A 115,343-nucleotide genomic window follows, 5' to 3' on the forward strand; every position below is an offset into this window, starting at 1 on the left:
GCAGCAACCCCCGCTCCGCCAACGCCAGACCGGTCTTGTCCCCTTCCTCGCCGCCCGCAGCCTGCGGCAGCAACCCCCGCGCCACCAACGCCCGGCGGGCCGCCAGGTCGGCCCGGGCCAAGGTGGCGAGGGTGGTGGGGGCGAGGTCGGCGGGGAGGGTGTCGACGTGGGTGCCGAGGCGTTCCTCGACGACGGCGAGGAGGCGGTCGCGGGCGGCGGGGCTGAGGGTGTCGAAGCCGCCGCGGAGGGCGGGCAGGCGGGACAGGAAGGCGTCGTCCGGGAGTTCGGTGATCCGGGCGAGCAGGGGGTCGAGCGCGGCCGGGGCCGCGCCGAGCAGGCCCTCGGCGGCGGTCAGCAGGCCGGTCAGGGCCCGGCCGAGCGCGGTCCGGCCCGCCGGGGAGGCGGCCGTGTCGACCCAGGAGACGACCCGTTCGCCGAAGGCGCCCGGCGGTTGGTGGCCGAGCAGCACCCGGGCCGCCCCGGCCGCGCCGCGGACCAGCGGGGAGCCGTCGTCGGCGAGGCGGCGCAGCGTGCTGCCGAGCCGGAGCCCGCCCTCGGGGTCGGCCCGGCGGGCGAACTCGACCAGGGCGCGGGCGTCGGCGGGGTCGTCGGAGCCGGTCAGGCCCTCCAGTCCGCGGACGGCGGCGGCGGTGAGCAGGCCGACCGTCCCGGCGGCCGGTCCGCGCAGCGGGGCGAGCGTCTCCGCGGCGGCCGGGTGGGCGGTCGTCAGCCGGTCCAACAGGGCGAGGCCGTCGAGGAGTTCGGGGAGCGTCGCGCTCGCGGGCAGTTCCTCGGCGAGCTGGTCGAGCCGGGTCCGGGCCAGGCCGGGCAGGGCGCAGTCCGCGGCGGCGGCCAGGCCGTCGAGGACCTGCCGGGCGGTCGGACCGCCGTCGGCCTGCTCGCGGCGCAGCCGTTCCCGGAGCGTGCCCTCGGCGGCCTGGGCCGCCGTCACGCCGCGCAGGCCCGCGACGGTGAGCATGGCGGCGGTGGCGGGCGTCCAGCGGACCCGCCAGCGCGAGCCGAGCGCCTCGGTGCCGCCCGCGCCGGTGACGGCCACCGGTTCGCCGTAGGGGACGCCGCAGACCTCCAGGCGGCGCAGCAGCAGTTCGCGGCGGGCGTCGAGGGGGGTGCGGAGCGGGTCGAGCCGCAGGTCCCGGGGGGCGGGTTCGGCGGTGTCGGCGGGGCCGGGCAGGCCGAGTGCGGCGAGTTGCGCCTCGACGGCGGGGCCGAGGCCGGTGCGCGGCGCGGCGGGGGTGGGGCGGCCGGTCCGGGTGCCGACCAGCACCTGTTCGAGGGCGCGGGCGACGGCCCGGCCCCGGCCCAGCGGTTCGCCCTGCGCGAGGACCGTCTGCACGGCCTCGATCAGTTCGCCGCGCCCGGGCGCGGGCAGTCCGCGCAGCCGGGCCAGGTCGCCGGCCAGCCGGACGATCTCCCGCCCGTCGGCGGGCCCGGCGGGGTGGCCCTGCGCGCGCAGCGCCTCGCAGATCCGCACCGCGGCCCGGGTCGTCTCCTCGGCCAGCCGCTCCGGGTCGCCCCCGGCCGCGAGTACGGCGTGCTGCCACTCGGGGTCCCGGATGCCGGCGGGGTATCCGGACCGGGCGTCGAGCAGCGGGTAGGTGTACGGGATCAGCGAGACGACGGCGCCATCGACTGACGGGTCGTCAACTCCCTTTTCGGCGAAGGGTTCTTCCGGAAGTTCCCCGGCGGCGTCCGGCAGCAGCGCCGGGGCGTGGAAGGCGCCGACGACGGCGGTGACGCGGCGGCCGCCCACCACCTCCGCCCGGATGCGGGCCCGCATCCAGGCTTCGCGGCGCAGGTCGTACGGGTCGACGGCCGCCGTGTCGTGGCGCAGCGCCCAGCCGACCAGGAGGGCGGCGCGGCGGACGGCCTCGGGGGTGCAGCCGGGGGCGGGGGCCTCGACCAGGCGGTCCCACAGGTCCTCGTCCGGGCGGCCCGTCAGTCGGCGGCGCAGCGCCTCCGCGAGGCCGGCCCGGTCGCCGCCGCCGTCCCGGCCCGCGCCGCCGCGTTCGCCGAGCGGCAGGTCGCAGGCCACGGCGGGGACGCCGTGCGCCGCGGCCCAGCGCAGGGCGGCGAGTTCCGGGGAGAAGTCCGCGAAGGGGTAGAACGCGGGGGTGGCGCCCTCCGCCCCGGTGGCGGCGGCGAGGGCCACCGGGGCGACGGTCGCGGGGGCGGCGAGCAGGTCCAGCCAGGGCTGGAACTCGGCGGGCAGTTCGACCAGCAGGACGTCCGGCCGGGCCGCGGCGAGCAGCGCGGGCAGTACGGCGGTGATCGACGGCGCGTGGTGGCGGACGCCGATCAGGTACGGCCCGGGCCGGTCGGTGCCGGAGCCGGCCAGCGCGTCCGCCTGCTCGGCGGGAACGGGAGCGTGCACGGTGGGGTCAGTCCCCCAGTTCCGGGCGCAGGTCCCAGAGGGTGCGCCAGGTCGCGGAGCCCTGCTCGGCGCGGCGGCGGACCGCGCCGTCCCAGTAGCCGAGCAGCCGGGCCGCGTCGGCGGGGTCGTCCTTGCGGACCACGCCGACGAGTTGGCCGGGGAGGCGGCCGAGGACGTCGCCGTCGGCGTCCAGGTAGGCGGCGGTGACGCCGAGCGCGGTGGCGACCGAGACGGCCTCGGCGGTGCTCATCACGGTGGACGGGCGCTCGACGTCCCAGCCCTCGACGGAGCGGCCGGTGCGCAGGTCGCGGAAGGCGGTGACCAGGGCCTCCAGCACGGCGTCGTCGACGGCGTAGGGCGCGCCGGCCCGGGCGACGGCGGCCGTGGACTGGCGGCGGACCAGGTCGATCTCGGCGGCCAGGTCGCCGATCGGGCCGACCGTCTCGAAGTTGAAGCGCCGCTTGAGGGCGGCGGACATCTCGGAGACGCCCTTGTCGCGCAGGTTGGCGGTGGCGATCAGGGTGAAGCCGGGGGCGGCGTGCTGCTGGGCGTCGGGGGTGCCGGCGAGTTCGGGGACGGCGATCCGGCGCTCGGAGAGCAGCGAGACCAGGGCGTCCTGGACCTCGGGCAGGCAGCGGGTGACCTCCTCGACCCGGGCGACCGCGCCGGTGGTCATCGCGGTGAGCACCGGCGAGGGCACCAGGGCTTCCCGGCTGGGGCCCTTGGCCAGCAGCAGGGCGTAGTTCCAGCCGTACTTGAGCTGGTCCTCGGTGGTGCCGGCGGTGCCCTGGACGGTGAGCGCGCTGGTGCCGCAGACGGCGGCGGCGAGCAGTTCGGAGAGCATCGACTTGGCGGTGCCGGGCTCGCCGACCAGCAGCAGGCCGCGCTCCCCGGCCAGGGTGACCACGCAGCGTTCCACCAGGGCGCGTTCGCCGACGAACTTGCGCTCCACGGCCATCGACTTCCGGCCGTGCTTGAGCTTCTCGCCGTCGCTGCCGAGCACGAAGGTGATCACGGCGCGCGGGGTGAGTCGCCAGCCGGGCGGGCGCGGGCCGCTGTCGTGGGCGGCCAGGAACTCCAGCTCGGCCGCGTACCTGTCCTCCGGCGGCACGATCTGCCGGTCGGGCGCGGGGGCGGTGCTCATGCCTGGTCCTCACTGTTCCACGGAGACGTCGACTGGGCGGTTCGGGGGCTCAACTGCGCTTCCTCCCCCGGGTGTTGGTGACGAGCTGCTCGTAGCCGGGGCGGTCGCCGGCGGTGATCCGGCGCCAGGCGCGGGCGAACAGTTCGGGGGCGGCGACCGGTGGCAGGACCAGCCGGCCGGCCGGGATCTCGTACAGGCCGGCCTTCCAGACCTCGACGGGCAGGGCGGGGGCCTTGGCCTCCTGCCAGCCGCCGGGCAGGAAGAGGCTGCGGCCGGCCCGGGACCGCTTGGCCTCCAGCACCAGGTCGGTCGCGGCGAGTTCGGCCCGGGCCCGCTTGGTGCGGGCGGGCTTCCAGCCGGTCCAGCGGACGGTGTTGCGGTCGGTCGGGTCGGGCAGCGCGAGCAGTTGCAGGTACAGGGCGGCGGCGTCCGGGCCGAGGCCGGTGGCGGCGGCCACCTCGGCGACCAGCTCGGGTGCGCTGCGCTGCGGGTCCTGCGGCCAGCCGACCGGTTCGTCGGCCGAACTGCCGTGCGTCACCAGGGCGTTCAGGTCCTCGCCGAGCAGGGCGCGGAGCGCGTCCAGGTCGTCGCGGCCGTAGTGCTGGACGGCCAGGCCGGCCAGCAGGTCGAGCAGCGGGTCGTCGGCCCCGGTGAGCGCGGCCGGGCGCAGGTACGCCCGCTCGCCGTACGGGTGCGGGGCGAGCACGACCGCCTCCCCGCACTCCACCAGCTGCTCGCTGCGCACGGCGCCCTGCTCCGGCAGGCCGAAGTGGGCGCGCAGCACGTCGGGAAGGGTGCGGTCGCGGACGCTGGAGTAGGCGCCGAGGTCGAGCAGCAGGCCGGGGTCGGCGATCCGGGCCCGGACGGCGGCCAGGGCCGGGGGCAGCAGCGGGCGCAGCTCCGAGCCGTACGGCAGGTGGTGGGCCAGCCAGCGGAGCGCCTGGACGGCGCCGGACAGGGTGCGGGCGTTGGGCAGCGCCCGCGGGTCGTCGGCGGCGAGTCCGAGCCCGGAGGCGGTGGTGCGGACCCGCTGCACGGTGGTGCGGGCCAGCCAGGGGGTGGCGGCCGGGTTCAGCAGGTCCTCGATCGTGGCGATCTCGGCGCCGTTGACGGTGGCCTGGGCCTCGTCGGGCAGCGTGACCAGGCGGCCGCGGCGGGCAATCCAGCATGCGGCGGCGGCGTCCGTGTCGAGGCCGCCGGTCCACAGGTCGGCGGGGTCGGCGGGCAGCAGCGCGGCCTGGACGGCGTCCAGGTCGGCGCGGTGCAGCGACTGCAGCCAGCGCCGGGCCGGGTCGACCTGGGCGTTCTTCAGGCCGTACTCGGCGAGCCGCTCGGTGGGGATCGGGTCGCCGTAGCGCCGGACCCGGCCGGGGGGCGCGGCGATCAGCAGGGTGGCGCGGGCCAGGCCGATGCCGGTGGCGGCGTCGAAGGCGGCGGCCTGCTCGGGCCGCCACGCCACCGGGCCGTGGGCGCGCAGCAGTTCGGCGAACCGGGCGATCCAGGCGGCGGGCAGCTCGTCGCGGACCCGGCGCTCCTGGACGACGGTGAAGTGCCCGACCGGGCCGAACACGCCGGACGGGTCGTGGTCGACGGCCTCCCACTGCAGTTCCTCGCCGTAGCGGCGGCAGGCCAGCACCACCACGGTGCGGTCACCCCGGCGCAGCACCTGGCCGATCCGGGCGGTCGATCCGCGCCGGTCGCCCTGCTCGCCGAGGGTGACCTGACGGAACGTCGGGCCGCGGTCGGCGAACGGGCCGGAGGTGAGTTCGGCCAGCATCAGCAGCAGCGCGGCGCGGGCCTTGTCGTCGGTGAGCGGCGAGGCCGCGGCGAGCACCAGGGCGACGGTGCGGCCGAGCAGCGGCGCCCAGCCGTAGTGGTCGCCGCCGCCGAGCAGCTTCAGCCGCAGGCCCTCGCCGTCGCGCTCGCCGGGGGGCGCGAGCGGCACCGACCCGGAGGTCCAGTCGGCGGGCCGCTCGGCCGGTTCGGTGGCCAGCAGGTCGGCGACCGTCCGCAGGTTGCCGAGCACGTACCAGCGGTCGGTGGGGTTCTTCCAGGTGCGGAAGCCGTCGACGTCGCCGAAGGCCTCCTTGAGCGCCTCGTCCAGCTCGCCGTCCCGGCCGTGCTCGGGCCGGTACGCGGGGGCCTCGGCGGGCCGTTCGGCGGCGGCCCCGGACCCGGGCTCGGGCTTCGGCTTGGGCAGCGGCACGAAGCGGGCGGCCTGGGTCGCGGTCTCGGTGGCCATCCGGACCAGGCCCGCGACGCCGGCCAGCAGCCGCGGGTCGGTGAGGCCGGGCAGCAGGTCGGCGGTCGCGGTGAGCGGGACGGCCGTGGCGGCGGAGGTCTGGGCGACCTGCCGGACGGTGCCCTGGATCAGCAGCCGTTCGGGGCGGCGCGGCTGCTCGACCTCGGGGGCGTCCACCGGCCAGCCCGCCTCGATCAGCTCGAAGGCCTGCCGGTCCGTCAGGTCGCGCAGCAGCTTCGAGCCGGCCTCGTCGCGGGGGCGCAGCGCGTGCCAGAACTCCAGCGGCGGCACCAGGGCCGTTCCGGCGGCGTCCAGCCGGCCGGGGGCGAGGACGGTGACGCCGGACAGCACGTCGCCGGGGCGGCCGTCGCCGTCCGGGTCGATCAGGTCGAGGGCCCGGGTGGTCTCGGCCAGCACGGGGGCGGGGTCGCCGGGCAGGGTGAGCCGGCCGACCGGGACGTACCGGGGCAGGCCGTCCCAGGAGAGTTCGGCCCGGCGGCCGTCGACGCCGCGGAAGACCGTCCGGCCGCCGTCGGAGCGGACCGCGCCGCCCAGCACGGTGCCGTCGGTGCCGAGCGGGGTGTGCTCCAACCCGGGCTGCAGCGGCAGCAGTCGGGAGCGCTCGGGGCGCAGCGTGCCGCTGCCGCCGTCGGCGGCGAACAGCGGCGGGACGGACGTCCGACCGCGCTGGCCGCTCTGCGGGTCGTACTCGGCGAGGACGGGCCGGCCGTTGCTGTACCGGAGCACCCAGTGGCCGGTGCCGTCGCCGTACACGTCCTGCTCATCGGGCATCGCGGTGTCGCCGGCGTGCAGCACCCGGCCGCCGGTGGCGCGGCCGCCGCCGGGCAGCGGCAGCGAGAGCGGGTTGAGGCTGTGCGCGCCGTAGTAGGCGGAGACGATCCGCTCGCCGGTCAGGGTGAACGGCCGGTCGGGGCGGCCGGACCAGTAGGCGCGCTGCTCGTTGTCCTCGATCCAGGCGACCAGCAGTTCGCCGTCGACGTAGCGCAGCCGGGGGCGGTGCCAGCGCGACAGGCCGGCGGGGACCCGCAGGTCGTGCTCCAGCAGGACGCCCTCGGGGCCGACCACGACGGCCCTGTCGTGCCGGACCAGGACCAGGTTCGGCCAGGCGTTCTCGACCTGGAGGTCCTTGAGGTCGACCCGGCCGGGGGCGCCGGCGCCGCCGTTGTGGCCGAGCCGGCGCAGGCCCTCCTCCAGGGCGGGCCAGCCGAGTTCGTCCAGGATGCCGGCGCGCAGCGTGCGGCCGAGCCGGGCGGCGACGTCGAGGCCGGCGATCCGGGCGGCGGCGGCCGGGTTGGCGAACGCCATGGCGCGGCGGAAGTTGCCGAGGCCGGTCAGCAGGCGGTGCAGGCCGGCCAGGCCGCGGGTGGCCTCCAGCTCCTCGGCCCAGTTGTCCGCCCATTCGACGAACAGCTCGTGCAGTGCCGGGAGTTCGCCGCCGAGCACGGTGAGGCGCTGCGGGTCGGAGCCGCCCCAGACGGGGGCGACGGCCTGCCGCAGGGCGGGGCGGAACCGGGGGTCGGCGGCGACCGCGGCGAGGTCGCGGCGGCCGGGGCGCTGCTCGGCCAGCCAGGGGGCGAGCGGGAAGGACAGGCCGGACGGCGGGTCGGCGACCGGGACGTCCGCGGCGAGCAGCAGGTCGAGCAGGTCCAGCGCGGTCGGGTGGTTCTGCTGGAGCTCCACCGGGACGGCGTCGGCGCGCAGCCGCTCGACCATCCGGGCGGCGAGTTCCACCGTGGCGGCGCAGGCGGCGCGGGCCCGCCAGCCCCGGTTCAGGTGCGCCGTCCAGCGCTGCAGCCAGCGCGCGACGGGCTCCGCGCCGTCCTCCCGGGGGCCGGTCAGCAGGTCCTCGGCGCCGCTGTCGCGCAGGATGCCCAGCCACTCCTCGTCGACGGCGGCGTTGTCCTTCGCCCCGGACGGGTCGGGCAGGATCTCCAGCAGCCGGGCCCGGACGGCCGCGTCCTGCCGGGCCGCCTCGACCAGCGGGGCGCGCCAGGACTTCCAGACCGCGGACGGGGTGCGGCCGACCGCGGAGGAGGACAGCAGCTCGGCGATCAGCGCCCGCTCCTGCTCGCGCTGGTCCAGCCCGGCGGCGCGGATCAGCGACCGGGCGTCCTCGGCGATGCCCGCGTACGGGGCCATGCCGGCCGCCGAGCGCTCGGTGCACAGCTGGCGGAAGCGCTGCCAGGCGGTCAGCGCGTCCGAGCGGGCGGCGAGCTCCTTGACGTACTGGCGCAGCGCCTTGACGGTGAGGGCGCCGCCGAGCGCGAACTCCAGGAAGACGGCGCGCAGCCGCTCCTCGTCGACGGCCAGGCCGTGGGTGCGCTCGGCCTCGCGGGCCTTGCCGAAGAAGGTGGCGGCGTAGGTCTGGTTGCCCTGCTCCAGGAAGATCCGGCCGACCTGCTCGCAGTAGGTGGGCAGGAAGTGCGGGACGGCCCGGCCGAGGCGGACGGCCAGCTCGTCGAAGCCGTCCTTGGCGTTGCCGGGCTTGGACTTGACCTGGCGGGTCAGCCGCTCCATCTCCTTGACCACGGCCAGTGCGTGGTGCCCGTTGGCCGGGTCGTGGACCAGGGCCCAGGCCGGGAAGCCCAGTGCCTCCTGGCGGACCTGGCCGACCTCGACCGGGGCGGCGGCGGACTCCAGGCCGAGGAACTCGACGGCGAGGTCCTCGGCGGCGCCCAGCGCGCCGGGGACCAGCCGGACCACGGTGCGGCCGTCCAGCGCGGGGTGGCGGTAGCTGCGGGCGGTGAGCGCGTCCGCGGTGCTGTCGGCGCCCTCGACCGGGGCCAGCGTGCCGACGGGCAGCACCGCCCCGGCGTCCAGCAGCCGTTCGGCGTGCTCCTGCTCCTGCCCCTGCGCGGCGGTGGCGTGCTGCCCGCTCATGCCGACTCCTCCCCTTCGATCGTGCGGCCGGCGTACAGTGCGGCGGCCATCCGCATGCCCTCGGACCAGGCCACCGGGCCGACCTCGCCGAGCGGCAGCGTCCGGCCGTCCGCGGCGGTCCAGCCGAGCGCCCCGGTCTCGCACTCGTCGTACTCGTAGTAGTCGCCCACCCAGAGGCGGGCCTCCAGCGTCCGGCCGTCCTCGACCAGCGGGACGGTCGCGTAGCCGCCGCGCACCCGGTAGCCCGACCGGGCGCAGCGGCCCAGCAGTTCGCGCAGTTCCTTGTAGCGGCCGCCGGCGAAGGTCTCCACCCGGACGGCCTTCGGGTCGGTGTCGGCGGGGCGGTGCCAGACCTCCCGGTGCAGCTGGCCGAGCCGCTGTTCGACGCCCAACTCGGCGGCGAACTCCCGCAGTTCCTCCAGGTCCTCCAGCAGGACGGGGTGCGGGAGGCGGATCTCGGGGTCGGTGAGGCGGACGGTGTCGCCGTCCAGGTCGACCACGCCGAGGCCGCGCTCCGGGTCGGCGTCGCGCAGGAAGCCGGCGACCGCGCCGTCGGCGCCGGTCACCACCAGGTCGCGCAGCACCGAGCGCCAGGCCTCGTCGGGCCACACCGCGGTGATCACCGCGGCCGGCACCGGCAGCGAGCGGACCATCCAGCGCTCCGCGTCCAGCAGGCACTGGCGCTCGTGCGCCTCCAGCCACTCGGCGAGCTGCCGCAGCCCCACCACCACCGGGTCGTCCTTCAGCTTCGGCGGCACCCCCTTCAACCGCCGCCCGGCCGCGTTCCTGCACGCGACCTTCCCGTCCGCCTCCAGCGCGACCTCGTAGTCGCCCGCTGCCAGCCACCCCACGACGGTGCCCTCCCACGTGCCGTTCCCGATCGGACCAGCAACGTATCGGCCACCCCCGACAACCCGGCACCCACCCCCACCACCCCGGAACCGGGGCCTCCGCTCAGACCGCCGTTTCCCTCCCCCCGCGGGAGAGCGCCCGCAGGGCGTACAGGCCGCCGGCCAGCACCAGCAGGCCCGCGGCCAGGTACAGCGTGTCGATCCGCCCGAACCGCACGCCGAGGACCTGCCGGTGGAAGCCGGCCATCACGGTGCCGGCCAGGAAGCCGGAGGCTGTCACGCCGACCAGTTCGGCCAGCCGCTGGAGGGGGGTGAACACCGCCATCACCCGGCCCAGGTAGGCGCTCGGCGCGGCGTCCAGCACGATCGGGCCGAACGCCGTGTTCAGCGCGCCGAGCGGGGCCCCGGCGAGCACCAGCACCGCGGCCGCGACCGGCAGCGAGGAGGCCCGCGAGTACACCACGACCGCGGCGCCCGCCAGCACCAGGCCGCCCGCGAACACCCGGTGCGGGCCGAACCGGGCGCACAGCCGCCCCGCCCACAGCGCCCCGGCCAGCGTCCCCACGCTCAGCGACATGCCCAGCACGCCGTACCAGCTCGCGGGGGCGCCCAGGTTCTCGGGGACGAAGAACACCCCGAGCGCGCCGAGCGTCCCCGAGCCGACGGTGACCAGCAGGACCGACACCAGCGCGGCCCGCAGCACCGGGGTGGCCCGGAAGAACCGCAGGCCGGCGCCGAACTCCCGGCGGAATCCCGGCGCTTCGCCCCCGGCCGGGAGCGCGGACGGCACCCGGACCCGGCCGATCGCCAGCGCCGAGACGGCGAAGGTGAGCGCGTCGAGCACCAGTGCCCAGCCCGGCCCGACGGTGAACAGCAGCGGCGCCGCCAGCGGCGGCCCCACCAGCGCGGCGCACCCCAGCGTGGCCTGCCCGACGGCCGCGGCCCGGGCCCGGTCCCCGGCCTCGGGCACCACGTCCCCGAGGTAGGCGAAACGGGCCGGGTTGAAGAACTGGGCCCCGGCCGTGACCAGCGCCACCAGCGCCAGCAGCGCGCCCAACAGCAGGCCGCGCGGCACCCGCTCGACCGGCAGGAAAGCGAGCAGCGCCAGCCCGCCGACCAGCAGGCCCCGCACGGTATCGGTCACCAGCATCGTCCGCCGCCGGTCCCACCGGTCCACGAACACCCCGGCGACCGGCCCCACCAGGAAAGTCACGGCCGCGACCGTCGCCAGCACGGCGGCCACCGCCACCGGGGCGAGCCGGTCCCCGGCGAACAGCACGGTGCCGACCCACAGCACCACCGTCGTGTCGAACACGTGGTCACCGACCAGCGACACCGCCTGCCCCGCCCACAACCGGGTGTAGTCACGGTTGATCACCACCCACCGCACACGCCCCCGCGCCACCGCACATCCCCCCGCCCCGATCGGCCGCACCCCACCAAATCGGCCACGATCCAACCCCGTTGGCTGCTCCCGCGCAACCGGGCGGCCCACCGTCCGGGCCTACTGCTCCCGGCTCAGAGCGCGGAAGCTCTCCAGCGCCTCCAGCAGGCGGCGGGCCTCCGGGTGGGCGGCGGGCGGCAGCGGGGCGAGCAGTTCGCGGACCGTGACAGGCTCGGGGTCGGCCAATCCACCGAGCAACAGCCCGAGTTGACTGTGCGTCAGTTCGCTGCGCAGCAGGTGCCCGTTGGCGGCGCACAGCAGCGCCCCGTCGACCGGCTCGTACAGCACTCCGGTGCGGCCCCGGACCGCCGTGGTGTCGTCCAGCGGGCGCGGCGCGTCCGGTGGCGGGACGGGGCAGAGCCCGGCCGCGCTCCAGGTGCGGAGGGCCAGCGCGGCGACCCGTTCCCACATCAACTCCGGTTCGCCGTAGGATCGGAAGACCCGCAGGGTCTGTTCCAGCGCCTCGGGGAGCGCCCCGTCCGCGGGCAGGGCGGGCACCGAGAGCGGGGCGGTGGCGGCGGGCAGCCGCACCAGCGCGGCGTCCGGGTCGACCATCGCGTCCGGGTCCCGGCCCAGCAGCAGGTCGTCGACGTCGTAGACCGCGCGGTGCGCCTCGCGCGGCACGCCGACGTTGACGCTGGTCGCGGCCCCGCCGTCGACGCTCTCGCCGACGTGGTAGTAGCGCGCGGGCCAGTACAGCAGGTCGCCGGGCTCCGGCTCGGCGGTGAACGAGGCGTCCAGGTAAGGGCGGTAGTCGAGTTTGGTGGTCACCGGCTCGGTCCACGGGCAGTCCCGCCAGAACCGCATCCGCTTGCGGCCCGCCAGCGCGAACAGGAAGGTGGCGAAGCGGTCCCGGTGGACGCCGACGGGAGTGTGCTCGTAGTTGCCGTGGAAGAGCGTGGTGATCGCCCCCGACACCGGCAGCCCGGTGCGCTCCCACAGCGGGGCGAAGAACGCCCGCTGGCGCTCCCACTGCCCGACATGGAAGGCGTGGAAGGCGTGCACCACCAGCGCGTACCGCCGCTCCGCCGAGAAGGCCGCCAACTCGCCCTCCAGGCGCCGCCGGTAGCCGTCGAAGCCGCCGTCCGCCGGGCGCGGGAACCAGTCCGCGGGCTCGGACTGCTGGAACCGCCCGACCGCGAACTGGGCGTTCGGCGGCATCAGGTACGGCCCGGGCGGCCGGGTGCCGAGCGCAGTGGCGGCGAAGACCTCGCCCGCCTCGAACGGCGCCGGGGCCACCGCCTTGATCAGCACCGGCCGCCGGTCCCAGTAGCGCGCGGTGAACTCGTCCCAGTCCAGCGGCCCTTCGACCACCGCCAGCTCGTCGTCCATGGGTACCGTGCCGCTCATCCGTCCACCCTCCCGCCGTCGACCGCTCCCCCACCGTCGACCGGGCCGACCGTGCCACCGCCCTCGACCACCAGGTCGACCGCCCGCAGGCGGTGGAGCTTGCCCAGCAGCGCGAGGACGGCGGCGTTGCGCTCGTCCGCGCCCACCGCCCGGCACAGTTCACCGACCGTCAACTCTCTTCCCAGCCACAGCTGTTGGGCGATCTTTTCACCGGCCGCCCCGCCGACCGGGAAGGCGGTCCCGGCCACCGCCCAGAGCCGGCGGCCGGGGCCGTCCGGCAGCCGGAGCACCGGGCGCACCACCCGCAGCAACTGCCCCGGCACGAGCGGGACTTCGGCCCGGGGCTCGGGGGCGGGCTCCAACCCGGCCGAGGAGCACCACGCCGCCCACCGGGTGCGCAGCGCGGCGGGCAGTTCCGGCCCGCCGGCCGCCGCCCGGGCCGCCTCGCCGACGGCGAGCAGGGCGGCGGGCAGTCCGACGGGGGCGCCGACGGTCGGGGGGTAGGGCAGGCCGGGCACCGCACCGTCGTACTGCAGGCGGTCCCGGACGCCCTCGGCCAGCAGGTTCTTGACCGCCCCGGTGGCCAGGCGCTGCGCCCGCGGGACGGAGATCCGCAGCGTCACGCAGCCGTCGAGGTGCCGCTCGCGCCAGCGGGAGCCCTCCGGCCAGTACAGCAGCTCACCGGCGGCGGCCCGCAGGACGCGCAACCCGCCGTCCTCCTCCCGCAGTTCGGCCTCCAGGACGCCGGCCGCCACCCAGGTCAGCACCGCGTGCTCGGCGGGGACGGCCAGGCCCCGGACCCGGGTGAACCCGTCGCCCTCGGTCAGCTCGGCCTCCACCGGCAGGCAGGGCAGGCCGACCCGCTCCCACAGCGCGGCGAGCGCATCCCGGACGGCCCACCACAGCGCGGGGTCGGTGTGCAGGGGCTGACGGACGCTCAGCAGGAACCCGGCGTCCGGCCCGCTGCCGGGCGGCTCGGCGCGCAGCCGGTCCCGGTAGGCGGCCGGGGACGGGTCGTCCGCGTCGGGCAGCAGCCGCCCCGGCGCCCCCAGCCAGCCGAGCGGGGTGTGGAAGCGGACCTGCGGCAGGGTCCGGAACACCGTCCCGGCCCGGAACGGCCCGCAGGCGGCGACGACCGTGCGGTGCAGGTGCGCCGGACCCGCCGGGGCGGGCGCCGGAAGCAGGGCCGGCTCCTTCCCCCAGGCGGCGGCGAGGAGTTCGGTCCAGTCGGTCGTGATCACGCCGGCGCTCCTTCGTGCTCGAATACCGGCCCGGGCCCGCCACTGTCCCCGCCCCCGGACCCGCCCGCGCTTCCGCCCCGGCTTCCGACCCCGCCCCCGGACCTGTCCGCGCTTCCGCCCCCGTTGCCGCCCCCTTGCGCCGGGTACTTCTCCGCGAGCAGGGCGGCGTAGGCGGCGAGCGGGCCGAGGCCGACGGCCGCCCGGCGCTCGTCCACCCGGTCCGGATCCTCGATCGGGCAGGGCCGCAGCGCGCCGTCCGGGCCTCGCTCGAACTTCGTGCCGTACAGCTGCGGGCGGCCCTCGTCCCGGCGCAGTGCGTCGGTCAGGTAGGCGACGTCGCGCCGGGGGGTGTAGCCGCGTTCGGCCGCGGCCTCGATCAGGGCCAGGCAGGCGTACCGGAACGCGAGGTCGCCGGTGCGGTGCTGGAGCAGCGCGACCGCCGCCGCGGCGGCCTCCGCGCCGACCAGGGCCCGGCCGGGCCAGCCGTGTTCGGCGACCACGCCGCGCAGCCAGGCGATCCCGGTGCCGGTCAGCCGGTCGAGCTTGGCCTCCAACCCGGTGTCGGTGAAACCCCCGGCGGCCCAGGGGCCGCGCAGCGAGGCGTCGATCCGGTCCAGACGCAGCAGCCGTTCCCGAACCGCCTCGATGCCCCGGGTCGTTGGTTCGGCGTCCCCCCGGACCGACGGATCGGCGTCACCCCGGACCGACGGCTCGACGCCGCCCCGGACCGTCTGCCCGTCGGCGTCGCCCAGCGCGTCGACGCTCAGCCGCAGCCGTGCCTCGTCCCAGCGGTAGGTGATCCGGCGGGCCGCCCCCGGCCAGTCGAAGGACACCTCGCCCTCGCGCGGGCCGCGCCACCCGATCCGTACCCCGGCCCCGGGCTCGTGCCGGACGCCCGGCCCCGGCCCGAGGTCGCCGTGCACGTGCTCGACGGCGTCGCGCAGGGCGATGCCGAGGCGGGCGAGGTCCAGCTTCCGGCCTTCGCGGACGGCGGCGACCGGCGGCCAGGGGCGGTCGGGGCCCCAGTCCGGGGCGTCGGCCGGGACGGTGCGCAGTTCGCGGCCGGGCCGGGTCCGGACCGCGAGCAGCGGGCCGCCGTCGGCGGTGCGGAGGAAGTAGGGGACGTCACCACGCGCGATCTGTTCCAACTCACTCTCGGTGAACGGGACTTCACTGCCACGGGCGTACTCGGCCGTCGGGCGGGCGATCACCCGCACCAGGTGGTCGGGGGCGCGTTCCCCGAGGAAGTCGGCGATCCGGGCGCGGTGACGGCAGATCAGCGTCCAGGCGTCGAACATGCCGCGCAGCATCGACGGCAGGTGGGGGCCGTAGCCGGTGCGGCCGTCGGTGTCGCCGACCACCGTGCGGGTCTCGGTCCGGGTCAGCGACCGGGTGCGCCGCTCCAGCCGCAGCGAGCCGTCCCGCTGCGGGTGCCAGCACAGCGGGGGGCCGTCCAACTCGCACCAGCGGGCGGTGTTCTCCAGGCCGACGTGGTGCTGCGTGGAGACCGCCGGGTCGTGGAGCAGCCCGGTCTCGAACAGCCTTTCCAGGTCGGCGAAGTAGGCTTCCAGGTCGACCGGGAAGGGCAGCGGTTCGCCGTCCTCGGGGCGCCGGCCGATCAGCACGTTGCCGCCGATCAGGTCGGCGATGCCGAAGGCGAACGCGGCGGCGGCCAGCGATCCGGCGCGGTGCCAGTAGCGGGCCGCGGCGGCGGGGTCGAGGACGGCGCCGTGCAGGGTGAACCGGCCCTCGGCGCGCAGCACGCCCCGGGCGTCCGGCGGCCCGATCCACTCCTGCCAGGAGTAGCACGCCCGGTCGGGGCCGCTGCCCGGTCGGACCCGCAGCACCGGCAGCCGGACCGGGCCGGACGCCGGCGGCAGCGCGTTGAGCAGCGCGAACACCGAGTCCTCGGTGGCCAGGAAGAGGAGTTCGCCGGTGGCCGGGCGCGGCTTGTACGCGAGCCGGGTGCCGTCGGCGTACTCGACCCGCAGCACCCGCTGGCCGCCGTTGTGCGTCTCGTCGCCGTTCGCCCACAGGCCGGTGACCGGGCCGGCGGCGGGGCGGTCGCGGGCCAGCCGTTCCAGGAACCGGGTCAGGAAGTCCAGGTACTGGCCGGTCCGGTGGGCGGCGGAGGCGGCGGCCCGGTCGGGCGGCCCGTCCAGGCAGGCTTCCAGGGTCTCGGTCAGCAGCGGCCCGAACAGCTCGGCGTTCTCCGGCCCCACTACCCCGGGGCCGACCCCGGCCGCCCGCGTGCCGACCCGGTCGGACCACTCCCCGATCCGCTCCAGCACCTGGTGCAGCGGCGCCCAGCGGGCATCGGCCAGCGCGTCCGCCAGGGCCCGCGCATCGGCGGGACCGCCCAGCGTCCGCTCGACGGCGAGCGTCCCCTCCGGCCCCGGCCCGACCACCGGCGGAAACGCCCGGCCCGCCCCGCCCCGGGCCACCGCCGCCAGCAACCGACTTGTCCCGGACGGGAGTTCACCGCCTCGGACGGCGTCCCCGCGATCGCGCAGTTCCATTCAGCTCCCCACCCGGACGGTCGACGTCCGACGCCGCGCGGCCGGCCGGCACCGCGCGGCGTCGCACCCGGCACTAGAAACAGCAGTAGACGCGAACGCAGGACGACCCGTGCGGGGCGCTGTCCATCCTGGTCAGCCGGTGCTCCGGCACGTCCTGCTCCAGGTCGCCGATCACCAGGTCGAACTCCTCGTCCGCGACGAGGAGTTCACCCTGCGGTGCCTGCATGAGCGAAGTCTCCATCGGTGTCCCCTGACGGTAGAAACGGCACGACGACGGGCGGGCACCGCCCGATTCGGCGGCACCCGGCCCCAGTTCTCGAAGGGTGGTGCGGAAGAAGCGGCCGAGCGAGCGGCCGCGGAACGCGAACGCCTACTGCAGCACGCAGTAGAGGTGCAGACCGCAGGTCGTGGCACTCGGCACGTTCGCCGGCACGTCCTGCTCCAGGTCGCCGATCACGAGGTCGAACTCCTCGTCGGCGCTACGGGTGCCGCTCGGCGGCGCTTGCAGGGTAGGAGCTTCCACGGAGAGTCCTCCTGACAAGGATGCCCGGCAGCCCACCGCGACATCCGTCGACCGGGCGCCGTGCGATTGACCGAACCGGCCGCGACCCCCAGGGCCCCGACCGCCAGCAAGTCTTGCCCAGCCGAACCGGTTCGTCAACATAACTTCCGTACCAACACCAAGACTTGACCATCCGAACTGCAGTCGCAGCCGTTGCCGTAGCAGCGTTCTCATGCCCGACGACCGAGGCGTTGGACCCTGCGCGAACAGCCCGGCCCGTACCGAACCCGGGTCTCCAGACCACCGCCGATCCGCCAGGCGGTAGAATCGTTCCGCTGCGCACCTTCCCGGAGGGTACGAGGCTCAGGTCCCACGCGTCCTCAACAGGCTGCGATTGACGAATGGTTGTGCCCGTCAGGTGGTCATCATCTGACGTGAGCGTGGCTGCCCGGTAGGGCACCCCCTGCCATTCCGATCTCACTACCTAGGGATGGCCGCATGACCTCGGTCGAGTGCAAGCTCGCGCGTCGTGGAAGGATCCGCGAGATCCTGACCGACATCGCCGTCGGAGTCGTCTCCAACGTTCTGGTGACGGCGCTGACCTCGGTGGCGCACCTGCTCTTCTGACGCAGGTGGGTGGCGGGCCCGGCGAGCCCGCCACCTTCACCACGCCGTCGGTCAGAACAGCCGAAGGTCGTTCTTGGGCCTCTTCCGCCCCTTCTTCGGACGGGCGTGGTGCCGGGGCAAGCTCTCCCGGGTCGGCCGCAATCCATCGATCTGGGTCTCCCCGACCAAGTCCTTGAGGTAAGCCCGGGTCTCCTCGTCCGTGGAGTAGAGCACCACCGCCCGGCTGGCCCGCGTCATCAGCACGTGGTACGCGTGCCGAATCAGCCGGGCGAACTCCTCGTCGCTGACGCTTCCCGCCCTGACCTTCGGATCGAAGGACCCGGGAACACGCACCCGCTTCACACCCTCCGCCGACTTCCCTGTCTCCTTGCCCCGGCGAAACACCCACCGACCATCTCGGCGCACCATGTCATCGCCCATGATCACTCCGCACCAGTCCCATTCAAGACCTTGTGCGGTGTACACACATCCGATCTGGCCGATGCCCTTCTCGTGCACCGACCACCTGCTGCTGGGCGGGACTCCGTCCGCGCAGAAGCTGCCGCTGTCCGCGTTCCACGGCCGGTGCCAGTCACCGATCCTGACGTCGCGCTCCAGCCGCTTCTCCGCGCCCAGCGGCTTGGTCCAGGGCCAGCAGTAGCCGGCCACCATCCGTGCGGACGCACCGACACGCGCCTCCTCGCGGATGACGTCCTCGAGGGCTTTCGGCGTGTCCACCACCTCGACATGCATCAATCCATCCGGTGTCCACTGCTCGGGCACGTCGTCCGACACACCGAGCAGAGCGCGTACCCAGCGGGCGTAAGCGTCACTGCCGCCGCACCGGAACTGTTCGCGGAGCCCGCACTCCACCACCTGGGCCCCGCGCCGCTCGGCCGCCTCCCGGATCAGATCGACCGTACCGACCTCCTTGGGACGGACGACCTGTCCTTCGTCGAGGAAGAAGACCGTCAGCCGGGACGCGTCGAGGAGTTCGTCCACCTGCGGCCGGGTTCCCTGTTTCTCCGCCCGCCAGTACTGGTTCGTGGAGCGGTCCCGGAGTCGGTGCGCCTCGTCGCAGATCAGCACGTCGAGCGGCGGTTCGGGAGTCGTGACGTAATTGGAGAAGTAGGTGAAGGTCTTCTTGAACTCCCGGTCCCCGACACCGACGTGCATCCGCATCGCCGCGTTGAAGGCCTTGCTCCCGCTGGCGTAGTTGACGGTCCGGCCCGCGGCCTCCAGCTCCGCCTTGATCTGCAAGCCGATGGCACTCTTGCCGGTGCCCGCCCCGCCGGTCACCAGAAAGACCACTCGCCGCTCGTCCGGGACCAGCGCAGGCTGCTGCGGGGACGGCAGCACCTTGGCCGCGGCTTCCAGAATCTGATCGGCCGCCTCCTTCTGCCGTCCCCGCAGGGTGAAGACCGTGTCCGTGCCCCGGGACCACATCATCGCGTCGAGCAGGGGCGTGTTCCGCACGCCGATGCCCCGGAGCAGCTTTTCGGCCTCGAAGGCACCGCCGTCGGCAGCGAAGTGCTTCTGCAGATCGGCCAGCAACTGTTGGCGCCGGTCCCCGGTGTACACCCGGGCGTAGGCGCCCATCGGCGCATCCGCGTCGATCAGCGGACGCACCGAGTCCTCGGTGGCGTTGTGCAGGTAAGCGAAACCGCCGCACTCGATGTCGACCGGGCCGAAGGGGCCCTTCTTGCCGGTGAAGGCCTGGTAGTACTCGCGCAGTTGCAGCGCCGGGTGCTTCTTGGGCTTCGCCAGGCCCTCCACGTGGATCCGGTCCGCGATGGCCCTCTCGACCCTGGTCACCGTCGACCAGCGCTTCAGCTCCACCAACTGGACGGACGGCCGGTCCTCGACCGGGTGGCGGCCCACCAGGACGACGTCAACGAGCCTGGGACTGCCACCCTTGAGGTCTTCGTCGACGGTCACGGCACACTCGACGACCATCTGCACGTTGCCCCGGTCGGCGGCGACCAGGTCCTCCGCCAGGCAGATCAGACTCTCCGCCCACGCGGACCGCTCCGTCTCCGAAGCCTCGTGCTCCCGGAACTTCCGCCACCGTTCGGCGAGGTGCGGCACCATCCGGCGGCGCGAGTCGAGAGTGAGCAGGTCCTGCGCCGACAGGTTCAACAGGAGCATGGGCACGAAGGGACCCCCGGGGCCGGAGCAGGAGCGATTCGTGCGGGTGGGGGCATGTCCTCAGCAGGAAGCCTGTCGGGCCGCAAACAGTACCGGAGATCCTAGATGCAGAAGCGTCCGTCTGTACACAATGCTCATCGACGGCGCACCCGTCGGGAGATCGTCCTCGTCCCGGGCGAGGCGCTCCGTTGTAGGTTTGGCCCAGTCATCAGCGCGGCCCGCCGGGCTTCCCTCCGGGGACATGCCCCCACCCGCACGAGTCACTCCGTGCTGCCTGGGAGCTTGTCTTGCTGTTCCGCGACTCCGCGTCCGCGGTCGCCGCCGAGAGGCTGGCCGGATCACTGTTCGTGCGTCTCGTCGACCAGTTCGTCCACCAGCACGGCCACAAGCCCGGCCCGGCCGAGGTGCGCTCCTGGGAGATGAGCATCCCCGAGCTGACCAACGCCCTTCTGGACGCCGGGCTGGGCATGGTGGAGGTGCTCCTCGAGTACTCGCTCCCGCTGAACAGCAAGCGGGCCGACGCCGTCCTGGCCGGCGTCCACCCGGTCACGGGCGAGCCGTCGTACGTGGTGGTCGAGCTCAAGCAGTGGAGCAGCGCGCTCCCGGAGGACGGCGAGCCGCTGCTGTGCCGGGTCGACGCGTACACCCGGCCGGTGCTGAACCCGATCGAGCAGGTCCGCGGCTACTGCGACTACCTGCTCTCCTTCAACGGGGCACTCGCCGAGCACCCCGAGCGGCTGTCCGGGGTGGCCTTCCTCCACAACGCGACGGAGTTCGGCGCCCAGGGCCTCTACGAGGTGCCGCAGGACGAGCGCGGCCGGCTCTTCACCCGCGAACGGCGCGGGGAGTTCGTCGAGTACCTGCGCTCGAAGCTGAAGCCCGCCTCCGGCGCCCAGGCGGCGGACTTGCTGCTCGCAGGCAAGATCGCCCCGTCCCGGCAGTTGATGGCGGTGGCCGCCGACGAGGTGCGCGAGCGAGAGCAGTTCGTGCTGCTGGACGAGCAGCGGGTCGCCTACGAGCTGGTGCTGCGCGCGGTGCGCCGGGCGCAGCAGACCGACCACAAGCAGGTGGTCGTCATCACGGGCGGTCCGGGCACCGGGAAGAGCGTGATCGCGCTGTCCCTGCTGGGCGACCTCTACCGGCGCGGCATCACGGCCTTCCACGCGACCGGGTCCAGCTCGTTCACCACCACGATGCGCCGGGTCGCCGGGGCCCGCAAGCGCCAAGTCCAGGACCTGTTCAAGTACTTCAACAGCTTCATGACCGCCGAGCGCAACGGGATCGACGTGCTGATCTGTGACGAGGCCCACCGGATCCGGGAGACCTCGGCGAACCGCTACACCCGGGCCGCCCAGCGCACCGGCAAGCCGCAGATCGAGGAGCTGATCGACGCCGCCCGGGTGCCGGTGTTCCTGCTGGACGAGCACCAGGTGGTCCGGCCGGGCGAGATGGGCACGGTGGCCCAGATCAGGGCGGCCGCCGCGGTGAAGGGCCTGGAGTGCCAGGTGGTCGAGCTGGACAGCCAGTTCCGCTGCGGCGGCAGCGACGCCTACCTGCACTGGGTGGTGCGCCTGCTGGGCCTGGAGCCCGGCGGCCCCGTCGACTGGGAGCCCGACGGCAAGGTCGTTCTGGAAGTCGTCGACACTCCGCAGGAGTTGGAGGCGTTCCTGGACGCCCGGCGCGCCGAGGGCTACGGCGCCCGCATGTCGGCCGGGTACTGCTGGAAGTGGACCACCAAGGTCGCCCCGGGTGCCCCGCTTCCCCTCGACGTACGGATCGGCGACTGGGCCCGCCCCTGGAACGTCTACGGCGACCGCTCGATCGCGGGCGCCCCGCCGGCCGCGCTGTGGGCCACCGACCCGGCCGGCTTCGGCCAGGTCGGCTGCGTGTACACCGCGCAGGGCTTCGAGTACGACTGGAGCGGCGTCATCCTCGGTCCGGACCTGGTCTGGCGGACCGACAAGTGGATCCCCGACCGGAACGCCTCCAAGGACCCCGTCTTCCGCAAGTCCACTCCCGACGCCGACATCGACCGCCTGATCCGCAACACCTACAAGGTGCTGCTGACCCGCGGCATGATCGGCACGGTCGTGTACTCGACGGACCCGGAGACCCGCGCCAAGCTGCGCGAACTGGTCACCGGGCAGCGGGCGGAGCGGATCGAGGCGGGGCACGACCCCCGCAGCGTGCCCGCCCACTGACTCCAGCGCCCGGGAAGCCTTGTCAACCGGTGGACGGCGAGCTCGCGGATTCCCGGGGCTCGCCGTGGAAGACCTGCTCGGTGTGCCACTGCCGGTGCCGGTCCGCGACCGGCGGGATCCCCGCCTGCGGGCCGAGGACCGGCCGGCCGGCCAGCGCGAGCACGTGCTGCCTGCTGGCCTCGCTGCGGCCGACGAAGCGGCGGGAGACGAGGACGTGGTGCCCCTCCCCCAGGCCCAGGACGCCCTTGTCGAAGAGCTTGTGGTGCAGGGAGCACAGGCACAGGCCGTTGTCGACCTCGTCCGGCCCGTCATGGGCCCACCACCGTACGTGCGCCGCCTCCAGGCCGACCGTGCTCGCGCCCAGCATCCCGTCGTAGCCGCAGAACGCACACTGGAACTCGTAGGCGGTCAGGACGAGTTCGCGCATCCGCCGGTCCCGCTGCCGCCGCGCTGCCCGCTCCCTCCCGCCGCCCCGCACGTCCTCGGTGTCGGCCAGCTCGAGGTCGAGTCCGACGGCCTCGCACAGGTCGGTGTGCAGCGACGGCGGGAAGTGGAAATCCAGCAGCACCCGCGCCAGCCGGCCCAGCAGCGCGGGCTCCTTCCGCAGCGCCGCCCGCAACTCGGGCGCGAGCCGCCCGGCCGCACCGCTGGAGCGCAGGACCCGCACACCGCTCCCGGGGCTCCCCGGCCCCTGGTCGGTCCTGACTTCCCAGACGCCGTCACTGACCAGGTGGTGGAAGGGGTACGCGGGGGTGGTGGGGTGGGACGGCCCGTACTCCTCCAGCAGCCGCTTCAGCTCCTCCTCGACCGCGCTGTACCGCAGTTCACCGTCGGCGTCGCGCTGATAGCTGCCCAGCGCGTACAGCAACAACAGTGGTTTGTGCGGCGCCCGAACATCGTTGCTCGTCCACTGTCTCAGCTTCGCCACCCGCTCCAGCCAGTCCATAGCGGCACAGCGTATTCCGAGGACTTCTACGCCTGGCGCCGGGATCGGGGTGTCTCCGGGTCCAGGTCGGCGACGAGCCGGTCGAGCGCCGATTCCTCGTGCAGGGCCACGTTCACCACCGCGCTCGGCAACGTCCTCGACGCCACAGTGTACGGGCCCGTGGCCGAGTCCCGCAGTCTTCACCCCGCTCGGACGCCGACCGCCCCCGTGTCCCGAATCTCCACGGTCAAGGAGGCGCCGTCTTCGCACTACCGGCCGGCTCCCGGTACCCGCACCACCCCACCCTGGTCAGGCACGATCCGAATCCCGAGCGCGCTGCCGTCGTCCCCGAACGAGACCGCCGACCACCGCTCGTCCCCGCCGCTCGGCAGTTTCCCGCGTAGCCGGTACGCCTCCCGCCGGTACTCCTCGACCTCGTGATCCTTCAGGAGCTCGTACAGGCGGTCCACCATCCCGGAGAATGCCTCCACCCGAAGCCCGCCGAGCCGAAACACCTGGTCAGTGCCTACGTAGCGGACGGCACCGAACCGGTTCTCCGCGTCGTGGACGCTGTCCGACCCCGCGAAGGTGTCGATGCCGTAGTGCTTGCTGCCCTGGTCCTCGGTCAAGTACCAGGCGATGTGCTTGCCCGCACCCGCCAGCGCGAGCCGGCTCGCCGCCCCGACGTGCGCCACGACCCGCCCGAACCAGGCCGCGTACTCGGCCGGGATCGCGAAACCGTCCTGCACCCGACCCGATCTCCCCTCCGCGGGCGGCACTTGAACGGCGTTGGCGTACGGCGGGTTGCGCTTGTGGGGCGGCATGTCGGCGCTGCCCCTCCCCTCGGCGGCCCGGAGCGGCAGCAGACCACTCCCCGGGGCGCGCAGTGCGTGGACGGTGATGCCGTCGGTGGCGAGCAGTTCGGTCGACAGCAGCAGGCACGGAACGTCGTTCCACTCGGCGAGTTGGAAGTTCTCCGCCCGTTCGGTACCCCGGGCCAGCTGGTTGTAGCTGGTGCGGTCGGTCGTGGCCGTCCGCTTGGTGGCCACCTGGTGGTTGCCGTTGACGGTGACGGCGAACAGCCGGGACGGGGCCCCGGGCCGCCAGGCCTCGATGAAGTAGTCCGGCCGGGGCCTGGCCCCCAGGTTGGGCAGGCCCCGGCCGCTGCGGGCGAACCCGGCCAGCAGCACCGGCTCCGCGTCGACCGTGGACACGATCCGGTCCGGGAAGCGCTCCCGCACCGCCCGCTCCGCCACCGCCAGCCCGAAGGCCCGCCCCAACTCCCGTGCCTGCATGCCCCGGTACGACCGCTCCGGCAGCAGGCCGCCCTTCGACAGCCGCATCGTCCCGAGGCGGTCCGCACCGAGCGCGGCACAGTACTTGAGGATCTGCCAGTGCTCGGCGATCCCCCGCCCACGCCCCTGCCGCGCCAGCGCCGTCGCCCGGGCCAGCACCCCGAGCAGTTCCCAGGCCGTGACCACCAGATCGCCACCAGCACGCAACGGCACCAGATCCGGCTTACGCCGCGCGGGCTCCTCACCTGCGTTCCCTCTACGCTTGGCCTTCCTGGCCCGCGTACGGTCGATCGCCGCCGCGGCCGCACCCACCTTGGTCGCCAGCACGGCGCTCGACGCCACCCGAACGGACCGGGGACGGTTCAGCTCTGCCAACACCTCTTCGGTCGTCTGCTCCATGCCCGCACCGTAGGAAGCACCGGACAGGAGCACGCAAGTACGCATCGGCGCGCCACCCGGCGGAAAACTGCCCGGGCCGAGTCGGCATCAGCCTCGACCAGGCGTTCTTCGGGCATCCCGGTGGAACTCCGAAGGACTTTTGGCCGAGGCGGGCACCTGTTTCCCTTCGAGGAAACCCGGGGTGGGCAGGCACTGGTGTCCTGCATGTGCTGCCCCGCGCGTTCCTGCAGCACGGGGCGTTCCGAGCCCGAACCAGCCGGTGGCCCGGGCCCGGGCGACCCGGCGGCCCGGCGTCACCGGGGCGTGGCATCATCCGGAGTCGATCCGCCCGCGCCCTGCGGCCGCCCCGAGGAGCCCAAAGTGCAGCCCGTGTTCGTCGACTTCTCCACCGCCGTCCCCCGGACCGGCAACGCCGTGGTCAGCACCGAGCGGGCAGGCTTCGCACGCGACCACCTCGCCCTCGACGCCGGGGCCACGGTCACCGTCGAGTTCGACGTCCCGGTGGAGGGCGTGACGGACGAGCTCACGGTGAAGATTCGCGCCCTGGTCTCCAAGCTGGGTCCCCGGCCCGGCTTCGCGCCGCTCGACATCGCCGTCAACTCCAAGGCGATCGTCGGTGATTACCGCATACCCGGCGGCGGCGACCTCCCGCAGGAGTTCGTCCTCGCCGTCCCCGCCGAGCTGCTCGTCCCGGGCGCGACCAACACCCTGACGCTGCGCAGCTCCGCCGACGCCCGCTCGCACCTCTGGCTGTACCGGGTACTGGCCGAGCCGGTATGGGACCGCGACGGGGCCGAACGCGCCTGGCTCGCCGACTCGATGGACCGGTCGCTGCTGACCTACCGCACGGACCGCCGGGCCCCGGGCGCGCAGAGCTGGGAGCCCACCGCGCCCTGGCGGCTGCACCTCGACTCCGGCGAAGGAGCGATGCCGGCCCGGCTCGACTGGCGGGTGCGGTCCGGCGCGGAGGCGTCCGTCGAGTTCGCGCTGGAACTGCACACCTTCTACGGCCACACCCGCGACGCCGACGGCCGCTGGTACGAACTGCGCGGCACCCTGACGGACCGTCGGGCCTTCCCCGGCGACTCCGACCCAGCCGCCACCCGCACCTTCTCCACCCAGGCCGGCTGGGGCGGCCGCTGGCACCGGGGCGGCCCGCTCACGATCCATCTCGCCGTAGGCGAGGCCACCCCCTTCGACCGTATCGCCTGGACCGACCAGCGGGCCTGCTCGGCGTCCATCGGCCTGGCGGAGGACGGCAGTTCCTTCCTCGGCTGGTCCCAGCGGGTCAATGAGGGGCCGGTCGGTTACCGGGGCGAGGCGGTCGAACCCGAGGAGCAGCAGCCCCCGACCGACCGGCAGCAACCGGGCTCCCTCTCCCCCGAGTGGGAGCAGCTCGGCCAGGCGCTCACCGACCTGGCCGATGCCGCGGTGAAGTCGGTCGGCTCGTTCCTCCGCAAGCTCTGACCCTCCCGCCGCCTCGACTCCCGTGCGCGCCCCGAACGGCCCGGCCCGAACGGTCCGGGCCGGGCCGTCCGGTCGGTCCGGTCGGTCCGGCAGAATGGCCGCCATGGAGCGTGTGGTCGTGCTCGGCCGGGGCGGTGCGGGGAAATCGACCCTGGCGGCCGCGCTCGGCACGGCCACCGGGCTCCCCGTCGTCGAGCTCGACAAGCACTTCTGGGGGCCGGGGCTCGAAGCGACTCCGCCCGAGCGGTGGGCCGCCGTCCGGCGCGGGCTCGCCGGGGCGGACCGGTGGATCATGGACGGCGATCTCGGCCCCTACGACGTCCTGGAGGTCCGCCTCCGCCGCGCGGACACCGCCGTCCTGCTCGACCTCCCCTTCTGGCTGTGCGCCTGGCGGGCGGTGCGCCGTTCCCGGGAGCGGCTCGACTTCTGGCGCTGGGTGTGGTCGTGGCGGCGCCGGAGCCTGCCGCTGCTCCTGGCGGCGATCGACGACCAGGCCGGTGACGCGGCGCTGCACGTCCTGCGCTCCCGCCGCGCCGCGGCCGCCTTCCTCGCCCGAGCCGCGGCGGGCCACGAGCCCGACCCGCCGTGACGGCCCCGGCCTTCGGCGCCCCTGCCCGGCCCGGACCGCCGCAGCGTCGGCCGACCGCAGCGCCGACCGGCCGACGGACCGGCTCCGCGGGCGGCCTCCCGCGGCCGCCGTCAGTCGAGTCGGACGACCAGCGAGCCGTAGGAGGGGATCATCACCTTCCGGGCGTAGCTGCGCGAGACGATCCGGTAGGGGCGGCCCGGGGCGTGGACGGCGTCGACCATGCGGGCGATCTCGGCGCGGGCGACGGGGGCGCCGAGGCAGAGGTGGCGGCCGGCGCCGAACCAGAGCTGGCGGGAGCGGGGGTCGTAGGGGCGGGTCAGGTCGAAGCCGCCGGCCAGGTTGTCGGCGGCGTAGGTGACCAGCAGGATCCGTTCGCCGCGGAGCAGGCGGCGGCCGGCGACGGTGACGTCCGCGCCGACGTGCCGGCCGATCACGGGGGCGGGGGTGGTGACCCGGAGCCCTTCGCGGACGGCGTCGCGCAGCAGCGCCGGTTCGGCGCGCAACCGGCCCTGCTGGCCGGTGTCGTGGAGCAGCGCGACGGTGCGGGCCATCGCGCTGGCGGCGGTCTCGGTGCCCGCGACGAGCAGCAGGGCGGCGAGCCCGGACGCCTCCTCCAGGGTGATGCCGGACGCGCGGCAGCGGCCGAGCAGGGTGTCCGGTCCGGCGTGCTCGAAGGCGTCGGGGACATCGGCGGTCAGGGTGGCGACGATCTCCCTCGCCGCCGCGATCCGCTCCGGCGGCAGTTCGGTGGACGCCGCCGTGTCGAGGGCCAGCGCGGCCAGCCGCTCGCCCGCCGCGAAGGTCTCCAGGTACGCGGAGTCCGGGCTGCCGGGCGGGAGGCGGAGCCCCAGCAGGTCGGCCATCAGCCGTCCGACGACCAGCCGGGCGGCGGCCGCCACGTCGACCTGCTCCCCCGCGGCCAAGCGCCCGGTGACGTCCGCGTACACCGGTCCGGCGGCCCGTTCGACCAGGGCGGCGGAGTTGTCCTCGGTGAACAGGTCGCGGGCCCGGCGGCGCAGGTCCGCGTGGCCCGGGCCGTCGAACAGCCGGGTCACGTACGGCCCGAGGACCTGCTCCCACAGGTGGCCGACGCCGCCCTCGCCGAGCAGCGTGAAGTGCTCGTGGTCGTTGAGCACGGCCCGGATCAGCGCCGGGTCGCTCGCCACCCAGCCCAGCCCGGGCACCCGCCGCAGCGGGCCGAAGGGCCGCGCCATCGTCACCCTGGTCAGCGCCCAGAGCGCGGGCCGGCTCGCCCGCAGCAGCCTGCTCTCGTGCCGCCCCGCCGTCGTGTGCACCGTGCCGCCCCCGTGTTCGTTGACCTGCCGCCCCTGCGGGGAGACGTCCTGCCGCCCCTGCGGGAAACGTACCGTGGGACGGGACCGGGCTGTGGCATGATCACCGCACCGGAGGCCGGACCGGAGACCGGACCGGAGCGGGCGGGGGACGGACGTGAGGGGACGTCGATGACCGAACTGTGGGTGGTGGTACCCGCCTACAACGAGGAGGTCTCGCTGCCGGGCACGCTGCGCGCGCTCGCCGAGCAGACCGACACCGACTTCGAGTGCGTGGTGGTCGACAACGGCTCCACCGACCGGACCGCCGACGTGGTCCGGGAGTTCGCCCGCACCAGTGCCTTCCCGCTGCACCTGGTCACCGAGCCCCGCAAGGGCACCGGCGCGGCCGCCGACACCGGCATGCGGCACGCCGTCGCCGCCGGCGCCCGCTACCTGGCCCGCACCGACGCCGACTGCCTGCCCGTCCCCGGGTGGACGGCCGCCGCCCGCCGCGGCCTGGCCGGCGGACTCGAACTCGTCACCGGCCCGCTGCGGCCCCGCACCGACGAGTTCCCGCTCAGGTTCTGGGAGGCCCGGCTGCTCCCGGCGGTCGTCGCGCTGGCCGCCCGGTTCGGCCGCTACCGGCCCGGCAACCGCGACCCGCGGTACCTCGGCCCCTACCTGATGTGCCCCGGCTGCAACCTGGCCCTCACCGCCGACCTGTACCTCCGCAGCGGCGGCTTCCCCCGCACCGCGATCGAGGAGCTCCACGAGGACCGCGCCCTGGTCAACCAGGTCCGCCGCCTCACCGCCGCCTACGGCACCGTCCCCGGGATGCGCGTCCACGGCTCCGTACGCCGGCTGCGCGCCTTCGGCCTGCGCAACACGCTCGCCTGGTACGCGGACCACCGCTACCGGCCCGAACAGGTCGACATCCGATGACGCCCCCGGGAACGCTGTCCGGGCGGATCGCCGAGCACGCCCGCCGCACCCCAGACGCGGTGGCGCTGATCGACACCCGCGGCCCGCTCACGTACGGCGAACTCGCCCGCCGGGTCGCCGCCACCGCGAGCGGACTGCGCGCCGCCGGCCTGCGGACCGGCGACACCGTGCTGTTCGCCGTCCGCCCCGGGCGCGAGGCCGCCGTCCTCGGGCTCGCCGTCATGGCGGCGGGCGCCGCCGTCGTGGTCGCCGACCCCGGGGCGGGCCCCGAACTCGACGCCGCCCGCACCCGCCTGGTCGCCGACCGCCTCGCCGCACCGGCCTGGTCGGCCGCCGAGTCCTGGCTCGCCGCGCTCCTCGCCCGGCGGCCGGGCCGGGCCCTGCTGCACCGCCTCGGCCTCGACCTGCCCGCACTCGCCGACCCGGCGCTGCGCCTGCTCCACACCGGCCCGCGGCTGCCCGGGCTGCCCGCGAACTCCCTTGCCGTGTCCGCACTTTCCGGCAGCGACCCGGTACCGCCCGCCGACCCGGACCGCCCGGCCCTGGTGGTCTTCACCTCCGGCACCACCGCCCGTCCGCGCGCCGTCGTGCACAGCCAGCGCACCCTGCTGACCGGCGGGGACCTGCTCGCCGCGAGCCTCGGCCTGCCCGGTGCGGCCGAACGGGCCACCGTCCACTCCGAGCAGCTGATGATCGCGTTCGCGTTCCTCGCCGCCGGTGCGACCTGGTCGGTGGCCCCGCTCCCGGTCCGGCCCGGGCGCTTCCTGCGCGACCTGCGCCGCCGCCGCGCCACCCACACCTTCGGCACGCCCGCCGCGCTGGCCCGCCTGCTCGACGCCGGAGCGCTCCCCGCCACCCTCGGCACCGTGCTGCTCGGCGCCGCCCCCGTCCCGCCGCCCGTCCTGCGCCGCCTGCGCCGGGCCCTCCCGGCGGCGCGGATCGCCGTCGTCTACGGCGCCACCGAGATGCTGCCGATCGCCGTCACCGACGCGGACGCCAAACTCGCCCGCGCCGCCGACGGCGACCTGGCCGGCCTCCCGCTGCCCGGCGTCACCGCGCGGCTCGGCGAGGACGGCGAACTCCTGCTGCGCGGACCGCACCTGGCGATCGGCTACCTCGGCGACGGGCCGCTCGGCGAGCTGCGCACCGGCGACCGGGCCCGGATCGGCGAGCAGGGCCGGATCGTGCTGATCGGCCGGCTCAAGGACATGCTGATCCGGGGCTCCTTCAACCTCTACCCCGGCCTGTACGAACCCGCGATCGCCGCGCTCCCCGGCGTCGCCGAGGCCGTGATCGTCGGCGTCCCCGACCCGGGGACCGCCGACGAGTCCGTGGTGCTGGCCGTCCGCCCCGACGGCACCCGGCCGGAGGCCGAACTGCTGCGCGCCCTGCGGCGCGAACTGCCCCGCACCATCGACCACGCGGCGCTCCCGGACCGGATCCACTGCGTCCCGGAGATCCCGCGCCGGGGCCGCACCGAGAAACCCGACCGCGACCGGCTGCGCGCCCTGCTCCGGGACGCGTGACGGCGGCCGACCGGGGTCGGCTACCAGCGGTACCAGCGGCCCCGGCCGCCCGTCGCATTCGTGCTGCGGGCGACGAAGCCCACCAGCCACACCACCAGCACGACGACGGCGACCCACCACAGGGCCTTGAGCGCGAAACCGGCGCCGAACAGGAGCAGGGCCAGCAGCAGGACGAGAAGAAGGGGAACCATGGTGACCTCCACGCGGTCGGTGTCGAGCGGTCTGTGTCGGACCGCCGCGTGCCCCGGCCGCCGGCGAATATTCCTACGCATCTTCGCGGTCCGAGCGGGCAGGCGGCGCCCCGCAAGGACAACCGGCGCCGGGCAGGCGCACACGGCTGCGAGGAGGACGCGATGAGCACGGGCGACAAGATCCAGAACACCGGCGACAAGCTCAAGGGCACCGTCAAGGAGACCGTCGGCAAGGCCGTCGGCAACGAGCGCCTGGAGGCCGAGGGCCGCACCGACAAGGCCAAGGGCGACCTCAAGCAGGCCGGCGAGCACGTCAAGGACGCCTTCAAGGACTGACCGCCACCGAACAACGCGTGTGGGGCCCACCCAACCACCGGGTGGGCCCCACACGCGCCTGCGCAGGGTCAGGTGTCGGCCGTGGTGTCCGGGTCGGTCCGGACCCGGCGGAGTTGTTCGTTGATGCGCAGGGCCTCTTCGAGCTGGTCCTCGAGGATGATGATGCGGCAGCCCTCGCCGACCTCTCCGCCCTGCGCGACGCACTCGACCCGCGCCGCCACCGCGCCCGGCGCCCGGACCGCCACTGAAGGGCCGCGCTCCACGGACCGGGTCCCGGCTGGACCGGGCCTCGGCTCAGCCGCGCTCCTCCGATGCGTTGCCCTCGAGGGCCTGGACGACCTTCTTCGCCGTGGCCCTGGCCGAGCCCGGGTTCTGGCCGGTGACGAGATTGCCGTCGGTGACGACGTAGGAGACGAACGGCAGCGCCGCCTTCTCGTAGCGCGCACCGCGCTGCTTGGCCTTCTCCTCGGCGTTGTAGGGGACCAGTTTGTCGACGCGGGCGAGGACCTCCTCGGTCCAGGCGAATCCCGTCATCCGGCGGCCGGCGATGAGGTAGGAGCCGTCGGAGAGCCGGGTGTTGAGCAGGCCGCAGTAGCCGTGGCAGACCGAGGAGACGATGCCGCCGCGCTCGTGGATCTCACGGGTGATGCGCTGCAGGCCCGCGCTGTCGGGGAAGTCGTACATCACCGCGTGTCCGCCGGTGAAGTAGATCGCGTCGTACTCGGCCGGGTCGATGAGGTCCGGGCTCGCCGTGTCGTGGAGCAGCGCCATCTTCCCGGGGTCGGCGCGCCAGGCCTTGGCCGTCCGGTCGTAGTTCGGGAACTTCAGGGCCCGGGGTTCGAGGGGTACCGCGCCGCCGGCCGGGCTGACGAGGGTCTGCTCGTAGCCGTGTTCCTCGAAGACGTGCCAGGCGTGCGTGAGTTCGGAGAGCCACAGGCCCGTGGCGTGGGACGGGTCGTCGTAGTGGCCGACGTTGGTGACGACGTGCAGGACGCGCTTGGTCATGACTGATCTTCCTTCGTACGGACCGGGACAGCGAGGCGGCGCACCGTCCCGGCGAGGGGGTCGGCGGCCACCAGGGCGGCCGGGCGGGGGTCCGCCCGGGCGTCGGCGAGGTCGGGAGGGCGGCTCGGAGGTGGCCGGTGCCGGTGCTGGTCGTCCCGTGCTCAGCTCCGGTCCCGGACGGAGGTGGGCACGGGCAGGTGCAGGGCCAGCTGGCCCTCGGTGGTGACGTCGAGCCGGATCGGGCGGATCGGCTTCAGCGAGCGCAGGTCGTCGCTCATCCGGCCCCGGCCGAGCCGCAGGTCCAGGCCGCGGGGGAACGTCGTGCTGCCCGAGGAGAGCGTGTTGATCCGGCTGGTCGTGGAGTGCCAGGCGCCGTCGATGGTGGTGCAGGAGGTCAGGGTCGAGACGTGTGCGCCGGTGGGCTGGGCGGCGCGCGTCAGGAGCCGACCGACGTGATGGCGAGGAAGGCGCTGCGCACCCGGTCGGCGACCCCCTCCTCCGGTGCGGCCGGCAGTTTGCCGTCGAGGTGCAGGCAGGCCAGCCCGTGGGCGAGCCCCCAGCCCGCCGACGCCAGCGCCGGGGCGTCCGCCTCGGGGAGGACGCGCTCCAGGGCATCGGCCAGCAGTTCGTGCAGGGCGCCGGCGGCCCTGACCCGCTCGTCGTCGGCGTCGTCGCAGGGCTTGCCGAACATCACGCCGAACAGGACCGGGCGCCGCAGCGCGAAGGCGACGTAGGCGACGGCGAACTCGGCCAGGTCCGAGGGCGAGGCGGGCAGGCCGCGCCCACCGCCCAGGTCGGCCAGCAGGTCGCGGAAACCCTCGACGGCCAGCGCGGACTCCAGGGCGTCGCGGTCCTTGAAGTGCCGGTACGGCGCGGTCGGCGACACGCCCGCCCGGCGGGCGACGGCGCGCAGCGAGAAGGGTTCGCCGCCCTCCAGCAGCTCCATCGCGGCCGACAGCAGCGCCGCCCGCAGGTCGCCGTGGTGGTAGCCGCTCTTCTCAGATGTTGACATCGCTCACTTTGCCCTCCTATGCTGTGTTAGCACTGTAAACATACCGTACGTCCGAAGGAACCGAGGCCCGATGCCCCCACGCACGAATCCGCGCCGCTTCGACCTCGTGCTCCTCGGCGCCACCGGCTTCACCGGCGCGCTGACCGCCGAGTACCTCGCGGCCCGCCTCCCTCCCGGGGCCAGGATCGCCCTGGCCGGACGCAACCGGCCCAAGCTGGAGGCCGCTCGTGACCGTCTCGCCCGGATCGACCGGCGGCTGCAGGACACCGCACTGCTGCACGCCGACTCCTCCGACCCGCAGTCCCTGGCCCGCGTCGCCGAGTCCGCACGGGTCGTGATCACCACGGTCGGCCCCTACCTGGAGCACGGCGGACCACTGGTCGCGGCCTGCGCCGCAGCCGGCACGGACTACGTCGACCTCGCCGGGGAGCCCGAGTTCGTCGACCGGATGTACGTCGAGCACCACGCGACGGCCGAGCGGACCGGCGCCCGCCTCGTCCACGCCTGCGGCTTCGATTCGGTCCCGCACGACCTCGGCGCGCTCTTCACCGTCCAGCAGTTGCCCGCCGGGGTACCGGTGACCCTCCGGGGAGTGGTGCGCACCAACGCCACCGTCTCCGGCGGCACCCTGCACTCCGCCCTCGGCCAGCTGTCGCGCCCGCGCGCCATGCTGCAGGCCGCGGCCGGACGCCGCCGCCTGGAGCCGCGACCGCGCGGACGGCGGGTCCGCACCCGCGTCGGCCCGCCCCGGCGCGACCGCACGCTCGGGGCCTGGCTGCTCCCGCTGCCCACGATCGACCCCGAGGTGGTGAAGCGCTCCGCACTCGCCCGCCCGGACTACGGGCCCGACTTCACCTACGCCCACTACGCCGGGGTCCGACACCTGGCCACCGTCGCCGGCGCACTCGCCGGCTTCGCCGCCGCCCTGGTGGCCGTCCAGGTCCCGTCCCTGCGCCGCGCCGTCGGCCGACGCCTCCCCCGCGGAGAAGGGCCGTCGGCGCAGCGGCGCGACCGCACCTGGTTCACCGTCGACCTCATCGGCGAGGGCGGCGGCCGGACCGTGCACACCCGGGTCAGCGGCGCGGACCCCGGCTACACCGAGACGGCCAAGATGCTGGCCGAGTCGGCGCTGTGCCTGGCCTTCGACGACAACCCGCCCACCGCCGGCCAGGTCACCACCGCCACCGCCATGGGAGAGAACCTGCTGCGCCGACTCGGCGACGCCGGCCTCTCCTTCGCCGTGATCACCTCGCGGACGGCGACCCGCGCCGGACGTTGAGCAGGGCGGCACCGGCGCGCCGATCGTTCTCGTCCCGCCGATGACGGCCACCGGCTCCGGCTACCACCGGCCACCGGCTCCGGCTCCCACCGGCCGCCGTACGCGGTCGACCGGCCGGCCGCCGCACCGGCCCCGGTCATCAGCCTGGGTGACGACACCTTGGCGCCGATCGGAGCAGTCGACGACCTCGCCCGCCTCTTCTCGCCCACCTCGGTGACACGCTGGCACCACACCGGCGACCAGGTCCCCCGGGCTCGACCGACGACCGCATCGGCCGGGCCCGCACCCCGACCACGGTGGTCGACCGCACCGTCACGTGGTGGCACGGCGTTCTTCGCAACACCTGCACCATCCCCCCGAAGGAGACCCCCATGCAGACCGTTCTCGGCGCCGGCGGACCGATCGCCGACGAGCTCGTGAACGAGCTCCACCGCCACCACACCGAGGACATCCGCCTCGTCAGCCGCAAACCGGTGAAGGTGAACGACACCGACGAGTTGGTGGCCGCGGACCTCACCGACGCCGCCGCCACCAGCCGGGCCGTCGCGGGCAGTGACATCGCCTACCTCACCGTCGGCCTGCCCCTGGACTCGGAGCTGTGGGAGCGGCAGTTCCCCGTCATGATGCGCAACGTCATCGACGCCTGCGCCGAACACGGCACGAAGCTCGTCTTCTTCGACAACACCTACATGTATCCCGGAACGTCGACGCCCCAGACCGAGTCGACGGCATTCGCCCCGGGCGGACGCAAAGGACGGGTCCGCGCCCGGATCGCCACCACGCTGCTCGATGCCGTGCGGGCCGGACGGGTCGAGGCCCTGATCGGCCGCGCGCCCGAGTTCTACGGCCCCGGCCGGACGAAGAGCTACACGAACTCCCTGGTCTTCGAGCGGATCAAGGCGGGCAAGCGGCCGTTCGTCCCGATCGACGCCCATACCGAGCGCTCCCTGATCTGGACCCCCGACGCGAGCCGCGCCCTCGCACTGCTCGGCAACACGCCGGACGCCTACGGTCAGACGTGGCACCTGCCCATCGACCCGGACCGGCAGTCCTACGCCCAGCTCATCGGGATCGCCGGCGAGGTCACCGGCCGCCGGATCGGCTACACGGTGCTGCCGATGCTCGCCTTCCGCCTCGGGCGCCGCTTCGTGAAGCCGCTCGACGAGATGGACGAACTGCTCGTCCGCTACTGCGCCGACAACATCTTCGACACGTCGAAGTTCGCGGCCCGCTTTCCCGAGTTCCAGGTCACGAGCTACCGGGAGGGAGTGGAGCGGATCCTCGCCGACTGATCCGCCGGAAGGTGCGGGGATGCGTCGCCGTGGTCCCCGCGAGGCCCCCCACGGAGCGAGGCACGTCGCGGCAGACGTGCCACCGGGCCTGCGCCTCCGGGAGGTGGGCCGGACCGGGCCGCGGGGGAACACACGGCCCGGTCCGGAGTGGGTGGGGCGCACACCTGGTGGATCGAGTCCGGAGTCAGAGCTTCTCCAGGAGCCGGTGGAGGGCCTCGGCCGTCGCCCCGATGTCGGCGGTGGTGTGCGCCGTGCTGAGGAAGACCTTGCCGGACGGCATGAACAGGAAGCCCCGGCGCAGCATCCCTTCGAGGATCGCGGTCCAGGTCCCGCCGGTGCCGTGGAGCCCGGTGGCACCGCCGGCGGGGACGTGCTGGAGCAGCGAACCGACCCGGTGGAAGCGGCCGAAGTCGCCGGACGGGCCGAGCGCGCCGCCGACGCGGGCCTCGAACTCGGCCGAGTTCCTTTCGAGTTGCTCGTAGACCGCCGGATCGGCCAGGACCCGCATCGTCGCCCCGACGGCCGCCAGCGCGACCGGGTTGGCGTTGAAGGTTCCGGCGTGCACCACCCCGGCGGCCATCTGGTCGACCAGTTCGGCCCGGCCGACGACGGCGCTCTGGGTGAAGCCCCCGGCCATCGCCTTCCCGAAGACGGACAGGTCGGGCAGCACGCCGTACTTCTCGGCCGCCCCGCCACGGGCGATCCGGGACCCGGCGATCACCTCGTCGAAGACCAGGACGACGCCGTGCCGGTCGCAGAGGGTGGGCAGCGCCGCCAGGAACCCCGGCGCGGGTGCCTCGACGCCGGCGTTGCTCATCACCGGGTCGACGAGCACGGCCGCGATGTCGCGTTCGACGGCCTCGCCCAGCAGGCGTTCGGCCAGCCGCACGTCGTTGAACCGCGCCACGACCAGGTCGTCCAGCACCCCGGCCGACTGTCCCGGCCCGCCCGGTGACGCCGGGCGGTCGCAGTCGTCCTCGGTCGTCCCGGCGAACACGGTGTCGTGCCAGCCGTGGTAGCTCCTGGCGAACTTGAGGACGCGGCGCCGCCCGGTGGCGGCCCGCGCGAGGCGGAGCGCGACCTGCACCGCCTCGGTCCCCGTGTTGCTCCACAGCAACCGCTCGCCGTGCGGGACGGCCGCCAGGACCGCCTCCGCCGCGAGGTACTCGAGCGCGTGGCCGGTGCCGACGACCTGCATCCGCTGCACCACGTCGGACACCGCGGCCAGCACCCGCGGGTCGCCGTGGCCGAGGACGAGCGGGCCCCAGGCCATCACGTAGTCGGTGTACCGGTCGCCGTCGAGGTCCCACACGTGGGCGCCGCGGGCCTCCCGCACGAAGAGCGGGTGGGGCGGCATCGCGGCGCGCAGGCCGGACCCGACACCCCCGCCGATGCTGCGCCGGGCCCGCTCGAAGGCCAGCCGGGACGATTCCAGGGCCATCCGACGGCCACCGCCTTTCCGTACGCGATCCTTCAGTGCGCGATCACCGAGCGGATGCCGGTACCGGCCCGCAACTGCTCGAAGCCTTCGTTGATGTCCTTCAGGTCGATCACGCGCGTCACCAGCGAGTCGAGGTCGAGCCGGCCGTCCAGGTAGTGGTCGATCAGCAGGGGGAAGTCCGTGTCCGGCGTGCTGGAGCCGTAGGTGGACCCGATGAGGGACAGCTCCCGGTCGGACATGACGAACGGGTCGATGGTGATCCGCACGCCGTCCGCCACCTGCCCGGCGACCACCGCCGTGCCGCCCCGGGCGAGGACGGCGTAGGCAGCCTCGATGGTGCGCGGCAGCCCGATGGCCTCGATGGCCACCTCCACGCCGCGTCCGCCGGTGAGTTGGGAGATCCGTTCGGCGAGGTCCTCGGTGCGGTTGTCGATCACGTCGGTGGCGCCGAAGTGCCGGGCCTGCGCCAGCTTCTGGTCGGAAACGTCGGCGGCGATGATCCGGCGGGCGCCGACCAGCCGGGCGCCCTGGATCGCGTTCAGGCCGACGCCGCCGCAGCCGATCACCAGCACGGTGTCGCTCGGCCGCACCCGGGCGGTGTTGACGGCCGCGCCGACGCCGGTGGTGACGGCGCAGCCCACCAGGGCGGCCTGCGCGAACGGGGCGTCCCGGCGGACGGCGACCGCCGCCGACTCGGGCACCATGGCGTACTGGCCGAACGTTCCCAGGCCCGCGAAGCTGAACACGTCGCCCCCGGCCGCGGACCTGACGCGCGGCCGGCCGTCGAAGGACAGGTGGTTCGCCGAGTGCCGGCTGACCAGGTCGCAGAGGACCGGCCTGCCGCCGACGCAGTAGCGGCAGGCCGGCAGGACGGCGTCCACGACAGCACCACCCGGTCGCCCGCGGCGAGGCCGGTGACGCCCGCGCCGACCCGCTCGACCGTCCCGCCCCCTCGTGGCCGAGGATCATCGGCACCGGGACCTCCCACTCGCCGAGCAGCGCGTGGAGGTCGCTGTGGCACAGCCCGCTCGCGCCGAGCCGCACCAGCACCTCGCCGGGCGGCGGCGTCGAGGGCAGGGTGACCCGCTCGACGGTCAGCGGTTCGCCGGGGGCGCGGAAGACGGCGGCGTCGAACTCGACGGTCATGACGGGTTTCCTCCGATGGGCTGCGACGGACGGGTCGGGGCGGTGCGGATGAGCTTCCGGTTGGCGAACTCGTCGATCCCGGCCTGGCCCAGCTCCCGGCCGAAGCCGGAGCGCTTGACCCCGCCGAAGGGCAGTTCCGCGCCTTCCAGGCCGACGCCGTCGACGAAGACCATGCCGGCGTCGATCCGGTCGGCGACCCGCTCCGCCTGCGCGGGGTCGGTGGTGAACACGTAGGAGCCCAGCCCGTAGGGGGTGGCGTTGGCCAGTTCGACGGCCTCGTCCTCCGACCGGGCCCGGTGGACGATCGCGACCGGGCCGAAGAACTCCTCGGCGGCGGCCGGCGACGTCGGCGACACGTTCGTCAGGACGCCGGGCGGGAAGTGGGCCCCTCGACGCCCCCGCGCGGAGACGAAGGTCGCCCCGGCGGCGACGGCCCGATCGACCTGTTCGTCGAGGTGCTCGGCGGCAGCGACCGAGGACAGCGGGGCCAGGCCGTCGGTCAGGGCGAGCACCTCCGCGGTGAACCTGTCGAGGAAGGCGTCGTAGAGGTCGTCGGCGACGATGAACCGCTTCGCGCCGTTGCACGCCTGCCCGGTGTTCTCGAACCGGGCCTCGACCGCCGCCCGGACGGTGGCGTCGAGGTCGTCGGTCGACAGCACGACGAAGGGGTCCGAGCCGCCCGGTTCGAGCACCACCTTCTTGAGGCTGCGCCCGGCCTGCGCGGCGACCTCCGCGCCGGCCCGCTCCGAACCGGTGAAGGAGACGCCCTGCACCCGGGGGTCCGCGATGGCGGCGGCGATCTGCTCGCGGGTGGCGTAGACGTTGACGTAGCAGCCCTCGGGGGCGCCCGCGTCGATGAACAGCTGCTGGAGGGCCGCGGCGGACTCCGGGCACTGCGAGGCGTGCTTGAGCACGATGGTGTTGCCCAGCGCGAGGTTCGGTGCGGCGAACCGGGCCACCCGGTAGTACGGGTAGTTCCAGGGCATGATCCCCAGCAGCGCGCCGACCGGCCGGCGGCGGACCAGCGCGGTGCCCTCCCCGCCCAGGAGCTCGATCGGCTCGTCGGCGAGGAACTCCTCGGCGTGCTCGGCGTAGTACCGGTGGATGGCGGCGCTGAACTCGACCTCCGCGAGGGCCTGGTCCAGCGGCTTGCCCATCTCCCGCCGGATGATCACGGCGAGCTGCGCGCCGCGCTCCTCGTGCAGGTCGACGACGGCGCTCAGCAGCCGGGGCGGCGGGTGGAGCCGTACGTCGGGCCGCGCGCCACCACCTACATCAACGTCCTGGTCTCGCGCGGCATCGCGCCGGACTTCGCCGGCGCCTGGCGGGTGGCCCTGGGCCTGGGCTGGCGGCGGTGGCTGGAGGAGTGCACGGCGGAGTTCACCGACCGCGACCTGCTGGTGGACGTCCTGGACGTGTCGGCGAAGTCGCTGGTGCAGTACGCCCTCGACTCCGTCCTGGCGCTGCGGGAAGCCGGTCTCGCCGCGGCGAGGGGCAACGCGGACGCCGAGGCGATCGCGTTGATCCAGCTGATCGCCGGCGGAGCACCGATGGCGCAGGACCTCGCGGAGGGGCGCCTGCACTACCGGCTGGGGCGCTGGCACACCGGTCTCGTGCTGTGGATCGACGCCCCCCGGCACGTCGACGCCCTGGACCTGGCCGTCGCGGCGGTGAGCACCCCGGCCTCGGACTGCAGCACCCTGGTGGCACGTGGCAGCACCGCCTCGCGCTGGATCTGGCTCTCCAGTGCGGACCTCCCGGACCTGTACCGGGTGGAGCAGGCCATGGCGGCGGCGCCCGGGGTCCGCGGCGCGGTGGGCCGGCCCGGCCGCGGACTCGAAGGGTTCCGGTCCAGCCACCAGGACGCCCTGGCGGCGCAGGCCCTGGTCGTCCGGCTCGCGTCCGACCGGCAGTTCACCGCCTACGCCGACGTCGAGCTGATCGACGCGCTCACCAAGGACCGGGCCGGCGCCCGGCGGTTCGTCGTCAACACCCTCGGACCGCTGGCCGGAGCCGACCCGGCGCTGCGGCAGGCGCTCCTCACCTACGTGCAGTGCGGCTTCAACACCACCCGGGCCGCCGCCGCCCTCTACGTGCACCGCAACACCGTCGAGCGGCGGGTCTCGCGCGCCAACGAGCTCTCGGCGGTCAAGGTCGAGGAGAACCCGGCCCACCTGGCGGCAGCGCTCCTCGTGCTGGACATCGCGCCCGGCATCCTCGCGACCGCCTCGAACTGACCTCGCACCACCGGACCTCGCACCACGGGACCTCGCACCACCTGACCTCACACCACGGGATCTCACACCACCGGACCTCACACCACGGGATCGACCGGCCGTTCGAGCCGGCGGAACCAGTGGAGGGCCGGCAGGGCGAGCAGGGTGGCGGCCAGCAGCGCCGCGAAGGCGAGCGCGGGGCGGGTGACGAGCAGTCCGACCACCGTCGCCAGCACGACCCCGCCCAGGTTGCCCGCCATCCAGATCAGCCCGGCCGCCGTGCTCTCGGCCCCCGGCGCGTGCCGCTCGCTCAGGGACAACCCGATGGGAAGGGCGGGAAGCAGCATGAACCCGGTCCCGAGGAGCGTGACGAACGCCGTCGGCGTGCTCGGGACCAGGGCCAGGTGCAGGCAGGCCATCGCGGTGACGGCGATCGCGGCGCCCATCACCTCGACCTCGCGGCCGCGCCGCTCCGCCCAGACCGGCACGACCGCGCAGCCGACCACGCCGGCGACCATCGTCAGCGCGAGGACGAGGCCGGCGGTGGGTTCGGCGACGCCCGCCGGCGCCAGCAGCGGTTGCACGAAGGTCGCGAGGGCGATGAACGTGCCCATCGGGATGACGGCCACCGCGCACAGCCGGCGCACGTGCCGGTTGCCGAACGCCGTCCGGAAGGCCCGGACGCCACCCGCACCGCCCGCCCCGCCAGTGGCCGGCGCCAACCCGTGGCTCGGGTGCGGGCGCAGACGCAGGGCGGCGACGAGGCACACCCCGGCGTCCAGGGCGACCAGGGCGGTGACGAAGGCGAGGGTGCGGATGTGGCCCTCGCCCGGCAGGCAGGCGCCGAGCAGGTAGCCCAGGACCATGCCGGCGAACGTCGCGGCGGACGCGGCGGCGACGCCGGTGGCGCGGTGCCGCTCCGCCAGGTAGGCCACGGCGAGACCCGGTATCGCGTTCAGGACGAACGGCTGTCCCACCGCGGCGACGGCCTGCCCGACGAACGCCCAGGTGAAGTCGTCGGCCACCAGCCGCAGGAACGCGCCGGCCGCGGTGAGGACCGCGCCCAGCACCAGCGCCGGACGCAGGAACCGGTCGAGCGCCAGACCGGCCGGGACCGCCAGCAGGACGTAGACCAGCGGGAAGACCTGGGACAGCCAACCGATCCGGTCCACCGGAACACCGAAGTGCCGCGCGGCGTCCTGCGTCACCGGCGCGTAGGTCACGAACAGCGCCTGGGACGCCACCGCCACCAGCCCGTGGGCGAGGAAGACCACCCACCGGCTCCGCACGGCCTGCTCCACCGGCTCCGCACGGCCTGCTCCACCGCCGCCGCCCCGGCTCCCGCGCGGCGGCCACGGGCCCGGCCGCGTTTCCGGGCCCCGCGCCGGATCACGGCGGCGGCGACCGCACCCGCACCCAGGACGGCAACTCCGCGCACTCGCCGCCGCGAGGTCGACAACTCCGGCATCCCCTTGCCCTTCTCGGTCGATCAGTGGTGCTCCACTGTCACGACCCGGACCGCCCCTGGATACGCCGCGGTGCACCACCCTCCGCCCCACCCGGTGCACCCGGCACCACCCACGGGCCCGACCACGCGAAGAGCCGGGACGGCAGGATGTGAACCTGCGACCCCTTGACCCCCGGTCACGTACGTTCGCCGGCCTGCCGATCGACCGCGCCACGCCTCGGCCGGCGCGGTGCCCTCGGAGGGGCGGTCAACGAGCACCGCTGTTCCGCTTCATCCGGCGGTCTCCACCAGCACGATCTGGACGAGATAGGGAAGGACCGCGACCGCCTGGGGGTCGTGGTCGAGCAGCACCGCGACCGATGCCCGGCCGTGGGCCCGTAGTGCCTCGACCGGGCGCGCCCAGCGGGGCGGGTCGAGGGGAGCGCGCGGTGCGGCCGGTCGCCGCTCCTGCGCGACGCCGATCGCCGGGACAGTGGAGGGTGCCGGACCGGGCACCGCCGCGACCCGTGACTTCTGTGCCAGCAGCGCCTCGCAGTGCTGCGCCAACCCGGTCTCCACAGCGGAGATCCAGGTGAGCCCGGCGGCCGCACCCACCGGGGGACGGAACGGGGGTCGGGGAAGCGGCGGCGCGCCGAAGGCGTCCTCGTGCGGTATCCGGCGCAGCGAGCCGGTGGCCAGGTCCAGCCCCCACACCGAGGGCTGCTCCTCGGACGGGCATGCGGGCCGGTGGGCCGCCAGCGCGCCGTAGGCGGCGAGAGCCGTGAGGGCGGCGGCGGTGCGATCCTCGCCGGGGTCCTGCCCGCTGCCCGCGACGACTGCGCCGAGCACCGCGCCCAACAGGCCGGTGTGGTCTCGGGCCACCCCGTCCGCCCGGGCGAGGAACTGCCCGGCGTCCACTGCCTCCCCGCCGATGCGCTGCAGGAAGGCTGCCCGCGCCTCCGCCTGGGTGATCCCCCGCCGACTGCCGCCGTCCGGGTCCGCGGCGGAGGCGTCCGATCGCAGCTCCATGGCCCTCCCTCACTACGGGCTCCCGCTGTCGGTGAGCCTCTTGGCCCATGGAACACGGACTGGATATCCGCCTGATCATCCCGCGATATAAGCCGCTCCCCGGGAGCTGTCCCGGATGACGAGGGTGCAGCACTTCGCGCTACCACCGCCCTTCAGCAGCTCGGACAGGTCCGTGCCGATCGGTCGGAAGCCGCGCTCACGCAACTGCCTCATCACACCGGAGGCGGCTTCCGGCAGGATGACATGGAGGCCGTCGCTGACCGCGTTCAGGCCGAACACCTCGGCGTCCGCCTCGCTGACCAGGATGGCGTCCGGGAAGAGCCTCCGCAGGACTGCCTGGCTGCCGGCGGAGAAGGCTTCCGGGTAGTACATGATCTCGTCGCCGTCGAGCACGGTCAGGGCCGTGTCGAGGTGGTAGAACCGCGGGTCCACGAGCTCCAGACTGATCACCGGGCGCCCGAAGAACTCCTGCGCCTCCGCGTGCGCCTCGGGACTGCTGCGGAACCCGGTCCCGGCCAGCAGCCAACCGGCGGTGGCGAGGAAGTCGCCCTCGCCCTCGTTCACATGGACCGGGTCGCACAACTCCCGGTAGCCCCGGGCCCGGAACCACTCCAGATAGGCGGGGCCTTCGGCGGCCCGCTCCGCGTTGCGGAACCGGACCCCGAGCACTCTGCCGTCCACCACCGTCGCGCCGTTCGCCGCGTAGACCATGTCCGGGTATCCGGGCAGCGGGTCGATCAGCTCCACCTGGTGGCCCAGCGACCGGTGGAGAGCGAGAAGTTGTTCCCACTGGGCTACGGCGAGGTCGGTGTCCACCGGCTGGGCGGGATCCATCCACGGGTTGATCGAATACGTCACCTCGAAGTAGGTGGGGCGGCACATCAGGTACCGGCGGGGGCGGGCGGTGCGGACCTGCGGGAAATCATTCATGGCAGGGTTCCTTCGACGGGATACGGCAGACGGCACGGTGCGGAGGCGTCACCCGGTCCTGGCCCACGGGCACCGGACGGGTGAGGTGAGGTGAGGTGGCGTCCTCGGCGTCGGCAGCCGGGCCGCTCGCGGAAGTTGCCGATCGAGGGTCGACCGGCCCGGGGCCGGCCGCAGGGGGACGCTGAGAATGTGTGTCGGCGCGGAATCACACGCATTTGCCGGGGCGTCGGCGAAACCGCCCGGGCCGGGAAGCGGGATCCGAGTACTCGGATTCCTCGGGCACATCAGCGGCCCGATCATGGCACATCCGGATGCCTGCGGGAAGACCTGGCATCCGCCTTTCTTCATGGTTGTGATGTTCCCGTGGAGGTTGCCGGTGCACTACATTGTCAGGGTCGGGGGGGTGTCCAACGGACTGCGCTGCAGCTCAAGTGGCTTGCCATGCAATCGATTCGGGCCGCAGAGGACCCTCCTCCGACGGCCCCTTCGATCGGCTGCGCTTCGCGTCCCGACGCTGCCGTTCCCGCAGGCGTCCAGGTCACGTGGTCCACGTTGGTGGGGAAGGGAACATGGTGGAGGACATCAGATTCTCCGTGCTCGGGCCCGTGCGCATGCATCGGGGCGAGACCGTTCTCCCGTCCCGGTCGCCACAGCTGCAGGCTCTTCTGGTGGCCCTGCTGCTCCGTGCCGGACGATCGGCCTCGGCGCACGAACTCATCACGGCGATCTGGGGCGAATCCTCCCCGGACTCCGCGCTGTCGAGCCTGCGCACGTATGCGTGGCGCCTGCGCCAGGCCCTGGAGGTCGACCGCGCCGACCCCAAGTTACTCATTTCCCTGCACGACGGATACCAGTTGGTGGTCGCTCCGGACTCGGTGGACGCGAACTACGCGGAGAAGTTGGCCGCTGACGCCGCACGGGCCCGTTCGCAGGGCCGGGACGACGACTGCAGCCGACTGCTGGACGAGGCCCTGGGGCTGTGGCAGGGCGAGCCCCTGTCGGGTGTTCCGGGCCCTTACGCGGACCAGCAGCGTTCACGGCTCCACGAACTTCGGCGGGGTCTGCTGGAAGAGCGTTTCGACCACAATCTCCGATTGGGTCGGAACTCGGCCGTCATACCCGAGCTCACCGCGTTCATAGCCGAAAACCCGCTGCAGGAAAGGCCCTACGGGTTCCTGATGCGGGCGCTGTACGCCTCCGGCCGCCAGGCCGACGCGCTGGCGGTGTTCGCCCGGGCCCGACACGTCCTGGCCGAGGAACTGGGCGTCGATCCCGGGCCGGAATTGACCGCGCTCCATGCCCGTGTCCTGGCCGGCGACCCACTGCTCAGCGCTGCCCCGCACAGGCAGGGGCAGCAGCAGGCCCAGCAGGAGCCGGAGTCGGTCCCCGCACCGCAGGCGGGCCGGCCGGACGAGGCGTCCGCACCGGTCGGAGCGGACGCGGAGGATGCGCCCGGGAGCGGCGGCAGCCCCCACCTGGTCTCCCGACCCGCCCAACTTCCGGCGGACACGGCTGATTTCACCGGGCGCACGGCCGAGGTGATCGACCTGTGCCGGGTACTCACCAGCACCACCAGGACGTCGCTGCCCGTGGTGTCCGTCGCGGGCATGGGCGGCATCGGGAAGACCACGCTGGCGCTGCGGGTCGCCCATCTGGCCAAGCCCCGGTTCACCGATGGACAGCTGTACGCCGACCTGGGCGGCAACGGGCTGGAGCCCGCCGAGCCGAGGACGGTCCTGGGCAGCCTGCTGACGACGCTGGGGGTTCCGGGGCACGCCCTCCCCAACGCGACCGAGGACCGCGCGCGCCTCTTCCGCTCCGTGCTCGACGGGCGACGCATCCTGCTCCTGCTCGACAACGCCCGGGATCCGGCGCAGGTCAGGCCGCTGCTACCGGGCTCGGCCGACTGTGCGGTGATCGTCACCAGCCGGGCCCGACTCACCGGACTGCCCACCTCCGCCCAGGCCGATCTGAACGTCTTCACGACCGACGAGGCCGTCGGCCTGCTGCGCTCGATCGTCGGCGAGGAGCGCGTCACCGACGAGCACGCCGCCACCGAACTGGTGACAGCCTGTGGGCATCTTCCGCTGGCCGTCCGGATCGTGGCCGCGCGACTGGCCGCCCGCCCGCAGTGGCAGGTCGAGACGATGACCCGTCGGCTTGCCGACCAACGCCGTCGCATCGGTGAACTGCGGGCCGGGGACCTGGCGGTGGCCGCGGCCTTCGAACTCGGCTACCGCCAACTGACGGCCGATCAGGCCAGGGCGTTCCGGCTGCTCGCGCCCGCGCCCCGGACCGGCATCGGACTGGCTGCCGCCGCCGCGGCCCTCGATCTCGCCGAGGAGGATGCCGAGGACCTGCTGGAAGCACTGGTGGACGCCGCCATGCTGGAGGCGCCCCTGCCCGGCCGGTACCGGTTCCACGATCTGGTCCGCGCCTTCGCGCTGCAGCTCCCGGCTCCCCCGCCCTCCGAGGACGACGACGAGCGCGGTGCGGCGCTGAGCCGGATGCTCGACCACCTGCTCGCCGGAGGATCCACCGCCTTCCGGCACATGGTTCCGGGCGACCCGGTCGGCGTCTTCCTGGTCCGCAGCCCCGCCGCGGGTCCGCAGCTCGACTCGCTGGCGGAGGCACGGGCCTGGGTGGCCGCCGAGTTCGACTGCATCACCAACGCGGTGACCCTGGCCGCCCAGAGCCCGTCCGGGCCCGACGGCCGGCTGCTGCGCACGGCGACCGACCTGCTGGTCGCCCTGAGTCCGTACGGCAAGGGCATTCCCTACGGCCAACTGGCCGAGGCTGCCCGGACGGTGGCGGAGACGGCGGCCCTGCGGGGCGACGACCGCGCGGAAGGCCGGGCCCGCTTCGTCTGCGGCAACGCCGCTCTGCAGAACATCCAGCTGGCGGAGGCCGACCTGCACATCCGGCTGGCGACCGAGGCCTGCCTGCGCGCGGACGACCGGGTCATCCTTCAGCAGACCCTCAACGACCAGGGTCTGATCGCCCAGTTCCAGCAGAACTACGCCGACGCCGTCCGCTTCTACGACCGGGGGACGCTGCTCGCCCGGGAGTTGGGACACCACTCCGGCGAACTGGCGACCATCCTCAACGCCGCGCAGGCCCGCCTTCGCAGCGGAAGGGCCGAGGAGGCACTGCAGGCCTGCGACGAAGCCCTGGTCGCCCTGCGCGCGGTGGCGGACCGGAACGGAATCGCCTACGCCCACTACGTCCGCGGTCTGGCGCTGCACGAGTTGGAGCGCTACGACGACGCCGCCGCGAGTTACCTGAGCTGTCTGGCGCTCTGCGAGGCCGAGGGCATCCGGGGCCGGGAAGCGCAGGCGCGGCTCCGCCTCGCGGACACCTTGCGGATGACGGGCAAGTCCGTCGAGGCACTGTCCCAGGCCCAGCAGGCGCTGGCCCTCTGCGAGGAGCTGGGCGCGGAACGCGACCGCGGGCACGCACTGGTCGTGCTCAGCCAGGTCCTCGCCGAACAGGGTGAGCTCCGGTCCGCACTGGCCCGGGCCGTGCAGGCACACGCCGTGTTCACCAGGCTGGGGCTCCCGGACGCCGTTCAGGCGGGAGCCCTCGTCGCCGACCTCGAACTGGCCCAGGGGCCGGCGGACGACTGAATCACCGGGTACCGCCGCGGTACCCGCACCGGCCTCAGCCCGTGCTGTTCCACTCGCCGGCCGGCGCCGCAGTCGGCGTGGAGACCGGCGCCGGGGTCGGCGTGGAGGCCGGCGCCGGGGCCGGTGCGTCGGCCTGCACGGTCACCGACCGGCCCGGCATCGGGACGCCGAGGTGAACCGGGGCCGCCGAGACCGCGAGAGCCAGGACGGACGCGCACCCGGCCGCGGCCGCGGTCGCACCAACACGCAGCGCCAGTGACTGTATCGATCGCTTCATCAGAGTGTCCGTTCACTCGGGGGGCTGGGTTCGAGGAACAGTCTTCTCGCGCTCGATCTCACGCTGATACACGCCCGATCGCCGACTCCTCCCCCGCTCCGATCGGCCCGCCCAGGGCTCCGCGATCCGGCGTATATCGGCGCTGTGGAACATCGTCATCACGACGATCCGAGCCGGCGGCCGCAGGGCCCCGGCCGGGACGGCAGCGATCGGGCAGGGGTGTACGGCACCTCGGCCGACATCAGCGGCCCCACCCGAGCACCTGCTGCCTCCCAGGTCGTCTCCACCGCACCCGCCTGCTCCTGGGAGAGGAACGAAACGCAATGACCGACGTGACCGAGGACCTGCAGACCTACCTGGTGGTCGTCAACCACGAGGAGCAGTACTCCGTGTGGCGCTCCGACCGTGAGCTGCCCAACGGCTGGAACGCCGTCGAATCGCCGGCCGGCCGGGCCGAGTGCCTCGCCCGCATCGAGGAGCTGTGGACGGACATGCGTCCGCTCAGCGTCCGCTGACCCGATCACCGCTCAGCACGATCACCGCTCAGCACGATCCGCGCACAGCACGATCCGCGCACAGCACCCGGGCCGGGCCGCCCAGATCGGCGGCCCCGCCCCGGGTGATCGGAGAAAGCCCCCGGCCCTGTCGACGTTCAGAAGGTGACATGCCTGCATCAAGCTTGGAGTCGGACAGCTCCATGGACGAATCCCCCCGCACTGCCCGCACTCCGTACGAGTTCGACCTCCTGGCTCTCGCGCAGGGAACCACCGTCCCCGGCCCGCCGACCACCCTCGTGGCCATGTTCGAGGACCAGGCCGCCCGCACCCCGCACGCCCCGGCCGCGGTCTGCGGAACGACCACCAGCTCGTACGCGGAGCTCAACGCCCGGGCGAACCGGCTCGCCCGGCTGCTGGCCGCCCGCGGCATCGGCCCCGAGGACCGGGTCGCGGTGCTGCTGCCCCGCAACCACGACCTGCTCACCGCGCTGCTGGCCGTCCTCAAGTGCGGTGCGGCCTATGTCCCGCTCGACCCCGGACACCTGGGCCGGCGGATCGGCCTGATCCTCGACGACACCCGGCCGGCCTGCCTGATCACCGACACCAGGACGTCCCCGGACCGCACCTGGGACCTGCCGGTCCTCCGGCTGGACACCCCCGAGCACCGCACGGCCTGCGCCGACCGGTCACCCGACGACCTCACCGACACCGACCGGGTCGCACCACTGTCCCCGCAGCATCCGGCCTACCTCATCTACACCTCCGGCTCGACCGGAACGCCCAAGGGTGTGGTCGTCGAGCACCATGCCGCGGCTGCCTACCTCCAGTGGACCGTCCACCTCAACCAGGACCTCTCCGGGAGTGTGCCGTTCCACGGCTCGGTCTCCTTCGACGGCACCGCGACCGCCCTCTTCGGCCCCCTGGTCTCCGGCGGGCTGATCGTCCTCGCCGACCTGGACCACGACCCGCAGACCCGTGCCAACCTGCTGGACCACCCGGCGTCCTTCCTCAAGGGCACACCCAGCCTCCTCCCCCGACTGATGGACCTCGGAAGCGAGTTCGCACCGAGCGGGGTGCTCATGCTCGGTGGCGAGCAGCTGACCGGCCAGGCCCTGGCCGGCTGGCGGTCCCGGTACCCCGGCACAGCCGTGGTCAACAGCTACGGCCCCAGCGAGGTGGTGGTCGCCTGCACGCAGTACCGGGTGGAGCCCGGCAGCCCGCTGCCGGCCGGCCCGCTTCCGATCGGGCGCCCGGCCTGGAACACCAGCATCCACCTGCTGGACGGCGACCTGCGACCCGTCGCGCCGGGCGCGGTGGGCGAACTCCACGTCGGCGGGCCCGGCCTGGCCCGCGGGTACTGGAACCGCCCCGGCCCCACGGCCGCCGCCTTCCTCCCGGACCCGGCCGGAGCCGCCGGGGCGCGGATGTACCGCACCGGTGACCTCGCCCGCTGGAACGCCGACGGCCAGCTGGAGTTCCTGGCCCGCGCGGACGGGCAGCTCAACCTGCGCGGGTACCGCATCGAACCGGGCGAGGTGGAGGCGGCCCTGCGCCGTGAGCCGGCGGTCGCCCAGGCCGTCGTGACGGTCCGCGAGGACCGCGAGGGCGACCGGCGTCTCGTCGGCTACGTGGTCGCGGAGCACGACGCGCACCTCGACCCGGCGGCACTGTGCGAACTCGTCGGCACCCTGCTTCCCCCCTACATGGTCCCCAGCACCGTCGTCGTGCTCGACCGACTGCCCCTGAACAGCAGCGGCAAGATCGACCGCGGCGCGCTGCCGGCCCCCGCATACCGGACCACCGGCAGCGGGGGTGACGTCCGCACCCCGGTCCAGGAAGTCCTGTGCCATCTCTACGCCGATGTGCTCGGTGTCACCGAGGTCGGCCTCGACGACGACTTCTTCCACCTCGGCGGCCACTCCCTGCTCGCGTTCAGACTCATCGGCCTGGTGCGCTCCACCCTCCGCGCGGAACTCGACCTCCGGACGCTCACCGACGCCCCCACGGTGCGCCTGCTGGCGCCGCGGCTGCTGCGGAGCACCCGGCCCCGGCCGACGCTCGCCGCCGCGCCGCGCCCGGCCGTGCTCCCCCTCTCCCCCGCCCAGCAACGGCTCTGGTTCCTCGACCAGTTGGAGGGACCCAGCGCGGTGTACAACCTGCCGTTCCGGCTGTCCCTGCCGGGTCCCGCGGACCCCGCCGTGCTGCGGCGGGCGCTCCAGGACGTGACCTGCCGGCACGAGAGCCTGCGCACGGTGTTCCTGCCCGGACCCGACGGAGACCGGCCCCGCCAGTGCGTGCTGCCCGAGTCCACCGTCCCCGCGCTCTCGGTGGTGACGGACGGCGGCCTGGCCGCCGCGCTGGACGCGGCCTCGGCCCACGTGTTCGACCTGGCCGCCGAGCCGCCGCTGCACGCCTGGATGTTCCCGTCCGACGAACCGGACACCACGGCCGTCCTGCTGCTCGCGCACCACATCGCGGTCGACGGCTGGTCGAAGGCACCCCTGGCACGTGACCTGGTGACCGCCTACCGGGCCCGCAGCCAGGGGCTCGTCCCGCAGTTCGACGTCCTTCCGGTGCAGTACGCGGACTACACGCTGTGGCAGCGGGAGCTCCTGGGCGACCCCGCGGCCCCGGCCGGCCTGCGCTCCGAGCAGGCCGACTACTGGCGCGCCGCCCTGGACGGGATACCCAGCGCCGTCGACCTGCCCACCGACCGCGCCCGGCCACCGGTGCTGGGCCACTCCGGCGGCCGCACCGCCCTGACGATCGACCCGCACCTGCACGCCCGGGCGGCGGAGTTCGCCCGCACCCACCGGGCCACCACGTTCATGGTGCTGCACGCGCTCATCGCCGCACTGCTGACCAGGCTCGGGGCCGGCACCGACATCCCCATCGGCACACCTGTCGCCGGCCGCACCGAGGAGGGCCTCGCCGACCTGGTCGGCTGCTTCGTCAACACCCTCGTGCTCCGCACCGACACCCAGGGCGATCCGAGTTTCACCGAGCTCCTGCACCGGGTGCGGGAGACCGACCTGGCCGCCTACTCGCACCAGGACCTCCCGTTCGAAGAGGTCGTCGAGGCCGTCAATCCGGACCGCTCACCGGCGCACCACCCGCTGTTCCAGATCATGCTGGCCTTCAACAACACCGACACCGCGGCCACCCCGGACCGGGACCGCGACCCGGTGCCGTTGGACCTCCGCGGCGCGATGTTCGATCTCACCTTCTCCCTGAGCGAGCACTTCTCGGCGACCGGCGCACCGGAAGGCATGTCCGGCGTCCTGCAGTACTCCACCGACCTCTTCGACCGGGACACGGTCGAGCTCATCGGCGCCCGACTGCTCCGACTGCTGGGCTCGGCGCTGGACAGCCCCGACGCGCCGGTCGGCGACCTCGACATCTTCGTCCCCGGCGAGCTCGCGGTGCTGCACGACCTCCCCGGGAAGGCCGACTTCGACGGCGCCGGCGACGGGCCGCGGTCGGTGCTGGAGGGGTTCGCGGCGCAGGTGGCGCGCGATCCGGACGCGGAGGCTGTGGTCTGCGGCGAGCAGCGGCTCAGCTACCGGGACCTGGCCGACCGGTCCGACGCACTGGCCGAGGCCCTGCTCGCTGCCGGGGTCGGCCCCGAGTCCCGGGTCGGCGTCTGCCTGGAGCGCAGCCAGTGGCTGCCCGTCGCGCTGCTGGGCATCTGGAAGGCCGGCGGCGCGTACGTCCCGCTCGACCCCGAATACCCGCCCGCCCGCCTCACCGACATGGCCCAGGACGCGGCGCTCAGCTGCATCGTCACCCAGCACGAGCTGGCCGACCTGGCCGCCTCGCTGCACACCGCACCGGTCCTGGTCGAAGACCTCCCCCGCACGGCGTCCCGCAGGACCGACCCGCACCTGCCGGCCGGGAACGCGCTCGCCTACGTGATCTACACCTCCGGCTCGACCGGCCGGCCCAAGGGCGTCGGCATCGACCACGGCAGCCTGATCCGGTTCTTCGCGGGCATGGAGCAGTCCTGCCCGTTGGGCCGGAACGACACCATCGCCGCGCTCACCAGCATCTGCTTCGACATCTCGACCGTCGAACTGCTGCTGCCGCTCGTCCTCGGCAGCCGCATCGTCGTGATGACGAAAGAGCAGTCCCTGGACGCCCGTGAGCTTGCCGACCGCGTGCGGGAGGACGGTGTCACCGTCCTGCAGGCCACGCCCACGTCCTGGCGCATGCTGCTCGAAGCGGGCGGCGACTGGGGGCAGCTGACCCACGCGATGTCCGGCGGTGAGCCCCTCACCACCGAGCTGGCCGCGGGGCTCCTCGAACGCGGTCTGCGGGTCTGGAACCTGTACGGACCCACCGAGGCCACCGTCTGGTCCTCGCTCGCGGAGATCACGGCAGCGGCCGATGCCGCGACGGTGGGCCGCACGATCGGCGGGGCGCGCCACTACGTCCTCGACCCGCACGGCCGCCCGGTACCGGTCGGTGTGACGGGCGAGCTCTACATCGGCGGCGGCATCGTCGCCCGCGGCTACCTGGGCCGCCCGGCCCAGAGCGCGGAGCGCTTCGTCCCCGACCCGCTGGGGCCCCCGGGATCCCGGATGTACCGCACCGGTGACCGGGTCCGCTGGCTCGCCGACGGCAATCTGCAGTGCCTGGGCCGCCTCGACAGCCAGGTCAAGATCCGGGGCTTCAGGATCGAACCGGGTGAGATCGAATCGGTGCTCGGCAGCTGTCCCGGCGTCGACTTCGCCGCAGTGGTGGTGCGGCCGGACCCGACCGGCGGGCAGCGCCTGATCGGATACGTGCTGCCCCGATCGCCCGGCTCGGTGACCCCGGCGGAGCTGCGCGCCTGGTGCGGACGCCAACTGCCGGCCCACATGGTGCCCGCACGCCTGCTGCTGATCGACTCCGTCCCACGGACCCCCGGCGGAAAGCTGGACCGCCAGGGGTTCCCCGACCCGGACAGCGCTCCCGAGGGCCCCGATGCCGGGCACGAACCTCCGCGGAACGAGGTCGAACGGACCCTCGCCGACATCTGGGGCCGCCTGCTCGGGCTGCGGAACCCCGGTATCCGGGACGACTTCTTCGCAAGCGGCGGGCACTCGCTCCTCGCCACCCGGCTGATCTCCCGGATCCGGGCGGAGTTCCAGGTCGACTTCCCGCTGCGGGAGTTCTTCCGGGCTCCCACGATCGCCGATCTGGCCACCGCGGTCGAAGACCTCGTCACCGCTCAAATGTCCGACCTGACCGAGGAAGAACTCCGAGACATGCTCGCCAAAATGGATGCGTCGTGAACGAGAACGAGAACACGCCCGCCACGGCGGACGCCCTGCGCCGGGAACTCATCGCCAAGCGGCTGGCCGGCCGGAAGACCGCGGCCGCCGGTGGTGCGGTCGGTGGTCGGATGGAGCGGGTGGAGCGGGGCGGGGCACTACCGGTCTCCTTCGCCCAGGAGCGGCTGTGGCTGCTGGACCGGCTCTCGGCGAGTAGCGACGAGTACCTCCTCAAGTACGTGTGGCGGGTGCGCGGTCGGTTGGACCGGTCGGCCTGGCAGCAGGCCCTGGACGACGTCGTCGCCCGGCACGAGGTGCTGCGCACCGCCCTGATCGAGGTCGACGGACGCCCTCTCCAACGCATCGCCGACCACGCCACCGTCCCCACCCAGTGGCACGACCTCACCACCACCCCCGCCGAGCAGCGCCTCGACCACGCCCGCGACCTGGCCACCGCCTTCTCCACCCGGCCCTTCGACCTCGCCACCGCCCCCCTCCTGCGCTGCGCCGCCTGGACCCTGGACACCGACGACCACCTCCTCGTCGTCACCTTCCACCACATCGCCTCCGACGGCTGGTCCGCCAAGATCTTCACCGACGAACTCACCACCTGCTACGAAGCACGCACCACCGGCACCACCCCCACCCTCCCGACGCTCCCCGTCCAGTACGCCGACTTCGCCTCCTGGCAGCGCAACCACCTCACCGGCCAGGTCCTCGAGGACCAACTCGCCCACTGGCGCACCGCCCTGGCCGACCTCCCCGTCCTCGACCTCCCCACCGACCACCCACGACCCACCACCCGCACCGGCCGCGGCGGCACCCTCACCCACACCCTCCCCACCACCCTCATCACCCAGCTCGAAACCCTCGCCCGCACCCACCGCGCCACCACCTTCATGGTCCTGCTCGCCGCCTTCCACACCGTCCTCGCCCGCTGGTCCGGACAGACCGACATCGCCATCGGCACCCCCATCGCCGGCCGCAACCGCGCCGAAACCGAAGGACTCATCGGCTTCTTCGTCAACACCCTCGTCACCCGCGCCGACCTCACCGACAACCCCACCTTCACCACCCACCTCACCCGCGTCCGCGACAACGTCCTCAACGCCTTCGACCACCAAGACCTCCCCTTCGAACGACTCGTCGAAGACCTCAAACCCCCACGCGACCCCAGCCGCAACCCCCTCTTCCAGGCCTGGTTCGTCACCCAGAACTTCGAGCAGGCCGAGGCGCACCACGGCTCCATCCAGCTGTCGCCGATGAGCCTGGACACCGGCGATCCCTCCTCGCCCTTCGACATCTCGCTGATCACGCGGCCCGTCGAAGGCGGGATGAAGTTCCACTTCACCTACGCCAGGGATCTGTTCGACGCCGACTCCGTCGAGCGGCTGGCGAGCCACCTGCGCCGACTTCTCGAAACAGTGGCGCTCACCCCTGACGTCCCGGTCGGAAGCGTGGACCTGCTGACGGACGAGGAGCGGCGGGCTCTCGCCGTCCTCAGCGCGCCGGTCGAGGTGACCGGTGAGCCGCCGTCGGTCCTGGAGGCCTTCGCGGCCCAGGTGGCACGCGATCCGGACGCGGTGGCCGTGGTCTGCGGAGAACAGCACCTCACCTACCGCGAACTGGCCGACCGCTCCGACGCACTCGCCGACGCACTACGCACCACCGGAGTCGGCCCCGAAGCCCGGGTCGGCGTCTGCCTGGAACGCAGCCCCTGGCTGCCCGTCGCACTCCTCGGCATCTGGAAAGCCGGCGGCGCCTACGTCCCCCTCGACCCCGCCTACCCCCACGCCCGCCTCACCCACATGGCCCAGGACGCCGCCCTGACCTGCCTCGTCACCCAACACACCCTGGCCGACCTCGCCACCTCACTGCACCCCGCACCCGTCCTGGTCGAAAACCTCCCCGCCACCGGCACCCGCACCCCGCACCCGCCGGCCGGGAACACGCTCGCCTACCTCATCTACACCTCCGGCTCCACCGGCCGACCCAAGGGCGTCGCCGTCGACCACCCCGCCCTGGCCCGCCACACCCACACCATCCGCGAGCACTACCGACTCACCCCCCACGACCGCGTCCTGCAATTCGCCTCCTACTCCTTCGACCCCTTCCTGGAGCAGCTGCTCCCGGCCCTGCTCAGCGGCGCCCGGGTGGTGATCCGGCCGAACGATCCGTGGCTGCCGACCCACCTCCCGTCCGTGATCGAGCAGTTCGGCGTCACCGTGGCCAACTTCCCGCCGGCGTACTGGGCGGAGATGGTGTCGGGCCTGTCGGCGGCCCAGGTGCCCGCGATGGCCACCCTGCGGCTGTTGATCCTCGGCGGCGAGGTCCTGCCCCCCACCGCGCTCGCCGTCTGGCAGCAGCACCTCCCCAGCGTCACCGTCATCAACGCCTACGGCCCCACCGAGACCACCGTGACCGCCACCGCCCACACGGTCCGGGGGGAGACTCCGGGCAGGGTGCCGATCGGTACCGCTCTGGGCGGTCGGCGGACCTACGTCCTCGACCCCCACGGCAACCCCACCCCCCTCGGCATCCCCGGCGAACTGTGCATCGGCGGCCCCGAACTCGCCCGCGGCTACCACCACCAACCCGCCCTCACCGCCGACCGCTTCACCCCCGACCCCCACGGACCCGCCGGCAGCCGCCTCTACCACACCGGCGACCGCGTCCGCCGCCTCCCCGACGGCACCCTCCACTACCTCGACCGCCTCGACAACCAGATCAAACTCCGCGGCTACCGCATCGAACTCGACGAAATCCGAACCACCCTCACCAACCACCCCCACATCACCGCAGCCATCACCACCATCCGCGAAGACCGCCCCGGACACCCCCGCCTCACCGCCCACTACACCACCACCGACACCACCCCCCTCACCACCACCACCCTCCGCACCTGGTGCACCACCACCCTCCCCGACCACATGATCCCCACCGACTTCATCCACCTCACCACCCTCCCCACCACCCCCACCGGCAAAATCGACCACCAAGCCCTCCCCGCACCCACCACCGATCGCACCACCACCGACACCGACTACACCGCCCCGCGCAACCCCACCGAACAGACCATCGCCGACATCTGGGCCGAAGTCCTCGGCACCACCTCCATCGGCATCGACGACAACTTCTTCGAACTCGGCGGCCACTCGCTCCTCGCCACCATGGCCGTCTCGCGGATCGCCGAACAGCTCAACCGCTCGGTCGAACTGCGCACCATCTTCGAGAAGCCCTGCATCCGCGACTTCGCCGAGCAGGTCGCGGCCGCCGGTGGTGCGGTCGGTGGTCGGATGGAGCGGGTGGAGCGGGGCGGGGCACTACCGGTCTCCTTCGCCCAGGAGCGGCTGTGGCTGCTGGACCGCCTCTCCACCACCCGGGACGAGTACACCCTCAGCCATGTGTGGCGGGTGCGCGGTCGGTTGGACCGGTCGGCCTGGCAGCAGGCCCTGGACGACGTCGTCGCCCGCCACGAGGTGCTGCGCACCGCCCTGATCGAGGTCGACGGACGCCCCGTCCCACGCATCGCCGACCACGCCACCGTCCCCACCCAGTGGCACGACCTCACCACCACCCCCGCCGAGCAGCGCCTCGACCACGCCCGCGACCTGGCCACCGCCTTCTCCACCCGGCCCTTCGACCTCGCCACCGCCCCCCTCCTGCGCTGCGCCGCCTGGACCCTGGACACCGACGACCACCTCGTCACCGTCACCTTCCACCACATCGCCTCCGACGGCTGGTCCGCCAAGATCTTCACCGACGAACTCACCACCTGCTACGAAGCACGCACCACCGGCACCACCCCCACCCTCCCGGCCCTGCCCGTCCAGTACGCCGACTTCGCCTCCTGGCAGCGCAACCACCTCACCGGCCAGGTCCTCGACGACCAACTCGCCCACTGGCGCACCGCCCTGGCCGACCTCCCCGTCCTCGACCTCCCCACCGACCACCCCCGACCCACCACCCGCACCGGCCGCGGCGGCACCCTCACCCACACCCTCCCCACCACCCTCATCACCCAGCTCGAAAACCTCGCCCGCACCCACCGCGCCACCACCTTCATGGTCCTGCTCGCCGCCTTCCACACCGTCCTCGCCCGCTGGTCCGGACAGACCGACATCGCCATCGGCACCCCCATCGCCGGCCGCAACCGCGCCGAAACCGAAGGACTCATCGGCTTCTTCGTCAACACCCTCGTCACCCGCACCGACCTCACCGACAACCCCACCTTCACCACCCACCTCACCCGCGTCCGCGACAACGTCCTCAACGCCTTCGACCACCAAGACCTCCCCTTCGAACGACTCGTCGAAGACCTCAAACCCCCACGCGACCCCAGCCGCAACCCCCTCTTCCAGGTGCTGTTCGACGTCAACGACCGGCCCGCCACCCGGGTCACCGCTGCCGGGGCCGAGTTCACGCCCGTCGATCTCCCGCGGAACACGGCGAAGTTCGATCTCTCGCTCTCCTTCGGCACGGGCCGGGAGGGTCGCTTCTCCCTCCATGTCGAGTACGCCACCGACCTCTTCGACCGGGCGACCGTCCTCCGCCTGGCCTCCCATGTCGAAAGCGTCCTGACCGAGATCGCCCACGCGCCCCGCACCAGGGTCGGCGACCTGCGGATGCTTTCCGCGGAGGAGCAGAAGAGCGTCGAGGCCTTCAGCGCGCCGGTCGAGGTGGCCGGCGAGCCGCCGTCGGTCCTGGAGGCGTTCGCGGCCCAGGTGGCACGCGATCCGGACGCGGTGGCCGTGGTCTGCGGAGAACAGCACCTCACCTACCGCGAACTGGCCGACCGCTCCGACGCACTCGCCGACGCACTAAGCACCACCGGGGTCGGCCCCGAAGCCCGGGTCGGCGTCTGCCTGGAACGCAGCCCCTGGCTGCCCGTCGCACTCCTCGGCATCTGGAAAGCCGGCGGCGCCTACGTCCCCCTCGACCCCGCCTACCCCCACGCCCGCCTCACCCACATGGCCCAGGACGCAGACCTGACCTGCCTCGTCACCCAACACACCCTGGCCGACCTCGCCACCTCACTGCACACCACACCCGTCCTGGTCGAAAACCTCCCCGCCACCGGCACCCGCACCCCGCACCCGCCGGCCGGGAACACGCTCGCCTACCTCATCTACACCTCCGGCTCCACCGGCCGACCCAAGGGCGTCGCCGTCGACCACCCCGCCCTGGCCCGCCACACCCACACCATCCGCGAGCACTACCGACTCACCCCCCACGACCGCGTCCTGCAATTCGCCTCCTACTCCTTCGACGCCGCACTCGAACAGACCCTCCCCGGCCTCACCGCCGGAGCCCGGGTGGTGATCCGCCCCGACCGGATGTGGACCGTCGAGGAACTCTGCGAGCAGATCCACGCCCACGGCATCACCGTCATGGAGCTGGTCCCCACCTACTGGGCCGAGTTCGCCGCCGGCCTCACCCCCACCTCCCGCGACCTCCTCGCGACACTGCGCCTGGTGATCACCGGCGGCGAGGTCCTGCCGCCCGCTCCCACCGACGCCTGGTTCACCCACCTCCCGCACGTCCCCGTCGTCAACACCTACGGCCCCACCGAGACCGCCATCGCCGCCACCGCCCACACCGTCCGGCGGCGCACCGCCGACCGCATCCCCATCGGCACCGCTCTGGGCGGCCGGCGGACCTACGTCCTCGACCCCCACGGCAACCCCACCCCCCTCGGCATCCCCGGCGAACTGTGCATCGGCGGCCCCGAACTCGCCCGCGGCTACCACCACCAACCCGCCCTCACCGCCGACCGCTTCACCCCCGACCCCCACGGACCCGCCGGCAGCCGCCTCTACCACACCGGCGACCGCGTCCGCCGCCTCCCCGACGGCACCCTTCACTACCTCGACCGCCTCGACAACCAGATCAAACTCCGCGGCTACCGCATCGAACTCGACGAAATCCGAACCACCCTCACCAACCACCCCCACATCACCACCGCCATCACCACCATCCGCGAAGACCGCCCCGGACACCCCCGCCTCACCGCCCACTACACCACCACCGACACCACCCCCCTCACCACCACCACCCTCCGCACCTGGTGCACCACCACCCTCCCCGACCACATGATCCCCACCGACTTCATCCACCTCACCACCCTCCCCACCACCCCCACCGGCAAAATCGACCACCAAGCCCTCCCCGCACCCACCACCGACGAGGGCGCCAGGAGCACCTCCTTCGTCGAACCCAGCACGCCCACCGAAGACGTGATCGCCAGCATCTGGTCCGTCGCCCTGGGCATCGACCGGGTGGGCGTCGAGGACAACTTCTTCGAACTCGGCGGCCACTCGCTGCGGGCCACCGTCGTCGCCTCCCGGATACGCCAGGCGTTCGACTGCGCCGTCCAGGTCCGGCACATCTTCGAGCACCCGACCGTCTCCGCGTTGGCGGTCACCGTGGAACAGCTCCTGATCGACGAGATCGCCGCCATGAGCGGCGACGAGATCGACCTGTCTCTCCACCTCCACCTCCAGTGACCAGCCGAACGAGGATCTGACATGTCAATCACCACGGAAACCGCCGAGCCCCCGCTCCGCCGGGCCCTCACGCCCGCCGCGCGCGCCCTGCTGAACCAGCGCCTGCGCGGTGTGCAGGCCGCCGGCCAGGTCGCTCCGGAGATCCCGCGCCTCGCCCCGGGCGCCACCGCGGTGCCGCTGTCCAGCGCGCAGCAGCGCCTCAACTTCCTGGACCAGTTGCAGCCCGGCAGCACCGAGTACCTGATGCCCGCCGTCTGGCGACTGTCCGGGGAGCTCGACCGCTCCGCGCTGGAGCTCGCCCTCGGCGACCTGGTCCAGCGGCACCCGCAGCTGCGGACCCGCTTCCCGAGCCGCGGCGGCGTGGCCTTCCAGGAGGAGCTGCCGGCCGGCGGGTTCACGCCGGAGTGGGTGGACCTGTCCGGTGTCGCGCCGGAGGCCCGGGAGCGGGCCGCGACCGCGGCCACCGGAGCCGCCGCGAACCGGCCCTTCGATCTGGCGGCGGAGGCCCCGTTCCGGGCCACCCTGGTGCGGATCGGGGCGGTGGACCACGTCCTGGTCCTGGCGATGCATCACATCGTCTCCGACGCCTGGTCCCTGGGCATCATCTGCCGCGACCTGGAGGCCCTGTACGGCGCCCGCACCGGGGGCCGGCCCGCCGCGCTGCCGGAGCTGCCGATCACCTACCGCGACTACGCGGCGTGGGAGTCCGCCGCGGGCGGCCGGGCTCGAGCGGAGCGCCACCTGGACTACTGGCGGACCCGGCTGGCCGGCCTCGCTCCGCTGGAGCTGCCCACCGACCGGCCGCGCCCGGTGGAACGCTCCCACGAGGGGGCGGTCTTCAAGCTGACCCTCCCCTCCCGGCTGCGGCAGTCGCTGCGGCAGCTCAACGAGCGCAGCAGCTCGACGATGTTCATGACGCTGCTGGCCGCCTACCAGATCGCCCTCGGCTTCCACACCGGGCAGGAGGACATCGCCGTGGGCACGATCGTGGCCAACCGCGACCGTCCGCAGACCGAGTCGCTGGTCGGGTTCTTCGTCAACACCCTGGTCATGCGGGGGGACCTGTCCGGGAACCCGACGCTCGCCGACTACCTGGGCCGGGTACGGGACGCGGCCCTGGGCGCGATGGACCACCAGGACGTCCCCTTCGAGCGCCTGGTCGAGGTGCTCGGCCCGGACCGCGACCTGGGCCGCAACCCGCTGTTCCAGGTGCTCTTCGCCTACGAGTACGCCGACGGGGGTGGCTTCACGCTGGGCGGCGCACGCGGCGAGAGCGTGTCCGTCGGCGCGGACATCGCGAAGTTCGACCTGTCACTGCACGCCACCGAGCAGCCGGACGGGCTGACGCTCTCGTTCGTCTACCGGCGCGACCTCTTCGACCCCGGGACGGTCGCGACCCTGGCCGACCACGTGCACCGGGTGCTCGACGCGATCGTCACCCGCCCGGCGACCGCGATCGCCGACCTGGAGCCGCTGGCCGAGGAGGAGCGCGCGGCGCTGCTGGCTCGGGCGGGCAACCCCGACCCCGTGACGCCCCCGACGGTGCCGCTGCTGCTGGACGCCTTCCACCACCAGGTCCGCCACCGCCCCGACCAGGTCGCGGTGGTGTGCGCGGACAGGCACCTCACGTATGCGCAACTCGACGATCGGGCCGAGCGGTTGGCGCGAGTGCTGCGCCGCCGCGGGGTGCGCCCCGAGTCCCGGGTCGGCGTCTGCGCGGGCCGCAACGAATGGCTCGCGGTCGCGGTGCTGGGGATCTGGAAGGCCGGCGGGGCCTACCTGCCCATGGACGGCTCCCACCCGGGCGAGCGCCTCCGGTTCATGGTCGACGACGCCGGCGCCACCCTGCTGCTCACCGACAGCGCCACCCGCGACAAGGTCGCGGGCCTGGGCGCCGAGGTGCTGGTGCTGGACGCGCCCGGCGCGCTCGACGGCGCCGCCTCCCCCGACCGGGACACCACGCCGGGCACCGCGCTTCGGCCCGGCAACGCCGCCTACATCATCTACACCTCCGGCTCCACCGGCCGCCCGAAGGGCGTCGTGGTCACCCACCACAACGCCGCCCGCCTGTTCGCAGCCTGCGAGGCGTCGTTCGACTTCGGCCCGGACGACGTCTGGTCGCTGCTGCACTCCTTCGCCTTCGACTTCTCGGTCTGGGAGCTGTGGGGGGCGCTGGCCAAGGGCGGGCGCGTGGTGATCGCCTCCAAGGACGTGGTCCGGGATCCGGAGGCCGTCTTCGACCTGCTGGCCACCGAGCGCGTCACCGTCCTGAGCCAGACCCCCGCCGCCTTCCAGGGCCTACGGGCGCAGGCCGCGCAGTCCGGGCGCTCGTTCGCGGAACTCGCCCTGCGGACCGTCGTCTTCGGCGGCGACGCGCTGAGCGCGCGGGACTTCGGCGACTGGTTCGCCGATCCCTCGCCGCACCGGCCGCAGCTGGTGAACATGTACGGGATCACCGAGACCACCGTGCACGTCACCCATCGGGTCCTGACCCGCGAGGACGCCGAGGGCGACACCCTGTCGCCGATCGGGGTGCCGCTGACGGACCTGCGCGGATACGTGCTCGACCAGCACCAGCGGCTGGTACCGATCGGTGTCCCGGGCGAGCTGTACGTCGCCGGGGCGGGTCTGGCCCGGGGCTATCTCGGACGCCCGTCGCTGACCGCCGAGCGCTTCGTGCCCGACCCCTACGGGCCGCCCGGTGGCCGGCTGTACCGGACCGGCGACCGGGTCCGGCGGCTGCCCGACGGGCAGTTGGAGTTCCTGGGCCGGGTGGACGCCCAGGTCAAGATCCGCGGCTTCCGGATCGAACTGGGCGAGATCGAGGCCGCGCTGCGCGGCTTCCCCGGCGTGGTCGACGCCGCCCTCGTGGTCCGCGAGGAGCCGGGCGGCGTGCGACGGCTGGTCGGGCACATCGCCACCGGCGCCGCCACCCCGGTCGACAGCCGCCCGGTCGGCGGCTCCCCGGTCGACACCCGCGAGCTGCGCGCCCACCTCGCCCGCAGCCTGCCCGACTACATGGTCCCGGCCCTGATCACCGAGCACCGGACCCTGCCGCTGACCGTGAACGGCAAGGTCGACCGCAAGGCCCTGGCGCTGCTCCAGGCCCGCGAGGCCGACCTCAGCGCGCAGTACACCGCGCCGCGCACCCCCACCGAGGAGTTGCTGACCGGTATCTGGGGCAAGGTCCTCGGGCTCGACCGGGTCGGCGCGGACGACAACTTCTTCCGGCTGGGCGGCGACTCCATCCTGGCCCTGCGGGTGATCGGGCTGGCCCGCGAGGCCGGGCTGGCACTGAGCATCCCGGACATCTTCCGGGCCCAGGTCCTGGCGGACCTGGCGGAGGTGGCGGACCACTCGACGGCATCCGTCGAGGCGGCACCGGTGGCGCCCCTGTCCATGATCGACAGCGCCGAGGCGGCCTCCCTGCCCCCGGACGTCGAGGACGCCTATCCGCTGACGATGCTTCAGGCGGGCATGCTGCACGAGTTGATGAGCGATCCGGAGCGCGGCGCCTACCACAATGTGACCAGCTTCAAGCTGCGCGACAGCGCCGGCTTCGACCTCGCCGCGTTCCAGGAGGCCGTGGACGTGCTGGTCGAGCGCCACGACATCCTGCGCACCTCCTTCGACCTGCTGCGCGACACCGAGCCGCTGCAACTGGTGCACCGGCGGGCCGCCCTGCCGGTGGGCTTCGCCGACCTGCGCGGCCTGTCCGCGGCCGAGCAGCGCGAGGCGGCCGCCGCCCACGTGCGCGAACAGGCCGCGCTGCCCTTCGACCTGTCCGCCGCCCCGCTGGTACGGCTGTTCGTGCACCGGCTCGACGAGGAGCAGTTCCGGCTGACCATCACCGACTGCCACGTGGTGCTCGACGGCTGGAGCCTGACCTCGTTCATCGCGGACCTGATGGAGCTGCACCACCGCCGGGCGGCCGGCCCGGAGCCCACCGTCGCGGCCGGACCCGCGGTGCGCTTCGCGGACTACGTGGCGCTGGAGCGCGAGGCACTGGCCTCCACCGCGTCCCGCGACTTCTGGCACGAGGCGCTGGTCGGCCTGGAACCGGTCCACTTCGCCCCGGCCCCCGGGCCGGCCCCGGTCGGCGACCGGCCGCCGCACGAGGCCGAGCGCTCCTACCGGGAACTGGCCGAGCCCCTGGCCGAGGTCGCCGCCCTGGCCGGGGTCCCGGTGCGGACGGTCTTCCTCGCGGCCTTCCACCGGCTGATGGGCCTCTTCGCCGGCGACGACCCCTACAGCATCGGCATGGTCACCAACGGCCGCCCCGAGCACGCCGACGCGGACCTGATGCGCGGCCTGTTCCTCAACACGGTGCCGATCGGGTTCCACTCCACCGCCCGCAGCTGGGTCGAGTACCTGCGCGAGACCTTCGCCGCCGAGCGCGCCCTGATGCCCCACCGGCGGTTCCCGCTCGCCGAGATGCAGCGCTCGCTGGGCGGAGTGGCGGTCGAGGCCGTCTTCAACTTCGTCAACTTCCACCGGCTCGAGAAGGACGTGTGGGAGGACACCTTGGAGGTCGCCCGCACCAACTTCCCGCTCAGCCTGAACGCCAACCCGGGCGGCATGACCCTGGACGCCGACCCCCGCTACCTGGACGCCACCGCCTGCGAACAGCTCGCGGACACCTACCGGAGCCTGCTGCGGGCGATGGCCGCCGAGCCCCACGGCCCGGTCACCCGGCCCGCCCTCACCGGCGCCGCACGCGACCTGGTGCTGCACCGCTGGAACGCCGCCACCACGCAGGACCGGCAGCAGGACCCGTACCAGGAGGAGGACGACCGGCGGCTGTTCCACGAACTGGTCCAGCAGCACGCCGAGCAGCACCCGCAGGCCCCCGCCCTGGTCCACGGCCGGGACGTCACCGGCTACGGCGAGCTCGACCGCGCCGGCGACCGGATCGCCCGGCGGCTGCGCGCGCTGGGAGTCGACACCGAGACCGTGGTCGGCATCTGCCTGGAACGGGGCCCGGACCTCGCGCGGGCGGTCCTGGGGGTGCTCAAGTCCGGTGCCGCCTACCTGTGCCTGGACCCCGAATACCCCGGGGAGCGGCTCGCCTTCATGGTCGGGGACTCGGCCATGACGGTGCTGCTGACCCAGCCCGAGCTGGCCCACGCCGCCCCTCCGGTCCGGCACACGCTCATGATCGGCGCACTCACCGCGGACCCGGACCCGGAGTCCGAGCACCTCCCGGCCGGCTGCCCCAAGTCCGGTGTGGGACCGGACAGCACCGCCTATGTGATCTACACCTCCGGCTCCACCGGCACGCCCAAGGGGGTGGCGGTCACCCATCGCGGGATGCTGAACCTGGTCCGGGCGCAGCAGGACGTCCTGGCTCCGTCCCCGGACGACCGCGTGCTGCAGTTCGCGTCCAGCAGCTTCGACGCCTCGGTGTTCGAGATGACCTGGGCGCTGGCCAACGGCGCGCAACTGTGCACCGCCGCACGCCAGGACCTGGCGCCCGGCGCCGACCTCACCCGTACCCTGCGCACCCAGCGGATCACCGCGGCGGTCCTGCCCCCGACCGCGCTGAGCGTCATGGACCCGCAGGGACTGCCGGACCTGCGCACCCTGATGGTCGCCGGCGAGGCCTGCCCCGCCGAGATCGTCGACGCCTGGGCGCCCGGGCGGCGCTTCCTCAACGGCTACGGCCTGACCGAGACCTCCGTGTGGGTGACCGCGGCCCGGTGTCTGCCGGGCGGCGGCCGGCCCTCCATCGGCACCCCCATCCGCAACACCGAGGCCTATGTCCTCAACGAGGACCTGGAACCCGTACCGGTCGGCGCCCCCGGCGAGCTCTGCATCGGCGGCCTCAGTCTGGCCCGCGGCTACCTGGGCCGCCCCGGGATCACCGCGCAGCGCTTCGTCCCCGACCCCTTCAGCGGCCGCAGCGGCGCCCGGCTGTTCCGCACCGGCGACATCGTCCGCCACTCGGCCGACGGCTCGCTCGACTACGTCGGACGCCAGGACAGCCAGGTCAAGCTCCGGGGATTCCGGATCGAGCTCGGCGAGGTCGAGGACGCCCTGCTGACCCACCCCGGCGTCCGGTCGGCCGTGGCGATGGTGCGCGCCGACGGGGGCGGCGACCCCCGGCTGGTCGCCTACGTGGTGCCGCAGGAGGCGGGCAGCGCCCCGCAGGCCGAGGAACTGCGCCAGGCGCTCCGGCGTCGGCTGCCGGCCCACATGGTGCCGACCGCCTACGTGGTCATCGACGCGGTACCGCTCACCGCCAACCGCAAGGTCAACCGCCGGGCACTGCCGCCCGTGCAGAGCGTCCGCACCGGATCGGCGGCCGACTACGTCGCCCCGCGCACCCCCGCCGAACAGGCGCTGGCACAGGTGTGGGCCGAGGTGCTGGGCGTGGAGCGGGTCGGCATCCAGGACGACTTCTTCGCGCTGGGCGGCAGTTCCCTCTCGACGGTCCGGGTGGTGGCCAAGGCGCGCGCCCAGGGTCTGGCCCTGACCGTCCGTGACCTGGTCGAATCGCCGACCATCGCCGGCATCGGCGGACGTCGGCCCGCCGCGGACCCGGTGGCGGGCCCCCGCTCCCGGGTGGTGCTGCGGCCGGGGGCGGGGCAGCCGCTGAACTGCGTCCACCCCACCGGAGGCAGCGTCACCTGGTACCTCCCGCTCGCCCGGGCCCTGGGCGGCGCCCGTCCGGTGCACGGCTACCAGGCGCTGGGTCTGGCCGGCGGCACCGACCCGCTCACGATCCGTGAGATCGCCGGCAACTACGTCCGCGAACTGACGGCCGACCGGGACAGTGGACCGCACGCGATCCTCGGCTGGTCGATGGGCGCCAACATCGCCCTGGAGATGGCCACCCAGCTGCTCGACGCCGGTGCCGAGGTGGCGCCGCTGGTGCTGGTGGAGCCCTACCTGCCCACCCCGGACACCCACCGCCGGCTCGTCGGCTTCGCCGAGCAGCAGCGCCACGCCCTGGTCCTTCGCGACGAGCTGCGCGCCGCACCCGCCGGATCCGAGGCCCGCACCGCGGCGGACGCCCGGCTGCGGACCGTCCTGCGCGACGCGGGCATGGTCGACGAGGAGGTCGACCTGGCCCAGGACGCTCCGATCGAGGTGTGGCACTCGCTGCTGCAGGCCCTGGCCGGCTACCGGGCGCGCCCCTACCCCGGACAGATCCACCTGGTCATCGGCCAGGACACCGCCGACCGGCCCCAGGACACCTCGATGCCCGACATCGGTGTCCCCTACCGCGATTACCTGTCGGCCTGGCAGGGCCTGGCGGTGGGTGGACTCCAGGTGCACCACCTCCCCGGGGGGCACCGCACCATGCTCACCGATCCCGGCGTCGGCAACATCGCCGCGCTGCTCGACACGCTCACCTCCGGAGGACGTCCGTGCTGACCGCCACCCGCTTCACCGAGCGCTACCTGCTGGACCCCCAGGTCAACGCCGACCCGTACCCCTACCTCAACGCGCTGCGCGAGCACCGGCCCGTCCACTGGAGCAGCATCCACCGGGCCTGGCTGGTCACCGGCTACGCGCAGATGGCCGAGGCGCTGGGCCACCCGTCGCTGTCCGCCGACCGGGTGCGACCGCTGATGGAGGCCATCCCGGACAGCGTCCTGGACGACGAGGCCCGGCGCGCGGTCGGTCTGCTGTCGCACTGGATGGTCTTCAACGACCCGCCGCAGCACCGCAGGCTGCGCGGGGTGTTCCAGGACCAGTTCTCCGCCCGCGCCATCAACCGCTACGCGGGGCTGATCGAGAAGGCCACCGCCTCGCTGCTGGCCCGCCGCGCCGCGCCCGGCAGCAGCGGGGACGCCGTCGCCGATGTGGCCAAGACCCTGCCCAGCCTGGTCTTCGCCCGCTGGCTCGGTGTTCCGCACACGCACGCTCCTTCGTTCTGGTACTGGAACGCCCGCGTGGGCGACCTGGTGCTGGGCGCCGCCCAGGAGGAACGGGAGTACCGCACCTCGCTGCAGTCACTGGTCAAGCTCTACGACTACCTGGCCGACCTGGTGCGCCTGCGCCGTGAGCAGCCCCAGGACGACCTGATCAGCGCGGTGCTGGCCGGGGGCGCCATCGGCGACACGGTCAGCGAGGAGGAGTTCATCGGCATGCTGAGCCACCTGGCCTTCGCCGGCGGGGAGACCACCAGCAACCTCATCGCCAACGGACTGCGCGCCCTGCTGATGCACCCGCAACAGCTGGCAGCGGCCCGGGAGAACCCCAAGCTCCTGTCCGGAGCCGTCGAGGAGGCCCTGCGCTTCGACGGCCCCTCCAAGATGTCGGTGCGCATCGCCGCCGAGGACCTGCAGCTCGACGGCCAGGACATCCGCGCCGGTGACCGGATCTTCCTGGTGACCGCCGCGGCCAACCGCGACCCGCGGCAGTTCGACGACCCGGACACCTTCGACGTCCACCGCGGCCGCACCTCGCACCTCGGCTTCGGATACGGCATCCACTTCTGCATCGGCGCGCCGCTGGCCCGACTGGTGGCAGGAAGTGCGCTCGGGGTACTGGTACGGGAGCACCCGAACCTGCGGCTTCTCCCCTCCCGCCACGAGTGGCAGCTCTCGCTGCTCAACCGCAGTCTCAAGGACCTCCCCGTCAGCTACTGACGTCCTCCGCACTGCTCCTCCGCACTCCGCTCCCGCACTCCGCCCCCGACGAAGACGAAGGCGACGAACCAGCGTGACTGAGACCATCAACCCGCCCGGCCCCCCGGCCGAACAACCCTCCCTGCGCGCGCCCCTGCGCACTCCCTCCTTCCGCAACCTGTGGGCCGCCCAGTCCTTCTCGCTCCTGGGAGACGGGTTCAGCACCGTCGCCTTCGCCTGGATCACCCTCACGCTCACCCGGTCCAGCCTGGCTCTCGGCGTGGTCCTCGCCTGCCAAGCCGTGCCGCGCGCCCTGCTCACCCTGCTCGGCGGGGCGCTCAGCGACAGGATGTCGGCCCGTCACCTGATGATGTTCTCCAGCCTCCTGCGCTGCGCGCTGATGGCGGGGGTGGCGGCAGCCGGATTCACGCACCTGCTCAACCTGTGGATGCTGTTCGCGGCAGCGGCGCTCTTCGGCGCGGTCGACGCGTTCTTCCAGCCCGCACGCAGCTCCGTCCTGCCCTCGGTCGTCGAGCCCGAGCAGTTGGAGCCGGCGAACGCCCTTCTCAGCGTGGGCAGTCGGGTCGCCTCGGTGCTCGGCCCCGCCATCGGCGGCATCGTGGTGGCCGCCACCGACCCCAGCGCCGCCTTCGCCGTCGACAGTTGCTGCTTCGCCCTGGTCGCCCTGTTCGTCGGCCGGGCCACCCGCCGCGTCGCCGCCCCGGCAGCCAGGACCGGAGCCGACACGGCCGAGGAATCCCTCGGCGGCCGGATCCGGGCCGGCCTGGTCTACGTCTTCTCGGACCCGCGGATCCGCGCCATGGTCGCCATCGACACCGCCGTGACCTTCTGCTACGCGGGCCCGTTCACCGTGGGCTTCGCCAGCCTGGCCAAGTTCCGGCTCCACGGCGGAGCGAGCTCCCTCGGCCTGCTCGACGGCGCACTGGCCGCAGGAGCCATCGTCGGCGCCCTCCTGGGCGGCGCCACCCGCCGCCACCTGCGCGTGGGCCTGCTCATCTCCGCTCTCACCGGCTGGTTGGGCGCCGGGATGCTCGCCCTGGGGGTGCTCGGCAATCTGGCCGAAGCCGTCGGTGTGGTGCTGCTCATGGGTCTGGGGATCGGCTTCCAGGGTGTGTTCGGAGTGAGCTGGATCCAGCGCAACATCCGCGGTGAGATCCTCGGTCGCGTCATATCCGTCGACATGGTCGCGGGCTACATCGCCGCCCCCGTCTCCCTGGTGCTGTGCGGCGCACTGGCCAAGTCCCACCTGGGGGCCATGTTCGCCGCCACGGCCGCCGTCCTGATCGTCACCGGAGCCGCCACCCTCTGCTCCAAGCCCGTCGTCACGATGACCTGAGCCCCTGCCACGACGGCCGAGCGCAAGGCCGCCGCCGCAGCCTGACTTTTCGTCGGACCCCACCCGCCACCGGGCGGGCGCCAACAAGGGCGCCCGCCCGTTCGCATTCCTGTCAGGGGACGCCGGACCGGCCCGCCGGACTGACTTCACGGACGCGGCCCCGGGTCAGTAGTCGGTGAGGAAGCGCTGCAACACGCGGGTGCCGAAGGTCAGCGAGTCCACGGCGACGCGTTCGTCGGTGCCGTGGAACATCGAGACGAAGTCGCCGCCGGGCGGGAGCCGGAGGGGGACGAAACCGTAACAGCGGATGCCGAGGCGGGAGAAGTGGCGGGCGTCGGTCGCGGAGGACATGCAGAACGGGACCAGGTTGGCGGTGGGGTCCTCGGCCAGCAGCGCGGCGGAGATCACCGCGGCGAGGTCCTCGTCGAGGGCGTTCTCGTGGCCGCCGCCGCGCGGGACGACGCTCGACGCGACCTCCGGCGGAACGAGGCGCCGCAGCTCGGCCAGGAACTCGTCCTCGTGGCCGGGGACGCTGCGGCAGTCGATGCGGGCCCGGGCGTAGGCCGGCACGACGTTGGGGGCACCGCCCGCGCTGAGGGCGACCGGGGTGGCGGTGTGGCGCAGTGTCGCCCCGATGATCCTGCCGATCTCCCCGATGGCGGCGAGCACCCGCTCCGGTTCGCTCCTCGCGTCGTCGAGGCCGAACGCCTCGCCGAGTCTGTCGAGGAACTCCTCCGTCGTGGGCGTCAGCCGGAGCGGGAACGGGTGGTCCGCGATGGCGGCGACGGTGCGGGAGAGGATCTGGACGGCGTTGCGCTCGTTGAGCATGGAGCCGTGCCCGGCCAGCCCGTTCGCCGTCAGTTCGAGGGTGAAGGCGCCCTTCTGGGCCGTCTCCAGCAGGTAGAAGGACCCGGTGGGGGTCGGCACGCTGAAACCGCCGACCTCGCCGATCGCCGTCCGGCAGTCGGCGAAGAGGTCGGGGTGGCGCTCGGTCAGCCAGGCGGCGCCGTGCGTGCCGCCGTCCTCCTCGTCCGCGACGAACGCCAGGACCACGTCGCGGCGCGGGGCGAGACCGGAGGCGCGCATCGTGGTGACCACGTCGAGGATCATCGCGAGCATGTCCTTCATGTCGACGGCGCCGCGCCCCCACACGTAGCCGTCGCACACCTCGCCGGAGAAGGGGTGCACCGTCCAGCCGGAGGGGTCGGCGGGCACCACGTCCAGGTGGCCGTGCACGAGCAGCGGGGCGAGGCCGGGCTCCCGGCCGGGCACCCGGGCCACCACGTTGGTGCGGCCCGGGACGCCCTCCAGCATCAGCGGTTCCAGCCCCGCGGCGGCGAGCCGTTCGGCCACGTACTCGGCGGCCCCGCGCTCGGGTCGGCGTCCGACCGTGGTGTCCAGGCGTATCAGGTCGGAGCAGTACTGCACGACGTTCGAGGCGGGGAGGGATCGCTCGGTGGTCATGTTCGTTCTCCTTCGGGTGGTGGGTCACGCACTGACGGCACGGCGGTGGGACTCGGCGCGGCGGCGAGGCTCGGGACGAGGACGGGGACGGGGACGGGGACGGGGGCGGGGCTCGGGACGGGGCGGGTCCTCAGGCGTCCGGGGGCGCCGCGGCCCCGTCGCGGGCCGGGGGCACGGCGAAGCCGCCGCGTTTGAAGGCTTCCAGCAGCACCGTCACGTCGATCTCGCCGACCCCGTCGAGGTTGCCGACGACGCCGGTCAGGAAGTCCTGGAGGTGGTAGGGGTCGCGGACCGCGACGTGGGCGCAGATCTGGTACTCGCCGGTGATCGAGACGAGCGTCATCACCTCGGGCCGCTCCGACAGCGCGCGTCCGACGGCGTCCAGGTGCCGGTAGCTGACGTTCAGCCAGAGCAGTGCCTCGGTGGTCAGTCCGAACAGCGCCGGGGCGGCGTCCGCGCGGACCCGGACGACGTTCTGTTCGAGGAGCCCGGCGAGCCGGCGGGAGGCGGTGGCCTGGCTGACGCCGAGTTCGGCGGCCAGCCGGGTGGTGGACATCCGGCCGTCCTGGGCGAGGAGTTCGACCATCCGCAGTTCGTCGGGGTGCAGGCGCAGCTCTCCGTGCCGCGAGCCGAAGGGGGCCAGTGAGGGCTGCCGGAGGGCCTCCGTCTCGGCCGGGGTGAGCGCACCGCCGCTCCACTGGTGGCTGCCGGTGTAGAAGCGCAGGACCGGGTAGGACGAGGAGCTGCGGACCTGGGCCGGCAACCCGTCGATGAGCAGGGCGCGCAGCGTGTCCTCGCTCTTGGGGACGAGTTCGACGAAGTGGTCGAAGGAGCCGAGCAGGGCCAGCACCGTGCGGGTCTCGGCGAGCCGGGAGAACGTTTCGGCGATCTCCCGGGCCCACCCGGTCTCGACGCGCAGTCGGAGCAGCACGGGGGCGTGCTGGCCGATCAGCTGGGTGTCGAGCAGTCCGATCACGCGGACCAGCCCCGCTTCGAGCAGCCGCTGGCCGCGGCGGGCGGTGGTGCGCTCGGGGAGTCGGAGGATCTGGGCGATCTGGTCCCAGGGGGCGCGCCCGTGGACCTGGAGGGCGCAGGCGATGCGCCGGTCCATCTCGGTACAGCTGTCGATAATAGTCATCTATGCCTCCTTTGCGTCTGAAGCATTCACTAAAAGCTATCCACTTGACTGATTGATGCGCCAGTGTCAGAGTGACTCGCGTAGCGCACACGGCTGGGGGAGGGAAGCTGTGAAACACGCGGCGCACGTGGGGGCGGGAGCGACCGCCGCTCCGGGAACCGGCAGGGAGAAGTCTCCCTCCGAGGGGAACGGTCCTGCCGCGACCGGCGGCGGCCCGGCGGCCCCCGCTCCCGGCAGGCGGAACCTGATCGCCGCGACCGTGGGCAACGCCCTGGAGTGGTACGACTGGAACGTCTACGCGCTGATGGCCCCGTTCTTCGCGACGCGGTTCTTCGTCTCGGGGAGCGCCGGAACGGCACTGCTCTCCTCACTGGCGGTGTTCGCGGTGGGGTTCGTGGCCCGTCCGGTCGGCGGCCTCCTGATGGGGGCGCTGAGCGACCGGCGCGGTCGGCGCGCGGCCATGCTGCTGTCGATCGGCCTGATGGCAGCGGGGAGCCTCCTGATCGGCCTCACGCCCGGCCACGGGCGGATCGGCGTCCTCGCCCCCATCCTGCTGGTGACGGCCCGGCTGGTCCAGGGTCTGTCCGCGGGCGGCGAGTTCGCGGCGGCGGCGGCCTACCTGGTGGAGTCCGCCCCGGCGGGGCGCAAGGGGCTCTACTCCAGCTTCCTCTACATCGGCAACCTGACCGGCACCCTGCTCGCCTCCGGACTCGGCGCGCTGCTCGCCCTCGTCCTGGAGCGGGACGCGATGGCGTCCTGGGGGTGGCGCGTCCCGTTCCTGGTGGGCGGGGCCGCGGCCCTGGTGCTGGCCGTGCTGCGGCGCGGCATGGACGAGACCCTGGGCCGGGAGGCGCGGCGCGCAGCGGCGGGGGTCGGCGTCCTGGCGCCCCTGCGGCAGCACGCCGGCGCGGTCCTCACCCTGTGCGGCATCACCGCGGGCGCCACGGTGGTCTACTACACCTGGATCGTCGGACTGCCCGCCCACGCAGCGGCGCGGGCGGGCGTCAGCCGGGGCCGCGCCCTGCTCGCCACCACGCTCGCCCAGCTCGTCCTGCTGGTCGCGCTGCCGGCCGTCGGCGCGCTCGCGGACCGGATCGGCGCCCGCCGACTGGTGGCGGCCTTCTCGGGCGGGTTCGCGGTCCTCTGCGTGCCGCTCTACGCCCTCGCCGGGGTCTCCTTCGGCGGCCTGCTCGGCGCCGAGGTCCTCGGACTGCTCCTGTTCGCCGGGTACGGGGCCACGGCCGCGCTGGTCATGGCGGAGCTCTTCCCGAGCGGTGTGCGGGGCACCGGCATCGGGCTGCCCTACGCGGCGACCGTCGCCGCGTTCGGCGGCACCGCCCCCTACGTCAGCGTGTGGGCCTCCGAACACGCCCGGGGCCCGGTCTTCCCCTGTTACATCGCCCTGCTGTGCGCGGTCACGTTCCTGTTCGCCCGCTTCCGCCTGCCCCCGGACCGGCCCGCACCGGCCTCGGCCTGACGCCCGGCGGCCCCGCCCCTCCTCCCCCGTACCCGCATCGGAGACACCCATGGCCTTGGACCCGAGTACCGCGGCGCAGGACGACATCGCGACCCTGCGCTCCCGCATCGACACCATCGACACCGAGATCGGCCGGCTCGTGGTCGAGCGCCGCGGGCACTCCCACCGCATCCAGCGGATCCGTCTCGACGGCGGGGGAACGCGCACCCAGCTGGAGCGGGAGAACGAGGTGCTCGCCCGCTACACCGAACGCCTCGGCTCCGCCGGTACGTCCCTGGCCCACCTGTTGCTCACCATCTGCCGGGGCGCCCTGCCGAGCGCCGGCCGGGGCACGGTCGCCGCCGCCACCGGGGAGCGCCGCGCGTGATGATCGGTCTGGGAGTGATGGCGTCCTACGCCGGAGTCGCCCTGCTCGGCGCCATGTCACCCGGCCCCGACTTCGCGCTCGTCAGCCGTTTCGCCGCGCTGCGCGGCCGGTCGGCGGGCCTGGGGGCGGCCGTGGGCGTCGCGGCGGGCATGGCGGTCAACACCCTCGCCGCCGTGGTGGGTGTCGGCGCCGCGCTCGCCGCCTCGCCGACGGTGTTCCGGGCGATCACCCTCGCCGGCGCCGCCTACCTGTGCTACCTCGGCGTCCGGTCCCTGCTGGCGGCCCGCGCGCCGGACGGCGGCGCCCTGCCCGCCGCTGACGCCGGGTCGGAGGCGGGAACGGGGACGGCGGCGGGGTCCGGGGGGAGCGACGTGCGGTGGACCGCCTTCCGCCAGGGCCTCATCACCAACGTGCTGAACCCGAAGTCGATCGTGTTCCTGGTCGCGCTGCTCCCGCAGTTCCTGACCGACCGTTCGACCTGGGCGGACAAGTCGCTCCTCGGCGTGATCACCGTCCTGATGGTGCTCGTCTGGTTCGTCGCGGTCTCCCTCGCGGTCGGCGCCTTCCAGGCCGTCTTCCGCCGCCCCTCCGCACGACGCGCCCTCAACGCCGCGACCGGCCTGGTGCTCGTCGCCCTCGCCCTCGTCCTGGTCCTGAACTCCTGAACCCCCGGACTCCTGAGCCCCTGAGCCCCTGGACTCCTGAACCCCTGATCTCCTGAACCGCGAGCCTCCGAGCTCCCCGGCACGGAACAGCACCGGCTCCCGCCCCGTGGCGCTGCGCCCCACCGCAGCGAGCCGGCCCACCGCCGTGCCCGTACCCCACCAGCGCACCACCCGACCCGGAGGGGACGCGTGTCCGCACACCCCCTGTACGACGTCGTAGCCGTGGGCTGCGGCCCTTCCAACCTCAGCCTCGCCGCCCTCGCCACCGAGATCCCCGGCCTCAGCCTGGCCGTACTGGAACGCGACCCCGAGATGCGTTGGCACCCCGGCCTGATGCTTCCCGGCGCCAAGCTCCAGGTGTCGCCGTGGAAGGACCTGGTCAGCCTCTCCTCCCCGACGAACCCGTACTCCTTCCTGAACTACCTGGTCTTCACCGGGCGCGTGCACCGCTTCCTGGTCAGCTCGCGCGGCGGCGTCCACCGCAAGGAGTTCGAGCAGTACTACGCCTGGGCCGCCGAGCGGGTCGGCTCGGTCCACTTCGGGCAGGACGTCCGGGCCGTCGAGCGGGTGCCCGAGGGGTTCCTCGTGCACACTGCCGACACCACCTGGCGGTCCCGCAACCTGGTGCTCGGGGCGGGCCGGCGACCGCACGTGCCCGCAGCGGCGCGGCCGTTCCTCGGCCCCGACGTCGTCCACGCGCACCACTACCTCCGGGCCCCGCGCGGCACGGGAGGGGCCCGGACGCTGGTGGTCGGCGGCGGCCAGAGCTCCGCCGAGATCGTGCACCACCTGCTCTCCGCGCCCGGGGCGCTGCCCTCCCGGCTGGTCTGGGCCACCGGCCGGATCGGCCTGCCGCCGCTGGACGACTCGGCGTTCGGCAACGACTGGTTCACCCCCGCCGGGGTGCACCGCTTCCACCGCGCCGGCCCCAAGGTCAGGGCCCGGCTGCTGGAAGCGCTGCGCTACACCAGCGACGGGGTCAGCGAGGGCCTGCTCACCGACATCTACCACCGCCTGTACGAGCTGGACTACCTGGAGGACACCGCCTTCGGCCACAGCGTCCTGCCGGGGTACCGGCTGGCCCAGCTCGGGCGGCGGGAGACCGGCTACGAGGCCCTGCTCTCCGGGATCGAGCCGGGCGACGAGCTCGCCGCGGCGGCGGACACCGTGATCCTCGCCACCGGTTACTCGGACGGGGCCCCGGAGTTCCTCGCACCGCTCCTGGACGAGTTGCCGCGCCACGACGACGGCACCTTCCGCACCCGGGCCGACTTCCGCCTCGACACGGCGTGCCGGCCGGCCGGGCCCGGCGCGCTGGTCGGCACGGGCGGCGTCTGGGTGCAGAACGCCGCCCGGCACAGCCACGGCGTCGCGGACCCCAACCTCAGCCTGGCGACCTGGCGCAGCGCGACCATCCTCAACTCCCTGCTCGGCCGCACGGCGTTCAAGACCGAGGGCTTCGACACCGCCTTCTCCTTCGCACCGGACGGTGCCCTCGACGGGCCGCCGCCCGCCACCCGCCGCACCGTCCCCACATCGTCCACCGCCCAGGCAGGAACGTTTCTTCAATGATTCCCATGCCGTACGTCCTCGGCGCAGGTACCGCAGAGGACATCGCCCACCTTCCCCGCCAGGGCGTGCTCGGCGCCGAGCTGCAGCTCGACGACGACGACACCACCCTGCTGGAGTTCGTCCTGCCGGACCGCTTCCCCGGCGGCCCCGAACTGCCCGTGAAGGTGAACTGGTGGCGCCTCGCCCCGGGCGCGAGCACGCCCGCCGAGAGCCACCGCGTGCACGAGATGTGGCTGCTCTCGGCCGGCGAGGCCGAGCTGCGCATGGGGGACGAGACCCTGCGGGTCCGGGCCGGCCAGAGCGTGTTCATCCCCTCCGAGGTGCGCCACCGGGCGGTCAGTCTCGGTCCCGGGCCGCTCGTGGGCTTCGCCGTCTGGTGGGAGCCGCGATGACCGCCCCCCGCGCCGACCTGCTGGTCGTCGGCGGCGGCGTCGTCGGGGCCACCGCGGCCTGGGCGGCCGCCCGGCACGCGCCCGGTGCCCGGATCCTCCTCGCCGACCGGGGCGAACCCGGTGGCGGGGCCAGCGCGCACTCCGCCGCCCTGGTCGTCCCGTACGCCCCCGACGCCGCCCACCGCGCACTGATGGGCGAGGCCGGCCGGCTGCTCGCCGCGGCCCCGGCGGCCGCGTTCCAGCGGCCCGCGCCGATGCTCTTCGTGACGGACCGGCGCGACGTGGCCACCGTGGCGGGCCGCTTCCTCGGCGCCCCGCTGCCCCTCGCGGACACCGACCGGCTGGCCGAACTGCGCGCCGCCTACCCCGACCTGCGGCTGCGCCCGGACGAGCGGGTGCTGGACGCGGGCGACCGGTGCACGGTGTTCGACGTGGCCGGCTGGATCGCGGCCGTGCTCGGCGGGAAGCTTCCCGGGGCGCCCGCGCCCGAGGTGCTCACCGGCACCGCGGTGACCCGGCTGCGGCCCGACGGCGAGGGCTGGGCCGCCGAAACCGCCACCGGGACGGTGCTGCGCGCCCGCCGCGTCCTGCTCGCGACCGGGCCGTGGCCCGCCCCGGACCTCGCCGCCGGGCCCCGGGCGTCCCGGCCCGCTCCCGCCGCCAAGCTGGTGGCCGCCCTCCACCTCGCGCCCGGCGCGGTGCCGGACCGGCCCGGGACGCCCGGGGTGGTGTTCCTGGACGACGACCTGTTCGTCCTCCCCGGCCGGATCCCGCTGGTGAGTTTCAAGGCCCGCAGCCCGCTCGCCGCCGGCGCGGACCCGGTCGCCGGACTGCCCGGGGACGAACGGGCCGAGGGCGTCCGGGCCCTGGCCCGCCGGCTCCCGGAGCTCGCCCGCCGGGTCACCGGCGGCCGGTGCTTCCCCGACGCGTACGCGCCGGGCCGGCTGCCCGTCGTCGACCGGCCGGCCGGGCCGGGTGGACCCGTCCGGATCACCGGCGGCTCCGGTTCGGGCGTCCGCTTCGCACCCGCGCTCGCCGAGCGGGCCGTCCGGCTGCTCGGCCTCGCCGTCCCCGGGCCCGCCGACCGCCCCTCTCCCGCACCCTCCGGAGCATCCCGATGACCGCACACCCGCCGCAGTCCGCGGACGCCCCCGCCCTGCTGCTGGTCGGCGGGGCCGCCGCCGGCGGCCACGGGGCCGACTCCACTCGGCGCACCATCCGTGCCGCGCGCGCCCTCGGCCTCGCCGTCCACCTCACCGACCTGCCCGAGGCGCTCGCCGCCGCCCCCGACATCACCGCCCTCGCCGACCGGGTCTCCGCCCTCGACCACGAGCGGCCCGGGACGTGCGCGCGGTGGGCGCGTTCCGGCGCCGCCGGGAACGTCCGCGCGGTCTTCAGCTCCCGCGAGTACGCCCAGGAGGGGGCCGCCGCCGTGGCCGCCGCCCTCGGCCTGCCCGGGAACCCCCCGGAGGTCGTCGCCACGGTGCGCCGCAAGGACCGCTGCCGGGCCGCCCTGTCCGCAGCCGGCTTCCGGCAGCCCGCCGTGCGGCTGTGCCACGACGCGGCGCAGGCACGGGAGTTCGCGGACGAGGTGGCGGGCCCGTGGATCGTCAAGCCGCGCGACGCGATGGGCAGCATCGGCGTCGCGCTGGCGCGGACGCCCGGAGCGCTCGACGACGCCGTCACCGCCCTGCCGGGCACCGGACCGTTCCTCGTCGAGGAGTACGTCCACGGGCCCGAGTTCAGCGTCGAGGGCGTGCTGGCCGCGGGCCGGCCGGTGGTACTGGCCGTCACGGCCAAGCACGTCACCCCGCCGCCGCTCTTCGTCGAACTGGCCCACGCCCTGCCTGCGCCGGTGGACCCCGAGGTCCGCCGAGGGCTCGCCGAGGGGGCGGCGGCCGCGGTGACCGCGCTCGGGCTGCGCCACGGCGTCTTCCACGTCGAAGCCTGGTGGACCCCGGACGGCCCGGTGCTCGGCGAGGTGCACACCCGCTTCGGCGGCGACTGGATCCACCTGATGCTCGAACACGTCCTGGACGCGGACGTCTCCGACGCCGTCCTGCGCGACCTGCTCGGCCTGCCCGTCCCGGACCTGGTTCCGCCCGCCGCCGCCCCCGGGCGGGGCGCGGCCGTCCTCTTCCCGACCCCGCCGCCCGGCACGGTGGCGGCCCTGCACGGCTGGGACCGTCTTGCCGACCTGCCCGGTGTGCTGCACGCCGACCCGCAGCTCTCCCCCGGCGACACCGTCCCGCCGCTCACCGACTCCGCGGCCCGGCGCGGCGTCCTCGTCACGTCCGCCGAGGACGCCCGCTCCGCCCTCGACCTGGCCCGTCGCCTGGCCGCACGCCTGGCGACGCGGGTCGTCCCGCCGCCCGGCGCGGCGACCGCGCCTTCCGTCCGTTCCGCCCCCGTACAGAACCGAGAGGACCACTCATGAACACCGCACTTCACGACGCCACCCTCGTTGCGGAGAACACGGAGGTCATCCAGCACATCGACCCGCTCTTCGACGTACTGGTGCGGGAGGCGCCGGACCGCTCCGACCTGGTGCGGCTGGCGGCCGGGACGCTGGCCGCCGTCCGCATCCCCCACCACCTGTCGGCCGATCGCTGCGCCGCGCTGATGAACGCGCTGGACGGCGCCGAGTTCGACACCTACGACGAGCGCCGGATCTTCCCGCCGGTGACCAAGTTCGGGCCGGCCGTCTTCGACTACTACCTGGACGACACGATCCGCGCCGAGTATTGGGAGCACGCCGAGCAGTCCCGCTCCACCTGGAAGCGGATCGTGGGCGAGGACGACCCGCTGGAGACCCTGGTCGACGAACTGCGCCGGATCTGGCAGGGCCCGGTCGAGCCCGCGACCGTCGGCGGCCGGGAACTCTTCGTCGGCATGGTCCGCGAGCTGACCGGCGGCGCACGGATGCACTTCGACGAGCTGATGCGGGAGTTCCCCGGCGTCATCGACCAGGAGTTGGTCGCCCAGTTCGGCTTCAACTGCTACATCAGCGTGCCCGAGGAGGGGGGCGAGCTGGTCGTCTACCGCCGCCGGTGGAAGCCCAGCGACGACCAGGAGCGGATCGGCTACGGATGGTCCGAGAAGGTCGCCGCCAACGAGCCGCGCGTCCTGGTGAAGCCGACGACCGGCGACTCGGTCTGGTTCGACTCGCGCAACTACCACGCCATCAACCCGAACGCCACCGGGCGGCGCCTCTCGCTGGCGTTCTTCTGCGGTGTCACCACGGAGAACAAGCTCGTCCTCTGGTCCTGACCCGGCCTCCGTCCCCGCTCCGACACGCTCCGATCCGAAGGAAGAACGACACGTGCCCACCCACCTGCTCCACCGCGAGGACCCGTACCTCCGCGACTTCGAGGCCACCGTGGTCCGGGTCGACGAGGAGACCCTGGAGCTCGACGCGACCGCCTTCTACGCCCGGGGCGGTGGCCAGCCCGGTGACCAGGGGCTGCTCGGCGGCCACCGGGTGCTCGACACGGTCAAGTCCCCCGACGGGCTGGGCGTCGTGCACCGCATGGAGTGGAGCGGCCCCCCGCCCGCCGTCGGTGACCGGCTCACCGGCCGGGTGGACTGGGAGCGCCGCTACCCGCTGATGCGGCTGCACAGCGCCCAGCACCTGCTGTGGATCGCCCTGACCGCCGAATACGGCCCGGAACAGCAGGACCGCGGCGGCGAGATCGGCCTCGACAAGGCCCGGCTCGACGTCTCCTGGGAGGCGCCCGAACGGCCCGACCCGGCCGCGCTCACCGCCCGGCTCGCCGAGCTGGTCGCCGCCGATCTGCCCATCGAGCGGTATGCCACCGACGAGGAGGGCCGGAACTGGGAGTGGGCCATCGCGGGTCACCGGCCGATCCCGTGCGGCGGCACTCATGTCCGCTCCACCGGGGAGACCGGTCCGCTCGCCGTCAGCGTCAAGGGCAAGGGCCGCAACACCGTGCGGCTCACCGTCAGCCCGGCCGGCTGATTCCCCCCACCCCCGCACCCCGTCCCCGCGAGCGCCGGAGTCCGAGTCCCATGCGCCGTACCCTGGCCCTCACCACGGCCTACCTCCTCACCCACCTCGGGTACTTCTCCCTGCTGCCCGTGCTGCCGCTCCTGCTGGAGCGGGGGGCCGGGGCCGCCGGGGCGGGGGCCGCGCTGCTGTGCTTCACCATCGCGTCCCGCGCGGCCTCGGTACTGGTCAGCGGCCGACTGGAACGCTTCCCCGCGCGGGGCGCCATGGTGGGTGGTCTGCTCCTCGCCGCCGGGGCCTTCGCCGCCCTCGCGCTGCGGCCGCCGTTCCCCGTCCTGCTCGGACTGCTGCTCGCGGCCGGCTGCGGCATCAGCGTCAACGGGCTGACCGTGCGCGCCTACGTCGCCCAGGCGGTACCCGGGAGCGAGGCCCGGCACCGGCTGTTCGGCGCGGTCAACCTCGCCGTGAACGTCGGCGCGTCGCTCGGCCCGGTGGCGGGGACGTTCCTCGTCTGGGCCGGCAGCGACGAACGGCTGTGGCTCGCGGTGAGCGGCTGCTACCTGCTCGCGGCGGCGACGACCCGGCTGCTGATGCCGGCGGTGCCCGCCGCGCCCGGCGGGGCGAGCACCCTGCGCCGCCGGCTCTCCGTCGTGCGGGGCATGCTCCGCTCGCCGTACGCCCGGCGGCTGGCCGCCGTCAACGTGCTCGGCTGGTTCGTCTACGCACAGCTGTTCTCCGCGCTGCCGCTCTTCCTGGCCGACACCGTGGAGCACCGGGCGGTCGCCGCGTACTTCACGGCGAACGCGCTCGCGGTGATCCTGCTCCAGGCCCCGGTCTCGGCCCTGGTGGCGCGGCGGCTCGCGGCCGGGACCTCGCCACTGGTGCTGCTGCGCCACGGCTGCCTGCTGCTCGCCCTCGCGTTCCCGCTGATGGCGGTGGCCGCCGGGGTGCCGTGGCTGATCTTCGCGGGCATCGCGGTCTTCTCGCTCGGCGAGACCGTCTACGTCCCGCTGGTGGACACCGCCTTCGCCGACCTGGCCGCCGAGTCCGCGTACGAGTCCTTCAACGCACGCCAGGTCGTCACGGCGGCGGGCGAGTCCCTCGGCTCCTTCGCGGGCGCCGCCGGCTACCTCGCCCTCGGCGCGTACTTCGGCCGCGGCACCTGGTTCCTCACCGTCGGCCCGGTCGCCGCGGCGCTGCTCGGCGCGCTCGCCGTCTGGGGCACGGTCCGCCCCCTGTCTCCCGTTCCCGCCCCGAAGGTGGCCTCGTGACTCCGCCGGTCGTGCCCCAACTCGTGATGGTCGGCTTCTTCCCGGCCTTCATCCGCTCCCTGGAGCAGCTCCTGCCACCGCGTTCCCTCACGGTCGTGGAGGACCCCGGCGTCTACGTGAAGAAGCCCATCGCGGCGATGGAGGGCTCCTTCCAGTGCCTCACCGAAGTCCGGCTCGCCGCCTACCAGCAGTCCGACGAGGCGGTCGAGGAGGTGCTCCGGATCGACCGCGCGCACGGGGTGACCGGTGTGCTGCCCGGACTGGAGTACGCCGTCGAGGCCGCCGCCGCGGCCGCCGAGGCCCTCGGGCTCCGGGGCCTGGGCACCGCAGCCGCCCGCACGCTCCGCGACAAGATCCTGCTGCGGGAGAGGACCGTCGCCGCCGGGATGGCGGCGCCGGTCTTCCGCGAACTGCGCTCGGCCGAGGACCTGGCCGCCTTCCTGGCCCGGGAACCGCGCCGGGAGACCGTACTGAAACCGGCCAACCGGCAGGCCAGCCTCGGGGTCCGCTTCCTCCCGCCGGACACTCCGCCGGAAGAGGTGGCGGCGGCGTGGCGCGCCACCACCGGCGCCGACGAGGGAGCCCAGATCGCGGACCGGCCGATGGCCTGGCGCTACCTCGCCGAGGAGCGCCTGGACGGGCCGGAGATCAGCGCCGAGGCGCTCGTCCGCGACGGCCGGCTGATCTTCCTCAACATCACCGCCAAGACGACCGCCGACGGCGCCCACCCCGTCGAGCTGGGCCACGTCCTGCCCGCCGCGCTGCCGCCCGCCACCGACTCGGCGCTGCGCGACGGGATGGCGGCGCTCATCGACGCCGTGGGCATCGGCTCGGGCATCCTGTGCGCCGAGTGGATACTCACCGAGCGGGGCCCCGTGCTGGTCGAGTGCGCGGGACGCTGTCCCGGCGACAGCATCATGGACCTGCTCGCCCTCGCCTGGGGCGACGACTTCCACCACCAGCTGGCCCGGCTGCTGCGCGGTGAGGACCCCGAGCTGCCGGCCGCCGCGCGGCGCTGCGCCGCCATCCGCTTCCTGCACGCCGGCCCCGGCACGATCACCGCCGTCGAGGGCGTACCGGAGGCGCGCTCCCTGCCGGGGGTCCGGGAGGTCGTCGTCACCGCCGTTCCCGGGCACACCGTCCAGGGCCTGCACAGCAGTTGGGACCGTCTCGGCCACGTCGTCGCCACCGGTGCGACGCCCGCCGAGGCGCTCGCCGCAGCCGAGCGGGGCGCGGCGCGCATCCACCTCGCGGTGGCCCCCGCCGCCGCCACCGGCCCCGCCCCGGCCGCCTCCGTCACCTCCACCGCCTCCGTCACCTCCACCGCCGACCAGCAGAGGATCGCCCCGTGACCGACGCCGTCATCATGTGCAACCTGCGGCCCAACCAGCTCGAACACCACGCGGCGCTGCGCGCCGCCCACCGCCTGGGCCTCACGGTGCTGCTGATCACCGATCAGAAGGCGGACGTGGCGCCCTCGCTGCTGGCCGAGCAGATCCGGGTCCCCACCTACGACATCGCGCAGCTCGTCGCGGCGGGCCGTGAACTCGCCGGCCGGCACCGGGTCACCGGAGTGGTCACCTGGAGCGACCGCGACGTGCTGGGCACCGCCGAACTGGCCCGCGCCCTGGGCCTGCCCGGCCTCTCCCCCGATGCCGCGCCCGCCTTCCGCAACAAGCACCTGATGCGCGCCGCGCTCTCGGCGTTCCCCCAGTACCTGCCCCGCTTCGCCCGGGTCACCACCCCCGAGGAGCTGGACCCCGCCGCCGAGTACGTCGGCACGCCCGCCGTGCTCAAGCCCACCGGGGCGGCCGGCAGCATCGGCATCCACGAGATCCACCGCCCCGCCGACCTGCGTCCCGCCTTCGACCGGCTGGTTGCCCACACCCGCCCCGAGGTGCACCCCATCTTCGCGGCGAGCAGCGGGGAACTGATCCTGGAGGAGTTCCTGACCGGCTCCGAGCACAGCGTCGAGGGATACGTCCACCAGGGGAGCGTCACCCTCGCCGGGATCACCGACAAGACCACCCTGGCCCCGTTCCACACCGAGACGCGCCACGTCTTCCCGTCCGCGCTGCCCGAGACCGCGCGCGCCGCGATCGCCCGCATGACGGAGGACGTCGTCCGCGCGCTCGGGCTCACCGACGGGGTGTTCCACCTGGAGTGCAAGTGGGACGGCGGACGGGCCCGGCTGATCGAGGTGGCCGCCCGGGTCGGCGGCGACCACATCACCTCCCACCTCGTGCCGCTGGCCACCGGTCGGTCCTTCTACGAGAACACCCTCCGGGTGGCGACCGGCCGGGCCCCGGTCGCGGCCGACGGCCCCCTGCTCGCCGCCGGGGTGCAGAAGTTCCTCGCCCCGCGGGCCGGGACGTTCCGGCGCTTCGACGGGCTCGACGAGGCCACCGCCGTCCCCGGCCTGGAACACCTCGTCGTGGACGCCAAGCCGGGTGCGACCGTCCGCGTCCCGCCCGAGCACTACATGGAGTACGCGCTCGGCGCCGCCCTGGTCCGGGCCGGCACCCCCGCCGAGGTCGGCGCCGCCCTGGACACCCTGCAGTCCCTCGTCCGCCCCGTCGTCGTCCCATGAAGGAACCCCGGTCCGTGCGCCTGCTCGAACAGGTGCGGCGGGGCCCCGCCCGCCCGCACCTCGTCACCGCCGCCTACCACACGCCCAACGGCCCGCTCCACCTCGGCCACATCGGCGGTCCCTTCCTCTCCGCGGACGTCGTCGCCCGCCACCTGGAGACCCTCGGCCACCCGGTGGCCCGGATCTCGGCCACCGACTCGCACGAGTCGTACATCCTGATGACCGCGCGCCGCAGCGGGCTCTCCCCGGAGGCCGTCGCCGGCAGGTACCACGACTCGGCGCTCGCCGCCCTCACCGGGCTCGGCATGCCCCAGGACGCGTGGCCCGACATGCACCGCGCCCCCTACCGCGAGCTCTACCACAGGCGCAGCCACGCCACCGTCGAGGACCTGGAGCGGCGCGGGCGCCTCGTCCTGGAGACCGAGAAACTGCTCCACTCGTCCGCCACCGGGCAGGGCCTGGTCGGCGCCTTCGTCCGGGGCCGCTGCCCGGCCTGCGGCAACGGGGCCGCCGGCAGCTCCTGCGAGGGCTGCGGGCTGTGGTTCAGCCCCGCCGACCTGATCGACGCCGGCCCCGTCCTGCCCGAGGACCGGGCGGTGGAGCCGCGCGCGGTACGCAGCGCCTTCCTCCCCGGCGACCCGCGCTGGTTCTCCGGCGAGGAGGCCGCCCGCCGCTTCCCGCCGGGGTACGCGGAACTGCTGGAGGCCTACGTGGCCCGCAACGGGCGCCGCATCCGCCTCAACCACCCGCTGGGCTGGGGCGTGCCGTGGCGCGGGGGCGCGGCCGGCGACGTCCACCTCAGCTACGGCACCGGCACGTACGCCGCGTTCAGCGTGCTGCGCGACCTGTACCGCGACGCCGACCCGGCCGGACGCGACGCGTTCGCCCGCGACACCGACGTGGTCACCATCGCCACCGGCGGCTACGACGCGACCCTGCCCTGGATGTTCGTCCTCGCCTTCATGGACGACGACACCGACTGGCAGCCGCACCAGCACCACGTGATGAACCGCTTCCTGCTCCTGAACGGCAGCAAGTTCTCCACCAGCCGGGGCCACGTCATCTGGGCGCACGACTACCTGGACGCGGGCTTCCCCGTGGACCCGCTGCGCGGCTACCTCGCCTCGCTCTCCGACGCGGCCGGCGAGAGCGACTTCCGCACCGCCGGATTCGCCGACTGGACCTCCCGCGTCCTGGCCGGCCGCTGGGACCGGGCCGTCCGCCGCGCGCTGCGCGACGGGACCGGACCCGACGGGGCCCGGGACGCGGGGGCGGGGCCCGACGGGGCAGCGGGGTCCGAGTCCTTCGCCCGGGAGTCCCTCGCCGCCCTCACCGCGACGGCCGACGCCCTGCGTCCGCCCACCACCAGTCCGCGCGCGGCCCTCGCCGTACTGGACGACTGGATCACCCGGGCGGAGGACGGCCTGCCACCCGGTCGGCACCCCCAGTGGCTGGCCGTCGCGTCCGTCCTGGCCTGGCCCCTGATGCCGTCCCTCGGCAGCCAGCTCTGGGCCGTCCTGGGCGGTACCGGGCACCCGTCCCTGGCCGGGCCCCTGCCGGACCGGATCGTCGCACCGGACGCCTACCAGGGCCTGTCCGCCGTCTCCCGCACGGCGGTGGAAGCCCTGCTGCCGGATCCGGCATGAGGAGCGGGGGGCGTCACGCCGGGCGCGGTCGCGGCGGGTCTCCCCCCGCTACTCCCCCAGGAGTCCCCCGGGAGCGGAATCGGGCAGCGAGGAACGTTGCAGGCGAGTTCGGAGGCGGTCATGTCGGCGACCCGTTACACCTACTATCTCGGGCCCGCGGGCACCTTCACGGAGACGGCGCTGTACTCCCTGCCGGAGGCGGCGACCCGGGAGCTGTCGCCGGTGGCCTCGGTGTCGGCGGCGCTGGACGCGGTGCGGGCCGGCGAGGCCGCGGGCGCGATGGTGGCGATCGAGAACTCGGTGGACGGCGCGGTCACCACCACCAGCGACGAGCTGATCAACGGCAGCCCGCTGATGATCTACCGCGAGGTGCTGCTGCCGATCTCCTTCGCCGTGCTGGTCCGCCCCGGCACCGCGCTGTCCGACGTGAAGACCGTGACGGGGCACCCCGTCGCACAGCCGCAGGTGCGGCACTGGCTGGCCACCAACCTGCCCGACGCGCAGTGGCAGTCGGCGGCGTCCAACGCGGAGGGCGCCCGGCTGGTGCAGGACGGCCGCTACGACGCGGCGGTGGCGGGCGCGTTCGCCGCCGAGCTGTACGGGCTGGAGGTGCTGTCCGACGAGATCCACGACGCGGCGGCGCCGACCACCCGGTTCGTGCTGGCCGGCCGACCGGGCCGGGTCTCCTCCGCCACCGGCTGGGACAAGACCTCGATGGTGGTGTGGCTGCCGGACGACCACCCGGGCGCGCTGCTGGAACTGCTGCAGGAGTTCGCGGTGCGCGGCATCAACCTGATGCGGATCGAGTCCCGGCCCACCGGCGGCGGCATGGGCAGCTACTGCTTCCTGATCGACTGCGAGGGACACCTGAGCGAGCGCCGGGTCGGCGAGGCCCTGACGGGCCTCAAGCGGATCTGCCCGCAGGTGCGATTCCTCGGCTCCTACCCCCGGGCCGACAAGGGCCCCGCATCCCCCGTCCGGCAGGGCACCTCCGACCTGGACTTCGCCAACGCCGCGGACTGGCTGTCACGCTGCCTCGACGGCCGCGGCGAACTCTGAACCGCACCCGCCCACACCCACGCCAAAGAGCGCTCCGGGAGGCCCTGTTGCCGCAGTTCCACGCCTCGCGGGAGGAGGGCCCCACCTCGGCCTCGGGCCGGGTCAGGCTCCACCGGGGTGCGCAGCAGCACCGGTGAACCCGGATGGTGGTCGAAGGCAGGTTCCAGCCCGCTGGGGGCCTGCGTCGAAATGTGGTTCGCGTGGGCGGCCGGTCCCCGGCGGGCGACTCCTTCAGGTCCACCCGGGGGCGCCGATCCCCAGCAAGATCGTTCAGGGGTGCTCGCAGGTGGCTCGTCCCACTGAGCCTTTTCAGGCCGGGCACCGATCGGGTGACGGTCGGGCGATGGGGGTGAGGGCAGAACGAACGAGGCTCCCGGACGGTTGAGCGAGATGTCCGAAGTCTCAAGCAACCAGCCAGGAAGCCTCGTTGGTCACCTGTCCTGCCGCACCGGACCTGCCGCACGCACCCGTCGAGTGGGTCACCATGCCCATCGTCACCCGCGAGGGCGACCGACGGTGCAGACTCCCGCCGTCCCCAAGAGCCCTGGCCGCGCTGGTGCTTCTGCGCAAACACGACACCCTCGCCCGGATCGCCTCCGGCTCCGGGACCAGCACGGACGGGCAGCGGTCGCCGAACCGGGCCCACGCCCGACTCCGCCGCCCCGTCGAGCGCGGCGTGGTCACCGTGAAGCGCCGGAGGATTTTCCGGCACGCACGCTGCGGCCCGAACCGGCTGACGTCAGCAGCCAAAGCAGTCCTCACCCTTGAGCTGCACCGCCGAAAAGGCTCACGCACCGCCATCGCCGTCACCATCGAACGCCTCAGCAAGCAGGCCCCCGACGAAAGCGCGCCCCCACGACCGCCGACAGCCTTCCAGGACCACCTCGATCAGCGGGGCATCCCACGCCTACGTCCCTGGCGAGCCGTCAGTTGAGAGGATGGCGACCAAGATCCCCGACTGTGAGTATTGGGCGGCACCGCTCGAGGGTCTGACCCGATCCCCGATTGACGCTTCGGCTGTCCTCACTCTGAATCGTCGACCTTCCGAGCGGTGCCACCGCGTGTACCGGCTGGTGATCGTGACCTCATAGAAGCTTGACCAACGTGGTCCCGTCACAGTCGTGTCCGTCCGCCGGCCGGTGCGCGCGAGCCCACCCGCCGCGCACGGAAGGAACCCGGCCACCATGTCACAACCCATCGAGGTGATCGGCGGGATCGACACCCACACCGACGTCCACCAGGCCGCCGTCATCGACACCATCGGCCGGCACCTGGCCACCGAGGCCTTCCCCACTACGCCTGCGGGCTACCGAGACTTGCTGGAATGGCTGCAGTCCCACGGCCGAGTGCTGGTCGTGGGCATGGAGGGCACCGGCTCCTTCGGCGCCGAACTCGGCCGCTACCTCCGCGCCAACCAGATCGCCGTCATCGAGGTGGACCGACCCGACCGTCGAGCTCGCCGAGCGGCAGGGAAGTCGGACTCCATCGACGCCTACGCCGCCGCCACTGCGGTGCTCGCCGGCCGCGCCACCGGCACGCCGAAGCACCGCGACGGCGCGGTCGAGGCAATCCGCGGGCTGCGTGTCGTACGCGCCAGCGCCGTCAAAGCCCGCACCCAGACCGTCAACCAGATGAAATCACTGATCATCACTGCGCCTGCTGAGGTTCGCGAAGCACTGCGCTTACTGACCACAACCGAGCTGGTCCGGCGGCTGGCCGCCAGCCGTCCAGGCACCGATCTGGCTGCCCCGGCCACGGCCATCAGGGTGGCACTCAAGCGCCTGGCCAGGCGTTACCGGCACTTGAGCGAGGAGATAGCAGACGCGGATGCCGACCTGCGCGTGCTGATCACCCGCGCCGCGCCCGGCCTTCTCGCGCTGACGGGCGTCGGGACCGAGACCGCCGGGCAGCTGCTGGTCACCGCCGGCGACAACCCGGACAGGCTCGCATCCGAGGCTTCCTTCGCCCACCTGTGCGCCGCCGCACCCGTCCCGGCCTCTTCCGGACGCACTGACCGTCACCGGCTCAACCGCGGCGGAGACCGCCGGGCGAACCGTGCGCTGCACACGATCGTGCTGGTCCGCATGCGGCATGACCCCCGCACTCGCGACTACGTGGCACGACGTACCCTCGAAGGACTCAAGACGAAGGACATCTTCAGGTGCCTCAAGCGCTTCGTCGCGCGCGAGGTCTACCACCACCTCATCAGCGCAGCCAGCGGGACACCAAGCCTGTCTCCTACAGCTTGACGATCTATAGAAGCTTCAGGGTCAAGCGCAGCGGTCCTCGCCGTGGCGCAACACGTCGACCAGCTGGTCCAGGTCGGCGTTGACGCCCTTCAGCATCCGCACCGTCCGGTGGTAGGCGGTCGGGCCCATCCGCGGGATCGCGGCTCGCAGCAGGTCGAAGCCGTCCATCAGCGGCTCCAGGGTCTCGAAGTACATCGCCTGGTGGACCAGCAGGACCGGGCTCTGCAAACCGGCCTCGATGAACTCGAAGCATCTGGCGAGCAGCTCTGGGTCCGGCTGGGCCGCGCGCAGCGCGGGTAGGTAGAGCGGGCAGGCGAAGGCCTCCCGCAGCACCGCGTACGGGTCGACGAATCGCTCGGTGCGGCCGTCGTTGTCGAACTCCAGCGACAGCTTCGACACCGGGCCCGCGCACTCGGGGACGACTTCCAGCATGGCGGTCAGCAGCGTCTCGCCGTCGACGATCTCAGTGATTTCGCGGGGCATCGCAGTTCCTCCGATATGCCCGGGACACCTTTGATGTCCCGTTTGATGCCCCGGGGAGAAATGGACGGACGGGGCCGCCTGATCGCCGGTGCACGAGATTCTATGCATCTGGACCCGGCAGCCCCGCCCACCGTTCGGTCAGGTCAAATCGCCTGACCTGGGGTCAGCAGCCGTTGTCCTTCCGAGAGTGGCGGCTGTGTTCCCACTGGTCAGGGACAGGACCGGGGCGCCGGTGGCAGAGAAGACGAAGTGCCGTTTCGTCTCTGCGGTGGAGGTGTCGGGGTGCTGTCCGTGGTGGGGCTGTTGGAGGAGCGAGAGCGTGCCGCTCGGCAGCGGGTGGAAGCTCTTCAGGCCGAGCTGCGCGAGGCGGAGCTCGTGGGGGGAGCGGTTCGTGATCGTCCGGGAGACGGTCGGGCTGGTGCTGGCCGAGGAGCGCGGGGGCGATGAGTTGCCGCCGGTCGTGGTGGTGGGCGAGAGGCCGCTGCGGACCGCTGCTGCTGTGCCTGGTTCGGTCGTGCCGGTGCGGAGAGACGGCCTCGATGTCGGTGTACTCGCGCCGGACTACCGTCGGCTCGTGGATGTCCTGGCCGGTGGAAGCGGATCGGGCGGGGAGGCGCTGGGCTGTCGGCAGTTGGCGGTGGCGCTCGGGCTGGACGCGGTTCCCGCGAAGGTCGAAGGCGTGCGGTCGAAGGCGAAGCGCCTGGTCGCGCGGGGCCGGCCGGCGGAGGAATGCCCGGGGGTGTCCAGCCTGGCCGCCGAACGGGCGGGCAGCTCGTAGGCTACCGGGGGCGGGAGTTTCGGGCCGGGACGCCCGGTTTGGGTGGAAGGGGCTTGGTGGTGGCAACGCTTTCGGAGGTCGAAGCCCTGTTGGGCGAGCCCCGGTTCAACTGGTCGGATCCGGCGCCATGGGCCGAATTGGAGCGGGAGTTCGGCATCGCATTCCCCGCGGACTTCCGCGAGATCGTGAACGCCTACGGCTCGATCGGGATCAACGGGCAGCTGTACCTGAAGCACCCTGCGAGCCATCTTCTGCACAGTCTGGGAAGGAACATCAGGGAGGACCTCGAGTTCTGGCGGGAGGAGGACATGACGGAGTTCCTACCAGGTCCGGCGGGAGCGGGCCCCGGGGAGTTGATGCCAGTGGCGACGGCCACGACGGGAGAATGGGTATTCCTTCGTGTTCCGGATGAACCGTCGTCGCCCTGGCGCGTCCTGGTGCAGGAGTTCGACAGTCCGGCCTGGACTCTCCATGAGATGACGTTCAGTGAGTGGTTGCTGGCGTATCTCAGGGGTGAGGACGTGACGGTGTGTTCGCGCAACCTCGCGCCCGACCGCCCGTTCTACGAACCCCTGCCCTGAACTTGACCACGGTGGAACACGGTGGAATCAGCAGGGTCGCCGGGCGAGCCGGCGGCTCATGACCGTGCTCATCGACCAGCGGACGATCGCTTCCGAGGTGCCGGTTCGGCCCTCGTAGTCACGGGCGAGGCGACGTGAGCGCATCAGCCACGCGAACGTCCGCCCCACCGACCACCGCTTCGGCAGCACGACGAAGCCCGTCGTGTCATCGCTGCGTTTGACCACGGTCAGCGCGATCCGCAGAGCATCGCGGGCGAGATCGACCAGGCGACCGGTGCAGCCGCCGTCGGCCCACACCAGCGTGGTGCGCCAGTGCCGTGCGCGGATCCGGGACAGTAGCGTCCGGCCCGCGTCGCAGTCGGTGACGGAGGCTGCGGCGACCAGCACGGTCAGTAGCAGCCCGAGGGTGTCCACCACGATGTGCCGCTTGCGACCGTTCGCCTTCTTCCCGCCGTCGAACCCTCGCGTCGCCGCCGGCACCGACGCGGCCGCCTTCACCGACTGCGCGTCGATGACGCCCGCAGTCGGCTCCGGATCCCGGCCGGCGGCCTCGCGGACCCGGTCCCCGCAGCCGGTCGTGGAACTCGGCGACCAGACCCTTGTCCCGCCGGCGCCGGCAAAACGCGTAGCCACGGTCCCGGGCGGGGAAGTCCGCAGGCGTCGCCCGCCAGGCGATGCCGCCCGCGACCAGGTAGCGCACCGCGTCGACCAGCTGCCGGTGGCAGTAGCTCTCCGGCTGGCCGCCCCTGCCCTCCAGCCAAGCGGGCACGGGCATCGCGTCACGCACCACGGTCGCTTCATCTGAGCAGCAACCCGGCCCAACAGCGCGAGCTTCGCCCCGAGCAATGCCGCCTGCGGTTCTCCCTTTGCCACTGGCCGAGGGAGAACCGCAGATCAGGGCCTGTTCCCCTGACCTGGTGGTCGCACAATGGCCGCTTCGCGAAAGCACACTGGGAGGGAGACCCTCGCGCACCCGGCCCTTTCCGAGGCGATCACCATGCGCACCCCCAGCCCTGTTCCTGACCGCGACCGTGTCCACCGGCGCTGCGGCTGCCGCGACGCCGACCGCCGCCAGCTCGGCACCCACTGCCCCCACCTGGCCGATCCGGGCCATGGCAGCTGAGCGTTCGCCGTCGACGTCCCCTCCCCCGCCGGCCGCCGCCGCACCCTGCGCCGCTCCGGCTTCCCCGACGAGATCGAAGCACGCATCGCCCTACGCCAGTTCAACCAGGCCCTCGCCCTGGGATTCATCGCCGACCCGCGACAGAAGACCGCCGACCACCTGCACCAGTGGCTCGATGACAAGGCCCTCTACCTCAAAGCCACCACCATGGTCCGCTACCGCGACCACGTCGAGAAGGATCTGACCCCCTCCCTCGGCGACATCCCCCTCGACGATCTCAACCGCCAGCACCTGCGCGCCTACGTCAACCGCGAACTCCACTCCGGCCGCAGGAGAGTGACCGTCCACCGCATCACGGCCACCCTCTCCAGCGCCCTCTCGAGCACCGTCAACAACGACCGCCCGACCCGCAACGCCGCCAAACCCCCACTCCTGCCACGCCCCGCCTCCGCACCCCGACACCTGTGGACCGAAGCCCAGACCGTCCGCTTCCTGCGCTTCACCCGCGCCACCGACCCACCGGCTACGTCTTCCACCGCCACGGCCGCCCCCTGCACCCCAAGAACGTCCTCGACCACTTCCACCTGCTCTGCGACAAAGCCGGCGTCCCCCGCGCCGCCCGCACGGGCGTCGACGACATCGCCTGGCTCCTCGACAAGGCCGACCGCGAAGAATCCGGCGCACCCGTCTGCCGCGTCGCCCAACAACACCCGCGCCCCCACCGGCGGCGGTCGGCCAACTGCACCCCGCGCCTCGACGACCCCACCGACGACTGGCCCATGTGGTCCGGCCACCACCATGCGACCACCACCTGACACGGCAACAGCAAGAGCCGGCACCTGGTTTCCCAAGCACCGGCTCCCACAACCGACTTCACAGTCGGGACGACAGGATTTGAACCTGCGACCCCTTGACCCCCAGTCAAGTGCGCTACCAAGCTGCGCCACGTCCCGTGGTCGTCCGCCCGGTGGCCCTCGCGGGCTCCTCGGCTTTCTGACCTTGCCCCCGATCTCTCGGCGACGTGGAAAACAATACAGCACGTCGGGGGGTGCTCGCTGCCAGGTTTCGGGGGTGTGGCGGGCGGGCGGTCAGGGGGTGGGATGGCGGGCGTCGTAGCGGAGGAAGGCGGGGCGCCGGGCGGCGAGGAGGAGGACGGCGGCGACGCAGGCGAGGCCGCCGGTGAGGATGGAGACGGTGGGGGTGGTGAGGGCGGAGACGGTGCCGGACTCGAAGTCGCCGAGGCGGGGCCCGCCGGCCACCACGACGATGAAGATCCCCTGGAGGCGGCCGCGCATCTCGTCGGGGGCGGCGACCTGCATCATCGTGTTGCGGAAGATCATCGAGACGGTGTCGGCGCACCCGGCCGCCGCGAGCAGCAGCAGGCCGAGCGGCAGGTTGCGGACCAGCCCGAACGCCGCGATGGCCAGGCCCCACGCCGCGACGGAGACCAGGACCGCCACGCCGTGCCGGTGGATGCGCCCGGTCCAGCCGGAGAAGAGGCCGCCGGCCAGGGCGCCGATCGCGGGGGCGGCCACCAGCAGCCCGACGGTGCCGGCGTCGCCGCCGTAGAAGGGGACGACGATCGCGGGGAAGAGGGCGCGCGGGAGGCCGAAGATCATGGCGGCGAGGTCGGCGAGGAAGGAGGTCCGCAGGTTGGGCTGCTCGCGCAGGAAGCGCAGGCCGTCGAGGACGGTGGCGCGCTTGCCGGAGGTGCTCTGCGGCCGCATCGCGGGGAGCCGCCACATCGCGTAGAGGGTGGCGGTGAAGGCGAAGGTGTCGACCAGGTAAGCGGATTGGAAGCCGTACGCGGCGATGGCGACGCCGCCGAGCATCGGGCCGAGGGTCTGGCCGAGGTTCATGCCGATGGTGTTCAGGGCGTTGGCGGCGGGCAGCTGCCCGGGCGGGACGAGGCGGGGGATCATCGAGGACCGGGCGGGCGAGCTGACGGCGAAGAAGCCGCCCTGGAGCGCGACGGCCGCGTAGAGCAGGACGACCGAGTCGAGGTGCAGCAGGGCCTGGGCCGCGAGCAGCGCGGAGGTGAGGGCGAGGCCGCCGGAGCCGATCAGGCCGAGGACGCGGCGGTCGACGCGGTCGGCGATCACGCCGCCGTACAGGCCGAAGACGACCAGCGGCACCAGCGAGCAGATCCCGACCAGGCCGGTGAGGAACGCGGAGCGGGTCAGCGAGAAGACTTGGACGGTGACGGCGAGCGCGGTCATCTGCTGGCCGATCGCGGAGACCGACTGCCCGAACCAGAGCCGCCGGTACTCGGGGCTCTCCCGCAGCGGCGTCAGGTCGGCGAACGCGCCACGGGTCAGCCGCCGCAGCCCGGACGCCGCGGGAGCCGGGGCGGACGCCGGCCCGGGAGGCGACTCTGGAACCGGCGCGGAAACCGGCGCGGCGGACGCAGGCGGGGCGGACGCCGCCGGGGCGGGGTCGGAGGATCCGGGCGGTCGGAAGGGCGTTTCGGCAGGCACCCCGCCATGCTCGTCCACCCGTTCGACGAACCAGTCGGCGGGGTCCCGCCCACTCCGTGCCACCTCGGCCCGGCGCTGCCCGCCCGGACTTCAGCGCAGCAGCGTCCGGGTGAGCAGCGCCGCGAGCCGCTCGTCGAGCGGTTCGCGGGTGGCGAGCAGCCGGTACCAGAGCGCCCCGAACGCGAGGTCGACGGCGTCGTCGGGGGTGAGGTGGGCGGCGAGCGCGCCGGCCGCGTGGGCGCGGGAGACCAGGGCGCCGAGCGCTTCGCGGCGCGGTGTGAGCAGGGTCGCCCGGAACCGTTCGCCGAACGCGGGGTCGATCTGGGCCTCGGCCATCAGCGCGCGCAGCGCCTCCACGGTGGGGGCGGTGGCCGCGGCGAACGTCGCACCGAGGAAGGCACGCAGGTCGGCGGCGTGGTCGCCGGTGTCGGGCAGCGGGATGTGCTGCCGGGCGTGCACGGTGACGGCCTCCAGCAGGACGTCCGCCTTGCCGGGCCACCAGCGGTACACGGTCTGCTTGCCGGTCCCGGCCCGGGCAGCGATGCCCTCGACGGTGAGCCGCGCGTAGCCGGTCTCGGCGAGCAGCTCGTACGCGGCGGCCAGGATCGCCTGCCGGCTCTCCTCGCTGCGCCGTCGACCCGGCTTGCCCTGAACGGGAGTTGACGAACCATCGGATGTGCCCGGCGGGCCGGGGGTCGCTTGCTCGATCACGACCGCCACGCTACCTTAATTCGAGACGAGACGTCACGGTTCGAAATAGCCGAACCGCGACGCCCGGCAAAGCGACGCATCACACCGCACCGGACCGCCCCTCGACATGCCACCGAGGGACGCCGGGCAACGACAGACAGGGGGAACAGCCATGACCGAACGCATCGCACTGGTGGTCGGCGGAACGTCGGGGATCGGACTCGCCACCGCGCGCCAACTCCGCGACCGCGGGGCGGTGGTGCACGTGGTGGGGCGCAGCGAGGAACGCCTGGCGGCGCTGGCGGGCAGCGATCCGGAGCTGATCGGGCACTGCGCGGACGGGGCCGACCGGCAGCAGCTGGCCCAACTCCTGGAATCCGTCGGCGCCTTGGACTGGCTGGTGGTCGCGCTGAGCGGCGGCAACGGGGCCGGGGCGTTCGCCGAACTGGACCTCTCCGCCCTGCGGGAGGCTTTCGAAGGCAAGTTCTGGGGGCAGTTGGCGACCGTCCAGGCCGCGCTGCCGCACCTGCGCGAGGACGGGTCGATCACCCTGATCACCGCGACCTCGGCACGCTCGGCGATGCCCGGAACGGCCGGACTCGCCGCCGTGAACGGGGCGTTGGAGGCGATGATCCGACCCCTCGCGGTGGAGCTCGCCCCGCGCCGGATCAACGCGGTCTCCCCCGGCGTGGTCGACACCCCGTGGTGGGACGGCATGCCGAAGGAGGCCCGGGACGCCTACTTCGCCCATGCCGCCCGGCAGTTGCCGGTCCGCCGGGTCGCCACCCCGGAGGACGTCGCGGAGGCCGTCGTGCTGGCCGCCACCAACCGCAACCTCACCGGCACCGTCCTGGAGAGCGACGGCGGCCTGCGCCTGACCCCGGCGAGCTGAGCCAGCACCGTCCCCCGGCTCCTTCCCCCGCCCAAGAGATCGGGTCAGCGCGCGGCCACCGCCGTGACCTGCGCCCAGCCCACGATGTGCCCGCCCATGCCGAACGCGGTGACGGCCGGCGGCGTCGCGGCGGGCAGCGCCAGGGAGGGGATGTCCAGCGCGTAGACGGTGATCCGGTAGCGGTGCGGGCGGTCGCCGACCGGCGGGCAGGGGCCCAAGTAGCCCTGCACACCGGCGTCGTCGGCCCCCGCCACCGCGCCGGGCGGCAACTCCCCGTCCAGCCGGTCGGCGGTGGCGGGCAGGTCCCAGTTCAGCCAGTGCCAGAAACCCGAACCGGTCGGGGCGTCCACGTCGAACATGGTGACGGCGTAGCTCCGGGTCGCGGCGGGGGCGCCGTGCCACTCCAGCCGCAGCGGCCGGTTGCCGCCGTCGCAGCCGAAGGAGTCTGCCCAATTCGCCTTCGGGAAGCCCCCGTTCACCAGGTCGGGACTGCTGACGGCGAACCGGGGCAGCCCTGCGGGTATCCCCGACCGCACCGTCGAGTACCCGAACTCGACCGCTTTCCTCCCTACTTGGGCGTTCGAGTCGGCCGCACCGAACAGGACCAGCGGCACGGCGGTGGCGGCGGACAGCAGCACGGCGGCAGCACGGAACGGACGACGGGACGGGCGACGAAACGGACGGCGAGACGGAGCTGACATGGGGCGGCCTCATCGGATCGGACCCGGAGCGGAACCGGGCAACTGCCCCAACTCTGTTCCACCGCAAGGCACTCGGGGAGGCCGTGTCGATGGTGGTGTCCGGCGTACCAGGATCGGCTCTGGACGCCCCGACCGCCCCGCGGCGATCATCGAAGGCATGACCACCGGAGACACCGCTGCCAGGCACGCGACCACCGGGGAACCGACCGCCGGCACCCCAGCTGCCGGTGCCCCGACCGTCGACGCCCGGGCCGCCGGCGCCCCGACCGCAGGAAAAGCGGCCGCCGGAGAAACGGCCGGACGGCCGCTGCCGCAGGCCGAGTTGGCCGCCTTCCTCCGGGCCAGACGCACCCGCTTGCAGCCCGAACAGGTCGGCCTGCCGCGCGGCCCGCGGCGCCGCACCCCGGGGCTGCGCCGCCAGGAGGTCGCCCAACTCGCCGCCGTGAGCGTCGAATGGTACGTCCGGCTGGAGCAGGGACGGGTCGGCACGCCCGGCACGGCCGTCCTGGACGCGCTCGCCGAGGCGCTGCGCCTCACCTCGGACGAGCGCCGCCACCTGCACCTGATCGCCCGCCGGGAGAGCCCGGCCGCGCCCGCGGACCCCGCCGCCGAGCCCCGCGACTCGCTGCGCCGCCTGCTGGACGGCATCCCGCTGCTGCCTGCCTACCTCACGGACCACCGGCTCGACGTGCTCGCCCACAACGCGGCCGCCCGAGCCCTGTTCGGCCCCTCGTTCCGCACCGCCGACACCCCGACACCCGACGCGGGCCCGGGGAGCGGGGGCACCGGCAACCTGGCCCGGATGATCTTCCTCGACCCGGCCGCCCGGACCGCCCAACTCGACTGGGAGCAGGTCGCCCGCGAGACCGTCGGCCACCTCCGGGCCGCCGCCGGACGCCACCCCGACGATGCCCGGCTCGCCGCCCTGATCGGCGAACTCCGTTACCGAAGCGGAGAGTTCGACCGGTGGTGGAGCGACCACACGGTCCTCGACCGGTCGTCCGGGCGCAAGCGTGTCCGCCACGCCGAGGCCGGCGTCCTGCACCTGCACTACGACATCCTCGGCGCCGGTCCGCACCTGCTGTACACCCTCACCCCGGCCGACCCGGCCACCGAGCGCGCACTGCGCCGCCTGGTCACCGCCCACACGGCGGCGACCGCGGCCACCAGCTCCGTCCACCCGTTCACCGCGGCCTGAACAGCATCCCGCGCCCCACTCCCCCGCGCCCCACCGGCCCCGCCCGGCTGTCGGCGGGCCGGCCGATACTGGCGGTATGCCGCCCACCGCGTCCTCGCCGTCCGTCGCCGCCCGGATGAGCCGCCAGTCCTCGCGGGACACCGCCCAGGAACTCGCGGTCCGCCGCCTGCTGTACGCCGCCGGGCTGCGCTACCGGGTGAACGCCCGCGTCCCGGGGATGCCGCGCCGCACGGTCGACATCCTGTTCCCGGGGCCGCAGGTCGCGGTGTTCCTCGACGGCTGTTTCTGGCACGGCTGCCCGGAGCACGCCACCAGCCCGAAGTCCAACGCCGAGTGGTGGCGCACCAAACTGGACCGCAACGTCGCCCGCGACCACGAGACCACCGAGCACCTCACCACCACCGGCTGGACGGTCCTGCGCTTCTGGGAGCACCAGCCCGCCGAGGAGATCGCCGAACTGGTGCGGACCACGGTGACCGACCGCCGCGCCCGCCCCAGCCGTAGCCGCAGCACCCGGAGCCCGGAAGCCTGAGACCAGCCCGGGCCGCGCCGCAGTGGGCGCCACCACATACTCAACTCAGCGAATACCGCCACCGGCCGCACTCAGGAGCGCAGCGCCGCCCGCCGGTCCAGGACGCCGAGGGTGAACTCGCCCCAGCGCAGGTTCTCGCGTTCGAACTCCATGCCGCGCAGCAACGTGAGGTAGGGGCCGACGCGTTCGGCCTCGTTGAGGTGCTGCTCCTCGGTGCGGCCGTCCAGCAGTCGGTGCCGCAGGCGCTCGTAGCGGGCGAGCTTGCCGCGCGACCACTCCATCCGCTCGATGATCGCGGCGCGGACGGCGGCGGCGTCCCCGGCGTCCACGCTCTGCACCTTGACCAGCAGTTCGTCGCGGATGGTGCTGGGGCGGGCCGGGGGTTCGGCGGTGTAGGCGCGGACGGCGGCGCGGCCGGCCTCGGTGAGCGAGAACAGGCGCTTGTCGGGGCGCTTCTCCTGTCGGACGGTGCGGGCGCCGACCAGTCCGTCGGCCGCCAGCCGGTCGAGTTCGCGGTACAGCTGCTGCGGCGTCGCCGCCCAGAAGTTCGCCACCGAGGCGTGGAAGCCCTTGGCGAGGTCGTACCCGGAGGCCTCACCCTCCAGCAGGGCGGCCATCAGCGCGTTCCGCAGTGCCATGCGGCCCAGGCTAGCACCGCTGCTCAACAACAGGAGCAATCGCCGCGCTGCCCCACACCCCTGGACAACCGAGCAGGAACCGCCCGATACTCGCCGGTAGACCTACTCAACAAAGTGACTATCAAAGGAGCTCCGCCATGCACCCGTTCCGCCAGGCGGTCGAGGCCCGGGACGAGCAGGCCCTGATCGCCCTGCTCGCCGACGACGTGGTGTTCAACAGCCCGGTGGCGTTCAAGCCGTACCCGGGCAAGCCGATCACCGCCGCGATCCTGCGCGCGGTGCTGCGGGTGTGCGAGGACTTCCGGTACGAGCGGGAGATCGGCGGGCCGGCGGAGGCCGACCACGCGCTGGTGTTCCGGGCGACGGTCGGCGGACGCGAGGTGCACGGCTGCGACTTCCTGCACGTGAACGAGGACGGGCTGATCGACGAGTTCACCGTCATGGTCCGCCCGCTGTCCGGCGCACACGCCCTGGCCGAGGCGATGGGGGCCCAGTTCGAACGGATCACCGCCGAGGCCCTCGCGGAGGCCGACGGACAGTAACGCCGGACCGCCGGACCGCCCCACAGCCGGGAAGCCGGGCCGCCGCCGCACAGCCCCACAGCCCCACAGCCCCACAGCCGTCAACCCCCTTCCCCGACAAGGGGCGTGACCGAATCATGCTGTCTGTACAAGATGGGGGCGAGCTGTTCACACTTGTCCGAACAACTCAAGGCATTCGCTCGACGTACGCCGCTCGGTCACGAGCGGTCCGCCCGGCGGTACCCCGCGCACGCTGTCCTGAGGGGCACCGCCCACCCACCCCTCACCCCGCAGAGGCGACTCACCCATGGCTGATCTGAACCGGCGTCGTTTCCTTCAACTGGCCGGCGCGAGCGTGGCGTTCTCCGCCCTGGCGCCCAGCATCGCGCGGGCCGCCTCGATCGCCCCGCAGGGCACCACGGGCACCATCCAGGACGTCCAGCACATCGTGGTGCTGATGCAGGAGAACCGGTCCTTCGACCACTACTTCGGCTCGATGAAGGGCGTCCGCGGCTTCGGCGACCCGCGCCCGGTGACGCTGCCCAGCGGAAAGCCGGTCTGGTACCAGACGAACAGCGTGAAGAAGGAGATCCTGCCGTTCCGACCGCAGGTGAACGACCTCGGCATGCAGTTCGTGCAGGACCTCAACCACGACTGGGCCGGCAGCCACAAGGCGTTCAACAACGGCAAGTACGACCAGTGGGTGCCCGCCAAGACGGCGACCACGATGGCGTACCTGACCCGGCAGGACATCCCGTTCCACTACGCGCTCGCCGACGCGTTCACCCTCTGCGACGCCTACCACTGCTCGTTCATCGGCTCCACCGACCCGAACCGCTACTACATGTGGACGGGGTACACCGGCAACGACGGGACCGGCGGCGGGCCGGTGCTCGGCAACCAGGAGGCGGGCTACTCCTGGACCACCTACCCGGAGCGCCTGGAGTCGGCCGGCGTCTCCTGGAAGATCTACCAGGACGTCGGCGACGGCCTGAACGCGGCCGGCTCCTGGGGCTGGATCAGCGACGCCTACCGCGGCAACTACGGCGACAACTCACTGCTGTACTTCAACAACTACCGCAACGCGCAGCCCGGTTCGGCACTCTACGAGAAGGCCCGCACCGGGACGAACGCGAAGGCCGGCGAGGGCCTGTTCGACCGGCTCCGGGCCGACGTGCAGGGCGGGACGCTGCCGCAGATCTCCTGGATCGTCGCCCCCGAGGCGTACACCGAGCACCCCAACTGGCCCGCCAACTACGGCGCTTGGTACGTCTCGCAGGTGCTGGACGCGCTCACCTCCAACCCGGACGTGTGGGCCCGCACCGCGCTGTTCATCACCTACGACGAGAACGACGGCTTCTTCGACCACGTGGTGCCGCCGTTCCCGCCGTCCTCCGCGAGCCAGGGCCTGTCCACCGTCGCCACCGTCGCCGACTCCTTCGCGGGCAACGCGAGTTACGCGGCCGGCCCGTACGGCCTCGGGCAGCGGGTGCCGATGATCGTGGTGTCGCCGTGGAGCACCGGCGGCTACACCTGCTCGGAGACCTTCGACCACACCTCGATCCTCCGCTTCATGGAGCAGCGCTTCGGTGTCGCCGAACCGCACATCTCGCCCTGGCGGCGGGCCATTTGCGGCGACCTCACCTCGGCCTTCGACTTCACCGCCTCGAACGCCGCCCCGGCTGTGCTGCCGTCCACCGCGGCGTACAGGCCGGCCGACGGCAACCGGCACCCCGACTATGTGCCGACCCCGCCCGCGACCGGCACCCTGCCGCGCCAGGAGGCCGGGGCGAAGCCGACCCGCCCGCTCAAGTACGCGCCGTACGTGGACGGTTCGGCCGACGTGGCGAGCGGCAAGTACACCCTGACCTGCAGCGGCGGGCCGGCGGCGGGCGCCCAGTTCCTGATCACCTCGGCGAACCGCACCGACGGCCCGTGGACGTACACCGCCGAGGCGGGCAAGTCCGTCGCCGACACCTGGAACACCACGTACTCCAAGGGCGTCACCGACCTCACGGTGTTCGGGCCGAACGGCTTCCTGCGCCGCTTCCGCAACCCGGGCAAGACCGCGGGGCCGGAGGTCACCGCCCGCCACAACGCCGCGACCGGCAACCTGGACCTGACCTTCACCAACCCGGCCGGCACCACCGCGGTCCTCACCGTCACCAACGCCTACGCGGGCACCCCGCGCACCGTCACGGTCGCCCGCGGCGCCACCGTCACCCTCACCGCCGACCTCTCCACCTGCCGCCGCTGGTACGACCTCACCATCACCTCCGACCAGACCACCGACTTCGTCCGCCGCCTCGCCGGCCACGTCGAGACCGGCGCCCCGTCCCTCTCCGACCCGGGCATCCTCACCGCCTGACCCCGCCCCACCACGCCGGCCCGGACGCCCTCCGACGTCCGGGCCGGCGTGCTGCCCGCACCATTCGGGTTGCCGAGCGACGAACGGCACCACTTGGATCGACGGAGCACCCCCGGAACGAAGAGCCCCGGCAGACCGAAGAGAACGCAGCGAGGAGCGCACGATGCCCCGAACAACCGACCCGGCCGACCCGGCCGACCCGGCCGACCCGGCCGACCCGACGGAGCTCACAGGACCGACAGAGCCCACAGGACCGACGAACCCGACGGACCCGGACGCGCTGCTGGCCCTGGACACCGCCGTGCGTGACGCCGTCGCCGTCCGACTGACCGGCACGGGGCGGGCGGAAGCGTCCCCGACCGTCACGGTCGACCTACGGGCGAAGGGGGAACTCCGTTCACTGCGCGCGGTGTTGGCGGTGACGGAGCTACCGGGCTTCGTGTGCATGTGCCTGGGCGACGTCCGGCTGGAGTTCCTCGGCGCGGACGGCGACCGACTCGCGCTGGCGGCGCTGCACCACGGGCGCACCCTGGCCTGGTCCGGGTGGGACGGCCACGCCGTGCTCGCCGACGGGAACGCGCTGCTGCACTGGCTCGCCGGACACGGCTGCTCCGAGCCGTTGCGGCAGGCCGAGCAGGAGGCCGAGCGGTGGGCGGTCGAGCGGGCCGAGGAGGAGTCCTGGCTGGCCGCCGTACCGGCGGCCCTCGCGGACCTGGCCCAGGTCCTGCTGGAGCCGTCCGTCACGGGCAGCGTCCCGTCGGCGGAGTTCCTCGCGGAACTGCGGGAGCGCCTGCGGGCGGCCACCCCCGACCCGGTGGCCCGGACCCTGGAGGTGCTGGCCTGGTACGGCGCGGGCAGCGGTCGCTACTCGGGCTTCGCCGCGCACGAGGCGACACCGGGCCGACTGCTGGGCGAGGTGCCGATCGCCGGGATCGTGGCCGCCCTGCTCTCGCCGGACGCCGAACGGCGCCACGAGCTGGGCGCGGTAAGGCACTTGATCTCCTGGAAGAGCCGTCCGCGGCAGCAACGGGACGTGGACTCGCTCCCCCGCGACCTGCGCGCGCGACTGCTGCGGGCCGCCCGGGAGGACTACGACCCCGACAGCCTCGCGGTGGCCGAGCGCTGGTTGACCCCGAACCGCTGACCCGAACCGCCGGCACGAACCACTGCCCCCGAACCACTGCCCTGAACCGCCGACCCGGCACGCCGCTCCGGTCCGCACGGCCCGGGCGCCCCTTTGACACCGGACGCCCCAATGGTCTAGACCTACCCACAATGGCGGGGCGGGCGGAGGAGCGGCGGCTATGCACACGGTGACCTGTCCGGGCCCGACGGGGGCCGATCGCCTTGCGGCGAACGGTGGTTGAGGTGCCGTCCGGGCTCCGCGCCCCCGAGCCGGAAGAGGTGGGCGCCCGGGCCGAGCAGCTGATCGGGGCGGCCGCGGTCCGTGACCGGCTGGCCGAACTCGGCGCCGCCGCCCGCACCCAGGTCCTGGCGTTCGTCCCCGACCACGCCCCGGAGCAGCGGCCCCCGGACGAGGAACCGCTCGCCCGGGGCGTCGAGGTGCGCACCCTGTACCTGGACGCGGTGCGCGGCCACCGGCCGACCGTCGACCACGCGCACCGCCTGGTGCGGCTCGGCGGGCAGGTGCGCACCGTCGCCGCACTGCCGATGCGGATGCTCGTGGTCGACCGGCGCAGCGCCGTCCTCCCGCTCGACCCGGGCCGGGACGACACCGCCACCGTGCTGCACGGACCCGGCCCCGTCGGCGCGCTGTGCGCCCTGTTCGAGCAGCTCTGGCACGCCGCCGCACCGCTCTGCCACCCGCGCGGCCGCGACCGCGACGGCATGACGGCGCAGCACTACACGCTGCTGCGCATCCTCCGGCAGGGCGCGACCGACGTGGTCGCGGCCCGGCGCCTCGGCGTCTCCGAACGGACCGTCAGACGCCTGGCCGCCGAGGCCCTGGAAGCCCTCGGCGCCCGCAGCCGCTTCCAGGCCGGGGCCCGCGCCGCCGAACGCGGCTGGCTGCGCTGACTCCGACCCCACCCCGGCCACGCCGCACCACAGGAACGCTCCCGTCCCGACCTGCTGCCAGGACGGACCGGGACGGGAGCGTCACCCCCTACTGCTGCCGCGGCGCCGCCGCGTACCCCGCGGGCCGGGTGGTGAAGGTCCCCCGGCCCTGGGTGCGGCCGCGCAACGTGCCCGCGTAGCCGAAGAGTTCGGCCAGCGGCACGGTCGCCGTCAGCACGGTGCTGCCGCCGCGCGGTTCGGAGCCGTGCACCCGGCCGCGCCGGGCGGCCAGGTCGCCGAGGACGCCGCCGACGCTGTCCGGCGGCACCGTCGCGGTGACCTCGACCACGGGCTCCAGCAGCACCGGGGTGCCGCGCCGCAGCGCCTCGCGCAGGGCGAGCCGTCCGGCGGTGCGGAACGCCAGGTCGCTGGAGTCCTTCACGTGGGTCGCCCCGTCGGTGAGGGTGACCCGGACGCCGGTGACCGGGTGGCCGAGCGGGCCGTCCGCGAGGGCGTCCCGGCAGCCCGCCTCGACGGCCTGGACGAACTCCTGCGGGACCCGCCCGCCGGTGACGGTGGAGCGGAACTCGAAGCCGTCGGTGCCGGGTTCGCCGAGCGGGGCGACGTCGACCACGATGTGCGCGAACTGGCCGGAGCCGCCGTCCTGCTTGACGTGCCGCAGCACCAGGCCGGCCACCGCCGCCGACAGGGTCTCCCGGTAGGCGACCTCCGGACGGCCGACCGTCACCTCCAGGCCGGCCCGGCGGAGCTTCTCCACCGCGACCTCCAGGTGGAGTTCGCCCATTCCGGACAGCACCCGCTGCCCGCTCTCCGGGTCGGTCCCGACCACCAGGGACGGGTCCTCCTCGGCGAGCCGGGCCAGCGTGACGGCCAGCCGGTCGGTGTCGACCGAGCGGCGCGGCTCGACCGCGACCGTCATCACCGGGTCGGCGGCGACGGCCGGTTCGAGCACCACCGGGGCCTGCGGGGCGCACAGCGTGCTGCCCGCCCGGGCCGCCTTCACCCCGACCACCGCGACGATGTCGCCCGCCACGGCGGTCGCCGTCTCGGTGTGCCGGTCCGCCTGCACCCGCAGGATGCGGGCGACCCGCTCGGTGCGCCCGGTGCGCGCGTCGAGCACGGTGTCCCCCTTCCGTAGCGTGCCGGAGTAGATCCGCAGGCTGCTGAGCCGCCCGGTGCCGGTCGCGGTGACCTTGAACACCAGGGCGGAGAACGGCTGTTCGGGATCGGCGGCGCGTTCCTGCACGCCGTCGGCGGACTCCCCGCGCACCGGCGGGACGTCCAGCGGGGACGGCAGGTACGCCGTCACCGCGTCCAGCAGCGGTTCCACGCCGCGGTTGCGGTACGCGGAGCCGCACAGCACCACGACGGCCTGCCCGTCCCGGGTGAGCTGCCGCAGCGCCCGGCGCAGCGTGTCGCCGCCGACCGTGCCGGTCGCGCAGTACTCGTCCAGCGCGCCCGGGTGCAGCTCGGCCACGGCCTCCACCAGGGCGGCCCGTCGCCGGTCCGCCTCCGGTGCCAACTCCGCCGGAACGTCGCCGACTTGAACGCCCACCGGGGTCGGTTCGGCGGCATCCGGCCAGGTCAGTGCCCGGAGGTCGAGCAGGTCGACCACGCCGGTGAAGCCGCCCTCCCGGCCGATCGGCAGCTGCACCGCCAGCGGGACGGGGTGGAGCTTCTCCCGGATCGAGGCGACGGCGGTGTCCAGGTCGGCACCGGGCCGGTCCATCTTGTTGACGAACGCGATCCGCGGCACGCCGTGCCGGTCCGCCTGCCGCCACACCGACTCGCTCTGCGGCTCGACGCCCGCGACGGCGTCGAACACGGCCACCGCGCCGTCCAGCACCCGCAGCGAGCGCTCGACCTCGTCGGCGAAGTCGACGTGGCCGGGCGTGTCGATCAGGTTGAGCAGGTGGCCGTCCCACTCGCAGCTGACGGCGGCGGCGAAGATGGTGATGCCGCGGTCGCGCTCCTGCGGGTCGAAGTCGGTGACGGTGGTGCCGTCGTGGACCTCACCGCGCTTGTGGATCGCGCCGGTCAGGAACAGCACGCGCTCGGTGACGGTGGTCTTGCCGGCGTCCACGTGCGCCAGGATGCCCAGGTTGCGGACGGTGCCGATGACGGCGGAGGTGGCGGCGACGGTGGTCGTGGTGGTGGCGAGGTCGGTACGCATGGCCCGGGCCTTTCGGGGTTTCGTTCCAGGAATCGGCAGCGCGATCCACGGCCCCACGAGCCCGAATCCGACAACTCCCCCGCACAGCACGGCACCTGACCGTACATCGCATCCGGCGCGCCCAACACGGCACAGCACGGCACAGCACGCCGTCCCGTCAACGGGCGGGATTCACAGGGGGGTTGGGTGGAACTCGCAGGTCCTCTACCGGCACCGGCCGCGCAGCGGGCGCCGGCCTGCCCAGGACACCAGGATCACCTCGAACCGCGACGAGGGAACGACGACGGCGGCGGTACGCACGACCGGTCCCTCCCTCTCCCTGTCACGGTGCACCCGACGGCCGTCCGGCCCGGGCGTCTCACAGCGTGCCGAGTCTAGGCACGCCCGCCCGCCACCGTCACCGGGTTTTCCCGCCCCGACACACCGGTGCGGCGGCTCCGGCAACCGGCCGGAACCGCCGCCCCCCTCCTCCCTCGCCCCCTCCTGCCGTTCCCCCGCCCCAGGTCCGGCCGGCCCCCAGCGGCCGTCGGGCGTCGGGCGTCAGACCACCAGGTCGTGGCGCTTGACGTACCAGTAGTGGAAGCCGAACAGCGCGCCCAGCACGGCCAGCCACTGCAGGGTGTTCGCCAGCGGGACGGTCCCGAGCGGCAGGGTCAGCGCGAACGCCACCCGGATCAGCGCGTCCAGGGCGAAGCCGGCGCCCCACACCAGCGTCAGCAGCCGCAGGTGGCGGCGGAACGCCGGGTCGTACTCCCACTGGCCGGCCCAGGCGTCCGCGCCGTCCGGACCGATCTTCGCGGCCACCACGCCGCGAGCCGCGCTCAGCATGAACGGACGGCGGCTCAGCAGGCTGCCCAGCACCCAGAGGCCGAGCAGGCCGAACACCCAACTGTCGCGCACCAGCAGCACCCTGGGGCTGCCGCTGACCGCCGAGAGCACGCCGCCGACCGCGATCATCAGCAGGGCGAAGACCGGCATCGGGTCCAGTCGGCGATTGCGGACCAGGCCGTACAGCACCCACGGCAGGGCCACCAGGCCGCTCAGCGTGATCGCCAGCCACTGGCTGGCCCCGAAACCCAGCAGCGCGTAGTAGGCCGCCAGCGGCACGCCCAGCTCGAACACCAGCGAGCGCGCCATCTGCCGCTTCCCGCGCGCCGCCCGCTCCTTCGCACTCGCGCCGTCCCCCGCGTACGCCGCCCAGTCGACCTTGCCGTCCGCGTCCCGCGGCAGCGCCCCCGGCCCGCCGGCCACTCCCCCGACCGCACCGGCCCCCGCGCCCGCCCCGGCCCCCACCGCCGCCGCACCCGCACCCGCCGTACCCGTCACGCCCGTCGCCCCCGCCATGTCCGTCGCCCCCGCTTCGATCCGCTGCTCGCTCATGACTCTTCACCCCATGTCCGATGCGCTTCCATGCACACCTCGGCCGGACGGACCGCCCGGTCGAACAGGTCCGCCAACTCCCGCCCGCAGGCCGCGGCGTCCAGCTCCGGCTCGTGCAGCACCCGCACCAGCAGCGCGTCGATCGCGCCCTGGACGGCCGTCACCAGCACCCGGGCATCGAACGGCCCGAACGCCCCGGACGCCTGCGCGGCCCGGACCCGCTGCTCCTGGAACTCCATGACGGCCTTCCGGCTCGCCGCGAACTCGTCCTGCGCGTCGTCGCCCTGGAGGTTCAGGACCTCCAGCAGCGCGGCCATCTCCTTCGGGTGCACCGCCGCCAGCTCGATGTTCGAGGTGATGAAGACCCGCTGCCGCTCGCGCGGACCGGTCTGGGCCTCGATCCGCGGCAGCATGTAGGCCTCCGCGACCCGGATCACCTCCGCGACCACCTCGCGCAGCAGGTCGCCCTTGCCCTTGAAGTGGTACGAGATCATCCCGGTGCTGCTCAGCCCGGCCTGCTCGGCGATCCGCGCGTACGAGGCCTTGGCGTAGCCCGCGTCGGCGATCACCTCGATGGCCGCCGCCACGATCTGCCGGCGTCGCGCCGACTCGGTGAACGTCCGCCCCACGGCGCACCTCCTCGCTCATCCTTGCTCGCTCGAACAATTTCTTGCTTGACTGAGCAAAACGATAGACCTGTTTGCTCGCCCGAGCAACACTTTGCGCGGACAAGCAGAAGGACCGCCCGCGCGGTGCGGACGGTCCTTCCGGGAGGCTCCCCCTCGATCGGTCAGCCGGGCAGCTGCCCGTCCCGGATCACCCGGGCGTACCAGTGCGCGCTGTCCTTGAGGGTGCGGCGCTGGCTGGCGAAGTCGACGTGGATGATGCCGAAGCGCTTGCTGTAGCCGTACGCCCATTCGTAGTTGTCGAGCAGCGACCAGAGGAAGTAGCCCCGGACGGGGGCGCCGTCGGTGATGGCGCGGTGCACGGCGGCGAGGTGGCCGTGCAGGTAGTCGACCCGCTCGGGGTCGTGGACGGCGCCGCTGGGGTCGGTGTAGTCCTCGTAGGCGGCGCCGTTCTCGGTGACCAGCAGCGGCACGCCGGGGAGGTCGTCGCGCAGTCGGGTGAGCAGTTCGTAGAGGCCGTCGGCATCGACCGGCCAGCCCATCGCGGTGCGGGTGCCGGGGGCGGGCAGGAAGCGGATGCCCCGGTCGGCGGGCCAAGGGCTGCCGCCCTGGTGGCCGTCCCCGCGCGGGCCCCCGGTGTCCGTCCCGGACGTGTCCTCGGCGGCGACCACGGTCGGCGTGTAGTAGTTGATGCCGAGCGAGTCGATCGGCCGGGAGATCTCGGCCAGGTCGCCGTCCCGGACGAAGGACCAGTCGGTGACGTCGGCGGTGTCGGCGAGGACGTCCTCGGGGTAGCGGCCGTGGAAGACCGGGTCGAGGAAGATCCGGTTGGCCAGGCCGTCGATCCGGCGGGCCGCTTCCAGGTCGGCGGGGTCGGTGGAGAGCGGGCGGACGGCGGCCAGGTTGAGGGTGAGCGAGACCTGCGCGGCGGCGGGGAGTTCGGCGCGCAGCGCGGCGGTGCCGAGGCCGTGGGCGAGCAGCAGGTGGTGGTGGGCTGTGAGGGCGGCGGCGTGGTCGGTGCGGCCCGGGGCGTGCACGCCGTTGCCGTAGCCGAGGAAGGCACTGCACCAGGGCTCGTTGAGGGTGGTCCAGGTGGCGACCCGGTCGCCGAGGCGGCGGGCGGCGATGCTCGCGTACTCGGCGAAGCGGTACGCGGTCTCCCGGTCGGTCCAGCCGCCCTCGTCCTCCAACTCCTGGGGCAGGTCCCAGTGGTAGAGGGTGGCGACGGGGTCGATGCCGGCGGCGAGGAGTTCGTCGACCAGGCGGTCGTAGAAGTCGAGGCCGGTCTCGTTGGCGGGGCCGCGGCCGCCGGGCCGGACCCGCGGCCAGGAGAGCGAGAACCGGTAGGCGCCGAGGCCGAGTTCACTCATCAGGGCGACGTCGTCGCGGTACCGGTGGTAGTGGTCGGCGGCGATGTCACCGGTGTCGCCGTTGCGGACGGCGCCGGGGCGGCGGCTGAAGGTGTCCCAGATGGACGGGGTGCGGCCGTCCTCGGCGGCGGCGCCCTCGATCTGGTAGGCGGCGGTGGCGGCGCCCCAGCGGAACCCGGCCGGGAAGCGGCGGGCGGAGCCGGCGGCGGCGGCAGTAGCGGTGGCATCGGTGGCGGTGGCATCGGCGGCGGCAGCAGTAGTACCACCGGCAGCGGCGGTGGCGGCCTGGGCGAGCGTGTCGACGGTCATGTCGCGTTCCATCCAAACAGTTTGAGGGTCAGTCAGCCCTTGACGGCGCCCTGCATGATGCCGCCGACGATCTGTCGGCCGAGCAGGGCGAACACCACCAGCACCGGCAGGGTGCCGAGCAGGGTGCCGGCCATCACCACGGACTGGTCGGGGACGTAGCCCTGGCCGAGCGACTTGAGCGCGACCTGCACGGTGGGGTTCTGCGAGCTGAGTGCGACGATCGGCCAGAAGAAGTCGTTCCAGGTGGCCATGAAGGTGAGCATGCCGAGCACCGCCATGCCGGGCCGGGCGACGGGCAGCACGATGGAGCGGAAGATCCGCAGCAGCGAGGCGCCGTCCATCCGGCCGGCCTCGACGAGTTCGTCGGGCAGCGCCTGCACCAGGTACTGGCGCATGAAGAACACGCCGAACGCGGAGACCAGCGAGGGCAGGATCACCGAGGGCAGCTTGTTCTGCAGGTCGAGCTTGACGATCACCATGAACAGCGGGATGACGCCGAGCTGCGGCGGGATCATCATGGTGCCGACGGTGAGCGCGAGCAGCGCGCCGCGGCCGCGGAAGCGGAGCTTGGCGAAGGCGAACCCGGCGAGCGTGGAGGAGAGCACCACGCCGGCGGTGACCAGGCTCGCCACGATCAGCGAGTTGAGCAGCGCCTTGCCGATCTCGGCCTGTTCGAGGGCCTGGCCGAAGTTGTGGAACAGGTTCGGCCCGGGCGTCAACGCGGGTGTGGCGGAGCTGAGTTCGGAGTTGGAGCGGCTGGCGGCGACCAGTGTCCAGTAGAACGGGAACACGAACACCAGGGTGGCCCCGATCAGTACCGCGTGGGCGAGCGGGCCGCCGCTCAGCGGGGAGCGCGCCCGGCGGGCCGGGCCCGCCTTCCGGTCCGAACCGCGCGGCACCGCGCGGGGCTTGTCGATCACGTGGGTCATCGGGTCACCGGTCCGTGCGGTTGCGGCGGGCGGCGATCGCCGCGTTGAGCAGGGCGAGTACGACGATCAGCAGGAACATCACCCAGGCGACGGCGGCGGCCCGGCCGAGGTGGAAGAAGGTCCAGCCCTGCTCGTACAGGTAGAGGCCGAGGGTCTGGTACTGGTGCGAGATGCCGCCGCCGGAGTTGCCCTCGTAGAGCAGGGGTTCGCCGAACAGCTGGGTGGCGCCGATGGTGGAGACGATCACGGTGAAGACGATGGTGGGGCGCAGCCCGGGCACGGTGACGTGCCGGAACTGCTGCCAGCGGGAGGCGCCGTCGACGGCCGCGGACTCGTACAGCTCGCCGGGGATCGCCTGCATGCCGGCCAGGTAGATGAGCGCGTTGTAGCCGCTCCAGCGCCAGGTGACGATCGCCGAGACGCCGAACTGGGAAGCCCAGGTGTCGGCCTGCCAGTCGACCGGGTCCAGGCCGATGCTGCCCAGCACCCAGTTGATCAACCCGTAGTCGCGGCCGAAGAGTTGGGCGAAGACCAGGGTGGCGGCGGCGACCGAGGTGGCGTACGGCATCAGCATGGCGACCCGGAAGAAGGTCCGGCCGCGGAGCTTGTAGTTGAGCAGGTGGGCCAGGCCCAGGGCCATCAGCAGCTGGGGCACCGTGGAGAGCACGCCGATGGTGAAGGTGTTGCGCAGCGCGTTCCAGAAGAACGGGTCGTCGAGCAGCCGGGTGTAGTTCTGCAGGCCGAGCCAGTCCATCCGGTCCGAGGTCTGCAGTTCGACCCGGTGCAGCGACACCCAGGCGGTGTACACCAGCGGGAACAGGCCGAACGCGGCGAACAGCACGAAGAACGGGGCGAGGAAGCCGTAGGGGGCGAGCCGGCGGCGGACGCGGCCCGCCGGCACGGAAGCGGCGGGCGCGACGGGTGCCGGGGGCCCGGCGGGCAGCCGGGCGGTGGAGCTGAGGGCCATGGGCGGGGTCCTTCGACGGGGCGCCCGGCCCGCCGGGTGAACGGCGGTCCGGGCGAACAGCGGTCCGATACAAGCAACTTGACGGAACGTCAGTTACCGCTGGCCTTCTTGACGTTGTCCAGGGCGTGCTTCCAGGCGGCGTCCGGGGCGGTGTTGGTGCGCTCCACCTCGCCGAGGGCGTCGGTGAACGCCTTGCCGATCACGCCGTCGTCGGTGCCGAGCACCTGCGCGGGCATCGCGTTCGCGGACTCGCTGAAGATCTGGCCGATCGGGGCGTTGTTGAAGTACGGGTCCTTGACGTCCTTGATGGCCTCCTGCGCGCCGGTGGAGGACGGGAAGGAGCCCTGCTTGGTGAAGAGGGTGGCCTGCTGCTCCTTGGCGGTCAGCCACTTGATCAGCTCGGCGGCCTCCTTGGGGTGCTTGGCGGTGCGCGGCACCGTCAGGTAGGAGCCGCCCCAGTTGCCGGTCCTGCCCGGGCCGGCGGCGATGTCCCACTTGCCCGCGGCGGCGTCGCCGGCCTGGCCCTTGATGTAGCCGATCATCCAGGCGGGGCAGGACAGGGTGGCGAACTTGCCGGTGGAGAACGCCTTGTTCCACTCGGGGGTCCACTGGGCGAGCTTGGCGGACAGGCCGTCGGCGACCAGCCGGGTCGCGTCGGCCCAGGCGGTCTTCACCGCCGGGCTGCTGTCGTAGACCGGCTTGCCGGCCTCGTCGGCGTAGCGGACCTTCTGCTGCCCGACCTCGGCGGTGAACATGCCGGCGGCGCTGTCGGTCCAGGCGTTGCCCGCCTCGGCCTTGGCGGCGTACTGCTTGCCGAGGTCGAGGTAGCCCTGCCAGCTGGACCACTTGGCGGCCAGCTCGGTGCGGTCGGTGGGCAGGCCGGCGGCCTTGAACAGGTCGGTCCGGTAGCAGATCGCCTCCGGGCCGATGTCGGTGCCGGCGCCGAGCACCTTGCCGTCGGCGGTCTTGATCGCGGCGCCCTTCCAGGCGACCAGGCCGTCGTTGACGTCGCCGATGCCGAGCGTCTTGAGGTCGGTGAACTTGTCGGACTGCTTCTGCACCACGCTGGCCACCCGGCCGACCTCCAGGCCCTGGATGTCGGCGAGGCCGCCGCCGCCCGCGAGCTTGGTCTGCAGGGCCTGCCAGTACTGGCCCTCGTCCTGGGTGTCGGTCTGCTTGATGGTGACGTTGGGGTGCAGCTTCATGTACTCGTCGTACAGCCCGGCCTCCTTGAACCCGAAGGTGCCGAACAGGTCCACCGTCAGGGTCACCTTGCCGTCGGCGGAGTCCTTGGACCCGGTGCCGCCGGAGCTGCTGCAGGCGGTGAGCAGCAGGGCGGTGGCGAGGACGGCGCTGCCGAGGGCGGCGGTGGAAGGGCGGGCTCTGACGGGACGCATGGCATGGCCTCCAGGGCGGGGCGGGAGCGTGGGAGAGGTCGTGGCGAAGCAGGTGCCGATCCGGAAGGCGCCCACAATCTGAGAGCGCTCTCAACCGATGCCGAGAGAGTGCCCAACCGGAAGTTCGCCCGTCAAGCCCTCGAAACCTGAACGTAATCTGCCGCGCGACCCGAGCTGGGGTTTCGACTTCTGAACGCAACAGTGTGTGTCACGGCAGTTGACACCCCTTCAGGAGCGCCTTTACGGTCCGCTGGCTGAGAGCGCTCTCATTCCGACCCGCCCGCCCCCCCACTCGAGGTGGACACGATCATGAAGCTCCGCTCGCTCCGCGGCCCGACGGCCGCCCTCACCACGCTGGGGCTGGCCGCCGCGGCCACGCTCACCGCCGCCCTCGGCGCGGGCACCGCCTCCGCCGCCACCGTCCGGGTCGGCCTCGGCGGCTACACCGACGCCCGCCCGGCGGGCACCGTCGGTCCGAGCAACTCCGACGGCGCGCCGGTCGCCCCGAAGGTGACGCCGCGGATGGCCGGCCAGGCCGCCCCCACCAACGACTGGTGGTCCTCGCTGATCTACCAGCGCTTCGCGGGCAACCCGTACTCGGAGAACCTGTACCCGCACCCGATGACCTTCAAGGCACAGGCCGCGGGCCTGGAGGTCGGCTACCCCACCACGCCGACCATCACCTCCGACGGCCGCCAGTACGACTACACCCACACCCGGGACCTCACCCTGGGCGTGGCCGGCCTGAACTCCCCCGACACCAAGGTCGACGGCTGGTCGGACTGGACGGTCACCCCGTACTGGGCGGACGGCGCGCACACCTTCAGCGCGACGATCGGCCACGGCCTGCCGTACGTGTACGCGCACGCCACCGGCGGCGCCGCGCAGGTCACCACCGCCTCGGCACCCACCGTCTTCAGCAACCAGGGCAGCGTGCTCGGCATCACCGTCGGCGGCCACAACTACGGCCTGTTCGCGCCCACCGGCTCCAGCTGGAGCGTCAGCGGCAGCACCGTCACGGCGAACCTCGGCAGCAAGGACTACTACTCGGTCGCGCTGCTGCCCTCCACCGCCGACCTGGACCGATTCCGCTCCTACGCCTACAACTTCGTCACCGACACCAAGGTCGGCTGGAACTACGACGAGGCCGCCGGGAAGCTCACCACCACCTTCACCGCCACCACCACCGCCCAGGAGGGCACCGGCAGCGGCACCCTGCTCGCGCTCTACCCCCAGCAGTGGCAGGCCACCCCGGACGCGCTCACCGGGCTGACCTACACCTCCCCGCGCGGCACCATGAAGGTCCGCCAGGGCAGCGGGTTCTCCACCGTGCAGTCCGTCACCGGCGTGCTGCCCTCACTGCCCGACGTCGGCGCCTACGACCGCACCGCGCTGGCCAACTACCTCCACCAGGTCGCCGACGCGAGCGACCCGTTCAGCGCCGCCACCGACACCTACTGGACCGGCAAGGCCCTCGGCCGCCTGGCCCAACTCGTGCCCGTCGCTGACCAGTTGGGCGACAGCGCGGTGCGCGACAAGATGCTCGGCCTGCTGAAGGGCAAGCTGCAGACCTGGTTCGCCGGCACCGGCTCCCCCGGCTTCGCCTACGACTCCACCTGGAAGACCCTGATCGGCTACCCGGCCTCCTACGGCACCGACGCCGAACTCAACGACCACCACTTCCACTACGGCTACTTCGTGCAGGCCGCGGCCACCGTCGCCCGCTACGACACCGCCTGGGCCGCCGACTCCCAGTGGGGCGGCATGGTCAAGCTGCTCGCCAAGGACGCGGCCAACACCGACCGCGCCGACGCCCGCTTCCCCTGGCTGCGCAACTTCGACCCCTACGAGGGCCACGGCTGGGCCTCCGGCCACGCCGCCTTCGCCGCCGGCAACAACGAGGAATCCTCCTCCGAGTCCCTGAACTTCAGCGCCGG

Annotated in this window: 81 protein-coding genes, 1 tRNA gene and 6 pseudogenes (1 of these 88 cut by a window edge); 45 read left to right on the plus strand and 43 right to left on the minus strand. The window is 73.6% G+C overall.

The window, feature by feature from the left end:
* From ACIOHG_RS02930 to ACIOHG_RS02975, 10 genes are all read right to left on the minus strand, one after another.
* Positions 1–2,392: DUF5682 family protein (locus ACIOHG_RS02930; RefSeq protein ID WP_400944588.1), on the minus strand; the 2,392-nt coding region annotated here is incomplete at its 3' end.
* Positions 2,393–2,399: 7 nt separating this feature from the next.
* A complete protein-coding gene (locus tag ACIOHG_RS02935; protein ID WP_400944590.1) occupies positions 2,400–3,536 on the minus strand; it encodes an AAA family ATPase in 1,137 nt (378 codons plus the stop codon).
* A gap of 49 nt (positions 3,537–3,585) precedes the next feature.
* Entirely contained in the window at positions 3,586–8,679 is a 5,094-nt protein-coding gene (locus ACIOHG_RS02940) for a hypothetical protein (RefSeq protein ID WP_400944592.1), read from the minus strand.
* Positions 8,676–9,530, minus strand: coding sequence for a DUF4132 domain-containing protein (locus ACIOHG_RS02945; protein ID WP_400944594.1), 855 nt, complete (start codon positions 9,528–9,530; stop codon positions 8,676–8,678). The genes ACIOHG_RS02940 and ACIOHG_RS02945 overlap by 4 nt, the downstream gene beginning before the upstream one ends.
* Before the next feature lie 103 nt (positions 9,531–9,633).
* The gene (locus ACIOHG_RS02950; protein ID WP_400944595.1) at positions 9,634–10,911 is read right to left on the minus strand and encodes an MFS transporter; all 1,278 of its coding nucleotides are present in this window, start codon (positions 10,909–10,911) and stop codon (positions 9,634–9,636) included.
* 123 nt (positions 10,912–11,034) lie between these two features.
* A complete protein-coding gene (locus ACIOHG_RS02955) occupies positions 11,035–12,324 on the minus strand; it encodes a JmjC domain-containing protein (protein ID WP_400944597.1) in 1,290 nt (429 codons plus the stop codon).
* Complete coding sequence (locus ACIOHG_RS02960; RefSeq protein ID WP_400944599.1) at positions 12,321–13,565, minus strand: hypothetical protein; 1,245 nt, start codon at positions 13,563–13,565, stop codon at positions 12,321–12,323. Before ACIOHG_RS02960 ends, ACIOHG_RS02955 begins: the two co-directional genes overlap by 4 nt.
* Entirely contained in the window at positions 13,562–16,084 is a 2,523-nt protein-coding gene (locus ACIOHG_RS02965; protein ID WP_400944601.1) for a DUF4135 domain-containing protein, read from the minus strand. The genes ACIOHG_RS02960 and ACIOHG_RS02965 overlap by 4 nt, the downstream gene beginning before the upstream one ends.
* A 73-nt stretch (positions 16,085–16,157) precedes the next feature.
* Positions 16,158–16,310 carry a hypothetical protein gene (locus ACIOHG_RS02970; RefSeq protein WP_400944603.1) on the minus strand — a complete coding sequence of 51 codons (153 nt, stop codon included), beginning with the start codon at positions 16,308–16,310 and terminating at the stop codon, positions 16,158–16,160.
* Positions 16,311–16,454: 144 nt separating this feature from the next.
* Positions 16,455–16,607, minus strand: a complete 153-nt coding sequence (locus tag ACIOHG_RS02975; protein ID WP_400944605.1) for a hypothetical protein — start codon at positions 16,605–16,607, stop codon at positions 16,455–16,457.
* A gap of 477 nt (positions 16,608–17,084) precedes the next feature.
* Here ACIOHG_RS02975 and ACIOHG_RS02980 point away from each other — a divergent pair, with 477 nt between their 5' ends.
* The gene (locus ACIOHG_RS02980; protein WP_400944607.1) at positions 17,085–17,213 is read left to right on the plus strand and encodes a DUF6408 family protein; all 129 of its coding nucleotides are present in this window, start codon (positions 17,085–17,087) and stop codon (positions 17,211–17,213) included.
* A 51-nt stretch (positions 17,214–17,264) separates the two neighbouring features.
* Here ACIOHG_RS02980 and ACIOHG_RS02985 read toward each other — a convergent pair whose 3' ends face one another.
* Positions 17,265–19,340 carry a DUF2075 domain-containing protein gene (locus tag ACIOHG_RS02985; RefSeq protein WP_400944609.1) on the minus strand — a complete coding sequence of 692 codons (2,076 nt, stop codon included), beginning with the start codon at positions 19,338–19,340 and terminating at the stop codon, positions 17,265–17,267.
* Between the two features lie 287 nt (positions 19,341–19,627).
* Here ACIOHG_RS02985 and ACIOHG_RS02990 point away from each other — a divergent pair, with 287 nt between their 5' ends.
* A complete protein-coding gene (locus ACIOHG_RS02990) occupies positions 19,628–21,541 on the plus strand; it encodes a DNA/RNA helicase domain-containing protein (protein WP_400944611.1) in 1,914 nt (637 codons plus the stop codon).
* A gap of 22 nt (positions 21,542–21,563) precedes the next feature.
* On the opposite strand, the gene ACIOHG_RS02995 is transcribed toward ACIOHG_RS02990, so the two are convergent.
* Positions 21,564–22,487 carry a phosphorothioated DNA-binding restriction endonuclease gene (locus tag ACIOHG_RS02995; protein ID WP_400944613.1) on the minus strand — a complete coding sequence of 308 codons (924 nt, stop codon included), beginning with the start codon at positions 22,485–22,487 and terminating at the stop codon, positions 21,564–21,566.
* A gap of 248 nt (positions 22,488–22,735) precedes the next feature.
* Entirely contained in the window at positions 22,736–23,974 is a 1,239-nt protein-coding gene (locus ACIOHG_RS03000) for a hypothetical protein (protein ID WP_400944615.1), read from the minus strand.
* Between the two features lie 546 nt (positions 23,975–24,520).
* Here ACIOHG_RS03000 and ACIOHG_RS03005 point away from each other — a divergent pair.
* Both ACIOHG_RS03005 and ACIOHG_RS03010 read left to right on the plus strand, forming a co-directional pair.
* Entirely contained in the window at positions 24,521–25,627 is a 1,107-nt protein-coding gene (locus ACIOHG_RS03005; protein WP_400944617.1) for a hypothetical protein, read from the plus strand.
* A gap of 103 nt (positions 25,628–25,730) precedes the next feature.
* Positions 25,731–26,216: a hypothetical protein gene (locus tag ACIOHG_RS03010; protein ID WP_400944619.1), complete on the plus strand. Its 486-nt coding sequence runs from the start codon at positions 25,731–25,733 to the stop codon at positions 26,214–26,216.
* A 110-nt stretch (positions 26,217–26,326) separates the two neighbouring features.
* Here the strand turns inward: ACIOHG_RS03010 and ACIOHG_RS03015 are convergent, their stop codons facing one another.
* Positions 26,327–27,511 carry a cytochrome P450 gene (locus ACIOHG_RS03015; protein ID WP_400944621.1) on the minus strand — a complete coding sequence of 395 codons (1,185 nt, stop codon included), beginning with the start codon at positions 27,509–27,511 and terminating at the stop codon, positions 26,327–26,329.
* A 168-nt stretch (positions 27,512–27,679) separates the two neighbouring features.
* Here ACIOHG_RS03015 and ACIOHG_RS03020 point away from each other — a divergent pair, with 168 nt between their 5' ends.
* Positions 27,680–28,432: a glycosyltransferase gene (locus ACIOHG_RS03020; RefSeq protein WP_400944622.1), complete on the plus strand. Its 753-nt coding sequence runs from the start codon at positions 27,680–27,682 to the stop codon at positions 28,430–28,432.
* On the plus strand, positions 28,429–29,958 hold the full coding sequence (locus tag ACIOHG_RS03025; RefSeq protein ID WP_400944624.1) for a class I adenylate-forming enzyme family protein: 1,530 nt from the start codon (positions 28,429–28,431) through the stop codon (positions 29,956–29,958). The genes ACIOHG_RS03020 and ACIOHG_RS03025 overlap by 4 nt, the downstream gene beginning before the upstream one ends.
* A gap of 20 nt (positions 29,959–29,978) precedes the next feature.
* On the opposite strand, the gene ACIOHG_RS03030 is transcribed toward ACIOHG_RS03025, so the two are convergent.
* Complete coding sequence (locus ACIOHG_RS03030) at positions 29,979–30,149, minus strand: hydrophobic protein (protein ID WP_380373826.1); 171 nt, start codon at positions 30,147–30,149, stop codon at positions 29,979–29,981.
* 162 nt (positions 30,150–30,311) lie between these two features.
* On the opposite strand from ACIOHG_RS03030, the gene ACIOHG_RS03035 reads away from it, so the two are divergent.
* Complete coding sequence (locus ACIOHG_RS03035; RefSeq protein ID WP_400944626.1) at positions 30,312–30,485, plus strand: CsbD family protein; 174 nt, start codon at positions 30,312–30,314, stop codon at positions 30,483–30,485.
* A 68-nt stretch (positions 30,486–30,553) separates the two neighbouring features.
* Here the strand turns inward: ACIOHG_RS03035 and ACIOHG_RS03040 are convergent, their stop codons facing one another.
* The 4 genes and pseudogenes from ACIOHG_RS03040 to ACIOHG_RS03055 form a co-directional block, all read right to left on the minus strand.
* On the minus strand, positions 30,554–30,730 hold the full coding sequence (locus ACIOHG_RS03040) for a hypothetical protein (RefSeq protein ID WP_400944628.1): 177 nt from the start codon (positions 30,728–30,730) through the stop codon (positions 30,554–30,556).
* Between the two features lie 49 nt (positions 30,731–30,779).
* Positions 30,780–31,490 (minus strand): type 1 glutamine amidotransferase domain-containing protein, encoded by a 711-nt coding sequence (locus ACIOHG_RS03045; RefSeq protein WP_400944630.1) that lies wholly within the window; start codon positions 31,488–31,490, stop codon positions 30,780–30,782.
* A gap of 161 nt (positions 31,491–31,651) precedes the next feature.
* Positions 31,652–31,918 (minus strand): annotated as a pseudogene (locus ACIOHG_RS03050) (acetoacetate decarboxylase); the annotation flags it as partial.
* Positions 31,919–31,926: 8 nt separating this feature from the next.
* Complete coding sequence (locus ACIOHG_RS03055) at positions 31,927–32,502, minus strand: TetR/AcrR family transcriptional regulator (protein WP_400944632.1); 576 nt, start codon at positions 32,500–32,502, stop codon at positions 31,927–31,929.
* Positions 32,503–32,572: 70 nt separating this feature from the next.
* Here ACIOHG_RS03055 and ACIOHG_RS03060 point away from each other — a divergent pair, with 70 nt between their 5' ends.
* Positions 32,573–33,781 carry a saccharopine dehydrogenase family protein gene (locus ACIOHG_RS03060; RefSeq protein ID WP_400944634.1) on the plus strand — a complete coding sequence of 403 codons (1,209 nt, stop codon included), beginning with the start codon at positions 32,573–32,575 and terminating at the stop codon, positions 33,779–33,781.
* Positions 33,782–34,152: 371 nt separating this feature from the next.
* Positions 34,153–35,073 carry an NAD-dependent epimerase/dehydratase family protein gene (locus tag ACIOHG_RS03065; protein WP_400944636.1) on the plus strand — a complete coding sequence of 307 codons (921 nt, stop codon included), beginning with the start codon at positions 34,153–34,155 and terminating at the stop codon, positions 35,071–35,073.
* A 184-nt stretch (positions 35,074–35,257) separates the two neighbouring features.
* Here ACIOHG_RS03065 and ACIOHG_RS03070 read toward each other — a convergent pair whose 3' ends face one another.
* The 4 genes and pseudogenes from ACIOHG_RS03070 to ACIOHG_RS03085 form a co-directional block, all read right to left on the minus strand.
* Positions 35,258–36,514 (minus strand): aspartate aminotransferase family protein, encoded by a 1,257-nt coding sequence (locus ACIOHG_RS03070; RefSeq protein WP_400944841.1) that lies wholly within the window; start codon positions 36,512–36,514, stop codon positions 35,258–35,260.
* A 32-nt stretch (positions 36,515–36,546) separates the two neighbouring features.
* Entirely contained in the window at positions 36,547–37,395 is an 849-nt protein-coding gene (locus tag ACIOHG_RS03075) for a zinc-binding dehydrogenase (protein WP_400944638.1), read from the minus strand.
* A 115-nt stretch (positions 37,396–37,510) separates the two neighbouring features.
* Positions 37,511–37,660, minus strand: a pseudogene (locus ACIOHG_RS03080) (dehydrogenase); the annotation flags it as partial.
* Positions 37,657–38,886 (minus strand): annotated as a pseudogene (locus tag ACIOHG_RS03085) (aldehyde dehydrogenase family protein); the annotation flags it as partial. The pseudogenes ACIOHG_RS03085 and ACIOHG_RS03080, both read right to left, overlap by 4 nt.
* Between ACIOHG_RS03085 and ACIOHG_RS03090 the strand changes: the two are divergent.
* Entirely contained in the window at positions 38,797–39,897 is a 1,101-nt protein-coding gene (locus tag ACIOHG_RS03090) for a PucR family transcriptional regulator (protein WP_400944843.1), read from the plus strand. The pseudogene ACIOHG_RS03085 and the gene ACIOHG_RS03090 overlap by 90 nt on opposite strands.
* Positions 39,898–39,974: 77 nt before the next feature.
* Here the strand turns inward: ACIOHG_RS03090 and ACIOHG_RS03095 are convergent, their stop codons facing one another.
* The 3 genes from ACIOHG_RS03095 to ddaH form a co-directional block, all read right to left on the minus strand.
* Positions 39,975–41,165, minus strand: coding sequence for an MFS transporter (locus ACIOHG_RS03095; RefSeq protein ID WP_400944640.1), 1,191 nt, complete (start codon positions 41,163–41,165; stop codon positions 39,975–39,977).
* A 449-nt stretch (positions 41,166–41,614) separates the two neighbouring features.
* Complete coding sequence (locus tag ACIOHG_RS03100) at positions 41,615–42,352, minus strand: hypothetical protein (RefSeq protein ID WP_400944642.1); 738 nt, start codon at positions 42,350–42,352, stop codon at positions 41,615–41,617.
* A 75-nt stretch (positions 42,353–42,427) separates the two neighbouring features.
* The gene (gene ddaH / locus ACIOHG_RS03105; protein WP_400944643.1) at positions 42,428–43,282 is read right to left on the minus strand and encodes a dimethylargininase; all 855 of its coding nucleotides are present in this window, start codon (positions 43,280–43,282) and stop codon (positions 42,428–42,430) included.
* A 611-nt stretch (positions 43,283–43,893) separates the two neighbouring features.
* Here ddaH and ACIOHG_RS03110 point away from each other — a divergent pair.
* From ACIOHG_RS03110 to ACIOHG_RS03140, 7 genes are all read left to right on the plus strand, one after another.
* On the plus strand, positions 43,894–46,908 hold the full coding sequence (locus ACIOHG_RS03110) for an AfsR/SARP family transcriptional regulator (protein WP_400944845.1): 3,015 nt from the start codon (positions 43,894–43,896) through the stop codon (positions 46,906–46,908).
* A gap of 600 nt (positions 46,909–47,508) precedes the next feature.
* A complete protein-coding gene (locus tag ACIOHG_RS03115; protein WP_400944645.1) occupies positions 47,509–47,700 on the plus strand; it encodes an MbtH family protein in 192 nt (63 codons plus the stop codon).
* 182 nt (positions 47,701–47,882) lie between these two features.
* Positions 47,883–52,958: an amino acid adenylation domain-containing protein gene (locus ACIOHG_RS03120; RefSeq protein ID WP_400944647.1), complete on the plus strand. Its 5,076-nt coding sequence runs from the start codon at positions 47,883–47,885 to the stop codon at positions 52,956–52,958.
* The gene (locus ACIOHG_RS03125; RefSeq protein WP_400944649.1) at positions 52,955–59,443 is read left to right on the plus strand and encodes an amino acid adenylation domain-containing protein; all 6,489 of its coding nucleotides are present in this window, start codon (positions 52,955–52,957) and stop codon (positions 59,441–59,443) included. Before ACIOHG_RS03120 ends, ACIOHG_RS03125 begins: the two co-directional genes overlap by 4 nt.
* A 21-nt stretch (positions 59,444–59,464) precedes the next feature.
* Positions 59,465–66,823 carry an amino acid adenylation domain-containing protein gene (locus ACIOHG_RS03130; protein WP_400944651.1) on the plus strand — a complete coding sequence of 2,453 codons (7,359 nt, stop codon included), beginning with the start codon at positions 59,465–59,467 and terminating at the stop codon, positions 66,821–66,823.
* Positions 66,817–68,043, plus strand: a complete 1,227-nt coding sequence (locus tag ACIOHG_RS03135) for a cytochrome P450 (protein WP_400944653.1) — start codon at positions 66,817–66,819, stop codon at positions 68,041–68,043. Before ACIOHG_RS03130 ends, ACIOHG_RS03135 begins: the two co-directional genes overlap by 7 nt.
* 73 nt (positions 68,044–68,116) lie before the next feature.
* Positions 68,117–69,379, plus strand: coding sequence for an MFS transporter (locus ACIOHG_RS03140; protein ID WP_400944655.1), 1,263 nt, complete (start codon positions 68,117–68,119; stop codon positions 69,377–69,379).
* Positions 69,380–69,544: 165 nt separating this feature from the next.
* Here the strand turns inward: ACIOHG_RS03140 and ACIOHG_RS03145 are convergent, their stop codons facing one another.
* Entirely contained in the window at positions 69,545–70,843 is a 1,299-nt protein-coding gene (locus tag ACIOHG_RS03145; protein ID WP_400944657.1) for a M20/M25/M40 family metallo-hydrolase, read from the minus strand.
* Positions 70,844–70,973: 130 nt separating this feature from the next.
* A complete protein-coding gene (locus ACIOHG_RS03150; RefSeq protein ID WP_400944659.1) occupies positions 70,974–71,981 on the minus strand; it encodes an Lrp/AsnC family transcriptional regulator in 1,008 nt (335 codons plus the stop codon).
* A gap of 259 nt (positions 71,982–72,240) precedes the next feature.
* Here ACIOHG_RS03150 and ACIOHG_RS03155 point away from each other — a divergent pair, with 259 nt between their 5' ends.
* From ACIOHG_RS03155 to ACIOHG_RS03230, 16 genes and pseudogenes are all read left to right on the plus strand, one after another.
* Positions 72,241–73,458, plus strand: a complete 1,218-nt coding sequence (locus ACIOHG_RS03155; protein ID WP_400944661.1) for an MFS transporter — start codon at positions 72,241–72,243, stop codon at positions 73,456–73,458.
* A 49-nt stretch (positions 73,459–73,507) separates the two neighbouring features.
* Complete coding sequence (locus ACIOHG_RS03160; protein ID WP_400944663.1) at positions 73,508–73,825, plus strand: chorismate mutase; 318 nt, start codon at positions 73,508–73,510, stop codon at positions 73,823–73,825.
* On the plus strand, positions 73,825–74,490 hold the full coding sequence (locus tag ACIOHG_RS03165) for a LysE family translocator (RefSeq protein WP_400944665.1): 666 nt from the start codon (positions 73,825–73,827) through the stop codon (positions 74,488–74,490). Before ACIOHG_RS03160 ends, ACIOHG_RS03165 begins: the two co-directional genes overlap by 1 nt.
* A 189-nt stretch (positions 74,491–74,679) precedes the next feature.
* Positions 74,680–76,062 (plus strand): lysine N(6)-hydroxylase/L-ornithine N(5)-oxygenase family protein, encoded by a 1,383-nt coding sequence (locus tag ACIOHG_RS03170; protein WP_400944667.1) that lies wholly within the window; start codon positions 74,680–74,682, stop codon positions 76,060–76,062.
* A gap of 5 nt (positions 76,063–76,067) precedes the next feature.
* Positions 76,068–76,454 carry a cupin domain-containing protein gene (locus ACIOHG_RS03175; RefSeq protein ID WP_400944669.1) on the plus strand — a complete coding sequence of 129 codons (387 nt, stop codon included), beginning with the start codon at positions 76,068–76,070 and terminating at the stop codon, positions 76,452–76,454.
* Positions 76,451–77,575 (plus strand): FAD-dependent oxidoreductase, encoded by a 1,125-nt coding sequence (locus tag ACIOHG_RS03180; RefSeq protein ID WP_400944671.1) that lies wholly within the window; start codon positions 76,451–76,453, stop codon positions 77,573–77,575. The genes ACIOHG_RS03175 and ACIOHG_RS03180 overlap by 4 nt, the downstream gene beginning before the upstream one ends.
* Positions 77,572–78,891, plus strand: coding sequence for an ATP-grasp domain-containing protein (locus tag ACIOHG_RS03185; protein WP_400944673.1), 1,320 nt, complete (start codon positions 77,572–77,574; stop codon positions 78,889–78,891). Before ACIOHG_RS03180 ends, ACIOHG_RS03185 begins: the two co-directional genes overlap by 4 nt.
* Positions 78,888–79,724 carry a hypothetical protein gene (locus ACIOHG_RS03190; protein ID WP_400944675.1) on the plus strand — a complete coding sequence of 279 codons (837 nt, stop codon included), beginning with the start codon at positions 78,888–78,890 and terminating at the stop codon, positions 79,722–79,724. Before ACIOHG_RS03185 ends, ACIOHG_RS03190 begins: the two co-directional genes overlap by 4 nt.
* A gap of 52 nt (positions 79,725–79,776) precedes the next feature.
* Complete coding sequence (locus ACIOHG_RS03195) at positions 79,777–80,433, plus strand: alanyl-tRNA editing protein (RefSeq protein WP_400944677.1); 657 nt, start codon at positions 79,777–79,779, stop codon at positions 80,431–80,433.
* 50 nt (positions 80,434–80,483) lie between these two features.
* Positions 80,484–81,692: an MFS transporter gene (locus ACIOHG_RS03200; RefSeq protein ID WP_400944679.1), complete on the plus strand. Its 1,209-nt coding sequence runs from the start codon at positions 80,484–80,486 to the stop codon at positions 81,690–81,692.
* Positions 81,689–83,044 (plus strand): ATP-grasp domain-containing protein, encoded by a 1,356-nt coding sequence (locus ACIOHG_RS03205; RefSeq protein ID WP_400944680.1) that lies wholly within the window; start codon positions 81,689–81,691, stop codon positions 83,042–83,044. The genes ACIOHG_RS03200 and ACIOHG_RS03205 overlap by 4 nt, the downstream gene beginning before the upstream one ends.
* Positions 83,041–84,282 (plus strand): ATP-grasp domain-containing protein, encoded by a 1,242-nt coding sequence (locus ACIOHG_RS03210; RefSeq protein ID WP_400944682.1) that lies wholly within the window; start codon positions 83,041–83,043, stop codon positions 84,280–84,282. Before ACIOHG_RS03205 ends, ACIOHG_RS03210 begins: the two co-directional genes overlap by 4 nt.
* Before the next feature lie 14 nt (positions 84,283–84,296).
* Complete coding sequence (locus tag ACIOHG_RS03215) at positions 84,297–85,928, plus strand: class I tRNA ligase family protein (RefSeq protein WP_400944684.1); 1,632 nt, start codon at positions 84,297–84,299, stop codon at positions 85,926–85,928.
* Between the two features lie 120 nt (positions 85,929–86,048).
* Entirely contained in the window at positions 86,049–86,987 is a 939-nt protein-coding gene (gene pheA / locus ACIOHG_RS03220) for a prephenate dehydratase (protein ID WP_400944686.1), read from the plus strand.
* Between the two features lie 427 nt (positions 86,988–87,414).
* Positions 87,415–87,600 (plus strand): annotated as a pseudogene (locus ACIOHG_RS03225) (IS5/IS1182 family transposase); the annotation flags it as partial.
* A 571-nt stretch (positions 87,601–88,171) separates the two neighbouring features.
* A complete protein-coding gene (locus ACIOHG_RS03230) occupies positions 88,172–89,236 on the plus strand; it encodes an IS110 family transposase (protein WP_400944688.1) in 1,065 nt (354 codons plus the stop codon).
* A gap of 21 nt (positions 89,237–89,257) precedes the next feature.
* Here ACIOHG_RS03230 and ACIOHG_RS03235 read toward each other — a convergent pair whose 3' ends face one another.
* On the minus strand, positions 89,258–89,719 hold the full coding sequence (locus tag ACIOHG_RS03235; protein WP_400944690.1) for a hypothetical protein: 462 nt from the start codon (positions 89,717–89,719) through the stop codon (positions 89,258–89,260).
* Between the two features lie 391 nt (positions 89,720–90,110).
* Here ACIOHG_RS03235 and ACIOHG_RS03240 point away from each other — a divergent pair, with 391 nt between their 5' ends.
* Both ACIOHG_RS03240 and ACIOHG_RS03245 read left to right on the plus strand, forming a co-directional pair.
* Positions 90,111–90,497, plus strand: coding sequence for a hypothetical protein (locus tag ACIOHG_RS03240; protein ID WP_400944692.1), 387 nt, complete (start codon positions 90,111–90,113; stop codon positions 90,495–90,497).
* Between the two features lie 56 nt (positions 90,498–90,553).
* The gene (locus ACIOHG_RS03245) at positions 90,554–91,078 is read left to right on the plus strand and encodes an SMI1/KNR4 family protein (RefSeq protein ID WP_400944847.1); all 525 of its coding nucleotides are present in this window, start codon (positions 90,554–90,556) and stop codon (positions 91,076–91,078) included.
* 27 nt (positions 91,079–91,105) lie between these two features.
* Here ACIOHG_RS03245 and ACIOHG_RS03250 read toward each other — a convergent pair whose 3' ends face one another.
* Both ACIOHG_RS03250 and ACIOHG_RS03255 read right to left on the minus strand, forming a co-directional pair.
* Positions 91,106–91,576 (minus strand): transposase, encoded by a 471-nt coding sequence (locus ACIOHG_RS03250; RefSeq protein ID WP_400944694.1) that lies wholly within the window; start codon positions 91,574–91,576, stop codon positions 91,106–91,108.
* Positions 91,577–91,715: 139 nt separating this feature from the next.
* A pseudogene (locus ACIOHG_RS03255) lies at positions 91,716–92,192 on the minus strand (transposase); the annotation flags it as partial.
* Between the two features lie 216 nt (positions 92,193–92,408).
* Here ACIOHG_RS03255 and ACIOHG_RS03260 point away from each other — a divergent pair.
* Together ACIOHG_RS03260 and ACIOHG_RS03265 are read left to right on the plus strand one after the other, a co-directional pair.
* Positions 92,409–92,453, plus strand: a pseudogene (locus ACIOHG_RS03260) (hypothetical protein); the annotation flags it as partial.
* A 212-nt stretch (positions 92,454–92,665) separates the two neighbouring features.
* On the plus strand, positions 92,666–93,016 hold the full coding sequence (locus ACIOHG_RS03265; protein WP_400944696.1) for a hypothetical protein: 351 nt from the start codon (positions 92,666–92,668) through the stop codon (positions 93,014–93,016).
* A 64-nt stretch (positions 93,017–93,080) separates the two neighbouring features.
* Here ACIOHG_RS03265 and ACIOHG_RS03270 read toward each other — a convergent pair.
* The 3 genes from ACIOHG_RS03270 to ACIOHG_RS03280 form a co-directional block, all read right to left on the minus strand.
* Positions 93,081–93,154, minus strand: a tRNA-Pro gene (locus tag ACIOHG_RS03270).
* A 135-nt stretch (positions 93,155–93,289) separates the two neighbouring features.
* The gene (locus tag ACIOHG_RS03275; protein ID WP_400944849.1) at positions 93,290–94,528 is read right to left on the minus strand and encodes an MFS transporter; all 1,239 of its coding nucleotides are present in this window, start codon (positions 94,526–94,528) and stop codon (positions 93,290–93,292) included.
* 240 nt (positions 94,529–94,768) lie between these two features.
* The gene (locus tag ACIOHG_RS03280; protein WP_400944698.1) at positions 94,769–95,389 is read right to left on the minus strand and encodes a TetR/AcrR family transcriptional regulator; all 621 of its coding nucleotides are present in this window, start codon (positions 95,387–95,389) and stop codon (positions 94,769–94,771) included.
* A 151-nt stretch (positions 95,390–95,540) separates the two neighbouring features.
* Between ACIOHG_RS03280 and ACIOHG_RS03285 the strand changes: the two genes are divergently transcribed.
* Complete coding sequence (locus ACIOHG_RS03285; RefSeq protein ID WP_400944700.1) at positions 95,541–96,260, plus strand: SDR family oxidoreductase; 720 nt, start codon at positions 95,541–95,543, stop codon at positions 96,258–96,260.
* 44 nt (positions 96,261–96,304) lie between these two features.
* Here ACIOHG_RS03285 and ACIOHG_RS03290 read toward each other — a convergent pair whose 3' ends face one another.
* Positions 96,305–96,898 (minus strand): YbhB/YbcL family Raf kinase inhibitor-like protein, encoded by a 594-nt coding sequence (locus tag ACIOHG_RS03290; RefSeq protein WP_400944702.1) that lies wholly within the window; start codon positions 96,896–96,898, stop codon positions 96,305–96,307.
* Positions 96,899–97,118: 220 nt separating this feature from the next.
* On the opposite strand from ACIOHG_RS03290, the gene ACIOHG_RS03295 reads away from it, so the two are divergent.
* Both ACIOHG_RS03295 and ACIOHG_RS03300 read left to right on the plus strand, forming a co-directional pair.
* The gene (locus ACIOHG_RS03295) at positions 97,119–98,159 is read left to right on the plus strand and encodes a helix-turn-helix transcriptional regulator (protein WP_400944703.1); all 1,041 of its coding nucleotides are present in this window, start codon (positions 97,119–97,121) and stop codon (positions 98,157–98,159) included.
* A 76-nt stretch (positions 98,160–98,235) separates the two neighbouring features.
* The gene (locus ACIOHG_RS03300) at positions 98,236–98,691 is read left to right on the plus strand and encodes a very short patch repair endonuclease (RefSeq protein WP_400944705.1); all 456 of its coding nucleotides are present in this window, start codon (positions 98,236–98,238) and stop codon (positions 98,689–98,691) included.
* A gap of 71 nt (positions 98,692–98,762) precedes the next feature.
* On the opposite strand, the gene ACIOHG_RS03305 is transcribed toward ACIOHG_RS03300, so the two are convergent.
* Positions 98,763–99,329 (minus strand): PadR family transcriptional regulator, encoded by a 567-nt coding sequence (locus tag ACIOHG_RS03305; RefSeq protein WP_400944707.1) that lies wholly within the window; start codon positions 99,327–99,329, stop codon positions 98,763–98,765.
* A 137-nt stretch (positions 99,330–99,466) separates the two neighbouring features.
* Here ACIOHG_RS03305 and ACIOHG_RS03310 point away from each other — a divergent pair, with 137 nt between their 5' ends.
* From ACIOHG_RS03310 to ACIOHG_RS03325, 4 genes are all read left to right on the plus strand, one after another.
* Complete coding sequence (locus ACIOHG_RS03310; RefSeq protein WP_400944709.1) at positions 99,467–99,871, plus strand: nuclear transport factor 2 family protein; 405 nt, start codon at positions 99,467–99,469, stop codon at positions 99,869–99,871.
* A gap of 286 nt (positions 99,872–100,157) precedes the next feature.
* The gene (locus ACIOHG_RS03315) at positions 100,158–102,218 is read left to right on the plus strand and encodes a phosphocholine-specific phospholipase C (protein ID WP_400944711.1); all 2,061 of its coding nucleotides are present in this window, start codon (positions 100,158–100,160) and stop codon (positions 102,216–102,218) included.
* Positions 102,219–102,381: 163 nt separating this feature from the next.
* Entirely contained in the window at positions 102,382–103,362 is a 981-nt protein-coding gene (locus tag ACIOHG_RS03320; RefSeq protein ID WP_400944713.1) for a hypothetical protein, read from the plus strand.
* Positions 103,363–103,586: 224 nt separating this feature from the next.
* On the plus strand, positions 103,587–104,255 hold the full coding sequence (locus ACIOHG_RS03325) for a hypothetical protein (RefSeq protein ID WP_400944715.1): 669 nt from the start codon (positions 103,587–103,589) through the stop codon (positions 104,253–104,255).
* An 88-nt stretch (positions 104,256–104,343) separates the two neighbouring features.
* Here the strand turns inward: ACIOHG_RS03325 and fusA are convergent, their stop codons facing one another.
* The 7 genes from fusA to ACIOHG_RS03360 form a co-directional block, all read right to left on the minus strand.
* Positions 104,344–106,428, minus strand: coding sequence for an elongation factor G (gene fusA, locus ACIOHG_RS03330; RefSeq protein WP_400944717.1), 2,085 nt, complete (start codon positions 106,426–106,428; stop codon positions 104,344–104,346).
* Positions 106,429–106,968: 540 nt separating this feature from the next.
* The gene (locus tag ACIOHG_RS03335) at positions 106,969–107,808 is read right to left on the minus strand and encodes a VC0807 family protein (RefSeq protein WP_400944719.1); all 840 of its coding nucleotides are present in this window, start codon (positions 107,806–107,808) and stop codon (positions 106,969–106,971) included.
* A complete protein-coding gene (locus ACIOHG_RS03340) occupies positions 107,805–108,437 on the minus strand; it encodes a TetR/AcrR family transcriptional regulator (RefSeq protein ID WP_400944721.1) in 633 nt (210 codons plus the stop codon). Before ACIOHG_RS03340 ends, ACIOHG_RS03335 begins: the two co-directional genes overlap by 4 nt.
* A gap of 161 nt (positions 108,438–108,598) precedes the next feature.
* The gene (locus tag ACIOHG_RS03345) at positions 108,599–110,113 is read right to left on the minus strand and encodes a GH1 family beta-glucosidase (RefSeq protein WP_400944851.1); all 1,515 of its coding nucleotides are present in this window, start codon (positions 110,111–110,113) and stop codon (positions 108,599–108,601) included.
* Between the two features lie 32 nt (positions 110,114–110,145).
* The gene (locus ACIOHG_RS03350) at positions 110,146–111,042 is read right to left on the minus strand and encodes a carbohydrate ABC transporter permease (protein ID WP_400944723.1); all 897 of its coding nucleotides are present in this window, start codon (positions 111,040–111,042) and stop codon (positions 110,146–110,148) included.
* Between the two features lie 4 nt (positions 111,043–111,046).
* Entirely contained in the window at positions 111,047–112,009 is a 963-nt protein-coding gene (locus tag ACIOHG_RS03355) for a carbohydrate ABC transporter permease (protein ID WP_400944725.1), read from the minus strand.
* Positions 112,010–112,098: 89 nt separating this feature from the next.
* Positions 112,099–113,406 carry an ABC transporter substrate-binding protein gene (locus ACIOHG_RS03360; RefSeq protein WP_400944727.1) on the minus strand — a complete coding sequence of 436 codons (1,308 nt, stop codon included), beginning with the start codon at positions 113,404–113,406 and terminating at the stop codon, positions 112,099–112,101.
* A 309-nt stretch (positions 113,407–113,715) separates the two neighbouring features.
* On the opposite strand from ACIOHG_RS03360, the gene ACIOHG_RS03365 reads away from it, so the two are divergent.
* Positions 113,716–115,343 carry the 5' portion of a glycosyl hydrolase gene (locus ACIOHG_RS03365; protein ID WP_400944729.1) on the plus strand. The gene runs 1,270 nt beyond the window's last position, so the window shows 1,628 of its 2,898 coding nt (coding positions 1–1,628); it begins with the start codon at positions 113,716–113,718; its stop codon lies beyond the right edge, outside the window.

The sequence above is a fragment of the Kitasatospora sp. NPDC088134 genome, assembly GCF_044741705.1.
Lineage (GTDB): Bacteria > Actinomycetota > Actinomycetes > Streptomycetales > Streptomycetaceae > Kitasatospora.

Bases quoted from the DNA above. Each gene is read 5' to 3' on its own strand.
- ACIOHG_RS02935 (WP_400944590.1), bottom strand. From the start codon at position 3,536: ATGAGCACCGCCCCCGCGCCCGACCGGCAGATCGTGCCGCCGGAGGAC.
- ACIOHG_RS02940 (WP_400944592.1), bottom strand. From the start codon at position 8,679: ATGAGCGGGCAGCACGCCACCGCCGCGCAGGGGCAGGAGCAGGAGCAC.
- ACIOHG_RS02955 (WP_400944597.1), bottom strand. From the start codon at position 12,324: ATGAGCGGCACGGTACCCATGGACGACGAGCTGGCGGTGGTCGAAGGG.
- ACIOHG_RS02965 (WP_400944601.1), bottom strand. From the start codon at position 16,084: ATGGAACTGCGCGATCGCGGGGACGCCGTCCGAGGCGGTGAACTCCCG.
- ACIOHG_RS02970 (WP_400944603.1), bottom strand. From the start codon at position 16,310: ATGCAGGCACCGCAGGGTGAACTCCTCGTCGCGGACGAGGAGTTCGAC.
- ACIOHG_RS02980 (WP_400944607.1), top strand. From the start codon at position 17,085: ATGACCTCGGTCGAGTGCAAGCTCGCGCGTCGTGGAAGGATCCGCGAG.
- ACIOHG_RS02985 (WP_400944609.1), bottom strand. From the start codon at position 19,340: ATGCTCCTGTTGAACCTGTCGGCGCAGGACCTGCTCACTCTCGACTCG.
- ACIOHG_RS02995 (WP_400944613.1), bottom strand. From the start codon at position 22,487: ATGGACTGGCTGGAGCGGGTGGCGAAGCTGAGACAGTGGACGAGCAAC.
- ACIOHG_RS03010 (WP_400944619.1), top strand. From the start codon at position 25,731: ATGGAGCGTGTGGTCGTGCTCGGCCGGGGCGGTGCGGGGAAATCGACC.
- ACIOHG_RS03020 (WP_400944622.1), top strand. From the start codon at position 27,680: ATGACCGAACTGTGGGTGGTGGTACCCGCCTACAACGAGGAGGTCTCG.
- ACIOHG_RS03025 (WP_400944624.1), top strand. From the start codon at position 28,429: ATGACGCCCCCGGGAACGCTGTCCGGGCGGATCGCCGAGCACGCCCGC.
- ACIOHG_RS03030 (WP_380373826.1), bottom strand. From the start codon at position 30,149: ATGGTTCCCCTTCTTCTCGTCCTGCTGCTGGCCCTGCTCCTGTTCGGC.
- ACIOHG_RS03035 (WP_400944626.1), top strand. From the start codon at position 30,312: ATGAGCACGGGCGACAAGATCCAGAACACCGGCGACAAGCTCAAGGGC.
- ACIOHG_RS03045 (WP_400944630.1), bottom strand. From the start codon at position 31,490: ATGACCAAGCGCGTCCTGCACGTCGTCACCAACGTCGGCCACTACGAC.
- ACIOHG_RS03055 (WP_400944632.1), bottom strand. From the start codon at position 32,502: ATGTCAACATCTGAGAAGAGCGGCTACCACCACGGCGACCTGCGGGCG.
- ACIOHG_RS03060 (WP_400944634.1), top strand. From the start codon at position 32,573: ATGCCCCCACGCACGAATCCGCGCCGCTTCGACCTCGTGCTCCTCGGC.
- ACIOHG_RS03065 (WP_400944636.1), top strand. From the start codon at position 34,153: ATGCAGACCGTTCTCGGCGCCGGCGGACCGATCGCCGACGAGCTCGTG.
- ACIOHG_RS03070 (WP_400944841.1), bottom strand. From the start codon at position 36,514: ATGGCCCTGGAATCGTCCCGGCTGGCCTTCGAGCGGGCCCGGCGCAGC.
- ACIOHG_RS03100 (WP_400944642.1), bottom strand. From the start codon at position 42,352: ATGGAGCTGCGATCGGACGCCTCCGCCGCGGACCCGGACGGCGGCAGT.
- ddaH (WP_400944643.1), bottom strand. From the start codon at position 43,282: ATGAATGATTTCCCGCAGGTCCGCACCGCCCGCCCCCGCCGGTACCTG.
- ACIOHG_RS03110 (WP_400944845.1), top strand. From the start codon at position 43,894: ATGCATCGGGGCGAGACCGTTCTCCCGTCCCGGTCGCCACAGCTGCAG.
- ACIOHG_RS03115 (WP_400944645.1), top strand. From the start codon at position 47,509: ATGACCGACGTGACCGAGGACCTGCAGACCTACCTGGTGGTCGTCAAC.
- ACIOHG_RS03120 (WP_400944647.1), top strand. From the start codon at position 47,883: ATGGACGAATCCCCCCGCACTGCCCGCACTCCGTACGAGTTCGACCTC.
- ACIOHG_RS03130 (WP_400944651.1), top strand. From the start codon at position 59,465: ATGTCAATCACCACGGAAACCGCCGAGCCCCCGCTCCGCCGGGCCCTC.
- ACIOHG_RS03145 (WP_400944657.1), bottom strand. From the start codon at position 70,843: ATGACCACCGAGCGATCCCTCCCCGCCTCGAACGTCGTGCAGTACTGC.
- ACIOHG_RS03150 (WP_400944659.1), bottom strand. From the start codon at position 71,981: ATGACTATTATCGACAGCTGTACCGAGATGGACCGGCGCATCGCCTGC.
- ACIOHG_RS03160 (WP_400944663.1), top strand. From the start codon at position 73,508: ATGGCCTTGGACCCGAGTACCGCGGCGCAGGACGACATCGCGACCCTG.
- ACIOHG_RS03165 (WP_400944665.1), top strand. From the start codon at position 73,825: ATGATCGGTCTGGGAGTGATGGCGTCCTACGCCGGAGTCGCCCTGCTC.
- ACIOHG_RS03175 (WP_400944669.1), top strand. From the start codon at position 76,068: ATGCCGTACGTCCTCGGCGCAGGTACCGCAGAGGACATCGCCCACCTT.
- ACIOHG_RS03180 (WP_400944671.1), top strand. From the start codon at position 76,451: ATGACCGCCCCCCGCGCCGACCTGCTGGTCGTCGGCGGCGGCGTCGTC.
- ACIOHG_RS03185 (WP_400944673.1), top strand. From the start codon at position 77,572: ATGACCGCACACCCGCCGCAGTCCGCGGACGCCCCCGCCCTGCTGCTG.
- ACIOHG_RS03190 (WP_400944675.1), top strand. From the start codon at position 78,888: ATGAACACCGCACTTCACGACGCCACCCTCGTTGCGGAGAACACGGAG.
- ACIOHG_RS03200 (WP_400944679.1), top strand. From the start codon at position 80,484: ATGCGCCGTACCCTGGCCCTCACCACGGCCTACCTCCTCACCCACCTC.
- pheA (WP_400944686.1), top strand. From the start codon at position 86,049: ATGTCGGCGACCCGTTACACCTACTATCTCGGGCCCGCGGGCACCTTC.
- ACIOHG_RS03230 (WP_400944688.1), top strand. From the start codon at position 88,172: ATGTCACAACCCATCGAGGTGATCGGCGGGATCGACACCCACACCGAC.
- ACIOHG_RS03235 (WP_400944690.1), bottom strand. From the start codon at position 89,719: ATGCCCCGCGAAATCACTGAGATCGTCGACGGCGAGACGCTGCTGACC.
- ACIOHG_RS03285 (WP_400944700.1), top strand. From the start codon at position 95,541: ATGACCGAACGCATCGCACTGGTGGTCGGCGGAACGTCGGGGATCGGA.
- ACIOHG_RS03295 (WP_400944703.1), top strand. From the start codon at position 97,119: ATGACCACCGGAGACACCGCTGCCAGGCACGCGACCACCGGGGAACCG.
- ACIOHG_RS03300 (WP_400944705.1), top strand. From the start codon at position 98,236: ATGCCGCCCACCGCGTCCTCGCCGTCCGTCGCCGCCCGGATGAGCCGC.
- ACIOHG_RS03305 (WP_400944707.1), bottom strand. From the start codon at position 99,329: ATGGCACTGCGGAACGCGCTGATGGCCGCCCTGCTGGAGGGTGAGGCC.
- ACIOHG_RS03310 (WP_400944709.1), top strand. From the start codon at position 99,467: ATGCACCCGTTCCGCCAGGCGGTCGAGGCCCGGGACGAGCAGGCCCTG.
- ACIOHG_RS03315 (WP_400944711.1), top strand. From the start codon at position 100,158: ATGGCTGATCTGAACCGGCGTCGTTTCCTTCAACTGGCCGGCGCGAGC.
- ACIOHG_RS03320 (WP_400944713.1), top strand. From the start codon at position 102,382: ATGCCCCGAACAACCGACCCGGCCGACCCGGCCGACCCGGCCGACCCG.
- fusA (WP_400944717.1), bottom strand. From the start codon at position 106,428: ATGCGTACCGACCTCGCCACCACCACGACCACCGTCGCCGCCACCTCC.
- ACIOHG_RS03335 (WP_400944719.1), bottom strand. From the start codon at position 107,808: ATGAGCGAGCAGCGGATCGAAGCGGGGGCGACGGACATGGCGGGGGCG.
- ACIOHG_RS03345 (WP_400944851.1), bottom strand. From the start codon at position 110,113: ATGACCGTCGACACGCTCGCCCAGGCCGCCACCGCCGCTGCCGGTGGT.
- ACIOHG_RS03350 (WP_400944723.1), bottom strand. From the start codon at position 111,042: ATGACCCACGTGATCGACAAGCCCCGCGCGGTGCCGCGCGGTTCGGAC.
- ACIOHG_RS03355 (WP_400944725.1), bottom strand. From the start codon at position 112,009: ATGGCCCTCAGCTCCACCGCCCGGCTGCCCGCCGGGCCCCCGGCACCC.
- ACIOHG_RS03360 (WP_400944727.1), bottom strand. From the start codon at position 113,406: ATGCGTCCCGTCAGAGCCCGCCCTTCCACCGCCGCCCTCGGCAGCGCC.